The 115,343-nt window shown below is 61.2% G+C and carries 90 protein-coding genes and 1 other annotated feature (2 of these 91 running past the window's edge); of the genes, 52 read left to right on the forward strand and 38 right to left on the reverse strand.

From position 1 onward, the window contains the following. The 5 genes from ACI3KQ_RS01705 to ACI3KQ_RS01725 all read left to right on the forward strand — a co-directional run. Positions 1-636: the 3' portion of a TetR/AcrR family transcriptional regulator gene (locus ACI3KQ_RS01705; RefSeq protein WP_404954178.1), read on the forward strand. 48 nt of this gene lie to the left of the window's left edge; the window shows 636 of its 684 coding nt (coding positions 49-684); the start codon falls outside the window, past its left edge; its stop codon occupies positions 634-636. 348 nt (positions 637-984) lie between these two features. Further along, positions 985-4,536, forward strand: a complete 3,552-nt coding sequence (car, locus tag ACI3KQ_RS01710) for a carboxylic acid reductase (RefSeq protein WP_404954180.1) — start codon at positions 985-987, stop codon at positions 4,534-4,536. 8 nt (positions 4,537-4,544) lie between these two features. Further along, positions 4,545-5,603, forward strand: a complete 1,059-nt coding sequence (locus tag ACI3KQ_RS01715) for an NAD(P)-dependent alcohol dehydrogenase (RefSeq protein ID WP_404954182.1) — start codon at positions 4,545-4,547, stop codon at positions 5,601-5,603. Between the two features lie 154 nt (positions 5,604-5,757). Further along, entirely contained in the window at positions 5,758-6,918 is a 1,161-nt protein-coding gene (locus ACI3KQ_RS01720; protein WP_404954184.1) for a CynX/NimT family MFS transporter, read from the forward strand. 184 nt (positions 6,919-7,102) lie between these two features. After that, positions 7,103-8,017 (forward strand): formylglycine-generating enzyme family protein, encoded by a 915-nt coding sequence (locus tag ACI3KQ_RS01725; RefSeq protein ID WP_404954506.1) that lies wholly within the window; start codon positions 7,103-7,105, stop codon positions 8,015-8,017. Positions 8,018-8,202: 185 nt separating this feature from the next. On the opposite strand, the gene ACI3KQ_RS01730 is transcribed toward ACI3KQ_RS01725, so the two are convergent. After that, entirely contained in the window at positions 8,203-9,435 is a 1,233-nt protein-coding gene (locus ACI3KQ_RS01730) for a TetR/AcrR family transcriptional regulator (RefSeq protein ID WP_404954186.1), read from the reverse strand. 196 nt (positions 9,436-9,631) lie between these two features. Between ACI3KQ_RS01730 and ACI3KQ_RS01735 the strand changes: the two genes are divergently transcribed. From ACI3KQ_RS01735 to ACI3KQ_RS01750, 4 genes are all read left to right on the forward strand, one after another. After that, on the forward strand, positions 9,632-12,004 hold the full coding sequence (locus ACI3KQ_RS01735; RefSeq protein WP_404954188.1) for an arylsulfatase: 2,373 nt from the start codon (positions 9,632-9,634) through the stop codon (positions 12,002-12,004). Between the two features lie 105 nt (positions 12,005-12,109). Continuing rightward, positions 12,110-14,404 (forward strand): sulfatase-like hydrolase/transferase, encoded by a 2,295-nt coding sequence (locus ACI3KQ_RS01740; RefSeq protein WP_404954190.1) that lies wholly within the window; start codon positions 12,110-12,112, stop codon positions 14,402-14,404. 42 nt (positions 14,405-14,446) lie between these two features. Continuing rightward, a complete protein-coding gene (locus ACI3KQ_RS01745; RefSeq protein WP_404954192.1) occupies positions 14,447-15,430 on the forward strand; it encodes a LysR substrate-binding domain-containing protein in 984 nt (327 codons plus the stop codon). A 653-nt stretch (positions 15,431-16,083) separates the two neighbouring features. Then, positions 16,084-18,549: a TonB-dependent receptor gene (locus ACI3KQ_RS01750; RefSeq protein ID WP_404954194.1), complete on the forward strand. Its 2,466-nt coding sequence runs from the start codon at positions 16,084-16,086 to the stop codon at positions 18,547-18,549. Between the two features lie 181 nt (positions 18,550-18,730). Here ACI3KQ_RS01750 and ACI3KQ_RS01755 read toward each other — a convergent pair whose 3' ends face one another. After that, the gene (locus tag ACI3KQ_RS01755) at positions 18,731-19,288 is read right to left on the reverse strand and encodes an ankyrin repeat domain-containing protein (RefSeq protein WP_404954508.1); all 558 of its coding nucleotides are present in this window, start codon (positions 19,286-19,288) and stop codon (positions 18,731-18,733) included. Then, positions 19,278-21,485 carry a catalase gene (locus ACI3KQ_RS01760; RefSeq protein WP_404954196.1) on the reverse strand — a complete coding sequence of 736 codons (2,208 nt, stop codon included), beginning with the start codon at positions 21,483-21,485 and terminating at the stop codon, positions 19,278-19,280. The genes ACI3KQ_RS01755 and ACI3KQ_RS01760 overlap by 11 nt, the downstream gene beginning before the upstream one ends. Before the next feature lie 349 nt (positions 21,486-21,834). Between ACI3KQ_RS01760 and ACI3KQ_RS01765 the strand changes: the two genes are divergently transcribed. Together ACI3KQ_RS01765 and ACI3KQ_RS01770 are read left to right on the forward strand one after the other, a co-directional pair. After that, on the forward strand, positions 21,835-22,704 hold the full coding sequence (locus ACI3KQ_RS01765; RefSeq protein WP_404954198.1) for an AraC family transcriptional regulator: 870 nt from the start codon (positions 21,835-21,837) through the stop codon (positions 22,702-22,704). A gap of 228 nt (positions 22,705-22,932) precedes the next feature. Then, positions 22,933-23,940, forward strand: coding sequence for a 3-keto-5-aminohexanoate cleavage protein (locus ACI3KQ_RS01770; protein WP_404954200.1), 1,008 nt, complete (start codon positions 22,933-22,935; stop codon positions 23,938-23,940). 116 nt (positions 23,941-24,056) lie between these two features. On the opposite strand, the gene ACI3KQ_RS01775 is transcribed toward ACI3KQ_RS01770, so the two are convergent. Then, complete coding sequence (locus ACI3KQ_RS01775) at positions 24,057-24,767, reverse strand: TetR/AcrR family transcriptional regulator (RefSeq protein WP_404954202.1); 711 nt, start codon at positions 24,765-24,767, stop codon at positions 24,057-24,059. A gap of 196 nt (positions 24,768-24,963) precedes the next feature. Between ACI3KQ_RS01775 and ACI3KQ_RS01780 the strand changes: the two genes are divergently transcribed. Next, positions 24,964-26,304: an aspartate aminotransferase family protein gene (locus ACI3KQ_RS01780; RefSeq protein ID WP_404954204.1), complete on the forward strand. Its 1,341-nt coding sequence runs from the start codon at positions 24,964-24,966 to the stop codon at positions 26,302-26,304. Positions 26,305-26,393: 89 nt separating this feature from the next. After that, positions 26,394-28,025: a long-chain fatty acid--CoA ligase gene (locus tag ACI3KQ_RS01785; RefSeq protein ID WP_404954206.1), complete on the forward strand. Its 1,632-nt coding sequence runs from the start codon at positions 26,394-26,396 to the stop codon at positions 28,023-28,025. Positions 28,026-28,165: 140 nt separating this feature from the next. Here the strand turns inward: ACI3KQ_RS01785 and ACI3KQ_RS01790 are convergent, their stop codons facing one another. Beyond that, a complete protein-coding gene (locus ACI3KQ_RS01790) occupies positions 28,166-28,522 on the reverse strand; it encodes a hypothetical protein (protein ID WP_404954208.1) in 357 nt (118 codons plus the stop codon). A 74-nt stretch (positions 28,523-28,596) separates the two neighbouring features. Then, positions 28,597-28,770, reverse strand: a complete 174-nt coding sequence (locus tag ACI3KQ_RS01795) for a LysR family transcriptional regulator (protein ID WP_404954210.1) — start codon at positions 28,768-28,770, stop codon at positions 28,597-28,599. 100 nt (positions 28,771-28,870) lie between these two features. Here ACI3KQ_RS01795 and ACI3KQ_RS01800 point away from each other — a divergent pair, with 100 nt between their 5' ends. The 3 genes from ACI3KQ_RS01800 to fghA are packed head-to-tail and all read left to right on the forward strand — an operon-like array spanning position 28,871 to position 31,291. Further along, positions 28,871-29,983: an S-(hydroxymethyl)glutathione dehydrogenase/class III alcohol dehydrogenase gene (locus ACI3KQ_RS01800; RefSeq protein ID WP_404954212.1), complete on the forward strand. Its 1,113-nt coding sequence runs from the start codon at positions 28,871-28,873 to the stop codon at positions 29,981-29,983. 18 nt (positions 29,984-30,001) lie between these two features. Continuing rightward, on the forward strand, positions 30,002-30,409 hold the full coding sequence (locus tag ACI3KQ_RS01805; protein ID WP_404954510.1) for a VOC family protein: 408 nt from the start codon (positions 30,002-30,004) through the stop codon (positions 30,407-30,409). A gap of 3 nt (positions 30,410-30,412) precedes the next feature. Continuing rightward, positions 30,413-31,291: an S-formylglutathione hydrolase gene (gene fghA / locus ACI3KQ_RS01810; protein WP_404954214.1), complete on the forward strand. Its 879-nt coding sequence runs from the start codon at positions 30,413-30,415 to the stop codon at positions 31,289-31,291. Between the two features lie 84 nt (positions 31,292-31,375). On the opposite strand, the gene ACI3KQ_RS01815 is transcribed toward fghA, so the two are convergent. Next, positions 31,376-32,617, reverse strand: a complete 1,242-nt coding sequence (locus tag ACI3KQ_RS01815; protein WP_404954216.1) for a CaiB/BaiF CoA transferase family protein — start codon at positions 32,615-32,617, stop codon at positions 31,376-31,378. 553 nt (positions 32,618-33,170) lie between these two features. On the opposite strand from ACI3KQ_RS01815, the gene ACI3KQ_RS01820 reads away from it, so the two are divergent. From ACI3KQ_RS01820 to ACI3KQ_RS01830, 3 genes are all read left to right on the forward strand, one after another. Next, positions 33,171-34,235, forward strand: coding sequence for a hypothetical protein (locus tag ACI3KQ_RS01820; protein WP_404954218.1), 1,065 nt, complete (start codon positions 33,171-33,173; stop codon positions 34,233-34,235). A gap of 368 nt (positions 34,236-34,603) precedes the next feature. Then, positions 34,604-37,141, forward strand: coding sequence for a TonB-dependent receptor (locus tag ACI3KQ_RS01825; RefSeq protein ID WP_404954219.1), 2,538 nt, complete (start codon positions 34,604-34,606; stop codon positions 37,139-37,141). 59 nt (positions 37,142-37,200) lie between these two features. After that, positions 37,201-37,605: a VOC family protein gene (locus ACI3KQ_RS01830; protein WP_404954221.1), complete on the forward strand. Its 405-nt coding sequence runs from the start codon at positions 37,201-37,203 to the stop codon at positions 37,603-37,605. A gap of 113 nt (positions 37,606-37,718) precedes the next feature. Here ACI3KQ_RS01830 and ACI3KQ_RS01835 read toward each other — a convergent pair whose 3' ends face one another. After that, complete coding sequence (locus tag ACI3KQ_RS01835; RefSeq protein WP_404954223.1) at positions 37,719-38,297, reverse strand: nitroreductase family protein; 579 nt, start codon at positions 38,295-38,297, stop codon at positions 37,719-37,721. Positions 38,298-38,570: 273 nt separating this feature from the next. Between ACI3KQ_RS01835 and ACI3KQ_RS01840 the strand changes: the two genes are divergently transcribed. The 6 genes from ACI3KQ_RS01840 (at position 38,571) to ACI3KQ_RS01865 (ending at position 44,775) form a co-directional block, all read left to right on the forward strand. Further along, positions 38,571-39,791, forward strand: coding sequence for an MFS transporter (locus ACI3KQ_RS01840; RefSeq protein WP_404954225.1), 1,221 nt, complete (start codon positions 38,571-38,573; stop codon positions 39,789-39,791). 204 nt (positions 39,792-39,995) lie between these two features. Beyond that, positions 39,996-41,303 carry an NtaA/DmoA family FMN-dependent monooxygenase gene (locus ACI3KQ_RS01845; RefSeq protein WP_404954227.1) on the forward strand — a complete coding sequence of 436 codons (1,308 nt, stop codon included), beginning with the start codon at positions 39,996-39,998 and terminating at the stop codon, positions 41,301-41,303. A 254-nt stretch (positions 41,304-41,557) separates the two neighbouring features. Further along, complete coding sequence (locus tag ACI3KQ_RS01850; protein ID WP_404954229.1) at positions 41,558-42,232, forward strand: TetR/AcrR family transcriptional regulator; 675 nt, start codon at positions 41,558-41,560, stop codon at positions 42,230-42,232. A 91-nt stretch (positions 42,233-42,323) separates the two neighbouring features. After that, a complete protein-coding gene (locus tag ACI3KQ_RS01855; protein ID WP_404954231.1) occupies positions 42,324-43,064 on the forward strand; it encodes a DUF72 domain-containing protein in 741 nt (246 codons plus the stop codon). Between the two features lie 334 nt (positions 43,065-43,398). Further along, positions 43,399-43,809 (forward strand): gamma-glutamylcyclotransferase, encoded by a 411-nt coding sequence (locus ACI3KQ_RS01860; RefSeq protein WP_404954512.1) that lies wholly within the window; start codon positions 43,399-43,401, stop codon positions 43,807-43,809. A gap of 42 nt (positions 43,810-43,851) precedes the next feature. Then, a complete protein-coding gene (locus ACI3KQ_RS01865) occupies positions 43,852-44,775 on the forward strand; it encodes a dienelactone hydrolase family protein (protein WP_404954233.1) in 924 nt (307 codons plus the stop codon). A gap of 17 nt (positions 44,776-44,792) precedes the next feature. On the opposite strand, the gene ACI3KQ_RS01870 is transcribed toward ACI3KQ_RS01865, so the two are convergent. Continuing rightward, positions 44,793-45,329: a peroxiredoxin gene (locus ACI3KQ_RS01870; RefSeq protein ID WP_404954235.1), complete on the reverse strand. Its 537-nt coding sequence runs from the start codon at positions 45,327-45,329 to the stop codon at positions 44,793-44,795. Between the two features lie 153 nt (positions 45,330-45,482). Between ACI3KQ_RS01870 and ACI3KQ_RS01875 the strand changes: the two genes are divergently transcribed. The 4 genes from ACI3KQ_RS01875 to ACI3KQ_RS01890 all read left to right on the forward strand — a co-directional run bounded on the left by ACI3KQ_RS01875 (position 45,483) and on the right by ACI3KQ_RS01890 (position 48,524). Further along, a complete protein-coding gene (locus ACI3KQ_RS01875) occupies positions 45,483-46,001 on the forward strand; it encodes a hypothetical protein (RefSeq protein WP_404954237.1) in 519 nt (172 codons plus the stop codon). 40 nt (positions 46,002-46,041) lie between these two features. Next, positions 46,042-47,124, forward strand: a complete 1,083-nt coding sequence (gene recF, locus ACI3KQ_RS01880; protein WP_404954239.1) for a DNA replication/repair protein RecF — start codon at positions 46,042-46,044, stop codon at positions 47,122-47,124. 91 nt (positions 47,125-47,215) lie between these two features. Next, positions 47,216-47,743: a CHAP domain-containing protein gene (locus tag ACI3KQ_RS01885; RefSeq protein ID WP_404954241.1), complete on the forward strand. Its 528-nt coding sequence runs from the start codon at positions 47,216-47,218 to the stop codon at positions 47,741-47,743. 79 nt (positions 47,744-47,822) lie between these two features. After that, positions 47,823-48,524 (forward strand): CHAP domain-containing protein, encoded by a 702-nt coding sequence (locus ACI3KQ_RS01890; protein WP_404954243.1) that lies wholly within the window; start codon positions 47,823-47,825, stop codon positions 48,522-48,524. 55 nt (positions 48,525-48,579) lie between these two features. On the opposite strand, the gene ACI3KQ_RS01895 is transcribed toward ACI3KQ_RS01890, so the two are convergent. The 7 genes from ACI3KQ_RS01895 to ACI3KQ_RS01925 form a co-directional block, all read right to left on the reverse strand. After that, positions 48,580-48,849 carry a DUF3297 family protein gene (locus ACI3KQ_RS01895; RefSeq protein WP_404954245.1) on the reverse strand — a complete coding sequence of 90 codons (270 nt, stop codon included), beginning with the start codon at positions 48,847-48,849 and terminating at the stop codon, positions 48,580-48,582. A gap of 29 nt (positions 48,850-48,878) precedes the next feature. Next, the gene (locus ACI3KQ_RS01900; RefSeq protein WP_404954248.1) at positions 48,879-49,736 is read right to left on the reverse strand and encodes a serine protease; all 858 of its coding nucleotides are present in this window, start codon (positions 49,734-49,736) and stop codon (positions 48,879-48,881) included. 3 nt (positions 49,737-49,739) lie between these two features. Further along, positions 49,740-50,162, reverse strand: a complete 423-nt coding sequence (locus ACI3KQ_RS01905; protein ID WP_404954250.1) for a DUF350 domain-containing protein — start codon at positions 50,160-50,162, stop codon at positions 49,740-49,742. A 156-nt stretch (positions 50,163-50,318) separates the two neighbouring features. Further along, the gene (locus ACI3KQ_RS01910) at positions 50,319-50,621 is read right to left on the reverse strand and encodes a hypothetical protein (RefSeq protein ID WP_404954514.1); all 303 of its coding nucleotides are present in this window, start codon (positions 50,619-50,621) and stop codon (positions 50,319-50,321) included. Between the two features lie 113 nt (positions 50,622-50,734). Then, positions 50,735-51,976 (reverse strand): class I SAM-dependent methyltransferase, encoded by a 1,242-nt coding sequence (locus ACI3KQ_RS01915; RefSeq protein ID WP_404954252.1) that lies wholly within the window; start codon positions 51,974-51,976, stop codon positions 50,735-50,737. 32 nt (positions 51,977-52,008) lie between these two features. Further along, positions 52,009-52,761, reverse strand: a complete 753-nt coding sequence (locus ACI3KQ_RS01920) for a molybdopterin-dependent oxidoreductase (RefSeq protein ID WP_404954254.1) — start codon at positions 52,759-52,761, stop codon at positions 52,009-52,011. Beyond that, positions 52,758-53,465 carry a cytochrome b/b6 domain-containing protein gene (locus ACI3KQ_RS01925; RefSeq protein ID WP_404954516.1) on the reverse strand — a complete coding sequence of 236 codons (708 nt, stop codon included), beginning with the start codon at positions 53,463-53,465 and terminating at the stop codon, positions 52,758-52,760. Before ACI3KQ_RS01925 ends, ACI3KQ_RS01920 begins: the two co-directional genes overlap by 4 nt. A gap of 402 nt (positions 53,466-53,867) precedes the next feature. Here ACI3KQ_RS01925 and ACI3KQ_RS01930 point away from each other — a divergent pair, with 402 nt between their 5' ends. Next, positions 53,868-54,383 (forward strand): porin family protein, encoded by a 516-nt coding sequence (locus ACI3KQ_RS01930; protein WP_404954256.1) that lies wholly within the window; start codon positions 53,868-53,870, stop codon positions 54,381-54,383. 100 nt (positions 54,384-54,483) lie between these two features. On the opposite strand, the gene rlmN is transcribed toward ACI3KQ_RS01930, so the two are convergent. Together rlmN and ACI3KQ_RS01940 are read right to left on the reverse strand one after the other, a co-directional pair. Beyond that, entirely contained in the window at positions 54,484-55,743 is a 1,260-nt protein-coding gene (rlmN, locus tag ACI3KQ_RS01935) for a 23S rRNA (adenine(2503)-C(2))-methyltransferase RlmN (protein ID WP_404954258.1), read from the reverse strand. Between the two features lie 75 nt (positions 55,744-55,818). Beyond that, positions 55,819-56,298 carry an invasion associated locus B family protein gene (locus ACI3KQ_RS01940; RefSeq protein WP_404954260.1) on the reverse strand — a complete coding sequence of 160 codons (480 nt, stop codon included), beginning with the start codon at positions 56,296-56,298 and terminating at the stop codon, positions 55,819-55,821. Positions 56,299-56,467: 169 nt separating this feature from the next. Between ACI3KQ_RS01940 and dnaN the strand changes: the two genes are divergently transcribed. Beyond that, complete coding sequence (dnaN, locus tag ACI3KQ_RS01945) at positions 56,468-57,580, forward strand: DNA polymerase III subunit beta (protein WP_404954262.1); 1,113 nt, start codon at positions 56,468-56,470, stop codon at positions 57,578-57,580. Between the two features lie 73 nt (positions 57,581-57,653). Here dnaN and ACI3KQ_RS01950 read toward each other — a convergent pair whose 3' ends face one another. The 3 genes from ACI3KQ_RS01950 to ACI3KQ_RS01960 all read right to left on the reverse strand — a co-directional run bounded on the left by ACI3KQ_RS01950 (position 57,654) and on the right by ACI3KQ_RS01960 (position 62,267). Further along, positions 57,654-58,583 (reverse strand): phytanoyl-CoA dioxygenase family protein, encoded by a 930-nt coding sequence (locus ACI3KQ_RS01950; protein WP_404954264.1) that lies wholly within the window; start codon positions 58,581-58,583, stop codon positions 57,654-57,656. A gap of 107 nt (positions 58,584-58,690) precedes the next feature. Continuing rightward, the gene (locus ACI3KQ_RS01955) at positions 58,691-60,055 is read right to left on the reverse strand and encodes a spinster family MFS transporter (protein ID WP_404954266.1); all 1,365 of its coding nucleotides are present in this window, start codon (positions 60,053-60,055) and stop codon (positions 58,691-58,693) included. 124 nt (positions 60,056-60,179) lie between these two features. Beyond that, positions 60,180-62,267, reverse strand: a complete 2,088-nt coding sequence (locus ACI3KQ_RS01960; RefSeq protein ID WP_404954268.1) for an acyl-CoA dehydrogenase family protein — start codon at positions 62,265-62,267, stop codon at positions 60,180-60,182. Positions 62,268-62,422: 155 nt separating this feature from the next. Here ACI3KQ_RS01960 and ACI3KQ_RS01965 point away from each other — a divergent pair, with 155 nt between their 5' ends. The 11 genes from ACI3KQ_RS01965 (at position 62,423) to ACI3KQ_RS02015 (ending at position 78,246) form a co-directional block, all read left to right on the forward strand. Then, the gene (locus ACI3KQ_RS01965; protein ID WP_404954270.1) at positions 62,423-63,238 is read left to right on the forward strand and encodes an enoyl-CoA hydratase; all 816 of its coding nucleotides are present in this window, start codon (positions 62,423-62,425) and stop codon (positions 63,236-63,238) included. After that, positions 63,235-64,026, forward strand: coding sequence for an enoyl-CoA hydratase-related protein (locus ACI3KQ_RS01970; protein ID WP_404954272.1), 792 nt, complete (start codon positions 63,235-63,237; stop codon positions 64,024-64,026). Before ACI3KQ_RS01965 ends, ACI3KQ_RS01970 begins: the two co-directional genes overlap by 4 nt. A gap of 127 nt (positions 64,027-64,153) precedes the next feature. Next, positions 64,154-66,046, forward strand: coding sequence for a flavin-containing monooxygenase (locus tag ACI3KQ_RS01975; RefSeq protein ID WP_404954274.1), 1,893 nt, complete (start codon positions 64,154-64,156; stop codon positions 66,044-66,046). Positions 66,047-66,097: 51 nt separating this feature from the next. Next, positions 66,098-67,189 carry an alcohol dehydrogenase catalytic domain-containing protein gene (locus ACI3KQ_RS01980; protein WP_404954276.1) on the forward strand — a complete coding sequence of 364 codons (1,092 nt, stop codon included), beginning with the start codon at positions 66,098-66,100 and terminating at the stop codon, positions 67,187-67,189. Between the two features lie 2 nt (positions 67,190-67,191). Then, on the forward strand, positions 67,192-68,049 hold the full coding sequence (locus tag ACI3KQ_RS01985; protein WP_404954278.1) for an alpha/beta hydrolase fold domain-containing protein: 858 nt from the start codon (positions 67,192-67,194) through the stop codon (positions 68,047-68,049). Positions 68,050-68,139: 90 nt separating this feature from the next. Beyond that, complete coding sequence (locus ACI3KQ_RS01990; protein ID WP_404954280.1) at positions 68,140-69,330, forward strand: amidohydrolase family protein; 1,191 nt, start codon at positions 68,140-68,142, stop codon at positions 69,328-69,330. Beyond that, entirely contained in the window at positions 69,330-70,820 is a 1,491-nt protein-coding gene (locus ACI3KQ_RS01995) for a class I adenylate-forming enzyme family protein (RefSeq protein WP_404954282.1), read from the forward strand. Before ACI3KQ_RS01990 ends, ACI3KQ_RS01995 begins: the two co-directional genes overlap by 1 nt. Positions 70,821-70,833: 13 nt before the next feature. Next, positions 70,834-71,640 carry an SDR family NAD(P)-dependent oxidoreductase gene (locus tag ACI3KQ_RS02000; protein ID WP_404954284.1) on the forward strand — a complete coding sequence of 269 codons (807 nt, stop codon included), beginning with the start codon at positions 70,834-70,836 and terminating at the stop codon, positions 71,638-71,640. Positions 71,641-71,783: 143 nt separating this feature from the next. Further along, entirely contained in the window at positions 71,784-72,617 is an 834-nt protein-coding gene (locus tag ACI3KQ_RS02005; protein WP_404954286.1) for a helix-turn-helix domain-containing protein, read from the forward strand. A 284-nt stretch (positions 72,618-72,901) separates the two neighbouring features. Next, the gene (locus ACI3KQ_RS02010; protein WP_404954288.1) at positions 72,902-75,406 is read left to right on the forward strand and encodes a TonB-dependent receptor; all 2,505 of its coding nucleotides are present in this window, start codon (positions 72,902-72,904) and stop codon (positions 75,404-75,406) included. 224 nt (positions 75,407-75,630) lie between these two features. Next, complete coding sequence (locus ACI3KQ_RS02015; protein ID WP_404954290.1) at positions 75,631-78,246, forward strand: EAL domain-containing protein; 2,616 nt, start codon at positions 75,631-75,633, stop codon at positions 78,244-78,246. 201 nt (positions 78,247-78,447) lie between these two features. Here the strand turns inward: ACI3KQ_RS02015 and ACI3KQ_RS02020 are convergent, their stop codons facing one another. Together ACI3KQ_RS02020 and uvrB are read right to left on the reverse strand one after the other, a co-directional pair. Beyond that, a complete protein-coding gene (locus ACI3KQ_RS02020) occupies positions 78,448-80,985 on the reverse strand; it encodes a TonB-dependent receptor (protein WP_404954292.1) in 2,538 nt (845 codons plus the stop codon). 130 nt (positions 80,986-81,115) lie between these two features. Continuing rightward, positions 81,116-83,299, reverse strand: coding sequence for an excinuclease ABC subunit UvrB (uvrB, locus tag ACI3KQ_RS02025; RefSeq protein ID WP_404954294.1), 2,184 nt, complete (start codon positions 83,297-83,299; stop codon positions 81,116-81,118). Positions 83,300-83,351: 52 nt separating this feature from the next. Here uvrB and ACI3KQ_RS02030 point away from each other — a divergent pair, with 52 nt between their 5' ends. Both ACI3KQ_RS02030 and ACI3KQ_RS02035 read left to right on the forward strand, forming a co-directional pair. Further along, positions 83,352-83,888 (forward strand): DUF3617 domain-containing protein, encoded by a 537-nt coding sequence (locus tag ACI3KQ_RS02030; RefSeq protein ID WP_404954296.1) that lies wholly within the window; start codon positions 83,352-83,354, stop codon positions 83,886-83,888. Positions 83,889-83,991: 103 nt separating this feature from the next. Continuing rightward, positions 83,992-84,495, forward strand: a complete 504-nt coding sequence (locus ACI3KQ_RS02035; protein ID WP_404954298.1) for a DUF3617 domain-containing protein — start codon at positions 83,992-83,994, stop codon at positions 84,493-84,495. A 176-nt stretch (positions 84,496-84,671) separates the two neighbouring features. Here ACI3KQ_RS02035 and ACI3KQ_RS02040 read toward each other — a convergent pair whose 3' ends face one another. The 3 genes from ACI3KQ_RS02040 to ACI3KQ_RS02050 form a co-directional block, all read right to left on the reverse strand. Continuing rightward, the gene (locus tag ACI3KQ_RS02040; protein ID WP_404954300.1) at positions 84,672-85,892 is read right to left on the reverse strand and encodes an MBL fold metallo-hydrolase; all 1,221 of its coding nucleotides are present in this window, start codon (positions 85,890-85,892) and stop codon (positions 84,672-84,674) included. Between the two features lie 69 nt (positions 85,893-85,961). Continuing rightward, positions 85,962-86,303: a hypothetical protein gene (locus ACI3KQ_RS02045; protein ID WP_404954302.1), complete on the reverse strand. Its 342-nt coding sequence runs from the start codon at positions 86,301-86,303 to the stop codon at positions 85,962-85,964. A gap of 2 nt (positions 86,304-86,305) precedes the next feature. Then, a complete protein-coding gene (locus ACI3KQ_RS02050) occupies positions 86,306-87,199 on the reverse strand; it encodes an iron-containing redox enzyme family protein (protein ID WP_404954304.1) in 894 nt (297 codons plus the stop codon). A 215-nt stretch (positions 87,200-87,414) separates the two neighbouring features. Here ACI3KQ_RS02050 and ACI3KQ_RS02055 point away from each other — a divergent pair, with 215 nt between their 5' ends. Next, positions 87,415-88,029, forward strand: coding sequence for a hypothetical protein (locus tag ACI3KQ_RS02055; RefSeq protein WP_404954306.1), 615 nt, complete (start codon positions 87,415-87,417; stop codon positions 88,027-88,029). A 60-nt stretch (positions 88,030-88,089) separates the two neighbouring features. Here the strand turns inward: ACI3KQ_RS02055 and katG are convergent, their stop codons facing one another. Together katG and ACI3KQ_RS02065 are read right to left on the reverse strand one after the other, a co-directional pair. Further along, positions 88,090-90,339, reverse strand: a complete 2,250-nt coding sequence (gene katG, locus ACI3KQ_RS02060) for a catalase/peroxidase HPI (RefSeq protein ID WP_404954308.1) — start codon at positions 90,337-90,339, stop codon at positions 88,090-88,092. A 145-nt stretch (positions 90,340-90,484) separates the two neighbouring features. Further along, positions 90,485-90,889 carry a hypothetical protein gene (locus tag ACI3KQ_RS02065; protein ID WP_404954310.1) on the reverse strand — a complete coding sequence of 135 codons (405 nt, stop codon included), beginning with the start codon at positions 90,887-90,889 and terminating at the stop codon, positions 90,485-90,487. Positions 90,890-91,116: 227 nt separating this feature from the next. Here ACI3KQ_RS02065 and ACI3KQ_RS02070 point away from each other — a divergent pair, with 227 nt between their 5' ends. Beyond that, on the forward strand, positions 91,117-91,878 hold the full coding sequence (locus ACI3KQ_RS02070; RefSeq protein WP_404954312.1) for an SDR family NAD(P)-dependent oxidoreductase: 762 nt from the start codon (positions 91,117-91,119) through the stop codon (positions 91,876-91,878). A gap of 61 nt (positions 91,879-91,939) precedes the next feature. Here ACI3KQ_RS02070 and ACI3KQ_RS02075 read toward each other — a convergent pair whose 3' ends face one another. The 5 genes from ACI3KQ_RS02075 to ACI3KQ_RS02095 form a co-directional block, all read right to left on the reverse strand. After that, the gene (locus ACI3KQ_RS02075; RefSeq protein WP_404954314.1) at positions 91,940-94,159 is read right to left on the reverse strand and encodes a beta-glucosidase; all 2,220 of its coding nucleotides are present in this window, start codon (positions 94,157-94,159) and stop codon (positions 91,940-91,942) included. 139 nt (positions 94,160-94,298) lie between these two features. Beyond that, positions 94,299-97,142, reverse strand: a complete 2,844-nt coding sequence (locus ACI3KQ_RS02080) for a PAS domain-containing protein (protein WP_404954316.1) — start codon at positions 97,140-97,142, stop codon at positions 94,299-94,301. A 140-nt stretch (positions 97,143-97,282) separates the two neighbouring features. Next, entirely contained in the window at positions 97,283-98,353 is a 1,071-nt protein-coding gene (gene arsB, locus ACI3KQ_RS02085) for an ACR3 family arsenite efflux transporter (RefSeq protein ID WP_404954318.1), read from the reverse strand. Further along, entirely contained in the window at positions 98,353-98,811 is a 459-nt protein-coding gene (arsC, locus tag ACI3KQ_RS02090) for an arsenate reductase (glutaredoxin) (RefSeq protein ID WP_404954320.1), read from the reverse strand. Before arsC ends, arsB begins: the two co-directional genes overlap by 1 nt. 2 nt (positions 98,812-98,813) lie before the next feature. Continuing rightward, positions 98,814-99,161: an ArsR/SmtB family transcription factor gene (locus ACI3KQ_RS02095; RefSeq protein ID WP_404954322.1), complete on the reverse strand. Its 348-nt coding sequence runs from the start codon at positions 99,159-99,161 to the stop codon at positions 98,814-98,816. A 156-nt stretch (positions 99,162-99,317) separates the two neighbouring features. Then, positions 99,318-99,371, forward strand: a sequence feature (sul1 is cis-regulatory element that is thought to sense ions involved in sulfur or methionine metabolism; They are found in Alphaproteobacteria). 91 nt (positions 99,372-99,462) lie between these two features. Between ACI3KQ_RS02095 and ACI3KQ_RS02100 the strand changes: the two genes are divergently transcribed. Beyond that, the gene (locus ACI3KQ_RS02100; protein ID WP_404954324.1) at positions 99,463-100,947 is read left to right on the forward strand and encodes a SulP family inorganic anion transporter; all 1,485 of its coding nucleotides are present in this window, start codon (positions 99,463-99,465) and stop codon (positions 100,945-100,947) included. A 16-nt stretch (positions 100,948-100,963) separates the two neighbouring features. Here ACI3KQ_RS02100 and ACI3KQ_RS02105 read toward each other — a convergent pair whose 3' ends face one another. Then, positions 100,964-102,247, reverse strand: coding sequence for a DUF2254 domain-containing protein (locus tag ACI3KQ_RS02105; protein WP_404954326.1), 1,284 nt, complete (start codon positions 102,245-102,247; stop codon positions 100,964-100,966). Positions 102,248-102,406: 159 nt separating this feature from the next. Here ACI3KQ_RS02105 and ACI3KQ_RS02110 point away from each other — a divergent pair, with 159 nt between their 5' ends. Further along, complete coding sequence (locus ACI3KQ_RS02110; protein WP_404954328.1) at positions 102,407-105,268, forward strand: glycosyl hydrolase; 2,862 nt, start codon at positions 102,407-102,409, stop codon at positions 105,266-105,268. Between the two features lie 68 nt (positions 105,269-105,336). Here ACI3KQ_RS02110 and ACI3KQ_RS02115 read toward each other — a convergent pair whose 3' ends face one another. Next, positions 105,337-106,191, reverse strand: coding sequence for an SDR family NAD(P)-dependent oxidoreductase (locus tag ACI3KQ_RS02115; RefSeq protein ID WP_404954330.1), 855 nt, complete (start codon positions 106,189-106,191; stop codon positions 105,337-105,339). 154 nt (positions 106,192-106,345) lie between these two features. On the opposite strand from ACI3KQ_RS02115, the gene ACI3KQ_RS02120 reads away from it, so the two are divergent. Further along, a complete protein-coding gene (locus ACI3KQ_RS02120) occupies positions 106,346-107,149 on the forward strand; it encodes an SDR family NAD(P)-dependent oxidoreductase (protein ID WP_404954332.1) in 804 nt (267 codons plus the stop codon). A gap of 203 nt (positions 107,150-107,352) precedes the next feature. Here ACI3KQ_RS02120 and ACI3KQ_RS02125 read toward each other — a convergent pair whose 3' ends face one another. Together ACI3KQ_RS02125 and ACI3KQ_RS02130 are read right to left on the reverse strand one after the other, a co-directional pair. Then, complete coding sequence (locus ACI3KQ_RS02125) at positions 107,353-108,987, reverse strand: FAD-binding protein (RefSeq protein ID WP_404954334.1); 1,635 nt, start codon at positions 108,985-108,987, stop codon at positions 107,353-107,355. 124 nt (positions 108,988-109,111) lie between these two features. After that, a complete protein-coding gene (locus tag ACI3KQ_RS02130; protein ID WP_404954336.1) occupies positions 109,112-109,744 on the reverse strand; it encodes a TetR/AcrR family transcriptional regulator in 633 nt (210 codons plus the stop codon). 172 nt (positions 109,745-109,916) lie between these two features. On the opposite strand from ACI3KQ_RS02130, the gene ACI3KQ_RS02135 reads away from it, so the two are divergent. The 3 genes from ACI3KQ_RS02135 (at position 109,917) to ACI3KQ_RS02145 (ending at position 114,092) form a co-directional block, all read left to right on the forward strand. Beyond that, positions 109,917-112,073: a TonB-dependent receptor gene (locus ACI3KQ_RS02135; protein WP_404954338.1), complete on the forward strand. Its 2,157-nt coding sequence runs from the start codon at positions 109,917-109,919 to the stop codon at positions 112,071-112,073. Positions 112,074-112,195: 122 nt separating this feature from the next. Next, complete coding sequence (locus ACI3KQ_RS02140; RefSeq protein ID WP_404954340.1) at positions 112,196-112,972, forward strand: SDR family NAD(P)-dependent oxidoreductase; 777 nt, start codon at positions 112,196-112,198, stop codon at positions 112,970-112,972. 7 nt (positions 112,973-112,979) lie between these two features. Continuing rightward, a complete protein-coding gene (locus tag ACI3KQ_RS02145; protein WP_404954342.1) occupies positions 112,980-114,092 on the forward strand; it encodes a tyrosine-protein phosphatase in 1,113 nt (370 codons plus the stop codon). Positions 114,093-114,235: 143 nt separating this feature from the next. On the opposite strand, the gene ACI3KQ_RS02150 is transcribed toward ACI3KQ_RS02145, so the two are convergent. Continuing rightward, positions 114,236-115,343, reverse strand: partial view of a TonB-dependent siderophore receptor gene (locus ACI3KQ_RS02150; protein WP_404954344.1) — the 3' portion only. The gene runs 962 nt beyond the window's last position; only the last 1,108 of its 2,070 coding nucleotides appear in the window; its start codon lies beyond the right edge, outside the window — the gene reads right to left on this strand; it ends in the stop codon at positions 114,236-114,238.

The raw sequence follows: 115,343 nt of genomic DNA on the forward strand, positions 1-115,343 counted from the left end.
TCGCGCGGAGCCGAGACGGTAGACGCGATCCTCAAGGCTGCGTTGCATGTGTTGGTGGAGGAAGGCGCGGGCGCCTTTACGCTTCAGCGCATCGCTACGGAATGCGGTTTGAAGGTGGGGCATGTGAACCACCATTTCCCCCGCAAGGAAATGCTGGTCGAGGTTCTGCTGGACGAAATCCTGCTTGCCGGTGAAAAGCAGGTCAAATGGGCTATGGAGCAGCCTGATTTCCTCGCCGGGGACGGGTTGGCCCGGCTCATTGCGCACATCCTGGATGATGTCAGCACGAAACAGACGGCGCATTTGTTCACTGAACTTTGGGCGATGGCGAACCACAATCAAGTCGTGGCTGACCGGCTGGAAGCGCTGCATCGCCATGTTCACCGCCTGATTACCGGAATGGTTGAGCAACTGAATCCGGCACTAAGTCATGATGACGCCGCAGTGGTCGCCATATTCATCTATGGTGCGGTCGATGGCATGACGATGTTTTCAGGCTATAACCGGCCGTGGGCGTCCTGCATGCCCGGCGTGAAGAATATTGCGATCAAGGGTCTGGTCGACCTGGCGAAGACGATCACGCCGGCGGAAATAGCGAATCTGCCTCCCGCTCCGATCAAGTCCCGGAATATATAAACCGACGGGAGACCGCGGTATAAGCAGGAAGGTCAGGCGGGGGTTTTCAACGCCTTGCCCCTGCTTGCGCGCGCGAAACCAGCCCTTCTTAAAAAATCGCCATTGACAAAACTTGGTGATTACCAAATATTCTCGTCATGCTTTTGCGGCAGAGCATCGCCTGCTGCGGAAGAAGCAATTTATAGCATGAACCCGAAGCGGACAATGAATTCGCGCGGTTGACTTGCTGCATGTTGGATCATCCGGATTGCCAAATCAAAAGTGCAAAATTCGGGGCAAGCTGATCCGAAGAAAAATGTTTCGGGCAATATAATCATTGTCCGCATCAAGATAAAATCGAGAGGTGATATGGGTATTCAGGACAAGCTGGACCGCGCGCAATACACAGTGTCTGTTGAGGACTATGCGGCAGGCATTGCGGATCGTCTCAAGTTCTTGGTCGAGACCGACGCACAGGTTTCTGGTGCGCTTCCAGACCCTCTGATCAACACGGCCAAGCGTGTCAGCGGGATGGGTTTTGCGCGGATCGTGGCGACCTGCATGGAGGGTTATGCCGATCGTGCGGCGTTGGCCGAGCGGGCGGTGGCGTTGAAGGTCGATCCGGCAACGGGCCGCGCCACGCGTGAAATCCAGAAGCATTTTGAGACCACGAGCTATGCCACGCTCTGGGAGCGGGCGCGGCATCTGGCGGCCTTTTGGCATGACGACGCCGGGCAGCCGCTCAAGGCCGATGATTTCCTGTGCATCCTGGCCTTTGGCAGTGTGGATTTCGTCACGGTTGATCTTGCGGGCATTCACAATGGCGCGGTGCTTGTTCCGCTCCAGGCCAATGGGGCGCTGCAACAGTCGCTGTCCATCTTCAACGAGGTGGCGCCCAGCTGGCTGGCGGTCAGCCTGGAATATATCGAGACCGCGGTCCAACTGGTCATCCAGGGTCATCGCCCGCGCGGATTGCTGTTGTTCGATTATCATCCGCAGGTCGATGACGAGCGCGAGCGGTTCGAAGCGGCCCAGGCAAAGCTTGCCGAGGCAGGGCTCGCGCATCTGCTGGTCACGCTGGACGATGCTCTGGCAAAGGGCAGGGTCCTGCCGCCCGCGCCTTTGTTCGAGAAGGCCGATGGCGAGCGGCTGAGCACCATCTATTATACGTCGGGCAGCACCGGCCTGCCCAAGGGCGCGATGCTGCCTGAGCGGATGATCAAGCAGTTGTGGCTGGTCGATTCGCCCATGCCGATGATCAACCTCATCTACATGCCGATGAATCATACATCGGGGCGCAGCATCGTCTTCTCGCTGCTGGGCCTTGGCGGGATCGGCTATTTCACGGGCAAGAAGGACCTGTCGGAACTGTTCGACGACCTGCGCATCTGCCGCCCAACCTACATGATGCTGGTGCCGCGCGTGTGCGAGATGATTTACCAGCATTATCAGGTCGCGCTGGAACGGCGCTCCGTGCCCGGCGCGGACATGGATGCGGTCAAGGCCGAGCTGCTGCGCGAGACGCGCGACGTGGTCCTGGGCGGGCGGTTGCTGGTCGCGTCCTTCGCCTCGGCCCCGCTTGCCCCTGAAGTGTTGCAGTTCATGGAAGAATGCCTGGGCTACAAGCTTGGCAATAATTATGGCGCGACCGAAGTTGCCGCCGTCCTGGCCGACAACCGCATTCAGCGCCCGCCGGTCCTTGACTATAAGCTCGATGACGTGCCTGAGCTTGGCTACTTCAGGACCGACAAGCCCTATCCGCGCGGCGAGCTGCGCATCAAGACGTCCAGCATCATGCTGGGCTATTACAAGCGCCCCGATGCCACCGCCGCGGTGTTCGACGAGGAAGGCTATTACAAGACCGGCGACATCATGCAGGAAATCGCGCCGGACCATCTGGTCTATGTCGATCGCCGCAACAATGTGCTCAAGCTCGCTCAGGGCGAGTTCGTCGCGATCGCCCGGCTGGAGGCGATCTTCACCAATGGCGATCCGCTGATCCGCCAAGTCTATCTCTACGGGACCAGCGAGCGCGCCTTCCTGGTCGGCGTGTTCGTGCCCAATGTGGCGACGCTCCAGCAGATGGGCATCGCTGATGATCCGGCCGCGATCAAGAATGCGTTGCGCGAAGCGATCCAGACCATAGCGCGCGCCGAGCAGCTGCAACCTTACGAAGTGCCGCGCGACTTTATCGTCGAGCAGGAGCCCTTCAGTGCCGAAAACGGTCTGTTGGCAGGCATCGGCAAATATCAGCGGCCCAAGTTCAAGGAGCGCTACACTGCGGCGCTCGAAGCGGTCTACGACCGGATCGCGGCCAGCCAGCAGGATGAACTTGAGACGCTGCGCCGGGAAGGCAAGGACCTGCCCGTGCTGGAAACGGTCGCCCGCGCGGTCAAGGCGACGCTGGGCCTTGAGGATGTCGACCTGTCGAAGCGGATGAGCTTTGCAGACCTTGGCGGCGACTCTCTTTCGGCGGTGTCCTGCTCCTTGCTGCTCGAAGATGTGTATGACGTGGAGGTGCCGGTCTCGGTCATCAATAGTCCTGCCGGAAGCATGCAGGATGTCGCCCAGTTCATCGAACGGGGGCGAAGCGGCGGTGCCAAGGGGCCGACCTTCGCTTCGGTGCATGGGGCAGGGGCCAAGCAGATCCGCGCGAGTGACCTGACCCTGGATCGCTTCATCGACGGCGCCGTGCTGGATGCGGCGCGGGACGCCCTGCCGCCTGAGAGTGAGGTCCGAACAGTGTTCCTCACCGGCGCGAACGGCTATCTGGGGCGGTTCCTCTGCCTGGAATGGCTTGAGCGCATGGCAGCGGTGGGTGGCAAGCTGCTGTGCATTGCCCGTGGCCAGGATGGGGAGGCTGCACGCCAGCGCATCGCCGCGGTGTTCAACAGCGATCCGCAACTCAAAAGCCGCTTTGACCAGCTTGCCAAGGATCATCTGGAAGTTCTGGCAGGCGACCTGGGTGAACCGCAGCTTGGCCTTGCCGACGCCGATTGGGAAAGGCTGGCGCAAAGCGTCGACCTGATCGTCCATCCGGCCGCGCTGGTGAACCATGTCCTGCCTTATCAGCAGCTGTTCGGCCCCAATGTGGTCGGCACCGCCGAGGTCATCCGCCTTGCGATCACGCACCGGCTAAAGCCTATCAATAATGTCTCGACCGTCGCAGCGGCGCATACGCCGGAGGGCGCGATGATCGACGAGGATGCTGATGTCCGCACGACATCCCCGGTCCGCCCGCTGTCGAGCGAGGGCTATGCCGACGGCTATGCCAACAGCAAATGGGCGGCCGAGGTCTTGTTGCGCGATGCGCATGACCGCTTCGGCCTGCCGGTCGCGACCTTCCGCTCCGACATGATCCTGGCGCACAGCCGCTACGAGGGGCAGCTCAATGTCCCCGACATGTTCACCCGCCTCATCATGAGCATCGTGGCGACGGGGCTGGCGCCGCGATCCTTCTACAGCGGTACGGCAAAGCCCCATTATCCCGGACTTCCGGTGGATTTCACGGCTGAGGCCATCGCTGGCCTGGGCGCGAAGGCGACGAGCGGCTACCGCACCTATCATGTCATCAACTCCCATGATGACGGCATCTCGCTCGACAGCTTCGTCGACTGGATCGACGCGGCGGGATATCCGGTGCAGCGGATCGAGGACTATGCCGACTGGCTGGACCGGTTCGGCACGGCGCTGCGCGCGCTGCCCGACGGCATAAGGCAGCAAAGCTCCCTGCCGCTGCTGCACCAGCTACAATATCAGATGCCCGGCGAGTTCGGGACATCGGTTCCTTCGGCGCGATTCCGTGCCGACGTGATCGCGCATGAGGTGGGCACGGCAAAGGATGTGCCCCACCTGTCTCGCCCTCTTATCGTCAAATATCTGGCCGACCTTTCGCGGCTTGGCCTCATCCAGGGACTTTAGAAAAAGCCATGACCAACATGACCAAAGCCTATGCAGCGCAGAGCGCAGACACCGATCTGGAGCCCTTCTCCTTCACCCGCCGGGACCTGCGTGCCGACGACGTGGCGATCGACATCCTCTATTGCGGCGTGTGCCATTCCGATCTTCACCATGCCCGCAATCATGCCGGATACACCATCTATCCCACCGTTCCTGGCCATGAGATCGTCGGCCGGGTAACGGCGGTCGGCAGCGAGGTCGGCAAGTTCCAGCCCGGCGACATGGTCGGAGTCGGCTGCTATGTGGACTCTTGCCAGAAGTGCAAGCCATGCCATGCGGGCGAAGAGCCCTATTGCGTGGAATATGCAACGCCGACCTACGGGTTCATGGACCGGCATGACGGCATGCCGTCCTATGGCGGCTATTCTGAAAATATCATCGTATCGGACAAGTTCACGGTGCGCATTCCCGAGGGCATGGACGCCAAATCCGCAGCGCCGCTGCTGTGCGCGGGTATCACCACCTACTCGCCGCTGCGCCACTGGAAGGTCGGCCCGGGGCACAAGGTGGCGGTGGTGGGCCTGGGCGGCCTCGGCCATATGGGGCTCAAGTTCGCCAAGGCGATGGGCGCGGAGGTGACCCTGTTCACCCGCAGTCCCGACAAGGAGCAGGAAGCGCGGCGCCTGGGCGCTGACCATGTCGTGCTCTCCACCGACGAGGCGCAGATGGCGGCAGCAGCCAACAGCTTCGACTATATCCTCGACACCGTCCCCAACGCGCACGACGTCAATCCCTATGTCGCCACCCTGGCGTGGAACGGCACGCTCATCCTCCTGGGACTGCTCGGCGCGATCGACCCGCCGCTCCACAATGTGCCGCTGATGATGGGCCGCAAGTCCGTCGCCAGCTCCAATGTCGGCGGCATCGCGGAAACCCAGGAGATGCTCGACTTCTGCGCTGCCAACGGCATCACCTGCGATGTCGAGATGATCGACATCCAGGACATCAACGCCGCCTATGAACGTATGGAAAAGGGCGACGTCCACTACCGCTTCGTCATCGATAACGCATCGCTGCGGAAATCATAAAGGGAGTGGTCGTCGATAACGTATCAGCGCGCCGGGCTCGGTCCGGCGGGCACGTTCGACTTCTCGCTATACATTCATCGGGGATCGCCACGATATGAGCAGCCTTGCGCAGCGCCGCGCCGCCGCAGACCCGGACAGACGCAAAGCGCGCAGGATGCTTGTTCGGGCGTTCCTTGCCCAGAATGTGGCTACAGGCTCCGCATTTGGTGGGTTCGCCGTCAGCATATTAGCGATCCAGGACCGTTTCGATACGACGCGGGGCATGGCCGCGATGGTTCTTGCGCTGACCGTGCTGGCGATGAGCGGGCTGGGACCGCTTGTGGCAGGATTGATTTCCCGCATCGGCCTGCGCAGCACGATGATGCTCGGCCTTGCGCTGTCGGTGACAGGCTATGTTCTGCTTGCCCTTGTTCAGTCGATTGAAGCCACGCTTGTCATCTGCACCCTGGCAATTGGTCCGGGCGCTTCGCTGCTCGGAGGTCTGCCCCCTAGTATTCTTGCGGGCAACTGGCATCCGCACGCGCGTGGGCGAGCGGTCGGGATCGCCTATATTCCGCTGTTCGTGACGGTGATCCCGTTGCTTGGCTTGATGATCATGCAGCGATTTGGGCTGCCGGCGCTGTTCCTTGCGCTGGCGGGGCTGCACATTTGTCTGCTGCCGGTGCTGCTGGGGGTTTCGGAGCCGCCTGAATGCGCGCAACCAGAACATGTGGCCGTAAATCCGGCTTCAAGGCCTGCTATTCTGTCGCAGCCATTATTTTGGGCGATTTTGGTTGGCGAAGGCGTACTCCAGGCAAGCACCATCACCGGTTCGGCACATATTGTCGCCATAGCGACCGAATATGGCGTGGCCGCCTCTTCCGCGGCGCTGCTCCTGTCCATCAAGGGTTTAGCGAGCATCTTTGGGTCCATCCTGGCAGGACTGGCTTGCGATAAATTCGGAGCTTCGCGGACGCTGAGCGTCGCAGGCGCCGGATTGACAGCTAGTTGGGTGGTAATCTCGATGAGTGGCTGGTTCCCCGCGCTCGCGCTGGCGATGATCATCATGGGCATATCGGGCGCCGCTATTTTTCCGCTGGTTACCGTTCTTGTCGCTCAACTCTTCGGAGTTGCGGCGTTTCCTCGCGTTGTTGGGTTTCTGGGCGCCTTCACCCTGCCGTTTACCTTCGGCGCTCCGGTTGCAGGATGGCTTCGCGATACGATGAACAATTATAATCTGGCAATGTTGCTCCTCATGACAGTGTCTTGCGGGGCGGCAATTATCTTCGCTTGGATCGGCCGGACAAAGCACAGCAGCGAAACGTCGTCATCCTGAAGATCCGGCCTCGCTCCCGCCTAGTTATTTGGCGAATTCAGATATCTCCGCACGTCCTTTAAGCGTCTTACCGCCGCGAGCGGCAGAGTGATTTTGAAGGTGCAGCCACGAGCGCGAGTTCAAATTTGTAATGCCGTGCCCTCCTGGATAGACAAAATATATGGATAAGGAAGTCTATTCCGACATGCGTTTCATCCCTGCCGGCAGTTTCCAGATGGGAGCCGACAACTGGTATCCTGAGGAGAAACCTGCTCGTCGGGTCCGGGTTGATGCCTTCTGGATCGATGAGACGCCAGTTACCAACGCCGCCTTCGCCGCTTTCATTGATGCTACGGGATATGTCACCCTCGCCGAGATCGCGCCTGATTGCAGGGATTATCCTGGTTTGCTGCCGGAACTAGCACAGCCGGGATCGGCGGTTTTTGAGATGAGCGCCGGACCCGTCGACTTTGCGGCGCCCGATTGGTGGGAGTTCCGCATCGGCGCCAACTGGCGCGCGCCGCTCGGACCTGGCAGCTCGATTAAGGGGATCGAGGATCATCCCGTCGTCCACATCGCCTATGCGGACGCGGAAGCCTTTGCCGCATGGGCGGGCAAGGCGCTGCCGACCGAGGCGGAGTGGGAATTCGCCGCGCGTGGCGGACTGGACGGCGCAGACTATGCCTGGGGTGACGAGCTAGCGCCCGGAGGGCAATTCATGGCCAATTATTGGCAAGGCGATTTCCCCCGCGACAACCAGCTTGACGATGGATATCTACGCACTTCGCCAGCGCGGACCTATGCCTGCAACGGCCACGGCCTTTATGACATGATCGGTAATGTGTGGGAATGGACCGCGGATTGGTATGCCCAGCCCAAAATCGAGCGCAAGCCAAAGGGCGCCTGCTGCATTCCGGCAAATCCGCGGGGCGGAACACGCGGCGGCAGCTTCGACAAGCGCGCGCTCGCGCGCATCCCGCGCAAGGTTATGAAGGGCGGCTCGCACCTCTGCGCGGAAAATTATTGCCAGCGTTACCGACCCGCCGCCCGGTACGCCCAGCCGATCGACACAACTACCAGTCATGTCGGCTTCCGCTGCGTGGTCCGGTCAGCGCGGTAAATGGGGGGGGGCGGCCTGTCGCCGTAGGCGCTGCTTCTGCCATCGTGATTAAATCGCTTGCACTGGCGCTGCGAAGAGCCGCGCACCAGAGAAGCTGTCCCACCGAAGCGCCTAAATCGAAGAAGTGAGGCTTGGGTCGGATAGTCCTCCTACACCAACGGAATTAGATCACTTTTACGCAGGCTTCATCGCGAACGTTCACGAGTACCGTTGAGAAAAAGCGTTGTCGCCTCGCGCGAAAGAGCGGCTCGCTGCGAGGAGTCGGGATTTTCGGCAGTCACCACGAACCGCACCCCGAACGTTGCCAAGGTGTAGAAGGTCCGACTTGCAAGGAGGGAAGGTATGGGCATGCCGAACTCAACCAGTCGTTGGGTCAGGACTGAGGCTGTGGAGGCCACCTGGCCATCATACGCCCACCGGGCAATGTCAGGATAGCGTTCGGCTTCGCATATCATAAGCCTTTGATACAAGAGATTACGGGGATGAAGATGCCGATCCAGCAACCATCGGGCAAGCCGCTGGAGGGTGGCCCCAACCGTCGTTTCTGCTCTGGGCGCGTCTGTAACATCACCTGGCCTGCCGAGGTGGATCAGCACTTGTTGGAAAAGGCCCCGTTTGTCGCCAAACTGGCGATAAATGGTCGCAGCTCCCACCCCCGACTTTTCAACGATATGATCAATCCTCGCGCCGCGAAATCCTTGATTGAGGAACTCATCACTTGCCGCATCCATCAAATCCTCGATGCGCTGGGGCGTTATTCTTCGCTTCTTCTGGATTTCGTCAAACCGGGGCTCCTCACTTAGGGGATCGTCCAGTGTCGCATCGCTGAACTGAGCGGCTCTCCGGTAGCCGTTAAGGAGCAGATCAATCGAATATCTGGCTTGGTTATACTGCCGCTGCCGATGGATCGGAAACCCCATGAGGAAGCGGGTGCCTTGGGTCGCAACGCTCCCAAACCGGCGCGCCAATGCTGCGGGATCCCATTCCTGCAATATGCCATCTTGCATAAGCGACGCCAGGTAATGAGCCAATGCGGGCGCGCCGCTGATCGTGCGGTTATGCAGTTCGGTCGCGAGATGCGGAAAACATCGGGTGGCGACCAGTTGCGCGCGCGTGAGGCCCATATTCTCGGGAGACAGAAAATGGGCGAGATAGCTCTTCATGACATCGCCGATGACCGTCGCCGGGTCGCCGCTCGCAATCGAAAGCTCTGAAGGTATTTCGGCTGAAATCGAGGCAATCACGTCCCGCATGACCGCACCGAACAGATCCACCTTCGTCGGATAAAGTTCGTACATGCTCTGTTTGCTAACGCGTGCCTCCCGAGCGATCAGATCAATCCCGGTCTCTTCAAAGCCGCTCCGCAGGAAAAGCTGACGGGCGACGGTCTTCAAACGTTCGTCGGCTGTATCAGCCATAAATTGCCCGCTCCAATAATTTGGACCGTTCGGTGCCACCTCTCGCGCCGGATCGCCAGCGCTGAAGACCGGCCATTGATATGTACGATAATTTCCAGTACATCAAGACGGCATATAGCAGATAAGCTTTTCCACACAGAAAAACTGGGAAGCTGTTTGGAACTGCACGCGGCAGGATCACGGGGAGCAGACAAGCATGAAGAAATGGCTCAAGGCGGCGCTATCCGGGGCCCTTGTTGGTACGTTGCCGTTTGTACCGGCTATTGCCCAGACGGGTGCGAGCAGCCCTGTCGCGCTGCCCGCCCCCGCTGCGCCCTTTGGCGGCATTATCGGCACCAACTATTCCGATTCTAAACCGGCATTTCCCAAACCCGTCGCCGCGCCCGCAAAAGCACCCAATGTGGTGATATTCATGACGGATGACGTGGGCTTTGGCGCCGCCAGCACCTTTGGCGGGCTGGTTCCCACGCCTAATCTCGACCGCCTGGCTAGCCGGGGCCTTCGGTATAACCGCTTTCACACGACGGCGATGTGTTCTCCCACTCGCGCAGCGTTGCTAACCGGGCGCAATCATCATGCGGTTGGTAATGGCATCGTGGCCAACCTGACGACAGGGTTCCCCGGCTACTGGTCGGAAATGCCACGCAGCGCGGCCACCATCGCCGAGACATTGCGGCTCAACGGCTTTAATACGGCCATGTTTGGCAAGCATCATATGGGTCCGGAAAGCGTCGTTTCAGCGGCTGGGCCCTTCGATAACTGGCCGACCCGCTTGGGCTTCGATTATTTTTATGGCTTCGTCGCCGCCGAGACCAACCAGTTCAAGCCTGCCCTCTATCGCGGAATAACGCCGATACCGACTTTGGAGGACGGTGTGCTGGACAAGGCGCTTGCTGATGATGCGATCAACTGGATCCGCAACCAGAATGCGGCCGCGCCGGACACGCCATTCTTCCTCTATTATGCGACCGGATCGACCCACGCGCCGCTGCAGGCTCCGGCAGAATGGATCGCCAGGTTCCGCGGCAAATTCGACGCCGGTTGGGACGTATTGAGCAAGGAGATTCGGACGCGGCAGGAAAAGCAGGGGCTGGTTCCCAAGGGCACCAGATCGCAGCCGCGGCCTGCGGAGATTCCGGCCTGGTCAACTCTCTCGCCGTCACTCAAAAAGGTCAATGCGCGCGCCATGGAGGTGTATGCCGGGATGCTGGCCTATCAGGACGCACAGATAGGCCGCGTCCTGGACGAACTCGACCGCACGGGCGAGGGAAAAAACACGCTGATCTTCTTCATCGAGGGCGATAATGGCGCCGCCGCCGAAGGTGACGCGAATGGCGCCACCAACGCCTTGGCAGGTTTTAACGGGTTCCAGGAAACAGACGAACAGCTTCTGGCTGCCATTGACGACTTTGGTGGACCGAAGGCCAATCTTAGTCTTGGTTTTGGATGGGCCTGGCTGACGAGCACCCCTTTCCCCTTGTTCAAACAATATGCCTCGCATTTGGGCGGAACGCGCAATGGCCTGGTCGTGTCATGGCCGGGGCATATTCAGGGCGGCGGAACGCGATCGCAGTTCACTCACGTCACAGACATCGTGCCTACTATATTGGAAGAGGTCGGCCTCACCGCGCCCGCTACGGTCAATGGCGCTCCGCAGCAGCGAATGGACGGGATAAGTTTCGCCTACACGTTCGACCAGCCCAAAGCGCCGGAACGCAAGACGACGCAATATTTTGAAATGATGGGCAATCAGGCCATTTATCATGATGGGTGGTGGGCAAATACAACGCCTGGCCGACTGCCCTGGACATGGAACAAGAGCAGTGGGCTTCCGAGCGATTATAAATGGGAACTGTACGACCTGAAGCGCGATTTCGCGCAGGCTGAAAACCTGGCCACGAAACAACCGGACAAGCTGCGCGAAATGCAGGCTATATTCGTTTCTGAGGCACAGAAGAACAATGTGTTTCCGCTCGACGACAGGATGACCGCAGAGCGTTTCCTTGCGGCGCACAGCGCAAAGCCACAACGTGATCACTATACCTACTGGGGTTCAGGCGTATCCATTCCTTCAGGACAGGCCGCGCCCTTGTTCAACCGTTCCTTCACCCTGAGGGCCGATATCATCGTTCCGCAACAGCCTGTTTCCGGTTCCATCCTTGCTCTGGGCGGTGCGTTCGGCGGATGGGGTTTCTATCTCAAGGACAATCGGCCAGTCGCAATGGTGGCGGCATCGCAACATCGCGAAGATCAGTTCCGGGTCGCCGCGACACAGGCGCTCCCGCCGGGGCGCGCTACGTTGACCTACAATTTTGATTATGATGGCGGCGTCAATGGCGGCGGTGAAATGCGTATTTCGCGCGATGGGCAGGAGATTATGCGCGGTCGTATCGACAAATCGATTTCCCGACTTGTCGAAATGACTGACACCTTGGACGTCGGCATGGACACCTCAACCCAGATGACTTCGGACTATCCCGAAGGTGGCGCATTTAATGGCGTCCAGCGCGTAGACATCTCACTGGGCGCGGTTGGACTTCAAAGTGAAGCGCCGCAATTGATGCGGTAATATTCTGTTTAGCCTGAAGGCCCGGCCACAATATTGCGGGCAAATTCAAGACCAGAACAGATCTGGCATTTTCGATCAAACGGATCGATGAAGGATGGATGCGAAATGAGCACGAAAAGCGGACGAATCCTCAGATTTTTGGCTTTGTCGGTCAGCGGAATTGCCGCGATGGCCCATGCTCAGGTCCCGGCACCTTCAACCACGTCCGCGGCCCCTGAATATGTGCGACAGGCTCCCAAGGGCGCGCCCAATATCGTCCTGGTGCTGCTCGACGATGTCGGCTTTGGAGCCCCCTCGACCTTCGGCGGCCCGGCGCAGACGACCACGCTCGACCGGCTTGCGCGCGATGGGCTGCGCTATAATCGCTTTCACACGACGGCCATTTGCTCGCCGACCCGCGCGTCCCTGCTTACCGGGCGGAACCCCCATGCCGCAGGCGTCGGCGCGGTCATGAACTCATCAGATGCGCGGCCGGGTTACAGCGGATTCCAGGGGAAGGACACCGCCACGATCGCCACGATCCTGCGCGAAAATGGCTATGCCACCGGGGCTTTTGGCAAATGGCATCAGACCCCTGACTGGGAACTGACTCAGGCCGGGCCGTTCGATCGCTGGCCGACGGGCGAAGGTTTCGACACCTTCTACGGCTTCCAGGGTGGGGAAACGGATCAGTTCAACCCCACATTATATCAAGGCACGGCCCCGGTGATGCGGCCCGCAGGCGACAATTATCACCTGACCGAAGATCTCGCCAACCGTGCGGTAAATTGGCTCCACACCGTGCGCACGTCAGGCCCCGGGCGGCCCTTCTTCCTCTACTTCGCAACCGGCGGCATCCACGCCCCGATCCAGGTTCCCAAGGAATGGATCGATAAATATCGCGGCCAGTTTGACCAGGGCTGGGACAAGTTACGCGAAGAAGTTTTCGCGCGTCAGAAGAAGCTGGGGGTGATCCCGGCCAACACCAAATTGACGCCTCGTCCGGCAGAGCTCCCGGCCTGGGACAGCCTCACGCCCGAACAAAAGCGATTTTCCTCGCGCTTGATGGAATCCTACGCCGCATATCTTGCGCATACCGATGCCCAGGTCGGCAAATTGGTAGACGACCTCAAGGCGAACGGCGAATTTGACAACACGCTTTTCATCTATGTGGTGGGCGACAATGGCGCCAGCGCTGAAGGCGGACTGGAAGGCAGCCTGGATTATATGGGCAGGCTCACCGGCATTTCTCCCGCACCCGACGCAAAGGCCTTCGCTCGTGAGGGCGAGATTGGCGGACCGTCGACTTATGCCCACATCAACTCGGCCTGGGCCTGGGCTTCAGACGCCCCCTTCCAGTGGACCAAGGCGGTCGCGTCCCATCTTGGGGGAACGCGCAATGCCATGGTGCTCAGCTGGCCGACCCGGATAGAGCGAGAGGGAGGCATGCGCAGCCAGTTCGGCCATGTGAACGACATCGTTCCGACAATATTGGAAGTCATCGGCATCCCCACCCCCGCAGAGGTGGACGGCGTGCCGCAAAAACCAATGAATGGCGTCAGCCTCGCCTACACGTTCAACGACCCGAAAGCTCCGGAACGGCATTCGACGCAGTATTTCGAAGTCTTTGGCCACCGATCCATCTATCATGAAGGCTGGATGGCATCGGCCTTCCACAGCCGCTATCCTTGGACCGTGTCAGCGGATAATGGACGTCCTTTCGAAGAGGACAAATGGGAATTATATGATCTTCGGACCGACTTCTCGCAGTCCAGGGATCTTGCCGCGAAGAACCCGAAGAAGCTCGAAGAGTTGAAGGCACTCTTCACGGCAGAAGCGTCTGCAAACCAGGTGCTGCCGTTGGGTGGTCAGGCGCCGGGCAAGGGCACTTTGCCGGACCCATCAGGAGGTCGTGAGTCAATCGATTATCGCCAAGGCGATATCGGCGTGCCAGAGGTCGCTCTTCCCCGCATGTTCAGTCTTTCCTGGACCATGCGCGCGACGATCGATACGACTGATCGGGCGCGTGGCGTCGTCGCGGCCTTGGGCGGCACGGACGCCGGGATGGCGTTGTATCTGGATGGCGATGGAAGGCCGAAATTCACATATCGTCTGTTTGACGTCAAAACGGTCGATCTTGTGGGTCCAGGCCCACTGACACCGGGCAAGCATTCCATTCAGGTGGACTTCGACTATGTCGGAGGAGGTTATGGGAAGGGCGGCACATTGAAGATGGCGGTAGACGATCAACCTGTCTCCTCCGACAGGATTCCTGCCACCCCTTACCTGTTCAGCATACACGAAACCTTTGGTGTTGGCTTGGACACGGGAGCGCCGGTGGGGCGCTATCCCGCCGATGCGAGGCTTGGCTATCCGATCGAAGGCGCAAAAATCGGCCGCGTGACCATCCGCGTTCGCTAGAGCGTTTCCAAAGCGAGCGGTTTCGGGGCGGGAGGAGATATATTGCGCGACCTGTCAGGCTTGAGACTGTTCGTTCTTGCGGCACAGAATAAAAGCTTTGCAGCGGCCGCACGCCAGGCTCAGCTCTCCAACGCGTCAATGTCTCGGCAAATAAGTGCGCTCGAAAAAAGTTTGTCCGTCAGGCTCTTTAACCGAGGAACGCGCGCTCTGACACTCACGGAGGCTGGCCAAATTCTACTTGCGCGTATGCTTCCGCTGCTGGGTGAGATGGACGAGATATTCGACAGCGTTTCGCTGTTAGAAGCAGAACCGCGAGGTTTGCTCCGTGTTGCAATTCGCGGTTTAATTGCATCTCAACGGGTTATGCCCGCATTGCCAGCATTTTTGGAAGCGCATCCAAGCGTTCAGATCGATCTGCAAATTTCCACCGATGAAAAGATGGACCTCGTTGCCGAGAATATCGATGTCGATATTCGCTTCGATCTTCCCGATAGCGGCGAGTTGGTTGCCCGGCGCCTAGGGCCGATGACTCAGTTGGTGCTTTTGGCTTCGCCAGCCTATCTTGCCAAACGACCCGCTCCGTCAGTGGTCAACGATTTATCCGACCACTCGGCGATCTTGTACGGCTCCAAGTCTGAAAAGACGGTTTGGGAGTTCGCTGGCCCTGACGGCACCACCGCGCGGGTTATGCCTTCGGGACAATTGAGCGTGAATGATGGAGGAATGAACCGCAGCGCGCTGCTTACGGGCGTCGGAATCGGAATCATGCCGCTGGAAGAGATTGAGCGAGAAATAGCAGACGGGAGCCTGATCCGCCTGTTGCCCAACCACAAGATTATCCAGCCCCGTGCCGGCAACGAGGGCATATTCGCAGTTTACCAGCGGTCTGCTTACCAGACCGGGAAGCTGCGGAGTTTCCTTATGTTTCTCGATGCTACCTTTAAGATGTCGAGCGACCACCAAACAAAACCGCCTGAAGCCCACGATCTGGGCATTCCGCAGCTGTATTCGTTACGCAGAATGTAACAGTTCATTTCGTATTTGGGGACTACCGAACGAGCGCGGCGGAAGCTATCAAATGGTGGTGCCGTAACCGGCATAAAAATCAGATGCCCGATACAAACTTATTGGATTTTCGCGTTTGCATGGTGCGCAATTTAAGAAGAAAATTTAGGCGGTGATAGGCATCGTCGCTGAAAATTAAAATATAGTCGGTGTTGTGTGGACTATTGTGCCGAGTCAGGTTGAGCAGGGATCAATTTTCCATATCTTTCGTGGCGCTGGCGCATGCATGACGATTTATGAATAGGGCATTTTGACTACGCCAAAATTGGTCAACAACACCATAGAAAATCTGTAGATGCGAAGCGCTATGTGTTTAGGCGCGGTCAAATAATTATGCGGATCAATATAATGATCAGGGCCTATGAAATGGCAAATAGTAAATAATTATTTGGACTTTTCTAGAATTGGTACGACGTCTTGACCGGCTAAAAGACGCCAAAATCGTTTTTGGCATGTCGAAAAATAAGTCGCGTCAATGAAAAGCTACAGTCATTGATTCTTAATCAAGTAATGAACAGCCGGGCATAATAAATTTCTGAATCACTACGCAGATGAATAACAAGAATATAAATCTATTTCATTATACGAAAAAAAATATGAACGGAGGGGATAATATGCCTAAATTGTTTGCCAGAACTTTGATGGGTGGCGCCGCGATGATGGCCTTCGGTGGCGACGCGCTAGCCCAGGTACAGCCACCTGCTGCTTCGACGGATGTGAATGGTGCTGCGACTGCTGTCGGAGGCACAGGTCTTTCGGAGATTGTTGTCACGGCACGCCGCCGGGCTGAGCGACTGCAGCAGGTCCCGATTTCTGCCAGTGCATTCGATGCTAATTCGCTCGCTCAACGGAATATTTCGAACACGCAGGACCTGCTCGGACAAGTCCCGTCGCTCGTCGTGGGTGGGTCGGGGCAGCAGCGCAGCACCGAAAATATCACGATCCGCGGGCAAGGTGCGACCTTCAATGCCGCGCCGGGCGTGGTGCTGTACTCGGCCGAAGTTCCGCTTATTGCCGACCAGCGCAACAATGCGCAAAACGGCGGCGGCCTGAACTATTATGATCTCGCCAGCTTGCAGGTTCTGCGTGGGCCACAAGGCACGCTGTTTGGTCGTAATACGACCGGCGGCGCCGTCCTTTTCGAACCTCAGCGTCCGACTGATCGGGTCGAGGGCTACGGCCAGATCCAGTATGGCAATTATGACTCTATTGAAGTGCGCGGCGCGCTCAACGTGCCGATCGTGGACGACACGCTGCTGCTGCGCGTCGCTGGCATGTATCAGAAGCGCGATGGCTTCACGCACGAGATCACCACGGACACCGATCTCGACAATCGCAACCGCTATTCCTTCCGCGCAGGCCTGACCTGGCGTCCGGCACCCGGGATCGAAAATTACCTGCTCGCAACCGTCGGTCGCGTGCAGGAACATGGCACCGGGACAGTGCTCAACGCGGTTCCAGCGGGGGTCAATCCGCAAAATGGCGTGCCCTACAGCGATTATCTGGAGGCGCAGATCGACCGCGGTATCCGCTCAGTCGCGCTCAGCCCGCTGCTCTTTAGCGAGCGGACGCGTTATTTCTCCATAACGGACATCCTGTCGGCAGAACTTACGGACAACCTGACGTTCCGCAACATCGCCAATTATCAGCGTCTGAAAAACAGCGCTCCCTTCGACGGCGATGGGATTCCTGATGATCACCGTCCACCATTGTCCACAAACGGTGGAGGCTCGATTGGCGCCCAAGAGATTGATCCGGGCGGCCTTCCCAATTACAATTACTACACCGATGTCCGGCAGTACTCGTTCGAACCTCAACTGCAGGGCAAGGTTGGTGGAGACGCGCTCAACTTCACCGTGGGTGCCTACTATGAAAGTGTTAAGCCGCTAGGACAACAGCTGGTTTCGGCAACCAATCAGACCCGCAGAGGCCAGAGATCAACCAGCCAAGCGCTGTATGCGCAGGGGACGCTGTCTTTCGGCAGTTTTTCGAACAGCCTTGATGGGCTGCGGCTGACCGCTGGCTATCGCTATACATGGGACAGCCTGACGGCATTCTCCAACTTCGGATTGCCCGGTGCACCAGTCACCTCGGAGCGCGCCAAGTTCAAGGCGCCCAACTGGACGGTCGGCCTTGACTATGATGCCATGCAAAATGTGCTACTCTACGCCAAGATCAGTCGCGGCTATAAATCGGGGGGGATCGGCACTGCCACCCCAGCACCAGAACTACGATCCTTTCGGCCTGAATTTGTCACTTCCTATGAAGGCGGCATAAAGGCAGATTGGCATCTGGGCGGTGTGCCAATCCGAACCAATCTAAGTTATTACTATACGGACTATAAAGATCTGCAGAGGACCGGCGGAACCGCCTACATATTCAATGGTCAACCGGTCTTCGGCGCGCAAACCAGCAATGCTGGACGAGCGCACATCCAAGGCGTGGAGTTTGAAGGCGAGATACGACCCGCCAACTGGCTCACGCTATCGGGGACCTATTCCCACACTGCTGCCAAATATGATGAATATACTGCGCCCTCCCTGTTCCCCGCAGGCATTCCTGCTTTTGGCCTGCCGCCCGGCTTCGACTGCGGTTCAGGCGTTCCGTTCAACGGCGCGACGGGCCAATGTATCCTGACCGGGATACCGTTCCAAAATACGGCGAAGCACCAGTTCAGCCTCACCGGTCGCATCGATTTGCCAGTCGATGAATCGCTCGGGAAGATCGCCGTCTCCGCTACATATGCCTATATCAGCGCTCAATATCAGTCGGCATCCAAGGCACCTGTCGATGAGCCGTTTGCCTATAACGGCGGTAACTGTCCCCGCCTGCAGTCGGGACCCAATGTCGGTGCCGTTCAGTGCGGCCCAGGCGATGGCTATGGCTTGCTGAGCGCCAAAATACAGTGGCAAAATGTTGCAGGGTCGAATTTCGACCTCAGCGCATTTGCGACCAATCTGACGAACGAAGACTATATCATTAGCAGCAATGGGACATCATACCAGAGCGGATTCAACTCCTACATTTATGGTGAGCCCAGAATGTACGGGATTTCGGTTCGATATCATTTCGGACACTGATTGATCATGCGCCATCGCCTTATCAAAGGGCGATGGCGCAATTTCGGAGCCAGAGAAACACCTCTCGCTTCCAAGCGGATGCAGGCGTGCACGGGGCATGACTGTGCCCAAAAACTGGCCTCCATCCGAATTTTTGGGGGAGGCGATCTACCTCACTTCAGAAAATTGAGAACTGGGACCTTCAATCGGGCTGCTCAATTTCACGGACGCCGATGAGATGAGCGATCATCTTCGTGTTTCCCTGGTCCTGGGCTACAGAAAGGGCACTGTTGCCGACCGCGTCGATCATGTCCTTGTTGGCGCCCGATAAGAGAAGGCGGTCGACGATGGTCTGATGACCGAAGAGCGAAGCCATCATCAACGCCGTCTGTCCGGCGTTGTTTGTCGCGTTCGGATCGGCCCCCCGATTAAGCAGCAGGTCGGCGATCACCTCATAGCCCTTGAAGGCAGTTCCCATCAGAGCGGTGTTCCCGCGAGTCCCGTCAGACTGGTCGATGGGCGCCCCATTGTCGAGAAACAAGGCCGTCGCGTCGCGGTGCCCATTGTAGCTCGCAAGGATGAGTGGAGTGTAGCCTCTGGAATCGCGCGCCGCAATGTCAGCGCCCGCCAGCAGCAAGGCCGGGATGACATCGATCCGGCCAAGTCGCGCCGCATCGAAGAGCAGCTCCTGGATCCGGTGGGGCGGCGGCAGGGGCGGCAGCACTTGGCTCGCTGCCGCCGTCTGGACGTCATTTTGCATCAAGATCGACCTTCAATTCGCGCGGCCAATGGCGAAGCACGCCAAGCTGATCGACGAATGCCGCCGCGTCCTTGGCGCTGGTGAGCGGAATACAGGCTTCATCAAGATCGTCGGCAATGCCGCTCTTGATGAAGATGGGCTGTGCGGCGGCGGTCAGCGCTATGAACTTGCAGTGGCCAAATGCGTCGCGCACGAAGTCCTGTGTCGCGGCATCGGTGGCGAGGAGGGCGGCCCCTTCTTCCGAAATCACCAGCGCCACGGCGTCGAACAGGACAGATGGTCCGCCGTCCACCTTCTGCTTTGCAGCGACCTTCGTCCCGTCCGACAGGGTGACGCCGCCGATGTTGGGTGCGATGACTTCGTAGATCGCTTCGATTTTATCGATCGCCTTGACCAGCGCGGCAAACAGGGCCGCGTCGGCGCCATCACTCAGGAAAATGCCAAGCTTGCGGCCCCGGAACGATGCGGGTCCATTCTTGACGATCGACAGCGCGTCCGAAGGCGGAAGATCAGTCCTGGTCGCTACTGCTGCCTGGGCGGGGGCGGGAAGCTGGGGCAAGCCCAAGCCCTCCGCAACAGTGGCGGCTAAATTCTCGTCTATATTGCGCAGGTGTGAAACCATGCGCGAGCGAATATCCGGACGTTCGACCTTGCTGAGTTCGAAGACCAGCGCATCTGCGACATGCTTCTGCTCGATAGGCAACTGGCTTATGTAGAACTGCCGCGCTTGGCTGTAATGATCGGCGAAGCTTTCCGGGCGGATGCGCAGCTTGGCGTCATCGGCCTCGTCGGCGTAACTGCGGAAGCCTCGAACCGGATCCTCCCGGGGTCCGCCCAAGGTCACACCCCAACTGTTGGGCTCGTAGTTCACCCGGCCTTTGGGGTTGGTCATCGCCATGTGACCATCCTGCTGGAAGTTGGCGACCGGAATCTTGGGCGCATTGATCGGTATATGCGTAAAGTTCGGACTTCCTAGCCGCTTAAGCTGGGTGTCCAGGTAAGAAAAGTTGCGGCCCGCCAACAGCGGGTCGTTGGTGAAATCGATGCCCGGCACAACATTTTGGGTGCAGAAAGCGACCTGCTCGGTCTCTGCGAAGAAATTGTCGACGACGCGGTCAAGCACCAGTCGCCCTATGGATCGGACCGGCAATATTTCTTCGGGAATGATCTTGGTCGCGTCGAGAACGTCGAAATCGAACTTGTCTGCAAATGCTTGGTCGAACAATTGCACGCCGAGTTCCCATTCAGGGAAGTCACCGCCATTGATTGCGTCCCACAGGTCGCGGCGGTGAAAGTCAGGGTCAGCCCCATTGATCTTGACCGCCTCGTTCCAGAGGACGGACTGCAGCCCCTGCTTGGGCTTCCAGTGAAACTTGACGAAGGTCGACTGACCTTCCGTGTTCACCAGGCGAAAGCTGTGCACCCCAAAGCCTTCCATCGTCCGGAAGGATCGGGGGATGGCCCGATCGGACATGATCCACATGACCATGTGCATCGATTCCGGCGTCAGGCTGATGAAGTCCCAGAAATTGTCGTGCGCGGTCTGCGCTTGGGGAAACATGCGGTCGGGTTCAGGCTTCGCCGCATGGACGAGGTCCGGAAATTTGATCGCATCCTGGATAAAGAAGACTGGGATATTGTTGCCGACAAGATCCCAGTTGCCTTCCTTGGTATAAAATTTCGTCGCAAAGCCCCGTACATCGCGGGCGAGGTCGAACGAACCCTTTGAACCGGCGACCGTCGAGAAGCGAACGAACACCGGCGTCCGCTCGCCGACCCGCTGGAAGATGTCGGCGCGGCTGATATCGGCCAGGCTCTCGGTCAGCTCGAAGAAGCCGTGGGCGCCGTAGCCGCGCGCATGTACGACACGCTCTGGAATGCGTTCATGGTCGAAATGGAAAATTTTTTCCCGGAAGTGGAAGTCTTCCAAAAGCGTCGGCCCGCGCGCGCCCTGCTTCAGGCTGTTCTGATCGTCCGCCACAGGCACGCCCTGCTGCGTGGTGAGTACGGGTGCGCCATTGGTAGCAGTCTGGTGCGTTTCGCCGCCTTGCCCCTGCACCTGGGCGTAGCTCGGCGAAATCTCCACATCATCGGGTAGCGGGGAGGCCTGCCGCGGGGATTGGCCTGACAGAGGCTGGTCGGGGGAAAGATCGGTCGGCGTCTTCGACGGCTTCCGGGTGATGGGCTTTTTGGCCACGGCAGATGCTCCCTCGCGTTATGGCGGCAGGAGCAGCTCCGTCGATCATCGGAGATGCACTCGGCCGCTTCCGGTCAGAGAACTTCCAAGTTGATAGCTAGTTTCGTCCAGTGCAGTGGAATCGCTTCATGGGCGGATATCACGGCCGCTATTGGCCGATCAGGCGTATAACTTGTCCAACTGTCCGCTTCACGCCAGAAATTGCTGTGTCATAAGTGCAGACAACGGGTCATCGGAGTTTCGGACATGCGGCGCGACGTTTCGTTTCCTTCAGAAGGGCGAGCCCTCAGGGGTTGGTTGTATCGCCTCCAGGGGAACTGCGGCGCGCTGCCTGGGATAGTCATGGCTGATGGACTGGTGGCCGTTAAGGAGCGCAATCTTAACCAATATGGCTGCGCGAGCGGTGTGGGCTTCAACTGGTTCAAGGAGTATCTCCTTGGTTGATTCCCGTAGACATATTAGCGCTGTTCAGATGCTTGCTCGCAATTTCGCCGAGGGCCACGTGGTCCCGGCGCATTGTCATCCAGACGGTCAGTTCGTTCACGCCGTTTCGGGGGTGATGGAGATCCGAGCGGATCATAAATTGTGGGTCGTTCCGCCGCAACGAGCGGTCTGGATTCCGCCAGGGACCATGCATGAATTCCGCGCGAGAACCCCCGTTCTGCTGCGTACGCTTTATATTGCATCGGACCATGTGCCGCCCCGGTTTGGAGAAAAAGCGGGAGGGTTCATCGTTACGGCGCTCGTGCGCGAACTTATCTTGCGGGCAACGGATCAGTCCGCGTCCAGTTGGAGCCCAGCGCGCACCCTTCGCCTGCATGCATTATTGCTGGATGAACTGGGCGATCTTCCGTCGGACGCCGTGATGTTGACCATGCCGTCGGATTCTCGGCTCATCCGTGCGTGCGAGCAAATTCTGGACAGCCCCAGCGGCGCGGATATCGAGGTGCTTGCTCGATCATCCGGTGCTTCGGTGAGGACATTGTCGCGCCTGGCCCGCGATGAACTGGGCTGCCCCCTTTCTGTCTGGCGGCAGCAAGCGCGGATCGTGGCGGCGGTGCCCAAGCTCATCGCCGGAGAATCCGTCCTGAGCACGGCGCTATCGCTGGGGTATGAAACGCCCAGCGCTTTTACGGCGATGTTCAAGCGCCTGATCGGGGCGACTCCGACCGCTTTTGTCACCGAACGGAGTGGCTATGCGGCGAGGCCGGGAAGATGACGCAGTACTGAAATGCGGGGCTTGGCAGCCAGCCAGCGCCCCCATGTAGGAAAGAACAGGGGAATCTTTTCCATGACGAGAACTTGTCCTGTATAGGAACAAACGTTAATTATTTTTGACGCCCGCCTAGCCCTGGAGGCGGGCATGTTCGGATAGGCAAATCGTGGTCATTCGCGGCGGACGCAAATTGTCGCGGACGTATGAGTAGCAAAAGCGTAGGAGTGAAAAATGGTCAAGATTGATTGGGATAGAGTTGGGAAAGGTGTCGCTCGCGAAAATGAGCGGATGATCTGGCGGCCTTACGGCGCGCCGATCGTTCTGGATCTGGAACATTCTGCGTTCCACGATGCACCGATCTCCGTTCCATGGAACATCCCCGAAACTCTGGCCGTCTCGGTGGCCATTACCGGTGCGTTCTTCCGCCGGTCGCAAAATCCGAACCAGCCTTACACGCCGGATGAAATCCGCAACTCTGCCCGCGAATGTCTTGAAGCAGGTGCAAGCACGGTTCACATTCATGTTCGCGATGACGAGGGTTATAATGTCCTTTCGCTAGACCGGTTCCAGCAGGTCATCGCGCCGTTGAAGAAGGACTATCCCGACCTGTCGGTCGATGGCTGCCTTGTTCCGGCGCTCGAAGGCGAATGGGCCGAAATGAAGCGGGTGCTCGCCACCGGTCTGCTGGACGGTGCGCCGATCAACACCACGACGACCTATATCGGCGACTCTCTGTTCAGCAAGCCTGCTCCGGTCATGATCGAAAAGGTGCGTCTCATTCTGGAAAATGGCGGCATTCCTGAAATCGCCGTCTATACCGACGCCGACGTTGCCAATGCCGACCGCTTCCTGATCAAGAGCGGGCTGATCAAGGGACCGGCTTTCTGGCTGATCCTTCCCGCCTTGCCGGGGTGCAGCCCCATGGAAAATCCGCGCCAGATGGTCGAAGGCCTGATGCGCACGGTCACCACCATCCGCGATGTCGATCCTGACGGCGTGATCATGGTGTGTGCTGCTGGCCGGGCATCCATGTATGTCGCCACGCTGGCAGCAGCGATGGGCTTGCACATCCGAGTGGGCATGGAGGATACCTATTGGCTCTGGCCGCACCGCGATGATCGCATCCAGTCGAACCTGCAGACCTTCGAACTCGGCGCGAAGCTGGGCGAAGTTCTGGGTCGCCGGGTCGCGACGCGCCAGGAATATACCGACATGCTGAGGTCCTGCGCTCAGGGATAACCGGCTGCGGCTGTTAGAGAAGCGGCCATGCTCCAGTGGACGGGGGCATGGCCGTTTCGCATTCTGTCGATAATAGCGTTCGTGCCAATGTCTCAAGGACGTGGCCGACAAAGGCATCAAGTAGTCGGTATCGCTCCGCCGATGCCAAGCATCTGTCGTGTCAGCGCCCAATAAGTTGCGACCAGATGATCGTCAGCTGACTTTGACGTGGAAACGTACCAGCGTCCGACCTGATCATACATGGTAGAGATAGCGCTCGACACAATCCTGTAGTCGGCCTTCACAGGGGCTTCTTCGAGCAGCAGGGCCACCAGTTTCGTCACTTCGCGCAAATAAAGCCGCAGCCGGTCCTGAATGGCCTGCTGAAATTTTATTTCGCCCACGCGCTGAAGCAGGTTGTGCGCCATCAATATGTCGAAAGCCTTTGCGATGGCCGGATTTTCCAACTGATAACGGATGTGCCGCTCCAAAATTCCTTCCAGTGCCTCGACGTTCGTTTCCCGGTCTTCGCGCGGTCCCAGGACGCGTTCGTTGAAGTCCTCCATCGCCCATAGCAGGGCCTCGCCCAGCAAGGCTTCCTTGGACTTGAAGTGATTGTAGATGGCAGGCGCCTTGATCCCGGCGAACTGCGCGAGGTCACGCATCGTCGAAGCTTCAAAGCCGTTCCTCGAAAACAGGTCGAGCGCCGCCACAAGCAGCCGTGCCCGCGTGTCCGATCGCGTGGCGCGGTTCTCCCGCTCGATTGCCAGCTCTTCGGATTCGGCTAATCTGGCTTCGTATCCCGCGCGCTTGTGCAGGACCTTCGTCTGGTTTTTCGGTGAAGTCATCCTGCTTGTTCCTTAATACTCTCCCAAGCCCGATGGCAACCATCGATGCAACCTCCTTCGATGTTGCTTGGCCCCTGATCCCTCACCGCAATTCCAACCCCGTACTTGCATTAACAAACGTTCACTAGTATATTTCAACGGAATGCGATAATATCCGTAATTGGACGGGAATGACCTAATACTGACGGGGTTAAAAATGGCAATCTGGCCCGATGAAGACTCCCAGTCGAAGCGGCTCTACGAACGCGGGCTCAAGGTCTATCCCGGCGGCATTACACGTCTGGTTCCATGGCTTGAGCCTTTCCCGGTCTACACGAAATTCGGCAAGGGCGCCTATGTCACCGATGTCGATGGCACGGCGCGTCTCGACCTGCTCAATAACTTTGCGTCGCTGATCCACGGTCACGCCAACCCGGCGATCATAGAGGCCGTTTCCAAGCAGTTGATGTTGGGGACGGCCTACACCAACCCGACCGAGGTTGAGATCGAGCTCGCTGAACTCTTATGCGACCGCATAGAGTCCGCGGAAAATGTCCGGTTCAGCAATAGCGGTTCCGAAGCGGTGATGTCGGCGATCAAGGCCGCTCGCGCGTACACCGGCCGACCCGCTATCGTGAAGGTCGAAGGCAGCTATCATGGCTCCTATGATTATGCCGAAGTCAGCCTGGACACGCCCAAGGAGGAGTTCTCCACGCCGCCAAAGTCGGTTGGCTACGCTGCGGGCGTACCTGACCGACTTCTGGAAGATGTCTATGTCATCCCGTTCAATGATCCTGAAACTGCCGCCCAGATCATCCGTGCGCATAAGGATCGCATCGGGGCGATCCTGCTCGACGCCGCGCCCAGCTATCTCGGCTTCACCCATGTAACGCCAGAGTTCGCGGCCACGTTGCGGGAGCTGGCGACCGAGATCGGCGCTGTGTTCATCCTCGATGAAGTCATATCCTTCCGCCTGGACCATGGCGGTGCCCAGAAGCGATTTGGCATAAAGCCGGACCTCACCGTCCTCGGCAAGATCATCGGCGGGGGCTTTCCCGTCGGTGCGCTGGTGGGATCGAAAGAGGTGATGAAAGTCTTCGATCATCATTCAGGCAGGCCGTTGGTGCCTTGGAGCGGGACTTTCTCTGCCAATCCGGTGACAATGACGGCGGGCAAGGTGACGCTGGAACTGCTGACCCCCGAATTGGTTGCGCATATCAACATGCTGGGCGATCGTGTCCGCGCGGGGTTGACGCAAGCCTTCACCTCGTCAGGGTTTCCAGGGCAGGTGACGGGCGTCGGGTCGATGTTCAAGATCATCACGCATCAGCGGCCTGTCCATGACTATAGAAGCCAGCAGCATACGCCCGCCGAAAGCGCGGCAATGGTCGTGCTGCAACGGCTGCTTGTGCTCAAGGGCTTCCATGTGTCGGGGGCAGGCATGGGGTTCCTTTCCACCGCCATGATTGCGCAAGACATCGATAATTTCTGTGCGGCTACGGAGGAATGCCTCCGTCAGCTTCCCCATCCTGACAACGGAGAAGGGCCGATATGGTAAAGCGAGGAGACCGGGTGCAACTTGCCGCCGGGCCGCATTGACGATGTATATCCAATCACGAAGAATGTGAGCTGTAGATGATCGGGACGATGATGGATTTTGAGCTGACGATAGGCTCTATCCTGCTGCATGCCGACCGGTTCCACGGTGATCGCGAAATCGTGTCGCGTCAGCCGGATGGCGGGATTGTCCGCAGTTCCTATTCACAGCTTCTCAATCGCTCACGACAATTATGTAATGCGCTGACCGATCTGGGCGTCGTTGCGGGAGACCGGGTCGCCACCCTGGCCACCAACTCGCTGCGGCATCTGGAGGTCTATTTCGCCGTACCCGCCATGGGCGCGATCATCCATACGGTAAATCCTCGCCTGTTCCCGGAACAGGTCGAATTCATCATCAATCACGCGCAGGACAAAGTCCTGGTGGTTGAGCCGCAATTCGTTCCGCTGGTCCAGCAGATCAGGGGCAGCCTGAAAAATGTTCGCCACATTGTCGTCATGGGATCAGGCGGCGGAGACGCTGCGGGGCTTCTGCCCTATGAGCAATTGGTCGAAGCCGCGCCCGGCGCCTTTGACTTTCCAGTGATCCCCGAACGAACCGGGTCGGCGCTCTGCTATACTTCGGGCACGACCGGTGCCCCCAAGGGAGTCCTTTATTCCCATCGCTCGGTCGTGCTGCAATCCCTGGTGATTTCGGGCATCGACTGGTTCGCGGTGCGGCGCCGGGACAGCCTGCTTCCCATAGTCCCCATGTATCATGTCAATGCATGGACGCTGCCTTTTGCTGCGGCGATGAACGGGTCCAAGCTGGTCCTGCCGGGCAGCGGGCTCGATTCACGCAGCCTCTTCGAACTGATCAGCGCCGAACAGGTGACGCTGGCCGCAGGGGTGCCCACCATCTGGACCGACCTGATCCAGTTTCTGGAAGCGCAGGACGAACGCATAGACTCGCTGGAGCGCGTCATCGTCGGCGGGACGGCTCCCACGCCGTCGATGATCAAAACGCTGGAGGAAAAATACGGCGTTCAAACCTGCCATGGCTGGGGGATGACCGAAACAAGTGCTGGTGGCCTGTTCAACGCGCCCCATGATTGGGAGCATCTGGGCAATGAAGACAGGCGCGTCATGCTTGGAAAACAGGGACGCCCACCCTATCCGTTCAACATTCGCATCGTCGATGCAGATGGGAAGGAGGCTCCATGGGATGGGAAGACGTTCGGCAGCCTGCAGATCCGTGGTCCCAGTGTAACGTCCAGCTATTATGATGGCGATGGTCCTGCCATCGAGGCAGCAAGCGATGGATGGCTCCCGACCGGCGACATCGCCGTCGTCGATCCAGCGGGCTATGTCGAGATCGTCGATCGCGAAAAGGACGTCATCAAGTCAGGCGGGGAATGGATCAGTTCCATCGCGCTGGAAAATATCGCTGCGTCTCATCCCGATGTCGCTGAAGCCGCAGTCATCGGCGTCCCGCATCCACGATGGGACGAAAGGCCGCTGTTGATCGTCGTTCCTCGCGCTGGCTGCCACCCCGATCCGGCCGATCTCATCGCCTATTTCGCAGGCAAGTGCGCGAAATGGTGGATTCCCGAGGAAGCCGTTCTGGTGGACAGCATCCCAAGGCAAGCCACCGGTAAGGTCTTCAAGGCGAAACTGCGTGAAATCTATGTGGGAGGCAGCGCGAAGAGCCTGTCCGCGAAAGCCGGGCCTGGCTTGGTCTGAAGCCGACATGATCCCCTTTGCCCGTTGCTGCATGTCGGCTTAATATTTCGCCAGGCACCCAGACCTTTCGCTACCCCGAAGTTTTCCCTAATCCGAACAAGGTAAATCTCAATCGTCCAGCCAAGGCGATGCCACTCAGTTCAGGTATCGGCCCGCACGCGTGCGCCGATACGGCGATCGCCCGGATCGGGGGGACAAGACTTGTCGGCGACCCGGCGCTCAAGCCGGTCGGCGAGAGAAGATCTGACAGGATCACCTCTCAAAATCTTTCTCCAGGTGTTGTAGCTTATACCGAATACGTCGTTCAAAGACTCGTCTGTCAGCACGAAACTTTCCGATTGCATCAGATTGACCGTATGCGGACTGATTTTCTTCAGGCGTTTACAACCATTAGTCTCAGATTTTCCGAACATCAGCTTTCTCACTGAAATTTGGCTTGCCCAGATGACGAAATTGCTCAGGCGCCCGACACGCGCGAACGGCTCGGAGATAAGCATGGTAATGAACGTTTGTAAATACAGCTTGGGCGATTTTGCTTTGCTACGGCATAGTGCTGCTGTTGCTGGGGTGGCTAGGTGTCTCGCATCCGTTCGCGTCGTTCCAGGAGAATGCGACCTGTGTCGGTCAGACTTACAGTTCGCCTCGTCCGGTGAAATAGCTGAGCCTGAACGCGGCGTTCCAGCGCCATGACTGATCGGCTTACATGCGTCGAAGACATGCCGTCGAACCCGTCCCCGGACCGCATATTATCCCTGTTGGGCGATAGTGGATTGAGTAAAAATCATATTATCGCTTCTGTGACGTAGTGCTAGACATGCCATGTCATTCCAGGTTGAGGAAATCGCATGAAAACCCGCGCCGCCGTCGCTTTCGAAGCCAAAAAGCCCCTCGAGATCGTAGAGGTGGACCTGGAGGGACCAAAGGCTGGCGAGGTCCTGGTCGAAATCATGGCGACAGGCATCTGTCACACCGACGCTTACACGCTGGACGGATTTGACAGCGAAGGCATCTTCCCTTCGATCCTTGGACATGAAGGGGCCGGGATCGTTCGAGAGGTCGGACCCGGGGTGACGTCCGTGAAGCCGGGCGATCATGTCATTCCGCTTTACACCCCCGAATGCCGCCAGTGCAAAAGCTGTCTGTCCGGCAAGACCAACCTGTGCACAGCGATCCGCGCGACGCAGGGCAAGGGGCTGATGCCCGACGGCACGACCCGCTTTTCCTACAAAGGCCAGCCGATCTTTCATTATATGGGCTGCTCCACCTTCTCCAACTTCACCGTCCTGCCTGAAATCGCGGTGGCGAAGATCAGGGAAGACGCGCCGTTCCAGTCGAGCTGCTATATCGGCTGCGGCGTCACCACCGGGGTGGGCGCGGTCGTCAACACCGCCAAGGTGCAGGCCGGTGAGAATGTGGTCGTCTTCGGCCTCGGCGGCATCGGCCTCAATGTGATCCAGGGCGCCAAGATGGTGGGCGCGGACAAGATCATCGGCATCGACATAAACGCTGATCGTGAGGAATGGGGTCGCCGGTTCGGTATGACCCACTTCATCAACAGCAAGGGACTTTCGCGCGACGAAACCGTGGCAAGGATCCTGGAGGTTACAGATGGCGGGGCCGACTACAGCTTCGATGCCACCGGTAACACCGAGGTCATGCGCACGGCGCTGGAATGCTGCCATCGCGGCTGGGGTGAAAGCATCATCATCGGCGTGGCTGAGGCCGGGAAGGAAATCAGCACCCGTCCGTTCCAGCTCGTCACCGGTCGGGTGTGGAAGGGGACGGCCTTTGGTGGCGCAAAAGGCCGCACGGATGTCCCCAAGATCGTGGATTGGTACATGAACGGGAAGATCCAGATCGACCCGATGATCACCCATGTTCTGACACTCGAAGAAATCAACAAGGGCTTCGACCTGATGCGTGCAGGCGAAAGCATCAGGTCCGTGGTCGTTTTCTGAATAATTTAAGAGAGGAACATCCAGATGGCAGTTATCTCCGGGGACGGTGTGTTTTCGCACACCTGTGTTGGCGCCAGCGACCTCGCGCGCTCGTCTGCATTTTACGACGCTGCGCTGGCGCCCCTGGGTGTAAAGAATCTTGGTTCCGTTGGAGAGAATGTCGTTCTCTATGGCAAGGATAAGCCTGCCCTGCTGGTTCTCCGGCCCAGTAACGGCGAAGCGCCTTCTAGCAATGGCGTGACGATCGGTTTCGCAGCGGAAACGACGGATCAGGTCGATGCCTTCCACGCAGCCGGTCTCGCGGCTGGCGGCGTTTGCGAAGGCGCGGCTGGACCTCGCCAGCGCCTGCCGGGAGCCTACGCCGCCTATCTTCGCGATCCGGCCGGTAACAAAATCTGCGCCTATAGCTTTACCGAAGGCAACTGATCGATGGCGATCGAGCAGGTCAGCGCCAGTCGTTCCTTTGAAGGTGTGCAGGGCGTGTACAAGCACGCGTCGAGCATGACCGGAACAGAAATGACCTTTTCGGTCTTCGTTCCGGCACAGGCAGGGGAGGGGAATCTCCCCATTGTCTGGTATCTTTCGGGGCTGACCTGCAATCACGCAAATGTGACGGAGAAAGGCGAGTTTCGGCGCGCATGCGCTGAACTTGGCCTGATCTTCGTGGCGCCCGATACCTCGCCGCGCGGCGATGATGTGCCGGACGATCCCGCAGGCGCCTACGACTTCGGTCTGGGAGCAGGCTTCTACGTTGACGCGACCGAAGCTCCATATAGCCGCAACTATAAGATGTGGTCCTATCTCACCGAAGAACTACCACAAGTGATTGCGGACAACTTCCCCGCGGATATGACGCGCCAGTCGATCATGGGGCACTCCATGGGCGGGCATGGAGCCTTGACCATTGGGTTGCGTCATCCCGACCGATATGCGGCGATCTCCGCCTTCGCGCCCATCGTTGCCCCAAGCCAGGTTCCATGGGGTGAAAAGGCCTTGACCGGATATCTGGGCGATGATCGCGCCGCCTGGCGGAAACATGATGCGGTAGCCTTGATCGAGGACGGGGCCAGGGCTGGAGCATTGCTGGTCGATCAAGGGGCGGCAGATCCATTTCTGGAGCAGGAGTTGCGTCCCCATCTGCTGAAGGATGCCTGCGCTGCTGCGAATATCGATCTGACCCTCAACATTCGGGAGGGTTATGATCACAGCTATTATTTCATCTCCACCTTCATGGCGGACCACCTTCGTTGGCACGCGGATCGATTGGCGGAAGTCGGGGCATCTTGCCGAGGTCCTCGACCTGCATAGCCGTGACTTCACCCGTTCCGAGCAGCGAAGGCCGCATTCCGTCGACGCCCTGGATAAGGGCATCGACGGGCGTCGGTCGCCTGATCAGATTACGTTCAAAGCCCGCAGGTCGGCAATGCGGGCGTCATCATAGCCGATCGTCTTCAATATCTCATCGGTATGTTCGCCGATCAGCGGCGGGGCGGTGCGGATTGTGGCCGGGGTCCTGGACATATGCGCGAGCGGGCTGGCGATGAGGTCCACCGAACCGCTTTCAGCCCAGGGGTGCGGTGTTGCCGCGCGAAGGTTCCGGTGCTTGACCTGCGGTTCATCCCACACTTCGTCGAGATCGTTGTAACGCGCCGCGGGAATGCCAACCCCATCGAACATGGCCTGCAGTTCAGCCGTCGTGAACCTGCGGCTCCATTCATTGATGATGTCCATCAATTCGACGCGATGCAGCTTGGCGCGCTTCATGTTGGAATTGAAGCGGGGGTCTTCGTATAATTCCGGCTGCTCCATCAGGACGGTCAGGCGCCGCCAATGCTCGTCGCCGCCTGCGCTCAGGTACATGATGCCGTCGGTGCAGTGGATGATGTCTGCTGGCCCGCCACCATTGCCGCCATTGCCGAAACGAGGTGGAGCTACCCCGCCGATCAGATAATCCTGCATGATGTGGCTGACCATCGCCACTGAACTGTCGAGCAGCGCGATGTCGATAAATTGTCCCTCACCCGTGCGGCTGCGATACATCAGCGCGCCAAGGATCGCGAGCGCTGCATTATGGCCCGTTACGAAGTCGACCAGGCTGGGTCCCGCTTTCAGTGGGCCTGCGCCCGGCTGGCCATCTGGAATGCCGGTGACCGCCATCATGCCGCCTGTGGCCTGGAACAGTCCGTCATATCCCGCGCGGGCGGCCATCGGCCCGGTCTGGCCAAAGCCGGTCACGGAACAATAGATCAGGCGCGGATTGATCGCGCGCAGGCTTTCATAGTCCAGGCCATAACGCTTGAGGTCGCCGACCTTGTAATTTTCGATCAGGACGTCCGCCGTCCTTACCAGCTCGCGGATGATGTCCTGCCCTTCAGGCTTTGCGTGATTGACGGTGATTGAACGCTTGTTGCGGTTGGACGCCGTGAAGAAGCTGGACTGATGGGTTTCAAGCCCGTCCTTCCCCGGGACCCAGGCGAGGCCGTAGCCGCGTCCGTCATCGCCCACCTTGGGCCGTTCGACCTTGATCACGTCGGCGCCCAGATCGCCAAGTATCTGCGCGCTGACCGGACCCGCGAACACGCGGCTCATGTCGATAACCTTCACCCCCTCCAGGGCCGCTTTTGTTTCCATCATGCTTCTCTGCCAATCATGTAGTTCGTAGCCAAAAGTTCCAAATACAGCGCAGGTGGGTGATTACCCTTGGTTGGGAGGCGTCATACGCCTGAGTTTTCCTTCTTCAAACAGCGCTGCTGATGAGCCGGGCAATAGGCGCGCTCCAGCGGGTTGGCAATCTGGGTCATTGCAGCATGAGTCGTAATGCGGGGCCGTCGAACTGCGCGTGGTTCGCGTTCAATTCATATTGGAGGGCGGGATATTGGGGATGACCGATGGCGGTTCTTCCTGCCGCAACGCGCTGAGAGCGCAGGAGGTTTTGAAGGCATCGCGGGCCGCGGAACGGCGGTTTCCCTCCCTCGCACTATAAAATATGGTGCTGTTGACCCGGCCACCGCTTGTGCCGTAAAAATGTCACCATAGATTTCTACACTGATTGGTCCAGAACAGTTGACGAGTGTCAACTTGTAGTACAGCATCCCGTTGTCTGCTGCTCGACTCGCGCGGGTTGCGGTAGCTTGCGCGCGCTTTCATATGGCGCGACAGGATTTTTTGCTGATCAAGGGAGTAACCGATGACCGCCGATTTCGCCGATCAATTCCGCCCATTCGCTCCGCCCTACGTGATCGAGGACGCCTATACGGAAGACCAGCGTCAGCGCATTTTCAAGGTTGTGCGCGATAATGGCCCATGGCCACTGATCCTTGCCGAAAACTTCAAGTCTCCTGAAGAGGTCATTGCGACGACCGGTGGCGTCATTCCTGAAGGTGTGACGCTGACCTGGGACATGATCCTGCAGGGCAACGGGACGTTCCGGGGGTATATCGCCCGTCAGGGTGTTTGCTTCTATCCTGAACTCAACGACTGCTATTATAACTCCAGGTTCCTCGAAATGGCGCGCAACTATTGGGGCGCCAAATATGCCGAGCCAGAGACGTTTCTGATCAACATTCAGGGACCGACCCCTCTGGGCGGGCCGCCGCATCTGGACGGCGTGGTTTTCCGCGGAATGACCATGGAAAACACGCCGCTTTGGCTCCTCCTGACCATGGCCAAGTCCCGCATGTTCGACCACTGGCGCAGCAAGAAGATGCAGGTCACGGGCTGGTATTATAAGGGCAATATCGGCGGTGGCTTCAACTATTGGCCGGACGGTCCGCGCGGCGAACCCCAGCAGATCACCTCGCCCATGTGGGGTCGCGCCGTTGTCGCCGAAAACGAAATGATGTTCCATCACGCCCAGGCGACCGGCCCTGTTGCGATGCGTCGCCCCACAGGCCTCGACATCAGCAGCGTGATGGCTCCTGATCCCACCGTTAAGGATGGCTGGCGCATCGAGACCAACGGACAGGTCACCCAACAGATACCGGCAGATGAAATGCGCCTGCTGGTGCACTGGGGCGCGCGCGTATTCACGGACATGGCCGACCTGAAGCGCACGTTCGATCACACCGATGATATCACGCACGAAAAGGCGTTGAATATGTTGATCGATGAGGTCCGTCGCCGCGGCATTACATTTGAAATGCCGACCGACCCGCTGACCGACCGCAAGTTTATCGGCATGCTCAGCCAGGTCTTTGCCGTGAACGGCCCGGCGAATATCCCGGCGGACGCCGACGACAGCATGGCTGCCTGACAATAGCGGGCGCTTTCGGGCGCCAGTTAGCGACGAATGAGGTTGGCGGGCCAGTCATGGCCCGCCAATTTCATATGCGTCTGAGCGACCAGGCGCGCGGTCCGCACATACGCTGTTTCCCATGCCGTCGGCATTGTGGTCCCAATGCGCCACCCCACCCGAAAGCAGTCGCTCGCTGCACTTCTTCCTTGACAATCGTTGAACCATGTCAACTATCTTGCACAGGCAGGGAACGGATAGCGCACTTGTCGCGAAGCCGTTCCAATGACCTTTAACAAGACCGCCTGAAGGTGGCCGCACGGTTCAACGGGGAAATGCCAGTCACATAATGTTCCGACATCGGGACATTGTTACGAGGGGGACATGCAATGAAACGGGTGACGAAAAATAGCGCCAAGCTTCTGTGCACGACCGCGATCACGGCGATCTATATCGCCGGTGCCGCGCAGGCGCTGACAGGGGGTCAGTCGACTGCCGGTCTCGATGGGAACGGAAACGCCGCATCAACTGAAATCGTGGTCACCGCCCAGCGCCGTGCCGAGCGCGCGCAGGATGTTCCCATCGCCATCACGGCCTTTTCGCCAGAACGCCTTCAGCAGCAAGGCATCACGCAGGCCCAGAATTTGCAGGCGACCGTTCCGTCGTTGGTCGTTGGCACCAACGGCACGCCCGCGCGAGAAGCGCAGAGTTTCACGATCCGCGGGCAGGGCGCAACGTTTCAGGCATCCCCCGGTGTGGTGGTTTACCTGAACGAAGTGCCATTGCCCGCCGCTATTTCACTGCCGCAGCAGGGCGGCGCGGGCAATTTCGTGGATCTGGAAAATGTGCAGATTCTGAACGGGCCTCAGGGGACCTTGTTCGGGCGCAACACGACGGGGGGTGCGGTGCTGCTCGTCCCGAAAAAGCCGACTGATCAGTTCGAAGCTTATGTTCAGGCAAAGATCGGTAATTACGACAACAGGGAATTTGAAGGGGCGGTCAACATCCCGGTCGTCGATGACAAGGTCCTGCTGCGGGTGGCCGGTGCCTATCAGGATCGTGACGGCTATACCCATGACGTTATCTGGAACACCGACCGCGACAATATGCACTGGTATTCCGGTCGCATCGGGCTGACCCTCAAGCCGACGGAGAATTTCGAAAACTATACCATGGCTTATGGAGCGAATTCCCGGAACCATGGCACGGGTGTCGTCAACACGCACCTCAACATCGAAGGGCTTTCCACCACCCCCTATTTCACCGGATTCAACTTCTGTCACGAAGCGCCGACCATTCCCGGCGCTGTCGCATCATGCGACGTCTACAGGGCCGCAGTTGCGCAGGCAAATGCGCGGGGACCCCGGCAGACGGCGCACGGTAGCAACTCGTTCCAGAATACAAAGACTTGGGGGATCACCAACACATCGACGTTGAACCTGAACGACGAACTGGCGCTGCGTAATATCGTGAGCTATCAGCGTTTCAAGACGACCTATAGCATCGACAGCGACGGAACGATCTTCCAGTTTGACGATGGCGATCCCAGAGAATATCCGGCCCCGGGCGTGGTAACCCTGCCGGGTGACGGAACGCCGGTCACCTATCTGAATGCATCGCCGACGCGCCTCCCGCGCGACCATCTCAAGGTCTTTACCGAAGAACTGCAGCTTCAAGGCGACCTGTTCGACAAGCTTCTCACCTTTACCGTGGGAGCGTTTTACTACGACCAGCGCCCGGCTGGGGAGCAGGGCGCGGGGGCGACGGGCTTCTGTCCGGCCATCTATACCGGCGATCCAGCCCTCTGCGGTGCGTATGATATCCGATATGCCATCACCAATACGTCCAAAGCGCTGTACGCCCAGACGACGCTGGACCTGGGACTGGTTTCGCCTGCTTTGGAAAACCTGAAAGTGACCGGCGGATACCGGCATACCTGGGATAAGGTCAGTGGTTCAGCCAGTTTGTACCAGGCCTTCGGCCCCGGCGCATTCTTCTGCTTCGCCGACAACACGTTGGCAGCCACTGCTGAGGGTTGCGGGTTCAACGCCAATCTCAAAACCAGTGAGCCGACCTGGAACGTCGGTGTAGACTACAGATTCTCGCCAGAATTGCTCGTCTACGGAAAGATCAGTCGGGGCTACAAGGCTGGTGGTATAAATGCCAATGCGGTTTTCACCAACACCCGTACTTTCCCGCCAGAGTTCGTCACTTCATATGAAGCCGGGTTCAAGTCGGACGTGCGATTGGCCAACATGCCACTTCGGCTGAACGCGACATATTATTATCTGAACTATAAGGGCATCCAGCGGGCCACGGGCGACTTCAATTCCGCTACCGGCGCGGCCGGCGCCCGCGTCCTTTCGGCCGACGCGAGAATTCAGGGCATCGAAGCGGAAGCATCCTTGCGCCCGATACCAGGGGTCGAAATCGGCGGCACCTTCAGCTACACGGACGCCAAGTACAAAAGATATGAGTTTGAGCCGAGCAGCCCGACCCAGGACTGCACCGGCAATGTCATCAGCGCTCCGGCGACTGTGAACCTGACCTGCATTCCATTCCAATATGTGTCGCCGTACATCTACAGCTTCCATGTGTCCGCCGAGCAACCACTGGGCAACGACCTTGGGACGATTGCGATGTTCGTCAACTATTCGCACACGTCGGCGCAACATACGGCTGGCACCAGCGTTCCGGGGAACCAGCCGGGTGAGCGGCTTGAACCATTCGGAACGCTCAACCTGTCGCTCGACTGGAGGAATGTTGCGGGCAGCCGGATGGATGTTGGCTTCTATGCGACCAACCTCGCCAACAAGCTGTATCGTGTCAGCAACAGCAACACTTACACGGGGCAGTTCTTTACATCGACCTTGTATGGCGAACCCAGGATGTATGGTCTCCGCCTGCGTTACTCATTTGGCGGATGAGACTGAATTGTTGAGGGCGTGCTGAACGCGCGCCCCTTTTTTGGAGGAACGTATCGAATATGTCAGACAGTAGGACAAATGGTCTTCCACTGGGATTTACCAAACTGGTGGTGGAGGACCTCGACAAAATGTCCTCCTTTTATCAAGCCCTGTGCGGCTTGACCGAAGAAGGCCGCGCCGAAGCGACAATCGGGAACCGGCCTATCTGTGAGGTTTATTTCAAGTCGGACCCGCCCGGCACCGGAACCTTCACGCTGACCAAATTCTGTGACGCGCGAAAGCCAGCGGGCTATTCGGTCATCCTTGGGTTCATTGCCAGCGACATCAACCAGTTCGTTGAAACGGCCATAGCGGCGGGCGCTGCCATGATCGACCCTGTGCAATCGCAACCGGAGCATGGCGTAAAAGTGGCATTTGTGGACGATCCCGAAGGCAATTTGATCGAAGTGGTCGAACTGCTCTGATGCCACGGATTGTGCTGATCATGGCTGGTGGCCCGGATGGGGCCTGGCAGGTCGGCAAATGATCGGACAAAGGGGCGGCGCGGATGTGCCGCCCCTTTTTTTGCGCGAAAGGATCAGCCCCGGAAATTGCCCGGATAAGCGATGTCTTCCAGAGATTTGCGATCGCTTGGCACCTCGCGTTCCTGCAATTTTTCCGGCAGTGTCGCAGGGTCGCCCATGCGGCCTATCGCAATCGCCGCTTCGATACGGAACCCGTCGGGAATGCCCAGTTCGGTTCTGGTTTTCTCCATCTCGATCCCCGCCATCCCGTGCGTGTGATAGCCCAGCAGATGCGCCTGGAGCGCGATGGCGGCCCAGGCGGCGCCCGCGTCGAAACTGTGCGAGTGGCTTGGCTTGTCCGGCGCGCCCATCGTCGTTTCGCTCACTACGATGACAAGCGCAGATGCTTCCTTGGCCCAGAGCGCATTGAAAGGCATGAGCAGGTCGACGAAACGTGACCAGTTCGCGGCATCGTCGCGCGTCGCATATAAAAAGCGCCACGGCTGATAATTGAAAGATGACGGCGCCCAACGTGCCGCATCGAATATGGTGCGCAAATCCCCGGCCGGAATGACGGACCCATCAAATGCGCGCGGCGACCAACGATGGAGAAAAATAGGGTCCAGAGCGGTGTCGGTCTGCCTGTTGGTCATCACTGATCGTTCCTTCCATGAAATGATTTAGCGCCAGGAGTAGCTTTTACTTCCATTGAGATGAAGGGCTTGACTAAAGGTTGTCGCCTGTCAACAGTTGTCATCGATTTCGGGGTAAGCAGCGTGCGCACCAGGTAACATGCTTTCCGTTTTCGTGGACGCAATCGGACCGGGCAGGGTATATCCTCTGCCAGTCGAAAAGACGGTGGGTGCATGACAGGCGATGTAAGCATGGGAACGCGTGGCATTGGTTTGGGAGGCCGCGGTGGTGGCATGCTTCTTCGGGCGACGCTAGCACAGAATGTCGGGACTGGCTCGGCCTTTGGCGGGCTGGGGGTCAGTGTCCTGGCGCTACAGGATCGCTACCATGCCTCCTTGGGATCGGCGGCAATGGCGTTGTCGCTTACCGTACTGACCATGACGGCGCTTGGCCCGCTGATTGCGGGGCTGATTGCCCGTTGGGGGCTTCGGCGCGTGATGTCTGCGGGGGCTCTGACCTCGCTGATTGGATATGCCGTGCTCGCCTTTGCACCGTCCATGCCGGTCGCGCTGGCCGCATGTGGTCTTCTGATCGGTCCAGGTGCCGCCCTGTTCGCCGTCCTTCCGCCCGCAGTTCTGGCAGGCGCCTGGTATCCCCATGCGCGGGGGCGGGTAATGGGGATCGCCTATCTGCCGATATTGGCCACGGTGATCCCATTATTGGGGGTCAATATTATCCAGAATTATGGTTTGACCGTATTTTTCCTGTCCATAGCCGCGCTCCATCTGCTGTTGCTGCCGCTGATGCTGGGCGTGGCAGAGCCGACGACAGAAGGTTTGGATGAACAGGAACCGGTCGCCGAATCAGCATCAGCTTTGCGCGCCCCGAAAATCGTTATCATGGGCGGCGCCCTGTTCTGGCTGATCGTTCTGGGGGACGGCATTCTCAATGGCACGGCCATCGCGGGCGCCGCCCATATGCTGCCCATTGTTGAGGGGTATGGCGTTTCGCTGGAAACCGGCGCGGTGCTGCTGTTCGTTGCCGGGCTGTCCAGCATATTGGGATCGCTGTTGGCCGGCTACGCCAGCGACCGCGTTGGTGCGGCCAAGACGCTTGGACTGGCGGGAATCGGGTTTGCGGCTGCCTGGATGATCATGGGGCTTACCGGATGGCTGCCCGCTTTGACGGTTTCGGCTTTCCTCATCGGACTTTGCGGCGCGTCGGTTTTCCCACCGATCAGCGCGCTAGCCGTCCAGCTATATGGCGTGGAGGCTTTGCCCAAGGTCCTGGGCCTGTTCGGCGTAATGACGCTGCCATTTACATTTGCCATGTCTCCTGCCGCAGGATGGCTGCATGACGCATTTGGGGGCTTCGAATCCGTTTTCGTCGCGATAGTCACGGCCTGCCTGATTGCGGCGGCAACATTCTTTGGCATCAGTTGGCATCTGGCACGAAAGGCAGAAACGGACCCGGATATGCCGGTAACATTTTTGTCGTCGGCAAGGTCGGCCTGACTGCGACGATTCGTTCGTCACACGATTTTCTGTCCGACATATCATCTAACGCTTGACAATGGTTGATGATCGTCAACTATTGCGGTCAGATGTGGATGAGCCTTGGTAGGCGTCACAAGCGATTTCAGCAGAGGCCGTTTCCAGTCATCCCAGGCATGTTTTTATTCGAACGACAAAGTTGATCCAATTCAGCAAGAGAGGTTCATGATGGCGCATACGAAGTTCCACCTCGGATATTTCACGAAATTCGGGGCCACCTCATGGCCGGGTGATGGCAAGGAATTCGGATCGCAATGGGCGGATGGATCCTACCATAAGGAACTCGCCAAAATGCTGGAGGCCGCCAAGTTCGACTTCATCCTGTTCGAAGACAGCGTGATCGTCGGCGATCGATATGGCGGCTCCATGGAGCTGGACCTGAAGAATGCCACCCTGTCGCCCAAGCTCGACCCGATCCCGCTGTTGCCGGTGATGGCGCAGGACACGTCCCATATCGGCTTGATCGCGACGGCATCGACGACATTCTACCCACCTTATCTGCTCGCCCGACTGCTTTCGACGGTGGATTCCCTGACAGGGGGTCGGGCCGGCTGGAACATGGTGACGTCCAGCGAAAAGAATGCCGCCATGAACTTCGGCATGGACAAGCTGCTGCCCCCGACAGAACGCTACGACATGGCCGACGAATTTGTCGAACTTACCAAGAAGCTGTGGGATTCATGGGAAGAAGGCGCCCTGGTCGCCAATACGGACACGGGCGTATATGTCGATCACACAAAAGTGCACACTATCAACTTTGAAGGTAAGCATTTCCGTTCACGGGGTCCGCTGAACACGTTGCGCAGTCCCCAGGGCTATCCGGTGCTCTGTCAGGCGGGCGCGTCCGAGCGTGGGCGCGAATTCTCATCCAAAAATGCTGAAGTCGTCCTCGGCATGATGACCGGCGGCGTCAAGGGCATGAAGGCCTATCGCGAGGACATCCGTAACCGCGCTGAAAAGCAGGGCCGCAACCCCGACGACATCAAGGTGGTGTTCCTGACGCCCGTCAATATCCTGCCCGAAGGGGAAGAACCACACGAAATGACCGAGGCAGAAAAGCAGGCTTCGTTCGAACACAACATCGTCATGGCCTCGTCCTCGCTCGACGTGGACTTTTCCCAATATGATCTGGATGTCCCTGTTCCGCAGGACATCGTGGCGGGCGGCCATACCAGCGCGCTCGATCACATGAAAAAGCTTGGACGGGAAGAAGGCAAGTCCATTCGGGACCTATTCTCCGCCGGTCAGGGCGCCAGCGGCATGGACTTCAGCGGCACGCCCCAGCAGGTCGCGGAAAAGATGATGGCGGTCATGGATGAGGTCGGCGGCGACGGCTTCCTGATCGAAGGATCGGGCTATAACCGCCAATTGCCTGAACTGGTGAACGGCGTCATCCCCGCCTTGCAGAAGGCGGGTGCGGTTCGCACCGAGTATAAGGGCACGACGCTTCGCGAAATCTTGCGCGAATTTTGATCGGAGCGGCGACCGGGCGGTTCAATGCCGCCGGGTCGCAACCCATGGGCAATCGGTTCGATCTACTGGGCAGCCATGGCAGGTCGATCGCATGAAAGGCTGCGGACAGGCAGCCTTGCTCTCCAACATCAGGTATTGGCCCGCAGTCAATTCATTGGCAGTCTGGATATCCAAATGGTGAACGATCATAACTGAAGCCGCCGTCAACGGCGTGCAGAACTATTCATCGGTTCAAATCACCGCTACGGAGAATTATGACCAATCAACAGGCGCATCAGGCGAAGCTCGTCGCTCCGTCCCGTCCCGGCATATATTCGCGTGGATCCGACACGGTCGACGCGATCCTGCGGGCTGCGTTGCATGTCCTCATCGAAGAAGGCGCATCGGCCTTCACCCTTCGCCGCATCGCTACGGAATGCGGGCTGAAGGTCGGCAATGTCAGCCGCCACTTTCCGCGCAAGGAAATGTTGGTCCAGGTGCTTCTGGAAGAACTGCTCAGTCCCAATGCAGGAGAGGTCAGAAGCTACCTCAAGGAAGCGGGGAGGACGCCCGAGGAATCGCTTGCGATCGTCATCGGGGGCAGCCTTGACGAAATCAGCACGAAGAAGATGACGCATCTGTTCACGGAATTGTGGGCAATGGCCAATCACAATGAATTCGTCGCGGAACGGGTGGAGATGGTTTACCGCTTTACCCACGGCCTGATCGCGTCCTTCGTCGCTGAACTCAATCCTGCCCTGTCGCCTGGCGAGGTGGAGATCGTTTCCGTCTACATCAGCGCAACCATCGAAGGATCAACTGTGGTGGCTGGATATGGCAGGCTGTGTAGCGATTTGATGCCCCAGATCAGGGCCATCGCCATCAAGCAACTGGTGGCCTTCGCCAAAAACGTCACGCCTGAGGAAATCAGGGCGTTGCCATCGGTGTAGTAGGGACACTGGCCCCCGCTGGCGGGCATCTTCTACTGGCAGTGGCAGTGGCGGTGGTTGCCCGTCAGAATGAACGGCGGGAGGCAGAGATATGGCCGGACGGATAAGGGTCGGGATCGGCGGATGGACCTTCGAGCCATGGCGCGGTGTCTTCTATCCGAAGGGGCTGCGACAGAAGGATGAACTTTCCTATGTCGGCCAGCATCTTACCGCGACAGAGATCAACGCGACCTATTATGGCACGCAAAAGCCCGCCACTTTCGCCAACTGGGCAAGGGCGGTGCCGGACGGCTTCCAGTTCGCGGTCAAGGCGTCGCGTTTCTGCACCAATCGCCGCGTTCTGGGGGAAGCTGGCGAATCGATCGCCAAGTTCGTCAACCAGGGCATTGCCGAACTGGGTGATCGGCTGGGGCCCATCCTTTGGCAATTCATGCCGACAAAGGCATTTGACCCTAACGATTTTGCCGCTTTCCTGAAGCTGCTTCCCGCGCAGGTGGACGGCGTGGCGCTACGCCATGCGCTGGAAGTGCGGCATGAAAGTTTTGACGACCCCGCCTTCCTGGCGCTAGCGCAGGGAGCGGGCGCGGCGGTCGTATTTGCCGACCATGATGATTATCCCGCGATCAAGGGGCATGATGTCGGGTTCAGCTATGATCGGTTGATGCGCACGCGCGACGATGAACCGACCGGATACACCCCCGATGAGATCGCGGCGTGGGCCAGCATGGCACGCGACCAGTCGACCCATGGGGACGTGTTCGCCTTTTTCATCAGCGGGGCGAAGGTGCGGGCGCCCGCCGCTGCCCAGGCGATGATCGTTGCATTGAAGTAACAGGGGCTGTTGCATTTGCTGCAACTGCGAACGCGCCCTTTGCGATTGTTACGAATCGGCGTCTGGCGCATAGGCACGCTTGCCGAAAGGCAAAACAAAATGAAAAATCTGCAGGAAACAAAAACATGCGACACACTGTTCAGGGCGTTGCACTGATGGTTGCAGTCGGCGCACAGATGCTGACCTTCTATTCGGTTCTCTTTGCCTAAGCGATTTCTCGCTCGACAACTCTCCCTTGTCATGAGGGAGCTAAAAAAGGCCGCCCGGGATCATGCCAGGGCGGCTTTTTTATTGCCTGTTGCACTTGGCGGATGGCACAGCGTTGCTTCAGCTCATGGATCAGCAATTGCTTTTTGTTTACGGAACCCTGCGCGCCGGGTTTGATGGCCTGATGGCGAAATGGCTGGCCTCTGTGGCGCGCCATGCCGGTCCCGCGACTGCGCAGGGCAGGCTCTATCGCGTTCAGGATTATCCCGGCTTTGTCCCATGTCCGACGGCGTTTGTTGTGGGCGACCTGTTTCTTCTCCCCAAGGATCCCGCCGTTCTGGACAGGCTCGACGAGCATGAGGAATGTTCGGCGCATTTTCCCCGCCCTCATGAATATCGCCGCGAGCGGCTGATCGTGCAATCCGAAAGCGGCCCCGCGCAGGCATGGGTCTATGTCTACAACCGGGACGTGGCCTGGCTGGAGTTGATCGAGAGCGGGGATTTCCTGCGCCGACGCGCCTTGCGCTCGGCATTTTAGCAGGTAGGCTGCGGGCGCGGGGGCCACCGGTTGGAGGACAGCATGATGACGATCGAAACCGATGATCAGCCCAGCCCCGAACGCCTGCCCGACGACCGCAACTGGATCGGTTCGACGGGCCTTGATCGCCGCAAATTGCTGGTCTCCGGCGCGTTCGCAGCAGGCTTCGCCGCCGCCTGCCATCCTGTGTCGAGCAGTGCGGTGCAGACGTCGGGCGATGGGTTGAAGGAAGAGCAGGTGTCTATTCCGGCCCATGACGGCTTTGCCATGCCCGCATTTTGCGCACGCCCGGCAGCGGCGAAAAATGCGCCGGTGATCTGCGTCGTGCATGAAATTTTCGGGGTCCATGAATGGATCCGCGACATATGTCGGCGCTTCGCGAGACAGGGCTATCACGCGGTCGCCCCGGACCTGTTCGCTCGTCATGGCGACGCGACCAAAATTGCCGATTTCAAGCAGCTGATCGATATGATCGTATCCAAGGCGCCCGACGATCAGGTTTTATCCGACATCGACGCCACCTATGACTGGGCGGGATCGCATGGCGGCGATGCCAGCCGCCGGGGCATAACCGGCTTCTGCTGGGGCGGGCGGATTGTTTGGCTATATGCGGCGCACAGTGCGAAGCTGGACGCGGGCGTCGCCTTCTACGGGCGGTTGGTCAATGACAAGACGGCGCTACAGCCGCTGCGCCCGATCGATCAGGCCGCAGCGCTGAAAGCGCCGGTGCTTGGCCAATATGGCGCACTGGACAAGGGGATTCCGGTGGCCGACGTGGAAGCGATGAGGGCGGCGCTCAAAGCGGCAGACAAATCCCCGCCAGATGACATCACGCTCTATCCGCAAGCAGATCACGGTTTCATGGCGGATTATCGCCCCAGCTATAATGAAGCGGCGGCCACGGCTGCGTGGAGCGCCACCCTCGACTGGTTCGGGCGCTATGTGAAGGGCGGCGAGGCGAGCTGAGGGTCCTGACAGCCAGCCTATTTTGCCCGCATCGCCTGCACGGCGGCCAGCGTGCCCTTCACATGGCCGCTATAATTCATCTCGCTGTGGACAAAGGCGATGCGGCCCGTGGGCGCGATGACGTAGGATGTGCGATCGGTGATGCTGGGCCGCATCTTCAGCGCCACGTCATAACCTGTCACGATGGCCGGTCCGGCGGATGCGACCGCGAATTTACCCGCGCATTCCTTGGTGGAAAAGGCGACAAGGTCATCGACCGTATCGGTCGACATGCCGATCACCGTTGCGCCAGCCTTTTTGAAATCGTCGATATGCTCAGCGAACTCACGCGCTTCGGCCGAACATCCGGGCGTGAACGCCTTGGGAAAGAAATAGAGCACGACCGGTCCGCGCTTCAGCTGATGCGACAGGGTCAATGTAAAGGCCTTGCCCGCCAGCGCGCCGCGCGTGGTGAAATCGGGCGCCTTGGCTCCAACGGCAAGCGCCGCCATGGCTCCGTTCGACCCGATTGTCGCGGCGGCCAGGCCCAGGGCGATCATCATCCATTTGCTCATCGGCTTTCTCCAGCTATGCCACGGGCCGTGGAACCATCTCGTCGCACCGTTGATGACCCCAACCGGCCTGGCATGCAAGCGCCCAACGGGCGAGCGGCATATAGGGTCCGGCGGCGTGGCGGAACCGTCTGTCCCATCGCCGGTTCATTACGGATGCGCCTGTTTCTAACCCTTCCACTCCTGCTGCTCGCCGCGTGCGACCAGATGGATGACCGCCAACCCGGCATGTCGACCAACATCGTGGAGGAACAAGCCTCCTATGACGTCAGCAACCAGTCGCCCGTCGATGATGAAAGCCTGGCGCCGGACGATGCCGCCAATCCGACACGCAACGAAAGCGATAGCGAGAAACCGCAGCAGCCGGATGGCGCTTCGGTCGCTGGTACGATCCCGGTTGCCGTGCAGGGGCGATGGACCGGGTTGAATGATGTCTGCGGCGACCGGTCGTCCGATATGGAATTGACCGTGACGCCCAAGAGCCTGATCTTTCACGAAAGTGTCGGCACGGTCACGGCTGTCACGTCGGGGCGGGGAGGGCGGGTTCGCGTGGATGCGGCCTTCACCGGCGAAGGTGACAGCTGGACGAAAAAGGTTGAACTGCGGCCCTCCGCCAGTGGTCGCGAACTCACCGTCATTAACGATGGAGCAGCGGTGACGCGCAAGCGTTGCTGAACCGCTTTCCGTTTCGCCCCGCGACGGCTAGAGCGGGCCGATGATCGGCCGTTTGACCTTGAGCGATTTCCGCAATCATGCGGATGCGCTGATCGTGCCCGATCACGCCTTCATCGTCCTGACCGGCGAAAATGGCGCGGGCAAGACCAATATATTGGAAGCGGTGTCCATGCTCGCCCCCGGACGTGGCTTGCGGGGGGCGGCATTGCGCGACATGGCGCGGCAGGGCGGGTCCGGCAGTTTCGGCATTGCGGCGGAAATCGATGGCGTGCTGCTGGGAACCGGGGTCGCGCCCGGCGCGCCCGACCGGCGGCAGGTGCGGATCGGCGGGGTGGCGTCGTCTGCCAACGCCTTGGCCGATTACCTCGCCATCGTGTGGCTGACCCCCGCGATGGACCGGCTGTTCATGGACAGCCCTGGCGGGCGAAGGCGCTTCCTCGACCGGCTGACGCTTGCCCTGCATCCGGGACATGCCGTCCACAGCGCCCGCTATGAAGCCGCGATGCGCGCGCGCAATCGGTTGTTGACCAATCTTTCCGCAGCCGACGCCGGCTGGCTGACGGCTCTGGAAGCGCAGATGGACGAACATGGCGCGGCGCTGGCCAGCGCGCGCGCGGATCTGGTCGAACGGTTGAGCGTAGAGCTTGCCGCTCAACCGGACCAGCCCTTTGCCCGCCCGGCGCTGGCGATTGCGCAAGAGGATGGCGCAGGTGAACCGCTCGCGCCCCGGCTCGCACGGGAACGGCGGCGCGATGCCGCTGCCGGGCGCACATTGTCCGGCCCGCATCGGAATGACCTGGCCGTCGTCCATGCGGCAAAGGGGCAGGCGGCGGCATTATGTTCGACGGGTGAGCAGAAGGCGCTGCTGCTATCGATCCTGCTCGCACATGCCGCCCTGGTTGCCGCGCGGCGGGGGCAACCGCCCGTGTTGCTGCTCGACGAAGTGGCGGCTCATCTCGACCCGATGAGACGGGCCGCATTGTTCGATCGGCTGGCGATGACCGGGGGGCAAGTCTGGATGACCGGCACAGAAGATAGTCTTTTCAGTGACTTGTCTTCCGCCACCCGTCTGACGGTATCCGCGGGTCATGTCGGGGTTCCGCAGGTTAACCCGTCCGTCTAACCGTTCGTCGCGCGCCGCTTCTCAACTCGCCGTTCATCTGCACAAAGAAGCCCGGGGTCGATAAGATCAAGAATTCGGGGGCATTTCTTCCATGGTCAGCGGTTTTCGAGCGCTTGTTGCAGCGTGGACGCTCGTTCTGGGCGTGCTGATCGCCGCCCCCGCGACCGCCGGCGTGTTGCAGTGCGTGCCTTATGCCCGCCAGATTTCCGGCATCGAAATTTACGGCAACGCCCACAGCTGGTGGGGCCAGGCGGAAGGCCGCTACGAACGCGGCAATCAGCCCAAGGTCGGCGCCGTGCTTGCTTTTTCGGCGAGCCGGGCCATGCCCGTCGGTCATGTCGCCATGGTCAGCCAGGTGGTCAGCGACCGCGAAGTGCTGCTGACCCACGCCAACTGGTCCTATCGCGGCGGCATTGAACGTGATGTTCGCGCTGTCGATGTTTCGCCGAACAATGACTGGACCGACGTGCGCGTCTGGTATGGTCCGATCGGCGGTCTGGGTGTGCGCTCCAATCCGGCCAAGGGTTTCATCTACCCGCATCAGGCTCCTGCATCGGCGAAGGTTCAGATCGCCATGGCGTCCGCCTCTGACAATGCCGCCGCCGGGCGTGCTTTCTGACCCATTAATCATTTTCTAAGGACCGCCGGATAGTTTCATTCGCGGTGGGGCGATTCTTCGATTTATCGAGGTCGCATTTATGTTTCGAATTGCTCGCGGGGCAGCCATGCTTCTGGCTGGTTGGATAGCCACGCCTGCGCTTGGTGCGTCTGCTCTGCAATGCGTGCCTTATGCCCGTATCGTGTCGGGCGTGAATATTCGTGGCGATGCCCTGACCTGGTGGGATCAGGCAGCCACTCGCTACCAGCGCGGTCATGCGCCACGCCGTGGGGCGGTGCTGACATTCCGTCCGATGGGGCCGATGACGCTCGGCCATGTCGCAGTGGTCAGCAAGGTGCTGGACGATCGCCGCCTGCTCATCCGCCATGCCAACTGGTCGGTCCCCGGCGCGATTGAGGAAGATGTTCCCGTGATCGACGTGTCGGAAGAAGGCGACTGGAGCCAGGTGCGCGTCTGGCATAGTCCCACGCAGACGATGGGCGCGCGTACGAACCCGACTTTCGGATTCATCTACTCCGCAACTTCCCGGCTGCGTCCCTTTGAACCCGATCCGGCCCTTGGGACCAGCGTGCGTTTGGTCACGGCTGATGCTGACATGCCGGACCGGAATGCCGACGCCGTGACGCAGCCCGTGGCGCCATTGAAAAGGTCGGCCAGGCCCGCATCCGCGCCTCGGCTGGCTCTGGATATGCGCGCCATGCGTTTCGCCGACGCTACGCCTGCGGCCAGGTCGCTGGCAGATATTATCGCTGATGTGAAGCGGGACGCCCGATTGCGGTGACCGTCAATACCCGGCATGGTCGATCGCCATGCCGGTTTCGCGCAGGCCGCCGCGTTTATTCGGCGGGCTTGTCCTCGCCTTCGTCCGCGGATTGTTCGAACCATGCTTCGACGGGACCCGACAGTTTGATTGTCAGCGGTTGCCCATGGCGGTCACGCGTCTTTCCAGCAGCGACCCGAATCCAGCCTTCGGAAATGCAATATTCCTCGACATCCGTGCGCACCCGGTCCTTGAAACGGATGCCGACGCCGCGCTGCAATTGCTCCATGTCGAAATGGGGGCTGCGCGGGTTGGTTGAAAGGCGGTCGGGAGGCGTGTCGCTCATGATCGTGTCAATCCTGTGTTTCGCGCGGCCTAGCCGTTCGGCACGGCTGTCGTCAACCGTTGAGCCCCTTCATCCACGTCGCAGAAGATGCGGCGGATCACGCCCTGTTCCAGCCATGCGGCAAAGCGCGCTTCCGCGTCGGTCAGGCCAGCAAAGGGGTAGGCGACCGGTCGGTCATCGACCGCACGGCTTGCCGCGACCAGTCTGATCATCGCGTCCGGGGCCGTCGTCAATATCCGCCCGCGTCGGCCGGTGGCGGCGCTGTTGACCCCCACGACATGACCGTCTTCGGCAAAGACTGGCCCGCCGCTGATGCCCGAAAGCATGTTATCGCCGGCGGGCAAGCGACCCACCTCTGCCCATGCCAGGACCGGCTCCGTCTCTTCACTCTGCCCACGCCGCGCGCTGGCCGCGCCGATCAGTTCCGATACGACCAGTGTCGGACGCCCGGCGGGAAACCCCATATGAAATCCGGTTGATCCAGCCATCGGCACGCGATCAGATAATGGCAGCGCATCGTCGCTGGGAAGGCCGTCCCGCACCAGAGCGGCGTCAGCCTCCCGGCTTTGCACGATGCGGGACACGGCGCGGGCGACATTGCCTTCCTGCAGGCCGATGCGCGAACAATCGCGGGTGACATGTTCGGCGGTCAGCCAGGTGCCGTCCCGGTCGATTGCGAAAGCCGTGCCCATGCTGTCGCCGGGGGCTTCGCGCGCATCTTCGATCACGAATGCCTCGTCGCTCCATTGCGGCATCGGGCGACGGGGGGACCGGGGGTCGAATGTTTCCACCTGCAACGGCGGGGCTTGCGTGACTTCGCCTATCCAGGCGAGCGCCAAAACGCCCCCCAGAATGAGCGGTAGACAGCCAATGCCACGCCCCGCCACAGTTCAGCCCGCCACCGCCGCGGCGGTCAGGCAGGCGATGGCGATTTTCATCATCGCCAGGAAAATGGCAGCCGACCGCTCATCGCCCTCGATCCGGGCGGACAGCGACCCCAGCAGGAAATCGACAAAGCGAAACGCGATCAGCTGAAGGATGAGCGTGACGCTGCCCCAGATCAATATGTCCCAGACATTGATCGACCCCGCCAGGCACAAAGCCAGCGGCAGGGCGAGGCCAATTGCCGCACCTCCCAATGAAATCGCCGCCGCCTGATTGCCCGCGCGGATCAGCGCGAATTCGTCATGCGGCGTAATCCACATATAGAGCGCCAGGGCGGCGAGCCATGCCACCGTGGCGCTGGCCAGGTGCAAGAGGAAAATGGGGAGCCCGGACAGCAGGCTTTGAACAACGGGCATCGGATCGGTCATGCAGGGCAAAATGCCGCAACCGGGCAACTGGTTCAATCGTCACCGGATCGCCTCGTCCCAAAAGGGCACTGATGGGCTAAAAGGGCACAGATGGTAGCGCGCATCGTCGGACATGCCACGATGCGCGCTACTATCGACTGTCACACCTGACGCGAATTACCGACAGATACGCACGCGCACATTGCGATCGCGATAGGGGTTGTAACGCCATTCCGTCCAGCAGCGTTGGCGATAATGACGGTAATAGGCACGCCGGTCGTCGCGCCAGTGCCGCCGATGATTACGCCAGTCGCGGCGGTCGTCCCACCGTCGATCCCCGTAGCGGTCACCGCGCCATTCCCGATAATCGCGATGGTCATAACCGCCGCGATAATGTTGCGCCTGCGCCGGGGCCGCCGCAACGCCCAGGGTCGCCATAGCCAGACCCGCCGCCACCGCGCCCTTCCAGAACAGTTTCATCATCCTTCTCCTCGCATATGTCCGCCGCTCGCCAGCGGGGACCACAGGAATCAAGATGCATCCGCATGACTGAACCGTCCGGGAACGATCCTGTCAGCGGCTGTTAAGGGAAATCAGCGGGCGCGCAGCCTGCTTTCCGCGTCGCTCATATAGTCGCGGGTAATCGGCAGGGTGCGGCGGTCGCGGACATATTGAACCTGATAATTCACCATGCTGCCATGTTCGAACACGGTTGCAGCCCCGGCCAGATAAAAAGTCCACAGGCGAAAGAAACGTTCATCATACAGGGCGATAATGTCCGCCCGGTGCGCCATGGCGCGTTGATACCATTCACGGATGGTCAGGCCATAGTGCAGGCGCAGCACCTCGACATCGGTGACCATCAACCGCGTGCCTTCGCTGCCTCCGATCATCTCCGACAAAGCGGGGATGTAGCCGCCGGGGAAAATATATTTCTGGGTAAATGCGTCGGTGATGCCGGGGCCGTCGACCCGGCCGATCGTGTGGATCAGCATCACGCCATCCGGGGCCAAAAGCTGCCGACATTTGTTGAAAAAGGCACGATAATGCGCCGTGCCGACATGTTCGAACATGCCGACCGATACAATCCGGTCGAACGGGCCAGCCATGTCGCGATAGTCGATCAGTTCAAAGCGCACATGATCCGATACGCCGGCGTCCGCGGCGCGCTGGCGGGCGACCTTCAGCTGTTCTTCGGACAGGGTGATGCCGGTGACATCCACGCCGCAGGTCCGGTGCAGATACAGCGCCATGCCACCCCATCCGCATCCGATGTCCAGCACCTTCATGCCCGGTTTCAGCAGCAGCTTGGCGGCAATATGCGCCTTCTTGTCTTCCTGCGCCTGTTCCAGGCTGATGCCCGCTTCATTGTCGGCGTCGGGCCAATAGGCGCAGCTATATTGGCGGTCGCGATCCAGGAACAGGGCATAGAGCGCGCCGGACAGGTCGTAATGATGGGCCACGTTCCTTTTGGATCGCGATCGATGGTTCGCCCGCCAGAGCGATTGGCGCACCGCCCGGAAACCGCGTTTCAACCGGCCCTTGTCACTGATCGATCGACCGCTTTCCCAGGCATTGTTGGCGCGGATGAGGGACACCAGCTCCATGATGCCGCCGCCCTCTATCGCGACGCGACCGTCGATATAGGCCTCCGCCATGCCCAGGCGCGGGTCGCGCATGATGTCGAACGGCACCCGCGCGTCCCGGAACTTCAATGCCAGCGAAGGGAAGGCGGGATCGGGGGTCCCTGCCGTCACCTTGCGGCCGTCATGATAGATGATGGTCAACTGGCCGCGCGTGACCAATCGATTGATGACGCGATCAAATAATTTCATGACTGCCAGAGTGTCAGGTCATTCCGGCTGCGTCAAATGCCTGCATACCAATCATATCCGGCGCGATCTTCCCAATAGCCGCCTTTGCCGCCGCCTATGCCTTTCAGATCGTCAACCGCCTCGATCTTCATCAGATATTTGGCATGTTTATAGCCCAGCTGTCGCTCGACACGCAGCCGCAAGGGTGCGCCATTGGCGACGCGCAGCGGTTGGTCGTTCAATGCAAAGGCCAGGATCGTCTGCGGATGAAAGGCATCCACCAGGTCGATGCTTTCATAATAGGGATTGCCGTCGCCCATGGTGTCCGCGCAATGAAGGACGATGTAGCGCGCCCTGTCCTTCATCCGGGCAGCATCCAGCAGCAGTTTGAGCGGCACGCCACGCCATTTGCCGATCGCGCTCCATCCTTCCACGCAATCGTGACGGGTGATCTGTTCGCGATGCGGCAAGCTGTGGAGTTGTGCCAGCGACAGGGACAGCGGGCGATCGACCAGTCCCGTGACTTGCAGCCGCCAATCGGCAAAGCCGGACCGCCACAGCGCCTTATATTCCGTCGTGTTCGGATTATTCGTGCCATTGGAACGAAAAATCGGCGAAATATGGTCGGGGCTGAACTCCCGTGCCAGCGCGTCCCGCGCCATCAGGGTGCGTTGCGCCCATTTGTGGAAATTCTGCGCGTTGAACAATGCATCCCGGACGGTGTCATTGCGCGCGATCCGGTCGCAACCGGTCAGCATGGCCCCGGCCCCCAGCATGATCGCGCGCCTGGTAAGGATCAGGCTCATGACCTGTCCTGCGGCACGCGGTAGCGCCCGGTGATCATGGACCGCAGTTCGTTGACCGGCCCCGCCAGCACGACCATCAGGATGTGGACAAGGAAAAAGACGACCAGCGCGAAGGCGGCGATGAAGTGAATGGAGCGGGCCGACTGGCGTCCGCCGAACAGGTCCAGCAGCCAGGGCCATGCCGCGTTCATGCCCGGTGACATCGTCAGTCCGGTCAGGATGATGACCGGCAGGACAATGAAGATGATCCCGATATAGCTGGCCTTCTGCAGGACATTGTAGCGCAGCGCCGCCGCTCCGGTCGGGAAGCGCAGCCGCGCATGGTCGCGAATGTCCTGCCAGACATGACGTGGCCTCAGCTCGCCGCGCCGGAACGCCAAATCCCGACCGACATGACCGCTGGCGAGGCTCCACAGCATGTAGCCCAGCAGTGCAAAGGCGAACAGCGGCGCGGCGGTCAGATGCCACTGCCGCGACAAGGCAAGATCATAGTGAGCGGGCAGGGTGAATAGCGGTCCGAACCGTCCAGGCTCCAACCAGGCTCTATCGAAATTGGCGCCATATTGGCCCCAATAAAGCCGGGGATGCGCGTTGAATATGCCCAGCCCGCTGGTCAGTAGAATGTATAGAAGCGCGGCGTTCAGCCAGTGCCAGACGCGAACCGGCCATTTGTGGCGGATGACCAAAGGATCGACGGGGGGCATCTGACCGGGGGGCGCTGCACTCACCATTGCGCACTGTTACCCTTTTGCACCGACGGGGTCAAAAATGTCGTTCTGCTCGTCCAGAGTTAAGCCGTTCATCTGCGGTGCATCGTCATGAACCTAGCTGGCTGGATCGGCATGTGGCTTTCGGGGGTTGTGCAATGACTGTTGCTGAAAAGCCTCAACCTTTGATTATGTTCATGACGATATTGCAACGTAACAGGAAAATCAGCATATGCGCGTCGCCGACGATGACAATCGCGGCAAGCAGGATGGAAAGGGGGAAGCCGTCCTATACGGCATTCTTGATATGATCATTGGATCTTCAAGGGAAACCCCCTGCTATTTGACAAGGCGTACGTCTTTTTCCTGACGATCGCGCTTTTATTAAAAGAGGTTATTATGAAGACTGTGATTTTCGCAGCCGCTGTTGCTGCCGCTGCCGTCTCCGCTCCTGCCGTTGCGCAGGACGCTGCTCCCTTCACCGGCCCCCGCGCTGGCGTCACCGCTGGCTATGACAAGCTGGGCGGCGAAGACGGCTTCGCTTATGGCGTCACCACCGGTTTCGACCTGGCGGTAACCCCCAACATCACGTTCGGCCCGGAAGTATCGCTCAGCGACACCACGGTTGGCGATGCCGGTCTGGAACTCAGCCGTGACCTGGCCGCTTCGGTTCGTCTTGGCTACGTCCTGAACCCGCAGCTGCTGGCATTCGGCAAGGTTGGCTACGCCAACACCCGCTTCGAAGTGTCCAACAGCAACGCTGGCTTCTCGGTTGAAGGCGTGCGTTACGGCGGCGGCATCGAGTTCGCCCTGAACGGCAACACCTACATCTCGGCTGAATATCAGCGCACCGAGTATGAAGACAATTTCAACGGCCGTGACGCTGGCGTCGTCGGCGTTGGCTTCCGTTTCTGATCCTTCGCGATCGAAACTGACAGGAAGGGCGGTCCCATCGGGGCCGCCCTTTTTGCATGAGCATCGTCCTGGCGCGAAAGCGGACTGAATCGTCCCAAGGTCAGCCCAGCGCGGCCTGCTTTTCTGCGGCCAGTCGATCAAGTTCCGCCCGGCTCTTCTTTTCCGACGCTGACTTCAGCTGCCCACAGGCCGCCATGATGTCACGGCCGCGCGGCGTGCGCACCGGGGCAGAGATGCCGCCCTGAAACACGATTTCGGAAAAGCGCCTGATCCTGTCGGGCGTGGAACATTCATAATCCGTGCCCGGCCAGGGGTTGAACGGGATCAGGTTGACCTTTGCCGACAGCTTGAACTGGCGGATCAGGCGGACCAGCTCACGCGCGTCGTCGTCGCTGTCATTCTTGTCCCTGATCATCACATATTCAAATGTGATGCGTCGCGCATTGGTCGCGCCCGGATAGTCGGCGCATGCCTGGAGCAGCTCCTCGATCCCATATTTCTTGTTGAGCGGCACCAGTTCGTCGCGGACATCCTTGGTCACCGCATGCAGCGACACGGCCAGGTTGACGCCAATCTCTTCGCCCGCACGCGCCATCATCGGCACGACGCCGGACGTCGACAGGGTGATGCGCCGCCTGGACAGGGCAAGGCCATCGCCGTCCATCACGATCTTCAACGCGTCACGGACATGATCGAAATTGTAGAGCGGCTCGCCCATGCCCATCATGACGATGTTGGTCAGCATGCGCCCGTCGGTGGTATATTGGGGCGCGTCATCTGTTTCGTCGTCATTGGCCGACGCCATGCTGCCCCTGGGCCATTCGCCCAGCGCATCGCGCGCCAGCATGACCTGCCCGACAATTTCGCCGGGCGTCAGGTTGCGCACCAGCCGCATCGTGCCGGTATGGCAGAAACGGCAATTCAGGGTGCAGCCGACCTGGCTGGACACGCACAACGTCCCGCGATCGGCATCGGGGATGAAGACCATCTCATAATCCTGGCCGTCGTCCGACCGTAGCAGCCATTTGCGGGTGCCGTCGGTCGACACCTGGGCCTCCACCACCTGCGGACGACCGACGATCAGGCGCTCCGCCATCCAGCCCCGCATCGGTTTGGCAAGGTCGGTCATGGCGTCGAAGTCGGTCTCGCCACGATGATAGAGCCAATGGAACAACTGCTTGGACCGCAGCTTCGCCTGCTTCGTGTCGAGGCCCGCCTCCTCCAGCACGGCCTTTATCTGGGGCCGCGAAAGCCCCATCAGGTCGACGCGCCCGTCTTCGCGCGGCGTCACCGCACGCGGCACGGGCACAGGGTCGATAGCGCCGGGAATCGGCATCAATGGAGTAGCGGCTGTCTGCATGAGGCGGCCCATAGCCGATTTTGGGCATCTTTTAAAGCGAAGCCGTGCCGCCCGTGCCAACAGTGCGCGTCGGCCCTATCGCAGCCGCGCGCACCCCAGCGCCGCCGCATCGATGGCGGTGGCGGCCCCCCGCAACCTGTAGGTATCGGCAAAGCCCCGCCCGTTCGCCCCTGTCGTCTGGACGCTCATGCTGCTGGCCGACCGCATCGCGGCGATGATGGCGGCGTCGGCCCGTTGGTCCTGCGCCCAGGCGTCGCCCCGGCCCGCCACCAGCGCAAAGCGCCGGTCTCCGACGCTCAGGGTCACGGGCGCGCCTTCCGCGCGGGTGCGGCTCAGGCGGAAATGCACTTGCCCGCGCACCCGCTGCCGCGGCCAGGTGCCCACAGCGGCGAAGGCTTCCCCTCGTCGTCCGACCGGCGTGGCAATGGCATAGCAGCGCGGCGCCGCCGGATCGCGAAACGCGCCCCAGAACTCGAATATGCCAAGTGAATCCTTGGCGGCGGCGGGCGCGGCGACGGCTAACATCGACAGTAAAATGAGGAAAAGGCGCACCATCAGCCCGGCAAAGCCGATGCTGTGCCCTTTTGCAACCCTTGCTCCACCGAAATGACCAGCGAGCGCTTGCCGCCGCCGTCATAGCAGCTATGAAGGACCATCCATCATTGTCGCCCGGATTCGACCGTCTCCGGGCTTTGCGCAGAAAAAGAAACGGACAAACAGGGACATGAAGGCCACCATCGAACGCGCAACTCTTCTCAAGAGCCTCAGCCACGTCCAGTCGGTGGTTGAGCGGCGCAATACGATTCCGATCCTGTCCAACGTGCTGATAGAGGCGTCGGCGGACGGTGCGATCAAGTTGATGGCGACCGATCTCGACCTCCAGATCGTGGAGAGCGTATCGGCGCAGGTGGAACAGCCCGGCGCGACGACCATATCGGCGCACACGCTGTTCGACATCGCCCGCAAGCTTCCCGAAGGATCGCAGGTGTCGCTCCATGCCGCCGAAGGCAAGATGCTGATCCAGGCGGGCCGGGCGCGCTTCAACCTGTCGACCCTGCCGCGCGACGACTTTCCGGTCATCGCCGAAGGCGACCTGCCGACCTGCTTTGAACTGCCCGCCGAAACGCTCAAGCAGATCATCGACAAGACGCGCTTCGCCATCTCGACCGAAGAAACGCGCTATTATCTGAACGGCATTTATTTCCATGTGTCGGACGACGGCCAGCCCGTGCTGAAGGCCGCGGCGACCGATGGCCACCGCCTGGCGCGCGTCACCGTGCCCCGTCCCGACGGCGCTGACGGCATGCCGGGCATCATCATACCACGCAAATGCATTGGCGAATTGCGCAAGCTGCTGGATGAAGTTGACGGGTCGGTGGCAATCTCGCTTTCGGCCAGCAAGATCCGCTTTGGTCTGGGCAGCGCGATCCTGACCAGCAAGCTGATCGACGGCACCTTCCCCGATTACAGCCGCGTGATTCCGACCGGCAATGACAAGCTGCTCAAGATCGATCCGCGCAGCTTCGAAGAAGGCGTGGATCGCGTCGCGACCATCGCCACGGAAAAGACCCGCGCCGTCAAGATGACGCTGGATCGCGACAAGATCACCCTGTCCGTCACCAGCCCGGAAAATGGCACGGCAGCTGAAGAAGTGCCCGGCGCGTTCCAGGGCGAAGGCTTCGAAATCGGGTTCAACGCGCGCTATCTGCTGGACATACTTGGCCAGATCGACAGCGATTTGGTCGAACTGCATCTCGCCGATGCAGCCGCGCCGACGCTGATCCGCGAAAATGACCGCAGCCCGGCGCTGTATGTCCTGATGCCCATGCGGGTTTAAGGGGCGAACCCATCGACCGGATCGTGCGGGGCGGGGTGGCTGCAAAGCACTCCGACCCCGCGCTGGCTGCGCGCTACCAGTCCATTTTGGGCGGGACGATCAAGGCGTTGACCCCGTCGGGCGCATAGGTCCATGGCTCGTCGAACCCGACCGCGACCGAACTATATCCCAGCAGCTGACGTATGGTCTTGGACGAACCCTGCATCGTCGCGGGGTCAGTGGTCATGGGGAAATTGATCATCGGTTTCCACCAGGGCGGGCAATAGCCGATGATCACGCCCGCACGCTCCAGATCGGACGAAACATTCGCGCCGGTGCCGTGCAGCAACATATCGGTGTAGATCAGGACCGAACCGGCGGGCGCTTCCGCCGGGACGGACTCATATCGGACCGTCCAGGATTGCGGCTCCAGGTCGCGGTGGCTGCCCGGCACCATACGCGTGGCGCCATTTTCCTCCACAAAATCATCCAGGCACCAGATGAACCGGGTCTGCGCTGGCCCCGCGCTCAGCGGTATGGCCCCACTGCGGTCGCGATGAATGCCCTGCTGCGCGCTGCCGGGCCGGGTGACATTTGCGCCATAGCTGTGCACCAGATAGGATTCGTCCAGCGTCTGCGGCCCCAATATCTCCTTCGTGATCGTTAGCGGCAGTTCATGCTCCAGCAGGTCACGGAACGGGCGGTATCGATTGATCAGCAATGCGCCGGATATGCGCCGGTTCAGATCGTCATTGTCGGTGAAGAAACCGCGCACCCGCCGTTCGTCGATCTTTTCTTCACGGTCGATTTCCGCCGCAAGCCGGTCACGCATGTCGCGCGCCTGCTTCGTGGTGAGCAGCCCGGCGGCAATGGCATAGCCTGCACGGTCAAGGTCGGCCCTAATCTGCGCCATGTCGGTGGTTGGCTTGGGCAGGGGGCCGTCAAATTCAAGGGGTTTGACCGGGCGCGGGTCCGCAACGCTCATGTCGTGCATCACCTGGCCTGTCGAACTGCCTGCCGTCATCACGCTCTCCATTGCCCATTTCGATATCGTTGATTGGCCTGATAGTGCAGGGCGCGGCACGAAAAGTCACCCCGCGCGTGGGCATCTCATTTCCCGCACTTTCCCGATCAGGCCGCCACCTCGCTTGCCTCGCCTTCCCGCTTGAGCAGGCGCGAGGCATAGACCCAATGTCCCGCGCCCCAGAACAGGAACAGCGTTAGCACCATCATCGCGTCGCGCAGGCCCAGCGCGGCATCGCCGCCGTGCAGACCGGCGAACCAGTCGCTCAGGACGCCCGCGACCAGCGGCCCCATCGACACGCCGATCAGGTTCGCCGCCACGATATAGACGGCGCTGGCCCGCGCGCGCATCGCCACCGGCGCCAGGCTTTGCGTCAGCGCGATCGATGGCGCGGTCCACAGCGCACCGACGATGCTGGACGGTATCAGCAGCAGCAGGGCGACCGACCCGCTGCCGACGGTGACGACCATCAGATATATGGGCACGGACAGGATCAATCCGACGATCGGCAGCCACACGACCGCATGCAGGCCCGACCGTCCAAATCGCGTGCCCTGCCACCCGCCCAACCATGTGCCCAGCGCACCGCAGATGCCGCTGACCAGGCCCAGGCCGATGCCCGTTTCGGCCAGGTTCAATCCGTGCGACCGGATCAGGAAAGACGGAAGCCAGGTCATGATGCCCATCTGGGCAAAGGCGATGGCGGCCGATCCCGCGACGATGTGGACGAACGCCGGGCGACGCGCGAGTATGCGCAGCCCCTCCAGAAAACTCAGCCGCTCCGGTACATCCTTCGCGCGCTCGGCAGGCAGGTCGCTCGCGCCGCGCATCGGCTCCTTGGCAATAAGGGGGAAGAGGATGGCGACCAGCACGCCCGGCGCGCCAGCCACCAGCAACGCCGTGCGCCAGTCAGTGACCTGCGCCACGATGCCGCCCACGATCATGCCCACCATCATGCCCACCGGCACGCCCACCGCGAACAGCCCCACCGCCGCTGACCGTTCGCGTGGCGGATACAGGTCGGAAATCAGCGAATGCGCGGCAGGCGTAAAACCGGCTTCGGCCAGACCCACGCCCATCCGCGCGACAAAGAACTGACCAAAGCCGCGCGCCAGCCCGCAGACGGCGGTCATGACGCTCCACGCGGCGGTGAATGCTGCTATCAGCCGCACGCGATTGACGCCCCGGTCGATCACATGCGCGATGGGAACCCCCATGGCGGTGTAGAATATGCCGAAAGCGCCGCCGGTCAGCAGGCCCAATTCCCAATCGGCCAGGCCGAAATCGGCTTTGATCGGTTCCTGAAGGATGACGACGATCTGCCGGTCGAGATAGTTGAGGCTGTAGATGAACGTAAGCATCAACAATATCATGGTGCGGTGGCGTTTCGCCGCGCGATCGATCATTTCGGCGGGACAGCCTTCGCGGATGGCGGTGGCGTCGGGCGCGGTCGGCAAAACTGGTTGATGCATGGACGTTCCCGATATGGAGCCGCGGCGTCTGGCCACGCTCCGTCAGGCTGATAGGATCGCCGGATGCGGCCCGGATCAATCCGGGACAACGGCTTTCCATACATGCGGAAGCAACCGGGCCTATTCAGGACCGGGGCAGGCCCAGCCCATGTTGGGCGATGATGGACCTGTGGACCTCGCTGGTCCCGGCGTAGATGGTCTGCGCAATCGACTGGCGATAGGATTTTTCGATCTTTGCGAACGCAGGGCCGCCCCCCGCCGATCCGCCCGGCGCAGTCAGCGCCGCCATGTCGGCGGCATCCTCCATATAGATTTCGGTCGCGAACAGCTTTGCCATCGGGCCGATCGCGCGGGACATTGCACCCGTTTCCGCCGCCCAGGTGACCCGGCGGCACATCAGGTCGGCAACCTCCAGATGGGCGCGCATCCGTGCCAGCCGGACGCGGATCGCCGCATCCTCGATTGGGCGGGCACCCGATGGGCCGGGTGTTTGTGCCCATTGCAGCGCCGTGGCCATCAGGCTGTGATGATAGATATGCAGCCCTTCACCGCCATGTTCGATCTCCATCGCCGCGCCCATCACGGCGATCCCGCCATTCACCTCGCCCAGCCGATAGCGGTCCGGCACGCGAACATCGTCGTAGAAGGTGATGTTGGTGCGTTCGTCCGGCAGCGTGTCGATTGGCTGGACGGTCACGCCCGGCAGGTTCATCGGAAACAGGAACAGGGTGATGCCCTTGTGCTTGGGTGCGTCCGGGTCGGTGCGTGCGAGCAGCAATATATAGTCTGAGATATGCGCGCCGGTCGTGAACATCTTCTGGCCCGTGACGATCCAGTCATCCCCGTCCCGCACGGCGCGGGTGCGCGCGGCATACATGTCCGATCCCGATCCCGGCTCGGTAAAGCCCAGGCACGCCAGCGCCGATCCGTCGGCCAGCCGTGGCAATATTTCGGCCTGCATGTCGGACGATCCGAACCGCAACGCCATCCGCGCGCCCATGTTGGTGCAGCCGATTGGGATGCGCGAAATGCCGAATTCCTCGAACACGCGCCCCAGCGCCGTCACCTCCATCGGGCCGCGATCCTGCCCGCCCCATTTCGACGGCCAGTCGGGATAGGCCAGGCCCGCCTGCGCAAGCGCCCGATGCAGCTGGGGGATGTGACCGTCCTGCGACGCTTCCGCCAAAGCGCGCACGTCGTCGGTCACATGTTCAACCAGAAAGGCGCGCACGTCGTCGGCGAACGCGTCTTCCGCCTGGGTGAAGTCCGTGTCGATCCCCGGATCGCCCGCCTGCGGCAGTGCCGTCAACTGCCCAGCCCACAGTCGTTCGCCCGCCGTCGCCAGCCGCGATTGCGGATCACCTGTGGCCAATGCCGTTCGTTCTATCGCCAGGAAATAGAGGTGAATGTCATATTCGACCGAAAGGCCGTAACCGCCGAACACGCGCAGCGCGCGGCGCACAGCTGTCCGGGCGGCGGTGGCGCTCCACCAATCAGCCATCGCGACCAGCGCGCCTGCCTCTGCCTGCCCCTTGGCGATGCTGCATATCGTGCGCCAGACCAGCAGGCGCGCGCCTTCCATGTCGGTGATCGAATCGGCCAATGGAAAGGCGACGCCCTGAAATGCGCCGATGGGCTGATCGAACTGCCGCCGTTCGGTGGCATAGGCCGCCGCCATTTCCACCGCGCGCGTCCCAGCGCCTACCAGCCACGCAGCGCGCAGCAGTGCCAGCTCAGCCAGCGCCGCCTGGAACAGCGTGGCCACCCCGTCGCCCCTGCCGATCAGATGCCGATCCCCCGACGCCGCAATCGCATGCAACGCGTCCCCCTCCAGCACCAGCCGGGTGCAGCCCGCCTGGGGATCGAAGCTGATCGGCGCAACGGTCGCCGCTTCCAGCAGCGCCAGCGCCGCGTCGCCATCCACATGACCCAGCAGGTTGCAGGCTGCGATCCCATCCGCGATCGGCAGGGGCGCGACGCCACGCCCCGCCGCCTCGCAGATCAACGTCGCCTCCATCAGCCCCATGCCCAGCCCGCCCTTGTCCTGCGGCGCGCGCATGGTGATGAACCCCATTTCCGCCGCTTCTCGCCACAGGGCGGCATCGGCCTGCCCATTTGCCGCGCGGGCCGCCGCGATCACATCGTCCCGCTCGAAAAAGCGCCGCGCAGCGTCCCGCATCATGGCCTGCTGCTCGGTCAAGTTCAGGTTCATCGCATTTCCACCTTGTTCGCAACGATCAGCATGGCCATCCTGCACCCGGCCCTGTCAATTTTCGTGCGCGGTGCTTCCGACCATGCGGAACGGCGCGGGTAAGGGCTGTCCGTTTCCGCGATCGCGCGCAACCGACAGGGCAGGAGATATGTGCCATGACAGATTTTATCCGTTACGAGGTCGATGACCGGGTCGCCACGATCACGCTGGACCGCGCCGACCGGGCCAACGCCCAGAACGAACCATTTCTTGCGCAGCTGAACGCGGCCTGGGAACGCGCGGCGGAGGATGAATCGGTGCGCGTCATCCTGCTGCGGGCGGAGGGCAAGCATTTTTCGGCAGGCCACGACGTCAGTGAAGAAGCGATCCGCGAAGGATCGTTCAATCGCATTCGCGGCACTATTGCCGATCGTGGACTGCTGGGCATCCATGAATGGGAAGCGAAACATTATCTGGGCTATTCCCGGCGCTGGCGCGACATTCCCAAACCGTCGATCGCGGCGGTGCAGGGCGCATGCATAGCGGGCGGACTGCTGCTCGCCTGGCCATGCGACCTGATCATCGCGGCGGACGATGCGCGTTTTTCCGACCCCGTCGTGCTGATGGGCATCGGCGGCGTTGAATATCATGGGCACACATGGGAACTGGGCGCGCGCAAGGCGAAGGAAATGCTGTTCACCGCGCGACCCATCGACGCGCATGAGGCGGAACGACGCGGCATGGTGAACCGGGTCGTGCCACGCGCCGATCTGGATGCACAGGCGCGCGCGCTGGCGGATGAGATCGCCCAGATGCACCCCCATGCGCTGGCCATGGCCAAACGCGCCGTCAACCAGACGCTCGACATCATGGGGCAGGGGGCGGCGCTGCAAAGCTGTTTCGACATTCATCAACTGGGCCATGCGTCCGCTTATGGTCAGACCGGCGAATTCATCGTCGCGGGCATGGACAAGGTCAGGGCGCATAAATGACCATAGTGACGGCGACTGAAGGGGGCGTCGCGATGCTGACGCTCAATCGTCCCGACCGGCTGAACGCCCTGACCGAAGCGATGCTGGACCAGATTCTGGCCACGTTGCGCGCCTGGGCGGTCGATCCTGATGTGCGCTGCGTCGTGCTGGCGGGGGCGGGCCGGGGCTTTTGCGCGGGACATGACCTGTCGGGCGAGGATAAGGAGCCGCGCGCCGAACAGATGCGGGCCGACGAAGCGGCGGCGCGCATGTCCATCCATGCCGAAATCCCCCTGCTGCTGCATCGCATGCCCAAACCGACGATCGCGCGCATTCGTGGACCCGTCGCGGGGAGCGGGATGGTGATGGCGGCGGCCTGCGACCTGCGCATCGCGTCCACGACGGCGAAGTTCAAGCTGGCCTTTGCCAGCGCCGGACGCTGTGGCGATCCGGGTGGCAGCTATCTGCTCACCCGACTGCTGGGTGCATCGCGTGCGCGGGAGATGTTCCTGCTCGATGAACCGATGAGCGGGGAGGCGGCGCTGACGGCGGGCCTGATTAATCGGCTGGTGGACGACGACCGGCTCGACACGGAATGCGCCGCGCTTGCGGCAAAGCTCGCCGCCGGGCCGACCGCCGCGTTCGCCGCCATGAAACGCAACCTTAATGCCGCCGCCGTCGGCGCGCTGGAAGAAACCATGGCGCAGGAGGCGATGGCGAATGCGCAGATCAGCCTGTCATCCCATGACGCGACAGAGGCCGCCCGTGCCTTCATGGACCGCCGCGAACCCCGGTTTCGCGGTCACTGATGGCAACAGCCTCGCGGGTTCCGCGCATGCGGAAATCGGGCCGGGTCGCTACAGCGATTGGACAATTTTGTTATCGCGAGAAGAACAGGGGCGGCATGTTCAGCCGCTTTACGGATAATAAGGACGCATGATGGCCACGGCGGCGCAGGCAACCGACACCGATTTTATCAGGCGTGGGATAGAGGTCGCTGATCTGAACGCGGTGCGGATCGCGCTGTATCACAACAGCCGTGACGCGCAGGTCGCCGAACTGCCCCCTGTCGCGCAAATGACCGCCGCGCAGAAAGCGCTGCTGATCGATAGGGCCACATCCTGGCTGGGGGACAATGCTGGCCCGGCGGTGCTGCCCGAACCGCCGGAGGACGATCTGCGAGCGCTCATGACGATGGCCACCGGGCAGGAAATGACCGATCTGGAGTTCGAGGCGCGGCGCGATCTGGCGGCCTTCAGGCCCTTTCCCTGTGCCGTCGAATGGCCGGGCGAAAGGCCGACCATCCCCGATGATTTCCGCGTCGTCATTATCGGCAGCGGCCCGGCGGGGATCGTGGCGGGCGTGCAAATGGAATTGCTGGGCATCCCCTACATCTTGCTGGAACGCCAGGGGGAGGCTGGGGGCACCTGGACGATCAACCGCTATCCCGATGTGCGCGTGGATACGCCGTCCATCACCTATGAATATAGCTTTGAAAAGCTCTACCCATGGTCCGAATATTTCAACCGTGGCGAAGCGGTGCGCGACTATCTGCAGCATGTGTCGCGTAAATATGGCGTTATGGCGAACAGCCGCTTCAACCATGACGTGCAGGGCGCGGCCTTTGATCAGGCACGCAATGTCTGGACGGTGGATGTCGCTACCCCGCAAGGTGATGAACGTATAGAGGCCAATGTCGTCATCACGGCCTGCGGAACCTTCGCCAATGCGCAACTGCCTGATATTGAAGGGGTGGAGGGGTTTGGCGGGCAGATCGTTCACCCGTCCGCCTGGCCCGAAGGACTGGACCTGACGGGCAAGCGGGTCGCGGTGATCGGTAACGGTTCGACCGGGGTGCAGCTATTGAGCGCCGTCGCCGCGCAGGCCGCGCATGTGACGGTCGTGCAGCGCACGCCGCAATGGATCAGCCCGCGCGAAAAATATGGCGCGCCAATTGAACCTGAACTTGCCTGGCTGTGTGAAAATCTGCCCGGATATTGGAATTGGTCGCGCTACACCGCGACGGCTGGCCTGTTCGACATCCACAATCTCCAGCGGGTCGATCCCGCCTGGCAGGCGCAGGGTGGTCAGGTCAGCAAGGCTAATGACGATCTGCGCGCCTTCCTTACCGACTATATCCGGCGTGAAACCGGCGGACGGGATGATCTGATTGAAAAGCTGATCCCCGACTATGCGCCGATGTCGCGCCGCCCGGTCGTCGACAATGGCTGGTATCGCGCCCTGACCCGCGACAATGTGGACCTGCTGACCGGATCGGTCGCGCGCTTCACGCCCACCGGCTTTGTCATGGCGGATGGCACGGCGTGCGACGCCGACATCGTCATCGCCGCCACCGGGTTCGACGTGCTGAAATATCTCTGGCCCGCCCGCTACAGGGGATTAGGCGGCAAGGACCTGCATGACATGTGGGACGCAGGCGATGGTCCCCGCGCCTATCTGTCGATGATGGTGCCGCAATTCCCCAATTTTTTCATGCTGTACGGCCCCAATTCTCAACCGCTGACCGGCGGCACCGGCCTGCCGCAATGGTGGCTGATCTGGGCAAGCTATGCGGCCCAATGCGTCATGCGCATGCTGGCGGAAGGCAAGGGCCGCGTCGATGTTAAGCCCGCCGCATTCGATCGATATAATCGCGAACTCGACGCCGAAGCGGCCAACTGGCTGCAAATGACGCCAGAGGGCGGGATCGAGAAAAATTATTACGTCAACCGGCAGCATCGCCGACTTCAGGTGAACGCCCCTTGGCTCAGCCCCGATTATCATCGCATGTGCACGGTGGTCGATTGGGACGATTTGGACATAAGTTGACCGCCCGGCGAACGACAAGGGTCGAACGAGCGACGATGGAGGAGATGCCCAATGCGCGCCCTGATCTATGAAGGAGTGGGCAAGCTCCGTTTTGTCGATGATCTGGACGTCAGGGACCCGGACGCGGGCGAGGTGCTGGTGCGCATCGTCGCCAGTGGCATCTGCCATTCCGACATTTCCGTCATCAACGGCACCATCGACTGGCCTGCTCCCGCCGTGCTGGGGCATGAAGGCGCGGGCGTGGTCGAAAAACTGGGCGCGGGCGTCACCGACCTTGCCGTGGGCGATCATGTCGCGCTGCACACATTGGCCAATTGCGGGCGGTGCGGCCCGTGCGAAAGCGGCAGGCCGACGCATTGCCGTCAGTCCTACGGCAACCGCGCCCAACCCTTTCACCGCAATGGCGCGCCCGTATCCAGCTTCGGGGCGACATCCACCTTTGTTGAAAAGACCGTCGTGCGGTCCAACCAGGCGGTAAAGATCGACCCGACCGTGCCCCTCGACATCGCCTGCGTCGTGGGATGTGGCGTCCTGACCGGCGTCGGTTCCGTCATCAACCGCGCCCGCGTGGCGGCGGGGGAAACGGCAGCGGTATTCGGCATCGGCGGCATCGGCCTCAACGTGTTGCAGGGACTGCGTCTGGCGGGGGCGAGCCGCATCATTGCAATCGACCTGCTGCCCACGCGTGAGGAAAAGGCGCGGGAATTCGGAGCGACCGACTTCATCGACGCGTCGCAAGGCAATGTGCCGCAACGGATCAGGGACATCGTGTCGTCCGGCGCACCAGACCATGGCAGCGGCGTCGACTGGTCGTTCGAATGTGTCGGCAATGTCCATGTGCTGCGGGACGCGATGGACAGCCTGGGATGGGGCGGCAATTGCCTCATCGTCGGCACGACCGCAGCGGGCACCATGGCCGAAATCTCGCTCAGTCCCCTGTCCTTCGTGGATCGGGGCATCATGGGCGTGCGCTACGGCGCATCGCGGCCGCATCGGGACATTCCCACCTATATCGCGCAATATCGGCTGGGAAAGCTGAAGCTGGACGAACTGGTGACGCAGCGTTACGCGCTGCACGATTTCGAACGCGCCTTCCACGATCTGGAGCAAGGAAAGCTGGCGCGCGGCGTGTTCCTGCTGTGACCATGGACTGGAATCTCCCGGAATTGCGGGCCGGGCACCGCGCCGACGAAGCCCTTCTGGAACGACGCGCCCGCGCGGCAAAGGCCAACGCAGGCGATGCGCCGGAAATTGAACTGGGCGCTGTGCGCTGCCTGAGCATAGAACCCGCCGCCACGCCCGCCTGTGGCGACATGCTCTATATCCACGGCGGCGGCTATCGGCTCGGCTCGCCCGCCGCCTATGTCGCCTATGCGCAGGCGCTGGCCGACCAGTCGGGCCGTCGGCTGATCCTGCCCTATTATCCTCTCGCGCCCGAACAGCCATTTCCCGCCGCGCTGCACGCCATCGTGGCTGTCTACCGGGCCTTGCCCGATCCCGCAGCGACGATTGTCGCGGGCGATTCGGCGGGCGGTGGACTGGCGGCGGCGCTGTGCATCCTGGCCGCGCGCGCGGGCCAGCGACCCGCAGGCGCGATACTGGTGTCGCCGATGCTGGACCTTCGGGCAGGGCGCGACAGCTATGATCGTAACGCGGCCCGCGACCCCCTGTTTTCAAGGCAGGCCGTGCAGGACGCCGCCGCCCTTTATCTTCAGGGTCACGCGCCTGACGATCCGCTCGTCTCCGCCATCCATGCCGACCCCAATGATTTCCCGCCCACGCTCGTGCTGGCTGGCGGCGCGGAAGTGCTGCTGGACGAAGCGCTGGATTTCGTCCGCAAACTCGCGCTGGCCGACCGCCGGGTGACGATGCACGTCGCACCGGGCATGGGTCATGTCTGGCCGCTGATGGCGGCAGGATCGCCGCACGCGAGTGAGGCCATCGCCGCCATGGCCGCTTTCGCCAAGGCGCAGCAATCGGACGCATCGGAAGGTTCCGCGTAGCCGGAAAGGCGATCCGCGCGTTTGACGCAATGGGCGTGACCGACCGAAAAGCAGACCATTCCCAGACAAGTCATGCCGAAAGATCGACCGATGACGACCCAGACGCTTCCCTTTCCCGTCTACGACGCGGATAATCATTTCTATGAACCGGAAGATGCGCTGTTCCGGCATTTGCCCAAAAAATGGCATAAGGATTTTCGTTTCGTCGAGGTCGACGGGCGCAAGCGACTGGCGATCAAGGGGCAGATTTCGGACTATATCCCGAACCCGACATTCGAACGGGTCGCTGCCCCCGGCACCCATGTCAATTATTACAAGGCCAACAATCCCGATGGTCTGACCATGCGCCAGATGACCGGAAAGCCGATCGCCCCGCCCGAAAGCTGGCGCACGGGCAGCGAACGGCTGGCGGTGCTGGACGGCCACCACGTGCACGCTGCGCTGATGTTCCCGACCCTGTTTTCGGTCATCGAAAAATGGCTGAGCTACGACCATGCGTTCCTGCACGATGCGCTCCATGCGCTGAACCGGTGGACGAGTGAGGAATGGGGCTTTGCGCGCGATAACCGGATTTTCGGCGTGCCGGTCGTGTCGCTGGCGGACATGGACCGGGCGATGGCCGAAACCGACTGGCTGATCGGGCAGGGCGCGCGGACCATCTGCATCCGTCCGTCTCCCGTGCCCGGCTATCGCGGCGGGCGGTCGATGGGACTCACGGACTTTGACCCGTTCTGGGCACGCATTCAGGAAGCGGGAATCTTCATATCGATCCATGCGTCCAATTCCGATTACGACCATCTGATCGAAATGTGGACCGGCGGCGCCGAATGGCTGCCGTTCGAATCCGACCCCTTCGTCAACTGCCTGCGCATCATCGAACGCGCCATTTCCGACACGATCGCCGCGATCATCTGCGGCGGAGTGTTCGACCGCTTCCCCGGCGTGCGGCTGGTCAGCGTTGAAAATGGAGCGAAATGGGTGATCCCGCTGATCGAACAGTTGCAGCATGTCTATGGCCAGATGCCGCAAAAGTTCAAAAACGACCCCGTGGAACAGTTTCACCGCAATGTGTTCGTCACGCCGTTCGTGGAGGATGATTTCAGCGAGCTGAAAAAGCATATGCAGGTCAACCGCATCCTGTTCGGCAGCGACTATCCCCATCCCGAAGGAACCGAACATCCGCTCGATTTCCTCCACGAACTGGGCGATTATACGATGGCGGAAAAGGAAATGGTGATGTCGTCCAATCTCAAGGGATTGCTGGAAGGCGCGCGGAACTGATGGAATTGTCCGCGAACCGCGACGTCATCGACCGGTTACAGGCGAACCTGCGCGACCATGCGGACGATCGCGCGATTGAATTTGACGGGCGCTGGGTCAGCTGGGGCGAAGTCGCGCGCTATGGCAACGCGGTGATCGCGCGGCTGGACGCGGCGGGGTGCCCGCCAACCGCAAAGGTCGGCATCATCGTGCGCAACCGCCTGACCCATGCGGCGGCGGTGGTCGGGCTGCTGGCGCACCGGCGCTCGGTCAGCTTCGTCTATCCGTTCCTGCCCGCAACCGCCGTGGCTGAAAATATCGATGCGCTGGGTGCAGCCGCGATCCTGGCCGACACGCAGGACTGGCCGACCTTCCACGCGGCGGCGGCGCAGTCCGGGGTCGCGGGCATCGAACTGGGCGACATCGACGGCGAACCCGCTTTTCTTGCCGGGCTGGAACGGTGCAGGCGTGCCACCTTCGACGACAGCCTGCCCGAAGGCGGCATCGAAGTGCTTTCCAGTGGGACCACCGGCATGCCAAAGCGCATTCCCATGCCGCTCAAGCTGCTGGAGCGCGCGGTCATGAGCGCGCCGGGAGCGGAGGCTGATCAGGCTCCCTCGGTTCAGATCAATATCTGGCCCCTGGGCGGCGTAGGCGGGGTCTGTCTGTTGACGGGCGCAGCGGTCAACAACACCCCGCTCGTCCTGATGGAGCGTTTCACGGTCGAGGGACTGGTCGACGCCCTGCGCCGCCACCGGCCCGACACTCTGGGCCTTAATCCGACCGCCATCGCGATGATCATGGATGCACAGGTTCCGGTTGCGGACATGGCGAGCGTCAAAAGCGTTTCAGGCGGGTCCGCCTATCTCGACCCGGACCTTCAGGACAGGTTCGAACAGCGCTACGGCCTGCCGATCCTGTGGGGCATGGGCGCCACCGAATTTTGCGGCACCATCATCCGCTGGACGCCGCAGATGCGCGCACAGGCCGGGGAGGCGAAGCGCGGGAGTACGGGCCTGCCGATGCCCGGCGTGGCGGTCAGGGCGATCGACCCGGAAACCGGGGTGGAAGTTGCGCGCGGGACCGAAGGCTTGCTGGAAGTCCATTGCCCGTCCGTTCGCCCCGATTGGGTGCGCACCACCGATCTGGTGATGATCGACGCGGACGGATATGTCTTTCATCGTGGCCGCCATGATGGCGCCATCGTGCGGGGCGGGTTCAAGATCCTGCCCGAACGCGTCGTGGACGTGCTGCGCCAGCATCCCGCCGTGGTCGATGCGGCGGTCGTCGGCATTCCCGACGCCAGGCTGGGGGCCGTGCCGGTGGCTGCTGTCGAACTCAGCCGCAACGCACCAGCGGTGGATGGGGAAATGCTGATCGCATATCTGCGCGCCGAACTGCCACCGACCCACGTGCCCACGCAAATGTTGATCGTCGACGCCTTGCCACGCACGCCATCGCTTAAAATCAGCCTGATGGACGTGAAGAAGATGTTCGACGTGGCCCCGTGAAGAAGGAAGACGAATGATGGATTCGCTGCTGGGTCTGGACGGCAAAAAGGCGCTGATCGTCGGCGGTGGCCGTGGCATGGGCGAAGCGAGCGCGCTGCTGCTGGCGCAGGCGGGGTGCGACATTGCCGTGCTGGACAGCGTGCTGGAACGGGCCGACGAAGTCGCGGGCCAGGTCCGCGCATTGGGTCGCAACGGCGTACCGATCGAAGCGGATATTCTGGATGAGGTCGCGGTGCGCAACGCCGTCGCCGACGCGCAGTCCGCGCTGGGCGGGCTGGACATTCTGGTGACGATTGTCGGACAGGCGTTGTTCAAGCCGTTGCTGGAGGTGACACTGGACGAATGGGATTATGACCAGTCCCGCAACCTGCGCTATTTCTTCGTCACGGCCCGCGCCGTCGCCGCTTCGATGATCGAACGCGGCGTGCCCGGCTCGCTGATCTGCATCGGCTCCGTCGATGGAGCGGTGGGATCGCCGATGCACGCGCCCTATGGCGCGGCGAAGGCGGGCCTGATGCATCTGGTCAAATCGATGGCGGCGGAATGGGGCCGCCACGGCATTCGCGCCAACGCCATCGCGCCGGGCAGCATCGCCACGCCGCGCCTGCCCGAAACCGAACAGTCGCGCCGCTTGATGGCAGAAAGCGTGCTGCCCATCGGGCGAGCGGGGACGACCCGCGACGTGGCGGGCGGCGTCCTGTTCCTGGCGTCCAGCCTGTCGGACTATGTCACTGGCCACACCCTGTTTGTCGATGGTGGATGGATGGCGGCCAATCATTTCGACCCGCGCGTGATGGCGGTCAAGACCAGCAATGGATAGCCGGATCGCCGCTGAAACCGGGTAACGGCGGCAGGCTAGTCGGGCAGCTTGAATCGATGAACGCCGGGGAATAGGATCGTGCCTTCCAAAATGCCGCATTCGACCAGAATCGAGTGGGCGCAAAGGCTAGGCAGGAGGGTGCGATGGGTCGTCAAATCGAAGCGGGCGAGGAACGATCGCGAGGACGCGGCGGCGTGAAATCCTGCCTGCGCACGCTTGAGGTGATCGAATATTTCATGCGCTCGCGTGTGCCCGCGCGTACGATTGAAATCAGCGAGGCGCTGGGCATGCCCAATTCCAGCGCGGACGAAATCCTCCGCACGCTCGCCCATTCTGGCTACCTCAGCTACAATCCCTCGTCGAAACTCTATTCGCCGTCCTACAAGATCGTGGCCAACGCCATTTCGATACAGAACAGCTTTTTTGGCGGCGGCCACATCGACCGCATCATGAAGGACATGCAGCGCGAAACCGGGGCCACGGTGTTCCTGACGCAGCAGAATGATTGCTGGGTCGAAAGCGTGGCCGAAGTGTCCGGCGCGTGGGTCGCAACCGATGATCCGCCGGTGTATCGCAACGAATTGATCTGTTTCGACCAGGACAGCTGGCGGCCGTCCACCAACTTTGCCGCAGCCATGCTGGCGCAACAGTCCAACGTCGCCATCGTCCAGCTTGCGGCGCGGACGCAACGGCTGGGGCTGGGGCCAAAGGGACCGGCGCTCATGAAAACGCTGGTGGATCGCATCGCCAATACCCGCACCAGGGGATTTGCCCTGTGTCGGCGCAAGGCGGCGATCCCGGTCGATTCCATCGCCATGCCGTTGCGCATGCCCCATGCGGTCGCATCCTATGCCATTGGGGTGGTGGGCGATCCGCTGTTCTGCAACGATAATGACGTGCGCCACATGCTGGCGACGATGCGGTCGGTCATTTACCGGCACCGCGATGGGCAGCATCAGGCGGCCAGCATTCAGTAGGCAGTCCCCACTATTCTCTATCGGCGGGCGCCCCATCGTCAATCTTCAGCAAGGTGATTTCCGCAACAGTGGAAATGATGGTTTGTGCATGACTGACACAAAAATGCATCTTCCTTGCCGAATGTCATCCGGTATAGCTTCCAGATGACTTCGTAACAGGCTGGAAGTCTGCGAATTTTGAAGTGTTGGGCCACTCCTCGACACTTTTGCGGATTATATCAGCTGGGCGCGGTTGCTGGGATGGCTCCGAAATAATGGTGCTATCGTTAAAAAGGGGAGAGGATATGTCAGCAGGAATCCGTGCCGCGCTATTGGTCGGCATCGCCGGGGCTGCGCTTGCCGTGCCAGCTTTCGCGCAGGAAGGGTCTTCATCGACCGCAGGCGGGACACCGCAGCAGCAGGCATCCGAAAATAACCTTGGCGAAATCATCGTGACCGCAACCCGCAGGCAGGAACGCCTTCAGGAAGTATCCATGTCGGTCAATGTCGCGACTGGCGAGCAGCTCGAAAAATTCAACATTTTCGACGTAAAGGACGTCGCCCAGCTCGCACCGGGCCTTGAGCTGACCAACACGACGGGCCGTAACAACACCACGACATTGCGCGGCATAACGTTCGATCCCGACCAGGGCACCGACCCGGCGGTGCAGCTTTACTTCAACGAAATTCCGACAGACGCGCAGACCGCATTCACGGCGATGTACGACATCGAGCAGATTGAAATCCTGCGCGGTCCACAGGGCCTGCTGCGTGGCATATCCGCCCCTGCAGGGTCCATCACCATCCGCACCCGCCGCCCCGGCTTCGATGCGATCGAAGGCTTTGGCCAGGTGACCGCGACCGATCGGGGCGGTTACAATGTGCAACTCGCAACCACGCTGCCCTTCAATGAAAAATTGTCGATCCGGGTCGCCGGGCTGGTCGATGGCAACCGCATCAATCATGTCCGCAACCTTCCCAGGGACGAACGTTCCTACGGACGCACCCAAAGCGCGCGGATTACCGTGGGCTTTCGTCCGACGGAAAATTTCACCAGCTATCTGACCTATCAGTTTCTGCAGAACGACAATAACCAGTTCACCCAGTCGTTCGGTCCGGGCAACACGCCTTTTTCCGCCGTGCCGACGGCAACGCTGGGCGGCATCTTCATTCCCGACACCACCATCCGTTCCGGGCCCGCGCTTGACCCGACCGACTATGCTTCGGTTCAGGAAGGCGGCTTCCGTACCAGAAACCGGACGCACCTCATCAACCTTGCAGCCGACCTCGACCTGGGCTGGTCTACTGTGTCACTCGTGGCAGCGCATCAGTTCACCAAGCTGCAGACCAATCGCGATCTCGACGCGAACAACGCCATCCCCGGCTATGTTCAATATTCCAGTGTCCAGACGCCCTATTATGTCGATACGGCGGAATTGCGCTGGCAGTCGAACAATAGGGAAGGCTTCGGCTGGGGTGTGGGCGCCTTTTTTTCAAAGCAGACAGGAACGACGACTGTAGATCAGGATGCGTCGCAATTCTGGTATGCGGCAGATCCTGGGTCTTTCAATCCGGTGCCCTGCGTAGCGATCGGCTTTCCCTGCGCCGGGCCTAACGACCTGACGCCGTTCCCCATCCCCAATATCTTGAACATCGGGACATTGGTGGAGGTGCCGGTTAACTCCAAGATCGCATCTTTCAATGCCAATCTGCGCTACAAGACCGGGGGGCTGACCATCGAAGGCGGTATTCGCTACACGATCCGCAAGCAGGTTGATTCCACGCTGCTGACCTTGACCGGCGACGTGAACAGCGGCCCTGACGAAATCATCCCGGCTTCGCTGCGCAGCAACACGGACAAGCCGTTTACGGGCGGCATCAACGTCAACTATGCCATCAGCGACAACCTTAACGTCTATGCCGCCTATGGCCATGCCTTCCGTTCGGGCAGCACGGGCGTAGCCGTTCCGGCAGGCATCTCCAACGACCTGATCCGAACCAACCCGGAAAAGACCGATTCATACGAAATCGGCATCAAGGGGTCGGCCTTTGACCGTCGCTTGAACTTCACCGCCGCCGCTTTTTATCAGGAGTTTGACGGTTTCCTCAGCCGCTTCACGGGCATTTTCTACAACTGCCCCGATGTTCAAGGAACCTGTTCCCCCGGCGGCCCGCCGATCAACAATGCGACGGACGTCCCGGCGACCAATGGCGCGTTCGACTTCAACTATAACACCCCTGCCAAGGTGAAGGGGATCGAAGTCACGATTGACGGACGCCCGACGGACAACTGGGATTTCAACGTCTCGGCATCCTATACCCGCGCGCGCTTCAGCAACGCGCTGGTGCCCTGCAACGACTTTGCAGGCACCGGCACGCCCAACCAGACCGGAGCGCCGCGCGTCACTGGCGCCGGCAATGTCAGCTTCTGCCGCACCAACGGCCGACTGGCGGAAACGCCCGATTTCGGGCTGACCGCCAATACCGAAGTGCGCTTCCCTGTGGGTGAATATACGCCCTTCGTCCGTGGTCTTATGACCTATCGTCCAGGCTTCTATTCGGAACGCGTGCAATATGACTATCGGAGCCGTCAGCAGGTCAACCTGTTCGTCGGCCTGCGCGGTCCAGAGGCGAAATGGGAACTGACCGCTTTTGCCCGCAATCTGCTCAACCAGAAGCGGATCAGCAATATTGCGGGTGGTGAGGGTCAGGTGAACGCTCTCCTTGGGAGCACGTTCAGCTCAGGCTACCGCTCGGTCAATGTCACCGCCCCGCGTGAATTCGGCATCACCGCCAACATGAAGTGGTGATATTCTTCCGGGCACGCCGCAAGCGCGCCTGGCCGAACTGAAGGAGGAGCAGCCATGTGATGTGGCTGCTCCTTTTTCGTTCGATCAAGGTGAAGCATCGGCACCGACTTTGGGTGGTGGCCCGTGCATCCGATGCAGCGTGGCGTAACCGGACTTGATCTGGATCAGGCAGATCGCTGGCGGACGGTAATTCTCTTTCAACTTGTGCACGTTACGCGGAAAACATGGTTCCTTCCCGTACAAAGCTGACCGACGTTCAGTCGTGGCCGATCAACCTGGCGGCTGCGCTGGGAATCGCGGAGGATGGAACCGAAGTATCGCCCTTCTGGATTTCGGGCGCGTTCAATCATATCGCGCGTCTGTGGCCGCTCATCCTGCTGGCAAAGCTTTGCACCTTCGGCCTGCTTCATATCGCCCTGTACCGACCCGGTGACCCGGCGCACGCCGCAACCCTTGCTGCCATGCTGTTGATCGACGGCGCGACGATGGTCGCGCCCAGGGGAGTCCGGTTCCAGGGCCAGCGACCGCATGTGCAGAAATGGATCATGCTGGGGCTGCTGTTCCTGTCCAGCCTGACTTTCAGCCTGCTGCTTGGCCCCGCCATTTTCATCGGCCCCGTTTCAGCCACCCTTGCGGCGGAAATGGCCATTGCGCTTCTGGCCGTCTGCATATTCGGTGACCGGCGGCTGCTGAGTGTCAGCTATTTCCTCGGGACGCTCGCCGTGTCGTTGATCCAGCAGGCGCCCTTTGCCCAGATCGGCCTGCTTATCAGTTGCATCGCGGTCATGCTGATCGCGGCGATCCGCCAGGCTAAGGCGGATCGCGACAGGGCGATCGCTCTGCATCAACAGGATTTGCGGGCGCAGCGATCGGACCGGCTGCTCCAGGAATATGAACAATCTGGCCATGGCTGGTTCTGGGAAACCGACCGGCGCGGCTGCCTCAGCTATATTTCAGGAACGCTCGTCGACACGCTGGAAGGCGTGCCGCAGGGTGGGATGATCGGACGGCGGCTGACCGACCTGATCGGCAATGGCGATCATCAGCATGACACAGGCGAACGGACGGTAGGATTTCACCTGTCGGCCAGGACCGGATTTTCGGAAATCACCGTGCGGGCGGCGATGACGCCGGATGATCGCTGGTGGTCCATTTCGGGCCAGCCGGTATTCAATGAATATGGCCAGTTTCACGGCTTTCGCGGCAGCGGCGCCGACCTGACCGCGATGCGCCGCAGCCAGGCGGAAGTGCAGCAGCTCGCCCAGTTCGACTCGCTGACCGGTCTCGCCAATCGCGTGCAGATGCTGCGATCTCTGGAAGAGGCTGTGGCCGGGTCGCGGAGTGATCGCGCCAGCGAATGCACGCTGATGCTGCTGGACCTCGACCGGTTCAAATCGGTCAACGACACTTTGGGTCATCCTGCTGGCGATGCCTTGTTGCGGCAGGTGAGCCAGCGGCTGCTGGATGTCGTGGGCAGTCGCGGGCTTGTCGGGCGACAGGGTGGCGACGAGTTCAAGATATTGCTGCCCGGCCATCACGACCGCAACGCGATTGAGCAGATAGCGCGGACTATCATCGTGACCTTGTCGCGCCCCTATTCCGTCGAAGGCACGGTGGTCGTGATCGGCGCGTCGATCGGCATTTCGGCCTGCCCGCAGGATGGCGTCACCGCCGACGCGCTGATCCGCAATGCCGATCTGGCGCTATACGCGGCCAAAGGCGACGGGCGCGGCATCCATCGTTTCTATTCCAGCGAAATGCACGCCAATGCGGAAGACCGCCGCCAGCTGGAAGAAGATTTGCGCCACGCGCTTGCATCGGACGCCCTGTACCTCGTCTATCAGCCAGTCGTGTCGTCCAGGACCGAAAGGATCACCGGATATGAGGCCCTGCTGCGCTGGAATCATCCGGTCCGCGGGGCGATTTCCCCCGCGCTGTTCATACCGATCGCGGAAGAAAGCGGCTTGATCGGGCCGCTGGGGGAATGGGTGCTGCGCACCGCCTGCCGTGACGCCACGCAATGGATCGACGACCTTCGGGTGGCGGTGAATGTTTCCCCGATCCAGTTTGCCAGTCCGGGCCTGCCATCACTGGTCATGAGCGCGCTGGCCGCGTCGCAACTGGCGCCTGAACGGCTGGAACTGGAAATCACCGAAAGCGTGTTCCTGAACGATGACGATGGGACCGACGCGACCTTCGCCCGGCTCAAGTCATTGGGCGTCCGGCTCGCGCTCGACGATTTCGGCACCGGCTATTCCTCGCTGGGCTATCTGAAAAAATCTCCGTTCGACAAGATCAAGATCGACCAGAGCTTTGTGCGCGGCGCGGTGGCGGAAAACAGCCGCAACGGCGCGATTATCAAGGCAATCGTGAACCTGGCCGAAGCACTGGGCATGGACACCACGGCAGAGGGCGCGGAAACGCAGGACGAACTGGCGCTGATCCGGCAATTGGGTTGCAGCCATATCCAGGGCTATGTCTATGGCCGCCCGCTTGAAATGCAGGACGTGCTGGAACGGCAGCGCATTCATGGCGCCGTGGCGCTGGCGGAAGGATACCGGTCCAGCCGCCCGGAACGCAAGACGATGCTGCGTACCGTCAACGTGCATCATGACGGCCATGTCTATACCGGGCGCATCCGCAATATTTCGTCAACCGGCGCGCTGGTGGAAGGGCTGTGGAACGTACCCGAAGGCACCCTGTTCGCGATAGAATTCAGCGACACATTGACGGTGAACGCCATCGCGCAATGGGCGCAGGATGACCGCATGGGGGTGGAATTCACCGGAGCGATCAACCTGTCGGCCCTACGCCCACAACCCCGTTCGCTCGCCTCCTGAACCTGACCAGCGCAGGGGCTGGTCGATCCGCCCAGAGCATTTTCTAAGCAGATGGCATCATCTGCTGACTCGGAAAATGCGGAAAATCAAAGGCCAGTAGAGCATGTCCGATTCAGGATGATCGGATCATGCTCTGGAGCGTGCCGCGTTTAATCGGAGGTTGCGCGCTCTGGTTTTGTTATCGCATCCATTCACGATGCTCTAAAAGAACAGCTTGCGGAAGGATATGCTGATCCGCCGCCCCAGCGGGTCCAGATAGCCCGGCTGGTAACGCAGCGGGGTTCCGCCACTGGCGTCCCTAACCTCCCGGCGCGTATTGAATATATTGTCGATGCCGATCGATATGCGTGTACCCCGCAGGAAGGGGTGGCTCCGCACCAGGCTGGGCATTTGGCCCAGATTGGCGAACAGGCGCAGGTTGGCTGTCGCCAGACTGCCGAAGTCCAGCCGCGACGCGCCACCCAGTGCGCCATCGACATGCGTGCCGCTTTCCCAATCGACCCCCAGCCGCGCGCCAAGGCCATTATTGGTATAGCCAACGCGCGCCTCGATCTCATGCCGGGGCTGGCCGCCCGATGATCCCGTCGCATCGCCGTTCAACAGGTCCAGCTCCGCCACGCCGGGTGCGATCAGGACATTCTCGGTGAAATGCCACGTATGATAGATATTGAAGCTCAGGCGTCCGCCGCCACCGCCGCCACGACCGCCGCCAAAGCGTCCGCCGCCGCCCGGCCTTCCGCCGCCGGGTCCGCGCGAACCGTCAAAGCCGCCTTCGCCATGGGGCCGCTCGCCGCCATGCTGTTCGGGTTGCGATCCAGATTCCGGTCCGCCCGCCTGCTCACCCCGTCTGCCGCCCTGTCCGCGATTCCCGAACAGCGCGCGCATGTCCTGCAGTTCCCTGGGCCGGTCCTCTGGCCTGGCGCCCGCCGCCCGCCACGCTTCAGCCAGTTTCTGGATGCGCGACTTAATCGGGATCGACAGGTTGAAACCCCAGCGCAACTGCTCGCTCTGCGACCGCAGGAAATTAATGGGACGGGCGTTGATCTGGGTCAGCCGGTTATCTTCATCGCGCACGAAACGATCCGGGAAGGCATCCTCGATGGCCGGAGTGGGTTCGGGGAAAGCGGCAATCGGATTGGTCGTCCGGCTATTCAGATAAGTCGCGGTCAGCGTCAGGTCGGGCTTGTCAAAAGGCTTGATCGTGGCACTCAGGCGGAACTGGTCGCGCACGCTTTCCTTCAACGCCCCATTGCCCCCGGTGATACGCGTCACGAACACGGTTTCGCCCGTTTGATAATCGAACACCGACACATTGGGCGTCGATATTTCGGGATCGTTGATCTGGTTGCCGGTCGGGGCGGCGCGGTCCTGATTGGCCGATACCAGCAATTGCACGGCGGGGATGGGCCGCCAGCGCATGCCATATCCCAGGGTGGACAGCGTGCCGAAGTCGGAAAGCTGCTGAATGCCCGCATTCACATTGACGCCAATGTCGCCCACCGCGCCCAGCACCCCGCGCGCCTTGCTGGTCAGCGGTACGTCCAGACTGACCTGACCGCTGCCGATCTGCCGGTCATAGCTGGTCTGTCGTTCCGTGCCGTTGCGGATCGACCATCCATCAAATCCGTTCGCCGACGCGCCCAGCCGAACCGTGCTGGTCACGGTGCCCGCTGGCAATTCCGTAACCGGGCCTGACAGCAGCAGGTCGCCCATCACCGCCTGCGACTTCGCGCTGGCCCGGTCGGTGCCGGATGACCGTTCCGTCCGGGTCCGCGTATCCGAAATGTCGCCATTGCCGGTCAGCGACCATTGCCATCCGCCGCCCAGCTGCCCGTTCAGCGTCAGGCCCAGATGGCCGGTCGTCCCGCGTATCTGCTGGTCCAGCCTGCCCGCTTCGATGATGTCGCGATACAGGCCATCGTCGATGAAGGGCCATGTCGGCATCCCCGCCAATTGCGCCAGCGCGGTGGAGGAAATGCCCTGAAGCGAGTCGCTCTCCGACAATTCCACCCGGCCGTTCACCGTCATCGACACGCCGCCCAGCGCGCGGGCCAGGGTCGCGTTGGCCGAAACACTCTCCGTCGCCGGGCTGAGCGTCCGAAAGCGCGTGGGATCGACAAATGCCGGGCTGACGGGCTGCGGGTCGATGCCGCGCTGGCTTTCCAGCAGCGAAGCGGCGGCGCTGTATTTCACATTGACCGTCAGCCGGTTGTCGCCGCTGATCCGCAGCAGCCCGCCTTCGACAATCCCGTTTTCCCGCCCGCCATCGGTCGTCGTCCCGGCGCGCAGGTCTGCCGTTTCCGCGCGAAAACGCTGGCGCAGGACGATATTCACCACTTTCTGCGTGGGGGCATAGCCGTAGGACAGGGCCACCTGTTCGGGCAGGATGTCGACCCGCGCCACGGCTTCCGACGGAATGTCCTGAATTTCGGAAAAGCTGGATATGCGTTTGCCGTTCAGCAGGACCACTGGATCGCCATTGGTCTGGGGCGACAGTTCGGTGATCATTTCCGCGATGGATGTCACGCCCAGCGCGCGGACATCGGCTGGCGACAACTGCTGTTCGGGCTTGATATTGCCGATGACCGCGCCGCGCTGCGGCTGGCCGGTGACGATGATTTCCTCGCCGTCGTCCATTTCCACAGGCGGACCCTTGGCATCCTGTGTCTGCGCGATCAGCGCCGTGGGCGCGCAGCTTATCATCAACGACAACAGCAGAAACGACGTGGAACGGCTCACAAATTACCCCTTCAACCAATCTTCACGGATTGACCCTTAGGGGCGAGTTGTCGCAAAAATCTGGCAAGTCCAGGACAGTTTTGTCGCAAAATGTAAATGCGCCTGCTTATACAGCCCGCAGCGGCTCAGCTTAACGCCCGAACTTGCGCTGCGTCTTGCCATAGCGCAACTTGCGCGTGCCCGGCTTCCCCTCCGTTGCGCGCCCTCTTGGTGCGGCAACCTGCTGGTCTGCGGGCAGGCCCAGTTCCTCGGCCTCCAGCTTGCGGATTTCGTCGCGGATGCGGCCTGCCTCCTCGAACTCCAGGTCGGCGGCGGCGGCGCGCATCTTCTTCTCCAGATCCTCGATATAGGCGCGCAGATTGTGGCCGACCAGATGGGGTCGGTCGTCGATGCCGGTGTCGACCGTGACCTGATCCCTGCTCGCGACATGGGCAATGATGTCGCCGATATTGCGCTTGATGGTCGTCGGCGTGATGCCATGTTCCAGATTATAGGCCTGCTGTTTCTCCCGGCGGCGACCGGTTTCGTTCAGCGCGCGTTCCATGCTGCCGGTGATGCGGTCGGCATACAGGATCACCCGCCCGTCCACATTGCGCGCCGCCCGCCCGATGGTCTGGATCAGCGACGTTTCCGACCGCAGAAACCCTTCCTTGTCGGCATCCAGTATCGCCACCAGCCCGCATTCGGGAATATCCAGCCCCTCGCGCAGCAGGTTGATGCCGATCAGCACGTCATAAACGCCCAGCCGCAGGTCGCGGATCAACTCGATCCGTTCCAGCGTCTCGACGTCGCTATGCATGTAGCGGACCTTGATCCCCGCCTCGTGCATGAACTCGGTCAGGTCCTCGGCCATCCGCTTGGTCAGCGTCGTCACCAGCGTGCGATAGCCTTGCGCGGCGACCTTGCGGCATTCGTTGATCAGGTCGTCCACCTGATCCTCGACCGGCTTTATCTCGACCGGCGGGTCGATCAGGCCGGTGGGGCGAATGACCTGTTCGGAAAAGCTGCCGCCGGTCTGCTCCATTTCCCATGGTCCGGGCGTCGCCGACACGCTGACCGTCTGCGGCCGCATCGCGTCCCATTCGTTGAACCGCAGGGGCCGGTTGTCGATGCAGCTGGGCAGGCGAAATCCATATTCGGCCAAAGTGATCTTGCGCCGATGGTCCCCGCGCGCCATCGCGCCGATCTGCGGGACGGTCTGATGGCTTTCGTCCACGAACAGCAGGGCGTTTTCGGGCAGATATTCAAACAGCGTCGGCGGCGGTTCGCCCGGCAGGCGGCCGGTCAGGAACCGGCTGTAATTTTCGATACCCGCGCACGACCCGGTGGCGGCGATCATCTCCAGGTCGAAGTTGGTCCGCTGCTCCAGCCGCTGCGCCTCCAGCAGCTTACCCTCGCCAACCAGCTCCTTCAGCCGTTCCGTCAGTTCAAACCGGATCGCCTCCATCGCCTGCTTCAACGTCGGGCCGGGCGTGACATGGTGGCTGTTCGGGAAAACCTTCACATAGTCCAGGCTGGCGATCTTCTTGCCGGTCAGCGGATCGAATTCGACAATCTCCTCAATCTCATTGCCAAAGAAGCTGACGCGCCAGGCGGTGTCTTCATAATGAGACGGGAATATTTCCAGATTGTCGCCCTTCACCCGGAAATTGCCGCGCGCAAAGCCTGCATCATTGCGCTTGTACTGAAGCGCGACGAGCTTGCGGATGATTTCGCGCTGGTCCTCGACCTGGCCCTTCTTCATCGAAAAGGTCATGGCCGAATAGGTTTCGACCGACCCGATGCCATACAGGCAGGACACGGACGCGACGATGATGACGTCGTCCCGTTCCAACAACGCGCGGGTGGCCGAATGGCGCATCCGGTCGATGCTTTCGTTTACCGAACTTTCCTTTTCAATATAGGTGTCGGACCGCGCGACATAGGCTTCGGGCTGGTAATAGTCATAATAGCTGACAAAATATTCGACGGCATTTTCGGGGAAAAAGCTTTTGAATTCGCCGTAAAGCTGCGCCGCCAGGATCTTGTTCGGGGCCAGCACCAAAGCGGGGCGCTGCAACGCCTCGATCACCTTGGCCATGGTGAATGTCTTGCCCGACCCTGTGACGCCCAGCAGTACCTGATCCTTTTCGCCCGCCAGCGCCTGGTCCACCAGTTCGGCGATCGCCGTTGGCTGGTCGCCGGCCGGTTCATATTCCGAAACCAGCTTGAACGGCCTGCCGCCCTCGCTCTTGTCGGGGCGCGCGGGACGATGCGGGACGAAGCCTTCGCCGGTCTCCGGCTCGTCCAGGGTGGTGCGGATTTGAATTGTCATCGCCGCTTGATATGGTTCCCCTGATCAAGGGGTGCAACAGGGAGGATGTGCGATGCGCAAAACGATTCTGGCGCTGGTCGGCGTAACCGCGCTGCTGGCGGGATGCGGCGACAAGCCGGCTGGCACGCCGATGACCAATGAAGAGGTCAAGGCAGAGGTGGAAAAGGTCCAGCTCAAGCCCGGCCAATGGGAAAGCAGCTTCACGCTGGAAGACATCGACATGCCCGACATGCCGGGCGGCGGCGCCCAGATGGAGGAGCAGATGAAGAAAATGATGACCCGCACCGCCATCCGTTACTGCGTCACGCCAGAGGAAGCGGCAAATCCCGGCGGCAAAATGTTTTCAGGGCAGGATAACAAGGACTGCGTCTATAAGGGCTTCAATGTCAGCCGCGGGTCGGTGAAGGGCGAAATATCCTGCAAGTCGCAAGGCGGCGCGATGACTGCCGTCATGTCGGGCAATTACGCGCCGGAAAGCTATGAAATGCGCATGGATATGAAGACCAGCGGAGCCGCCGACGGCGCGGACATGCATATGAAGGCGAAGACGACGGGCAAATGGGTGGCCGCCGACTGCGCCGCCACTTGAAGGGGCGATCAACCCGCACGCCCGATTCCTCTTGCGCTTTACGCTTGGTCGGGCGAGCTTCCGTCGGTTCCGTCGGTTCCGTCAAGAGAACAGGGGAGAGGACATGAAAAGGATCGATTGGGTGGCGCCGCCGCTCGTGCTGGCGCTGGCCCTCGGAGCTTGCGGCGAAAAGGAAGAACCTGCGCCCGAAGCGGAGGAGACGCCCGTATTGATGAAGGCGGGCGAATGGGTCCTGACCCGCAAGACCACCGGATACAACACGCCGACCGTCACGCCCGCGCAATATCAGGCCGCGCTCAAGCAGACGCGGGATGACAAGTCCTGCCTGACGGTCGATGCCGCAGGCGTGCCCAACGCCGATGCGCTGGCGGGGGCGGAGGGCAAGGATTGCATCTACAAGGACAAGCTGGTCCGCAAAGGCCGCCTGATCGCGACCCTGTCCTGCAAGGCGGGCGAAGGCACGTCGGAAATCGTACTCGAAGGCAACTTCACTGAGGACACGCTGACACTGGGCAGCACCATGACAAAGACAGTCGGCGGCAGCCCCGTCCTGCGCACCACCCATGACGTGACCGGCAAACGGACAGGGGAATGCCCTATGACCTGATCGGGAAGTCCGTCCGCCGCATGAAGGGCTATGATCCCTCATGCGGGTGGTCCGGCACATCCGTGGCTAGCGCATCCTGCGCAAAAGTGGGAACCGGTTTTGCGCTTGAAAGGATGCGAAAAAAACTGGAGCGCGCGACCTGCGTCCGATTAAACGCTGCGCGCTCTGGCGGTTCCCTATCGCAGCGCGGCAATAGCGCGATGATCGCAGCGTCCCTTGCCCCGATCGACCGGGGAATAGCCCGGCACCTGGATCGACTGCCCGACCCGTAGCGGGCCAAAGCGCTTTCGCTCTATCCCTGCGCAGCGCAGATATAGCTCCAGCATCCGTGGTGGCGTGCTCCATTCCTCATAAGACAGGCGGAATGTGCCCCAATGGATGGGGATGGCGGTTGAAGCCTTCAGCTTTTCGAACACGCTGACGGCGCGCCGGGGTCCGATATGGCTGTCCGATTCCATCTGGCCGGGCCAGAAACGGAACGCGCCGATCGGGATCATCGCCAGCCGGATGGGGCCCAGCCGCGCCGCTTCCTCCGGCCAGGCCATGTCGCCAGCGCCGGTATCACCGGCAAAGAAGATATTGCCTGCGCGCGTCGCTATCACGAAACTGGACCACAGCGCCCGGTTGCGGTCGGTGCCCCATCGGCTGCCCCAATGATGGTTGCGCATCACATGGACGCGATAATCAGGGCAATGTTCGTAATTTTCGCACTGGATGACGGTGTCGGAACCCAGGCCGTTCAGCGCCGCGCCGCTGATCGATTGTCCCCAATCCAGCGCGACGGACGGGATGCCGTGCTTTTTGAGGATGGTGTCGTTGCCCAGGCTGGTGATGATCTTTGGCCTGTCGCGCGCCCACAGCTTTTTCAGCGTGGGAATGTCCATATGGTCGTAATGATTGTGACTGATGACCACCAGGTCGATCTTGGGCAGGTCATCGAAACGCACGCCGGGCTGCGTAACACGCCGGGGGCCGAATGGTGGCAGCGGGCTGGCATAGTCGGACCAGATCGGATCGGTCAGGATGTTGATGCCAGCCGCCTGCACCAGCACCGTCGCATGCCCGACCCAGGTCGCCGTCATGCCCCGTGGTGCGGCGAAGGCGGCGGGCCGGTTGGGCTTGACCGCGACCGCATCGGGCCAGGCGGGGCGCTCGTCCGCTCCCAGCAGCCAACGGGCCATGAAACCACGGCGGCTTTTGCCCGGTGGTGGGGCAAATTCAATTTCGCCATCGGGATTGAAGAAGTGCGCACCGTCGAAATTACGGGTCACCGGGCCTTCATAATAAATGCGGTCCAGAAATGGAGGGACGATGGTGATCGCCAGGCACAGGGCGATGACCAGAAACAGCAGCGCGATTCCCGCGCCCTTGATGATTGTCCCGATGATGCGGCCCATCCCATCTCCCGCGTTGATCCTGACGAAGGGACATAGCGCCCCTCGCGCATGGGGCAAGGGTGTGTTGGATCAGTGCCGCATATGTTTCAACCATGGCAGCAGGCGGTTTTCCAGCTGCGACCGGCTCCCGGCGCGCCGGGTCGCGCTGGTCCGGCCCGCCTTTGAACAATCGAAAAAGGGAATGTCATAGGCCGCTAGGTCATCCTTCAACAGACCGGCGCCTTCCGAAGCGCGATGGAGGTCGACTACCGCGCCGTCGGGGAAATGCGTCGCCAGCGCCGCTATCCCGTCACTCGCATCTGTATAGGGACCGTCGACCTCATAATCTGCCGCATGCAGCAGCTCCACCATCATGCGGGCTACGGCTGGATCATCCTCAATCAGCAGGATCCGCGGGTGATGGCTCGCCATGCCTAACCGTCCAGCCCCAGATGGGCGCGATAACGGTTGAAACACCGCTCCCCACAGCTCAGCCGGATCAGCGCGCCTTCGGCAATCGCGGTCGCCCGCCGGGGGTCTTCAGCGACCAGCGGCTTGATGGCCAGCTCATTCCAGTCCCGGCTATGCTTGACGTCCAGCACCGCGTGCAGGTCGAAATAGCGCCGCTCCGACTGGCTAAGGCCAATGCGCTTCAGCGCAGCGGCGGTATGGGCAGACCGCCACGGCGCGGTCAGTTCGATGACGCCCAGCGCGCCAACGCTGTGCCAGGCGTAGACGCGCTGCGTAGCCATGGCCGTCATCGCATTGGCCAGCGCCAGGCTTTCCCAGGCAGTGGTTTCGATCGTCGGCGACAGATCCATTATCTCCACCAGCTGCGACAGCATCGGCCCATGCATGCCGCGCTCATTGCCCCGGCCCATTTCGTCCCAATAGTTGCGCGCCAGTTCCAGCTTGGCCGATGTCGGCAATTTGACCTGGGTCAGCGCGACCAGATCATCGAACCCGGCTTCGCCCGCCGCTTCCTGTGTCAGGAACCATCGGATTTCATCGCGTGTCGCCTGTTCGGCCAGCCACGGGAAAAGCGCGTCATTCTGGCCCGGCCCATTTTCCTTCAGACCTTCGAACCAGGCGATAAAGTTATCAGGATCGGTCGGCGCCTGTTCAGCGCGATCACGCACCTGCGCACGAAGTTCCTCCATGAAACCATGTTCCAGGCGCGTCATTGCCTGATCGTCGCGAAACTGCGCGTCCCAATCGTCGGGAAAGCCGGGCGCCAGCCTATCCCTGTTCCAGTGGCTTAGCCTTTGCTGAAAATCCTGTTGCAGAAATTGGGACTCTCCCAATTGGGCGATAAAGCGGGTGGCCACGAATTCGTCTCCTAAATATACTGTCGTACAATTCAGAGCACCCCCCGGACGTTCCCGAAAAACTTCCTAACCACGATCAAGCAAGCGTTCCTTGTGGGCATTGGAAGCGTGCAATCGCATGCGGGGACAGGAACAAACCCGACCGAAACCGGTTGAATAACAAAGCGGCGGTGGGCGCAATTTTTGAGGCTCTGTGGCCTCGGGAGAATGTCATCGTGACGCTTACTCCGCTTGAAATCGGCCTGGGGCTGCTGGTGGTCCTGCTACTGGCCGGTATTGTCCTGCTGGTGATGCAAAGCCGCCATCGCGCCAATCTTCGCTCCAAATTCGGGCCTGAATATTCCCGGACGGTGGAAGCCGTCGGCAGCTCCCGCAGGGCCGAAGCGGAACTGGAGGAGCGGGAAAAGAGGGTGGCACGCTTCTCCATCCGCCCGCTGTCACCGCAGCAGGTCGATATGTTCACTGATGGATGGATGCGGATACAGACGCAATTTGTCGACGACCCGCAGGGCGCGGTTTCGCGTGCCGACGTGCTGCTGACCGAAGTCATGGAAGTGCGGGGCTACCCCATCACCGACTTTGAACGCCGTTCCGCCGACCTCTCTGTCGATCATCCGCAGGTCGTTCAGAACTACCGTTCAGCCCACGACATCAGCATTCTCCACGCACGGGGCGAAGCGGATACGGAAGATTTGCGGCAGGCCATGATCCATTACCGCGCCTTGTTCGAAGAACTGGTGCATGAACCGGGTGAAGCCGATGGCGCAGCGCACATGCCTCGCCCCGGCCATGTCGGCGAAGACCAGTTTCGCAGACGCGACCTCCACTGACGAAAACCTCAACACATGCCGCCGCGGATCCGGGCCAGACTTCGCGGCGGCCTGTTGTCCTCAAGCGCTGGCGGTCAGGCCCGACCGTCCCAGATCGAACCGGTCAGCGTCCATCACCTTGACCCAGGCGTGGATGAAATCATCCACCAATTTCCGCTTGGCGTCGGCGGCGGCATAGACTTCCGACAGGGCGCGCAACTGGGAGTTCGACCCGAACACCAGGTCCACGCGCGTCGCCGTCCATTTCTGCTCGTCGGTCTTGCGGCAGGTGCCGATGAACAGGTCGCCTTTCTCGCTTTCCGCCTTCCACGCCGTGCCCATGTCCAGCAGGTTGACGAAAAAATCGTTGGTCAGCTGTCCGGGACGATCCGTGAAGACGCCATGCGTCGACCCGCCATGGTTCGCCCCCAGGACGCGCAGCCCGCCGACCAGCACCGTCATTTGCGGTGCGCTCAGGCGCAGCAGGCTGGCGCGGTCGATCAGCAGCTCTTCCACCGGCACGCGGAAACTGACCGGCAGATAGTTGCGGAATCCATCGACCTTCGGCTCCAGCACGGCAAAGCCTTCGACATCGGTCTGCGCCTGCGACGCATCGGTCCGACCCGGCGTGAAAGGCACGGTCACGTCATGCCCCGCATCCCGCGCCGCCTTTTCGACCGCAGCCGATCCCCCCAGCACGATCAGGTCGGCGATGCTGATCTTCTTGCCACCGGCGGCGCTGCTGTCGAAATCGGCCTTGATGCCTTCCAGCACGCCCAGCACGCGGGTCAGCTGGTCCGGCTGGTTCACGTCCCAATCCTTTTGCGGGGCCAGGCGGATGCGCGCGCCATTGGCGCCGCCGCGCTTGTCCGATCCCCGGAACGTCGAAGCCGAAGCCCATGCGGTCTGCACCAGTTCAGCGACGCTAAGGCCCGACGCCAATATCCGCTGCTTCAACGCCTGAATGTCGGCCTCTTCCACCAGCGGATGGCTGACGGTCGGGATCGGGTCCTGCCAGATCAGGTCTTCGGCAGGAACGTCCGGGCCAAGGTAACGGACCTTGGGACCCATGTCGCGATGGGTCAGCTTGAACCATGCCCGCGCGAACGCATCGGCGAAGGCGTCCGGGTCGGCGCGGAACCGTTCGGCGATCTTGCGATATTCCGGGTCCGCCTTGAACGCCATGTCGGCGGTCGTCATCATCGTCGGCAGGCGCTTTTCAGGACTGTGCGCACCGGGCGCCATATCTTCCGGCTTCTGGTTGACGGGCTGCCACTGATGCGCGCCCGCCGGGCTTTTCACCAACTCATATTCATAGTCGAGCAGCATGTGGAAAAAGCTCATGTCCCACTGGATCGGGGTTGGCGTCCACGCGCCTTCGATGCCGCTGGTGATGGTGTGGTCGCCCATGCCGCTTTCATGCCCGCTCTGCCAGCCAAGCCCCTGCTGCGCGATGTCCGCGCCTTCAGGCTCGGCGCCAATCTTGGCCGCGTCGCCCGCGCCATGCGCCTTGCCGAATGTGTGGCCGCCAGCGGTCAGCGCCAGCGTTTCTGCATCGTCCATGCCCATGCGAGCGAAAGTTTCCCGAATGTCGCGGGCCGACTGCAACGGGTCGGGATTGCCGCCGGGGCCTTCAGGGTTGACGTAGATAAGGCCCATCTGGATCGCCGCCAGCGGATCTTCCAGCACCATGTCCTTGTCCGGCTGGATGCGGGTCTGATTGTCGGCATGGCCGACCCATTGTTCTTCCGTGCCCCAGTAAATGTCCTTTTCCGGTTCCCAGACATCCTCGCGCCCGCCGCCGAAGCCGAAAATCGGCCCACCCATGGATTCGATGGCGACATTCCCGGTCAGGATCATCAGGTCAGCCCAGGACAGCTTGCGACCATATTTCTGCTTGATCGGCCACAGCAAACGGCGGGCCTTGTCCAGATTGGCATTGTCGGGCCAACTGTTGAGCGGGGCAAAGCGCTGCCCCCCCGAAGATGATCCGCCCCGGCCATCGCCCGTGCGGTAAGTGCCCGCGCTGTGCCATGCCATGCGGATGAAGAAGGGGCCGTAATGACCATAGTCGGCAGGCCACCAGGGCTGGCTGTCGGTCATCAGCGCATGCAGGTCGCGCTTGACCGCTTCATAGTCGAGCGACTGAAACTCCGACGCATAATCGAAGGATTCGCCCATCGGGCTGGCGTGCGCGCCATTCTGATGCAGTATCTCCAGCGACAATTGATTGGGCCACCAATCGCGACTCGTTCGGCCCAGCAACGACCGCAGCGCTCCCGGCTCCTTCATCGGGCAGGAAAGCGGGCTTCCGCCTGATTTTGCGTCCATGGCACGGTTCTCCTCTTGCATGATGGCCCAGAGGCTAAACCCTGCCGTCCCATGTCGGAAACGGTAAGATTAGGTCATATTGATCGATAAAAGCGATCAGGTTGCCCGTCGCTGTTGGGATAGCGTGCATCACGCCCCGCCGGGGTCAGACCCAGTCGGATCCCGTTTTCGGGCCAGAGCGCCGCCGATCGAAACCGGGCCTTTTAGTGCTGACCGTCGGGCGAAACGGCTTGGGAACCTCATGCGCCGCTACAGGCGTTTCCTGCTGAGGCGGACTCTTGACGACGGATGGGTCGATCGCGTCATTCAACCGAACGCCAAATGCCTGTCCGTTCCGCCAGGCTATCGTGCCGGCTGCACCGGGACAGTCGGCCAGATAGATTACCACCTGATCGCCCGGCCCGATATCGGACGTGCATTTGCCGCCGATCCCTTGTTCGGACACGTCGCGCACCAGTATTTCCACCATGCCAAGGCGGGGATGAAGCATCTTCGCCTTGAGCAGCCGCCGCTGGCGATCATGTAAACGTTGCGAAAACCCTTCGCTCATCAGACTGACCCGCCATCTCGACCTCGTTATATTCTTTCCGCAGTGTAGGGATTTCCGACTGTTCGTGAAAGGGTTAATGCCCGACCGACGCAAAGGCCGATGACGGCACGCCTTATCATGACCAATTGTCGTCAGGGGGCAGATATGCGTAATGTGGCCGATCATAAGCTACGCATTATCGGCGGGGTCGACTGCGACCGCGCCAAGGCGATGGGAAAGGTGAGGAAATGGATCGTTTCAAGGGCAAATGCGCGCTAGTGACAGGCGCGGCTTCGGGCATCGGCAAGGCAACGGCTGAACGGCTGGCATCCGAAGGCGCTGACATTGTTGTAGCCGATATCAACCTGGACGGAGCCACCGCCCTCGCGCAGGCGATTGCCGCGGCGAACGGGGTGCGCGCCTATCCCGTTCGTTTCGACGCCGCCGATCCAGCCGATTGCGAAAGCCTGGTCGCCCAGGCCGTCGAAAAGCTCGGCAAGCTGGATATACTGGTTAACAATGCTGGCATCATGGACTGGTCACGGGCGGATGAATATCCGGTCGACCGGTGGGAACGCGTCATCAAAATCAATCTGAACGCGGTCTTCTTCGTCAGCAAATATGCCACGCCCCACCTGCTGGCGACCGGCGGCAATATCGTCAACATGTCGTCGGCGTCATCGCTGGCGGGCGTGCCGTTCGCGGCTGCCTATTGCGCTGCGAAAGCGGGGGTGAACGGACTGACCCGATCGATGGCGGTCGAATATGCCGACCGGGGCTTGCGCGTGAACGCAATCTGCCCTGGCGGCGTCGATACGCCGCTCACCAGCTCCGTCACGTCGATGCCCGAATGGCTGGACTTCAACAAGATCGCGCGCCTCGCGCCCAAGACGGGCAAGATGTCCGCGCCACAGGAAATTGCGGGCGCCGTCGCCTATCTGGCATCGGCGGATGCCTGCAACGTCACGGGCATCACCCTGTCGGTGGACGGCGGGCAGGTCGCGGGCTGAACCGCCTGTGCCGGATGGCGCGCCCCATGCTTCATGATGGCATGGCGCGCGCCAGTCCGGGTCAGGGCTTGCGCGTGATCCGCGACAGGCGCGCCGTCCCCGTCAGCACCGGATTTTCGGCAGAGGTTCCGACCTCCACCTGCACCGTACCGGCGGGCACGACCCACCGCTGCGCCTTGGCATCGAAATCGGCCAGCACGCGCGGGTCGGCTGTCACGGTCACTTCGCGGCTTTCACCGGGCTTCAGGTCGGGCTTGCCCCAACCGATCAGGCGCTTGGCCTTGCCGGGACGGGTGACATAGACCTGCGGCACATCTGCACCCTGCCGGTCGCCCGTGTTGGTCACCGTAAAACGCACGGCCAGCGTCTTGCCGCCGGTGACCTTCAGCCCATCATAGCGGAAAGCGGTGTAGCTCAGCCCATGGCCAAAGGGATAAAGCGGCTTCAGGTCCTTCTTGTCGAACCAGCGATAGCCCACGTCCGACCCTTCCGGGAACGACACATCATAGGGCTGCAATCCCGCCTGAAGGCCGTAGACAGCGCGCGTTTCCTTGTCGGCGGGGGGAATGTCCGACCCCGGCAGCTTCGGATTGGGCAGTTGATCCACCGAAGCGGGGAAGGTCATGGGCAGATGACCCGAAGGATTGACCTTGCCTGACAGGATGCGCGCGATGGCGTCGCCGCCCCGCTGGCCGCCATACCAGGCGGACAGGATGGCGGGCACCTTCGCCTGCCACGGCATCAGCACCGGGTTGCCGGTCTGCAGGACGACGACGGTTTTCGCATTGGCGTCGGCAACGGCGTCGATCAACGCATCCTGCCCTTCGCCCAACGACAGGTCGGCATGGTCCACCGCTTCGGTCGAATATTTCTCGGTAAAGACGATGGCCATGTCCGCCGCCTTGGCTGCTGCCGCTGCCGCGACAGGGTCCTTGCCATCGACAAAGCTGACCTTGGCATTGGGGAATTCGGCGCGCAGTGCGTCCAGCGGCGCGGTGCCGCCATAGCCGCGACGGGCAAAGCCTGCTGCCGGACCTCTGGGCGCGCCGGGCGTGACGCGCTTCAGCCCGCCAACGGGTGCGACCTGGCTCGATCCGCCACCGCTGGGCACGCCTGCGTCCGCATTGCCGCCGACCACCACTATGGAGCGTACGCTCGATGCCAGCGGCAGGATGCCGCCTTCGTTACGCAGCAGCACGATCCCGGCCTCGGCGGCCTGCTGCGCGACCTTGGCATTGGCGTCATAGTCGATCGCCTGGCCCGGTTGCAGCGGGTTGTCGGCAACGCCATGGGCGTAGATGGAATACAGAATCCGGCGGGCCGCCCTGTCCACCGCCGACACCGGGATACGCTTTTCGTCCAGCGCCTTGACCAGCTCCGTCGAAAAATAGCGTTTCTTGTCCAGCTGCTCGCCCGATTGCTGGTCCAGCCCCTTGACCAGCGCTTCGGTCGAATGGACCGCCCCCCAATCGGACATGACATAGCCCTTATAGCCCCAGTCGCGGCGCAGCACGTCCGTCAGCAGGAAGGCGTTTTCGCACGCATACTCCCCCTCGACCCGGTTGTAGCCGCACATGATGGAGCCTGGAGCGCCCTTTTCAATGCCGATCTGGAACGCCAGCAGGTCGCTTTCGCGCATCGCGCCCTCGTCCATGTTGACCGAATGGATGTTGCGCCCGGTTTCCAGCGGGTTCAGCGCGAAATGCTTGATCGTGCCGATGATGTTGTTCGACTGCACGCCTGCAATCTGTGCGCCGACCAGTTCACCGCCCAACAGCGGGTCTTCGCCCAGATATTCGAAATTGCGGCCACCGCGCGGATCGCGGGCCAGGTTGACGCCACCCACCAACATGACGTTGAAACCCTTGGCGCGCGCTTCCGACCCGATCATCGCCCCGCCTGCGCGTGCGATGTCCGGGTCCCAGCTCGACGCCAGCGACAGGCCGGACGGCAGGGCCGTAGCCACATCGCCCTTACGCATGTCCATCAGGTTGGAAACACCCAGGCTCGCGTCCGATTCGACCAGCGTGGGAATGCCCAGGCGCGGCACGCCTTCAATAAAGCCCGCGCCCACGGTCAGGCCCACCGATCGCTTGGCGGCGGGAATAAGCCCCGGCATCGGGCCGTGGAGCAGCTGGATCTTTTCCTCCAGCGTCATTTTGGAAAGCGTGTCGGCAGCGCGGCGCTCAGCGTTGGACGCAGCTTCGCGCGCCAGTGAGATGGCGGGCGTCAGGGCGGTGCCGATGACTGCGGTCAACAGGATGGTGCGAAGCCTTTTCATCAACGATCTTCCTCTTATGATCCCAGCCCGCATGCCGGTGATGTTGGCATGCTTTACGCCAGCTATCTTGTCAGGTCAATATTCGACCGATACCGTTCGATTGACGAAAACTGCGCACGTCAGGCACAGCTACACGCCGTCACGCACCCGTCAGTTCGGCAACATAGGCGGCCAGATCGGCCTGCCGGAACGGCTTGACCAATCGTGCCAGATCGGGCGCGACGCCATCGGTCTCGGCATAGCCAGACATCAAAAGCACGGGCAAATGCGGCCAGCGGCCCCGCACTTCCATCGCCAGATCGCTGCCCGAACGGCCCGGCATCAGATGGTCGGTCACGATCAGGTCGGGCGACAGTCCCGCCGACAGGCGGTCGATCGCATCTTCTGCCGATCCTGCCTCCACCACCTCGAACCCCAATTCTATCAGCATGTCGGCCGTGCTCGCCCGGACATAGGCTTCGTCATCGACCAGCAGGACGGTGCCCTTGCGCTTTAGCTGCAATGCCGGGCCATTATCCGACTGAACAGGAACGGGCGTGCCGCCAGCGGGCAGCCACAATTCTATGTTGGTGCCCAGCCCCGGCTCGCTCGCGATCGTCAGTGCGCCGCCCAGCTGCGCCGCCAGCCCGTGCGCCATGCTCAACCCCAGGCCTGTTCCCTTGCCCACGCCCTTGGTCGAATAAAATGGCTCGATCGCACGCTTCAGCGTTTCGGCATCCATGCCGATCCCCGTGTCCGCCACCGACAGCCGCACATAGGACCCCGGCGACAGGTTCGCCACATGGCCCGGTTCCACCTCCGCGCTGACCGCCGAAATGCGCAAAGTCCCACCCTCCGGCATCGCATCACGCGCATTCACCGCCAGATTGAGCAGCGCCATTTCCAGCTGATTGGGATCGGCCAGCGCGCCCGGCAGGTCGCTTTTGACATCAACCACCACCTTGATCTGCGGTCCGGTCGTCGATGCGATCAGGTCGGCCATGCCCTGAACAAGCTCTCTTACATCGACGGAGACGGCCTGCAGCGGCTGCCGCCTGGCGAAAGCGAGCAGGCGCTGGACCAGCACGCGCGCACGTTCTGCCGACTGCAGCGCGCCGTCGATCAGGCGCTGCTCCCGTTCGCCGCCCACCCCCCGGCGCTGCAACAGGTCCAATGCGCCAATGATCGGGGTGAGCAGATTGTTGAAATCATGGCTCACGCCACCGGTCAGGCTGCCCATCGCTTCCAGCTTTTGGCTCTGCCGCAGCTGTTCTTCCGCCTGGACGCGCGCCGTCACGTCGCGGGAACTGCCGATGATCCGGTTGACGCGGCCGTTATCGCCCATGACCGGCACCAGCACCGTGTCCCAATGCCGCCTGCCGCCGGGCAGGTCCACGATCTCGCGATAGCTGATGGGCTCCGCCGAAGTGGCCGCCCGCTCATATTTGGCGGCAACCTGCGCGGCGACGTCGGTAGGAAGCTGCTGATCCAGCGGCTTGCCGCGAAGCTCTGCGGTCCTCAGGCCGGTCAGCGCCTCATGCGCGGGATTAAGCTCTTCGATCGTGAAGCCGCCATCGTCGCCCACGCCAATCACGAACAGCGCTTCGGCCGTATTTTCGAAATAGGCGCGGTACAGGGCGTCCGCTTCCCGGCGGGCGGCTTCGGCCTTGGCCAGTCGCTCCTGTTCATGGACGCGCGCGGTGACATCATATCCGAACAGGCTTGCGCCGATAATCTCTCCGTCCGGCAACCGCACGGGGGCGAACTTCATGTCGTACCAGTGGCGTCCACCGTCCAGATAGGTGAATTCCGAAAGCTGGTTGAAATCCTCTCCCGCCAGCACGCGCGCCCACAGCGCCTCGATCCCGTCACGGGCGGGTGTATTTTCCAGCAATGTCAGCACATTGTCGCCAGCAGCAGGCCTGACGCCGAATATGCGTTGATATTCATCCGTGGATGCGGCGTTGATGGCCAGGAATTTATAATCGCGGTCCAGTATCTGCACCAGCGCGCTGGTGGTTTCGAACAGGTCGGCGAACACCTTGCGTTCCGCCAGCGCATCGGCGACGCGTCGTTCCAGCGTTTCATTCAGGTCGCGAAGCCGCGCTTCCGCGTCGACCCGCTCGGTAACGTCGGACCCTTCGACGAAAATACCTGTGACCTGTCCCTGTGCGTCGGTGATCGGCTGATAGACAATGTCGACGAAACGGCGTTCGACAGGTTCGCCGTCGGTGCGCTGCAACTCGACCGGGACCGCGCTGCCGACATAGGGTTCCCCGGATTCATAGACTTTGTCCAGCAACTCGAAATAGCCTTGCCCCTCCACATCGGGCAGGGCTTCGCGCACCGATTTGCCCAGCACGTCGGCGCGGCCGATCAGCCTGATGTAGGCATCGTTCGCCAGCTCGAATATATGCTCCTCGCCCTGCAGCATCGCCATGAAACCGGGGGCCTGGTCGAACATGCGCCGCAATCGCTCGCGCTCGGCCAGCGCGCGTCGCTCGCTCATGATGCGCGCAGTTGTTTCATGCCCCTGGTTGAAGACACCGGCAACCGTGCCATCTTCGCCGCGGATCGGCGTGAAGCTGTAATTCCAGTAGGTTTCCTGAGCGACGCCCGCCCTGACCATCGGCAACATCTGGTCATATGTCGCATAGCCTTCGCCGGTCCGGCGCACTTGTTCGAACTGGTGGCCGACAACGTCCCAGATGTCGGTCCACACTTCCCTCGCGGGCCGACCCAGGGCGCCCGGATGCCGCTCGGCAGGAATGGGCGCCCACGCGTCATTGTAGAGAATATGCAGGTCCAGCCCCCAGTAAATGGCGGTCGGAAAGCTGGAATGAAGGCATATCGACAGGGCGGACCGCAGCGATTGCGGCCAGGTTTCGGGCGGTCCCAGCGCCGTTTTCGACCAGTCATGCGCCCTGATGCGCGCGCCCATCTCCCCACCGCCGGTCAAAAAGTCCAGATCGTCGCCAGCGCGATCTTTCCGGGGGGGCGTCATCGATTCAAGCATGGGGGCACCGGGGGATCAGCAGAATTGACTTGTCATACACGCGACTTGCGCGTCTTGCATAACGCCTTCTTGATCGATCGATATCCCCGTCTGCGCCCATGCTCAGAAATAAGGCGCCGCCATCGCATTCATATCTGTTTCCCCACGGGCACGCTATCGGGGAACCAGCGCCGCCCGAACCAGAAGGCGACGTTCACCAGCAGGATCAGCACCGGCACCTCGACCAGCGGCCCGATGACGGCTGCAAAGGCGACCGGCGACGCCAGCCCATAGGCGGCGATGGCGACGGCGATGGCCAGTTCGAAATTATTGCCCGCCGCCGTGAACGCGACCGCTGTGGTGCGCGGATAGTCGCTGGCGATCAGCTTGCCCATGGCGAAACTGATCGTGAACTGCACCACGAAATAGATGCTCAAGGGGATGGCGATGCGAATGGCGTCGCCCGGCAATGTCACGATCTCGCTCCCTTTCAGGCTGAACATGGCGACAATGGTGAACAGCAGGGCGATCAGCGTGACCGGACCGATCCTGGGCAGGAACACGCCCTCATACCAGTCCCGCCCCTTGGCCGCGGCCAGCCATTTGCGGGTCAGATAGCCCGCCAGGAATGGAATGCCCAAATAGATGCCGACCGCTTCTGCGATGGTCCAGAAACTGACATCGATGACGCTCCCTTCCAGACCGAACAGCGGCGGAAGGACGGACAGGAAGAACCAGGCGTAAACGCTGAAAAACAGGATCTGAAAGATCGAATTGAACGCAACCAGAGCAGCCGCATATTGATTGTCGCCCTTGGCCAACTGGTTCCAGACGATGACCATGGCGATGCATCGCGCCAGGCCGATCAGGATCAGGCCGGTCATATATTCCGGCTCGTCGCGCAGGAAGATGATGGCCAGGGCGAACATCAGCACCGGGCCGATGATCCAGTTCTGGATCAGGGACATCGCCAGCACCCGCTTGTCCTCGAACACGCGCGGCAATTCCTCGTAACGCACCCTGGCCAGCGGCGGGTACATCATCAGGATCAGGCCGATGGCGATGGGGATATTGGTCGTGCCCCATGACAGGCGGTTGATGGCGTCGGGCAACCCCGTGATCATGGATCCCAATGCGACGCCCATCGCCATGGCAAGGAATATCCACAAGGTAAGATATCGGTCGATGAACGACAGTCGCGGTCGGCTGGTCGCGGTCATCAGCGGTTGGTCCCCTGCGCGGCGTCGCCACCGCCCACGCGCTGGCCAGCCTCGTCGACCACCGGTTCGCCGTCCTCTTTCGCAAAAGCCCCGCGCTGTGCTGCGGGGATCAGGTCCAGCACCTCTTCCGACGGGCGACACAGCTTCACGCCCAGCGGCGACACGACCAGCGGGCGGTTGATCAGGATAGGGTGGGCCATCATCGCATCGACCAGCGCGCCGTCGGACAGGCTTTCATCGCCCAGGCCCAGTTCGGCATAAGGCGTGCCCTTTTCACGCAGCAGGGCGCGGGCGCCGATCCCGGCGCGCGCGATCAGGCTTTCCAGCATTGCGCGCGAAGGCGGGGTTTTCAGATATTCGACGACATGCGGCTCGACCCCTGCATTGCGGATCATCGCCAGCGCGTTGCGCGACGTGCCGCATTCGGGATTGTGGTAGATGATGATATCAGCGGTCATGATCAGGCTCCTTGCGCAACGGGGGCGCAGGCGATTGCGGACACCATGTCCGAACAGGCGCTGGGGTCACCCTGACAGCAATCCGCCATCAGGAATGTGAGCAGGCCCTGCATCCCGGCATAGTCCGCGGCATAATGGATCAGCCGACTGGTCCGCCATGACGTGACCAGCCCCGCCTGCTCCAGCTTGGCCAGATGGTGCGACATGGTCGATGGAGGAACGCCCATCGCCTCTGCCACCGACCCCGCGATCATGCCATCGGGACCAGCCTTCACCAGCAGCCGGAACACCGACAGCCGCGTATCCTGCGCAAGCGCGGCGAGCGCTGCGACAGCCTTGTCCTGTTCCATCGACTATCCTTGGTTCGATAATTATCGAAATATGACTACCCCTCAAAACCGTCAATCAAATTTCGAAGGATGCAGAATTATCGAACCACCGGACGGCGCTTCATCCTCATTTTGACCTTGTGACATATGCGCCCACGGGTTAGGGACCGCCCATCCGTTGGACCCGGCAATGCCGGGTGGCTCGGCCCGGCGCCTATCCCCGGGATAACCATTAGCGAAATTGGGCTTCGCTTCTCCGAGTTTGAAGAGTCGCCGCGCCATCGCCGCGATGCCCCGCTAGCCAGTCTGCAGGTTCCTTGAAATGACATCCATCGCCTCGCTGAAACGCGAATGGTTCGTAAATCCGCGCGCGGACATCCTTGCCGGGATCGTCGTCGCCCTGGCGCTGATACCGGAAGCCATCGGCTTTTCGATCATCGCCGGGGTCGATCCCCGCGTCGGCCTCTATGCCTCTTTCTCCATCGCCGTCATTACGGCGTTCGTGGGTGGCCGTCCTGGCATGATTTCCGCCGCGACCGCTGCCGTTGCGGTCCTGGTCACCCCGCTGGTTCGCACGCATGGCATCGAGTATCTGTTCGCCGCCACGGTCCTGATGGGCGTCGTCCAGGTCGCAGCCGGTTTCCTGCGGCTGGACCTGTTGATGCAATATGTGTCGCGTTCGGTCATCACCGGGTTCGTCAACGCGCTCGCGATCCTGATCTTCATTGCCCAGCTTCCCCAACTGACGGGCGTGACCTGGGTCACCTATGCGATGGTCGCCGGTGGCCTTGCCATCATCTATCTGTTCCCCCGGCTGACCAAAGCCGTGCCTTCGCCGCTGGTGGCGATCATCATCCTGACGATCATGGCCATCTATGGCGGGCTGAACGTCAACACGGTCGGCGACATGGGCAACCTGCCGTCGTCCCTGCCGACCTTCCTCATCCCCAACGTGCCGCTGACGCTGGAAACGTTGCAGATCATCCTGCCTTATTCGCTGACGATGGCGGCGGTGGGCCTGCTGGAATCGATGCTGACGGCGCAGATCGTGGACGACCTGACCGACACCGGTTCGGACAAGCGTCGGGAAATGAAGGGGCAGGGCATCGCCAATTTCGTGACCGGATTCCTGGGCGGCATGGGCGGTTGCGCCATGATCGGCCAGTCGGTCATCAATGTGAAATCGGGCGGATCGACCCGCCTGTCGACCTTCGTCGCGGGTGCGTTCCTGCTGTTCCTGATCGTCGTTCTTGGCCCGCTGGTCGCGCGTATTCCCATGCCAGCGCTCGTCGCGGTCATGATCATGGTCTCCATCGGCACCTTCAGCTGGCGTTCGATCCGGGACATTAGCCACCATCCCTGGCAGTCTTCTGTGGTGATGATCACAACGGTCGTCATCGTCGTGTGGACACGTGACCTTGCCCAAGGCGTGCTTGCGGGCGTCATCCTGTCGGGGCTGTTCTTCGCCAGCAAGGTGAAGCGGCTTTTCACGGTCAGCTCCGACCTGTCCGCCGATGGCAAGGCGCGCACCTATCGCGTCGCGGGTCAGCTGTTCTTTGCCTCGGCAGACAGTTTCACCTCGTCCTTCGATTACAAGGAACCGCTCGACCGCGTCATCATCGACGTCAGCGCCGCGCATTTCTGGGACATTTCGGCGGTGGGCACGCTTGACAAGGCCGTCCTGAAATTCCGCCGAGCGGGCACGGTCGTCGAAGTCGTGGGCCTGAATGAGGCTAGCGCGTCGATGGTCGAACGCTTCGCCACGCACGACAAAATGGACGCGGAAGCACTACCCGCCGCCCACTGAAGGGGAAGGGGATCGCTCAGCCTGGACGCGAACTTCCCGCGTCCAGGCCGCCGTGCCAGAATCGATAGTGGACGCGCTTCACCCGTTCCCGATCCTTTTCGCTGGTCAATGCCGCGCAGGCCCGCTCCAGGGCATCGCGCGCTGCGTCCCGGCAGTCGGATCGCGCTTCGGGCGCAATCACCTGCAGCGCCGCGAGTGACTTTTGCAGACGGATGCCGACTTCGACCGACCCCGCGCCATCACGCGCGATGGGGTGGAACAGGTCTTCCAGCAGGTCTGAAAATGCGAATGGCGGGACGCGCACGCCCGTTTGCTTCTCCTTCTCCCCTTCCTCCTTGGGCTCAGCCTCCAGGCGAAGCATCGCGGCCAGGACGCGGGTGCCCGCTTCCAATACGGCGATGGCAGTCCCGCCATCGTTCACCGCCGGGGACAGCGCCCGCGATCCGATTTCGGACAGCACGACCAGGCCAAACCGGGGATCATGATCATAGGCCCGATTGTGCGAAATGGTGAATGCCTCCCTTATGCACTCCTCCAACTTGTCATCCAGCGTGGCCGCGGTCCAGGCCAGCGGACGCCACGGCTCGATCACATTGCCGGGCAGGGCGGTCAGCATGACAGGCGCGCCAGTTTCGTCAGCCACTTTGGCGATGGCGTCGGTATCGACATGGGTCACGCGACCGATTTTGGAATGGCGGATCAGGGTCGCGCCATCGGGGACAGGCTCTGCCGGGCGCGGTCCAAAACATAACCCTTGCCCCATCGCGCCTGCTGCGGCGGTCGCGGCCCTTTCCACTCGGTCGATGGTATCGCCGACCCGGCCAAATCGGGTGATATGCTCAATCCATCGCAGAAATGTGATGACGATCACCACGATCACCAGAACCGTCCCCGCATACAGGATGACGCGGCCGGTTTCGCCGTAAATTCCGGTCGACAGTGCGATGATCCCCACGATCGCGAACAGGAAGCTGCCAAGAAAGGTCGCGAGCGCATTTTGCGCCGTCACATCATCGACCAGCAGTTGCACGGCGCGCGGGGTGATGTTGCTGGTCGCCCCGGCATAGGCGGACACCATTGCCGTCAGGGAAAATGTCGTGACCGCCAACATGCTGGTGGCCAGCACGTTCAGAATATTGTCCACCGCCGTCGCGCCGATCTTCGTTGCGAAATCGTAGGAAATCGCCTCTCCGATCAGCGCGCCTGCCAGTGCCAGCGCCACGGCGAACAGGCAAAAAAGCGATGCCCGAAACCACATTCGGCGCGTGAGCAGCGCGATTGCCCATTGCCATCGATTCACACGCTTGCTCCCCATTCTGGCGGTTGCGATATCAAGCCGTAACGATCCGCAATGTTCCTGCGGTTGGTTTCCTACGCGCAATGATTGTTCAGCCTGCTCTGGCGTTCACTGGCGCCTTATGTTTTATTGAACGCAACCGATCAATTTGGAGGCGACATTTTGAACAGCAGGGCAATGGGCGGTTTGCTCGCCGCAACGGCGATGTTCGCCACGACAGTCATGACAGGCTGGACGCAGACCCTTGAAGACGGGTTCAAGACCCCGGCTGTCGAGGCGCGGCCCCGTCTGCGCTGGTGGTGGCCGGGCGACGCCGTCACCGACGCGGAATTGACGCGGGAAGTCCGGCTGATGGCGGACAATGGCTTTGGCGGCGCGGAAGTGGCGTCGTTCACCCCCGGTTTCGTGACCTTGACCCCGGAAGAAAAGGTCGCCGTAAACAATTATGGCGAACCCAGTTTCTTCGCCCATTTGCGTATAGCGGGGGAAGCGGCAAAGGCGGCGGGCCTGACGCTGGACTATACGCTTGGGTCCTCCTGGCCGTCGGGCGGCGGCTTTGCCATTCCCCCGGAAAAGGCGTTCACCGAACTCAGCATGGCCCGTACCGAGGTGAAGGGCGGTCAATCCGGCCCCATCAAGGTGACATTGCCAAAACGGACGCGGCGGCTGGGTGCGCTCAACTTCCTCGACGCGCGCGTCAAGGACCCAAAGGTCGCCGACTGGGGCAAGCGGCTTGATGCCCGCGCCCGGACGGTTGCCGTCGTCGCGATGAAGGGCAGCGCGCCCGATCTTGTGAAGCGCCCTGGCGCCATGGGCCTGACGATCTCTCCGTGGAGCGACGTGCTGACTTCGGGCACATTGGACCCGGCCAGCCGCATTGTGCTGACCGACCGGCTGAACGACGACGGCACGCTCGACTGGACGCCGCCGCCGGGCGACTGGCAGGTCTTCGTCTTTCGCCAATATGCCGCCGATGTCGGCGTGCTGGGCGCGGCGGGGCAGGGGCCGCAACTGATCCTGGATCATATGGACCCGACCGCCTTCGCCGCGCACGCCGCGCGCGTCGGCGCGCCTTTGGGCAGGAACCCGACCGGGCTGCGATCGACCTTCGTCGACAGCCTGGAACTGATGCAGGACATCCAATGGGGTCCGCAACTTCTCGACGAATTCCGCAAGCGCAGGGGATATGACCTGACCCCCTATCTCCCCTTCGTCGTGCAGCCCGGCTGGATGCAGGCGTGGGACGAACATTATTCGCCCCCCTATTTCGACACATCGGCCAGCGACCTGGCGGAACGGGTGCGCGCCGATTATCGCCGCACCGTGTCCGACATGATGTTCGCCGGGTTCATCGAACCTTTCGTGGCATGGAACCATGCCCATGGGTTGAAGGCAAAGTTTCAGGCGCATGGCGGCGCGTTCGACATCATCCGCGGCTATGGCCTGGCCGATATTCCAGAAACGGAGGATCTGCCCCATGGCGGCGATCCCCTGTTCATGCGCTTCGCCCGTTCCGCCGCTCATCTTTACGGGCGGCCCATCATATCGGCCGAAAGTTTCGCGTGGAAAGACCGGCCCTATGACGTGACGCCCGGCGAAATGCGCCGCCGCGCGGACACCATCCTGTCGGGCGGCGTCAACAGCATCATCATGCACGGCATGAACTACCGTTTCCATGCCGAAGACTGGCCCGGCTGGCACGCCTTCCAGCCCAGCCCCTTCGCCCTGGGGTTCAGCGGGCCGATCAATGAAACCAATCCGGTCTGGCCCGGCATGAAGACGCTGGCCGCCTATATCGGCCGTCTCCAGTCCGTATTGCAGGCGGGTGAGGCTGTGGTGCCCGTCGCCTATTTCTACGGTCGTTACGGCTATTATGTCGGCATAGAAGATGATGGCGCTGGCAAGCAGGCGGCGGAAAAGGCGTTCCTTGCCAGCGGCTATGACTTCGACCGCATCAATCCCGACTCCATCGCGCAGGCGAAAGTGAAGGGGCGGCAGCTCTTGTCCAGGGGCGGCCAACGCTACGGCGCGCTCGTCCTGCCGCCTGTCGATGGCATTCGCGCCGACACGGCGGAGGCGATTGCCGCCATGGCGAAATCCGGCCTGCCGGTCATCTTCACCGACCGCGCGCCCAGCCGTGACGAAGGGCTGGCGGACGCAAAGGCGCGGGACGCCCGCGTCCGCAAGGCTGTCGCCGCCGCTCTCAAGGCCGGGGCAAAGGTCGTGCCAGCGGGCGAAGTTTCAGCGGCGCTCCGCGCAGCCTCCGTGCCCGCGAACCTCAGTTTTGGCGGCGACGCCAGCGACCTGGTCTTTGTGCAACGGCGGGTCGACGGACGCACCGCGACCTTCCTTCACAACCGCGCCGACGCCGCCCGGAACGTCAACATATCGCTGCCGGGCATTGGCGGCGTGACGCGCTGGGACGCGATGGACGGCAGCATATCGGCGCAATCTGCGGGTGCGGTTGATGGGGCGACCCGCGTGCCGCTGACGCTGGCGGCGGGGGAAAGCGCGCTCCTTGTCCTCGATCCGAAAACGCAGCCCCGGACGGTTGCCGAGCCCGCCCTCATCGCTTCGGCGGACCTGCCCATCTCCGGCTGGTCGCTGTCGGTCAAGGGGCATGTCATGCGCAAGCCCTTTACCCGCGACTTTGGTTCAGTGTCGCTCAAGGACTGGCGCGAAGTCCCCGAACTGGCCGGTTTCGCGGGTCAGGCAAGCTATAGCCGATCCTTCACCGTCGATCCGGGCTGGCTGGCCGCCGGGACCAGGGTCACGCTCGACCTCGGTCAAGTGCACGACATCGCGACCGTGACGGTCAATGGCCGCACCCTGCAACCGGTCATCGCCGCGCCCTTCCGGGTCGACCTGACCCCGGCTCTCAAGCCGGGCGCCAACGCCCTGACCGTGGTCGTCGCCAATGTGCTGCAAAACGGGATGATCAATCCCAACGACGCGGTGTACAAAAAACTCCAACCCGTCCCCGCCGGTTGGGTAGGCCCGGTCCGGCTGGAGGCACGGAAATAAGCCAGCAATAATCGGATCGGCAGCGAAACGAACGACTGCCGACCCATTATCTGAAAACCGCTACAAACCTATGCTTCCTTCATGCATTCCCGCGCCAAAATTCCTCGTTCCGAAAGGAAATCCGGCGCATTGATCATTTCCGGCCCCGCATATTTCGGCGCATCCACATCGCTCGCCAACCAAACTACGGTCTGTGCAGTTTCCTCAGGATCACGCGCAGCTTCACCCTTTCCGATCGAATCTGCATCGTCGCCCATCGCAGCACGCAATGTGTCCGTCATCGTAAAGCGCGGCTCGATCAAAAAGGCGCTGATCCCGTCCTTGCCATGTTCAAAATTAATGTGGTCCGGGATGCGATTAAACGCTGCCTTGGGCGCAAGGTAGAACAACCCGACCCCGGCAGCTTTGGCGGCGGGTTCTGCCGACGACAATGTGGTCATGAAGATCATCCGCCCTGATCCCTGCGCGATCATAGTCTTCAGCACGATGCGGCTAAGGTAAAACTGGTTGATGAAATTGCCTGTGATTGCGCGTTCGGCGTCCTCCAACGCGGCTTCCATTACCGGTTGCAGGATGACCGGCCCCTGATAGATGCCGTTGTTCACCAGCACGTCGATCCTACCCCAGCGGTCGAGCACCGCCGCGACGCCTGAATCGATGGATTCGCGATCGAGAAGGTCGATCCGGGCACCCATCGCCTGGCCGCCCGCCGCTTCTATCGCTGCCACGGTCGATGCGACGCTGCCCGGAACGGGCGTGCTACCCATGCTGTCCATGCGCCCCGTGCCTTCCGCCATGGTGCGCCCGGTCACCGCGACTGCAAAACCGGCGCGGCCAAGGGCGATCGCTATTGCCCGGCCGATTCCGCGCGTCGCCCCGGTGACTAGCGCCACCGGGCGTTGAACTTCATTCTCACCTGTCATCAAATCATGGTCCTTCTGCCTCTGTCGGGCCTTGCTCGACACTCGCCCGAGGGCATCGCGCTGAACGATACATCATATTCGCAGATTGTTGACAATCGCCATCCGTTACTCGACCTTGCTCGGGAGCGACATCACAGATGCAGGAGATCGACGTATGAGCGTGGGAAATAGGCTTGCCGGGCGTGCGGCGCTAATTACCGGAGCGGCGGACGGAATTGGCCGGGGCATCGCGTTGCGATTTGCCCAGGAGGGCGGGTCTATCCTGGTGGCTGACTTCAATGCCGATAAGGGCGTGCAGGTTGTGGAGGAATTGCGCGGTCTCGGTGTGGAAGCTGATTTCCGTAAATGTGATGTTACGGTGCGGGACGATGTGGTCGGTGCCGTTCAGGCCTGTGTAGATCGCTTCGGTTCTGTCGATGTGCTGGTCAACAATGCGTTTAGCGGCGGAGGAGTGCAGCGCATCGAAACGCTGTCCGACGCGCAATTCGAATCCTGCATGAACATGTGCCTTTACGCCGCGAAATGGTCGATGGAGGCAGCTTTCCCGCACATGCGCAGCCGACATTGGGGCCGCATCATCAACATCGGGTCGCTCAATGGCGTCAATGCGCATATGGGGACCGCCGAATATAATGTCGGCAAGGAAGCGCTTCGCGCTTACACCCGCAGTGCCGCGCGGGAATGGGCGGGCTACGGCATCTGTGCCAACATCATCTGCCCCGCCGCCGTATCCGCCGGATACCGGGAATTCCAGAAGGCCGAACCAGAGATCGCAGCCGCTACCACCGCAGGCAATCCGATGGGCCGCATGGGTGATCCAGAGGCAGATATCGGGGGCGTTGCATTATTCCTGGCCAGCGAAGACGCGCGCTACCTTACAGGTAGTACATTGTTCGTCGATGGGGGCGCGCACATCAACGGCGCGGGATGGGTGCCAGATCTGGGTCCTGACAGCTAAAGCTGGATCGCGATAGTTTCGGGGGAACGCGCTCACTAAAGGTGGGTGCCCCCGTTTGCTTGCGCAACGCATGCATAAGCTGATCCATGCTGATGCCACGCCCATCGCCGCCTGTTGTAGCGCGAAGGATTTTAGCGAAGGCGGGTTACGATAGCAGGGTCGTCGGGCGGCGCGTGAGCATACAGCGATCCGGGCGGAAGGGTTCACCCAGCGCTAGACGCACCATGTTGGCCGGCGATCCATGCAAATACCATGGCCGGGCCAAGCGTTGCGCCTGCGCCGGGATAGGTTCTGCCCATGACGGGAGCGGCGCAGTTGCCCGCAGCATAAAGCCCTTCGACGACGCTGCCGTCCTTGCGAAGGACCCGGGCATGCTCATCCGCCATCAATCCTCCCTTGGTGCTGAGGTCACCCGGATAAAAGCGCGTGGCATAGAAGGGAGCTTTGTCGATGGGACCAAAGGATGGATTTGGCCGATTCCCAGGATCTCCATAATATTGATCGTAGACATTGTCGCCACGGCCGAAATCTTCATCGACGCCGCTTATCGCCATGCTGTTTACCCGTTGGACCGTTCGCTCCAGCCCGTCCGCATTGATCCCGCACTTATCGGCGAGTTGATGGAGCGTGGGCGCATTGATGAAGAAACCGCTTTTCAGAAATTCGCCATTCACGCCAGGAGGAGTTGATCCAAAGAAATAACGGCTGCGATAGCGATTGTCGAAAATGAGCCAGCTGGGAACTGCGCTCACGGTCTTGTCGCGATCCAGCATTGCACGGCCCGCATTGACATAGGATGCCGCTTCGTTCGTATATCGCTGCCCGGAAGCGTCCACGATGATTGACCCAGGCAAGGTGCGTTCCCAAATGCCGACATTGATGGTGCCATCCGGCAGGATTGATACAGGATACCAGGTGGCGGCATCCATCAGGGCGAGTTCAGCCCCAATTTCCGCGCCAATCCGCTGGCCGTCGCCGGTATCGCCTGGGCTTGCCGGGCTCCATTCACCATCAACTTCCTGAAACAGCTTTCGGTAACCGCTGTTCTTGGCGAACCCGCCTGTAGCCAGCAGCACGCCGCGTGGCGCCATGATCCGTTGTTCGGTCTCACCATGGCCGGTTACGACGCCCACCACCTTGCCGTCCTCCTGAATCAAGGACTTGAGCGGGGTGTCCAGCAGGACAGGGATTTCCAGCCGTTGGGCGATGGCCATCAACTGCGCCACCAGCGTGGTTCCCATGGACAGCGGCTCGCGTCCGCGCGCGCGCCACGCCAGCGTCCGCCCCATCATGCGCATCGCGGCCCAAAATGACTTGAGCGACCGGAGCATGGTTGGAATTTGGGGCGCGTCATCGGTGCTCATCACCATCGAAGGGAGGTCCGACTTGCGCATGGTCTTGAGCCAGTTGCCCAGCTTCTTTCCGTCGAAACTCACGCCTTCCAGCGTGCGGCCTACCCGCGCGCCGGGCTGGTCCTGATGATAGTCGGGATATCGGGGGGCACGGCGCCAGCCCAGGCCCAGCGCCTCAAGAGCCTTTACCATTTCCGGGCCGACATTCAGATAGGCCGCCTTGCGTTCGCTGCTGCTGGCCGGGCCGACATCGCCGATGGTGGCTTCCATATAGGCAAGGGCGGCGTCGAAACTATCTTCTACCCCGTCGCGCTGCATTAGGTGGTTGTTGGGAATCCAGACCCCGCCGCCAGACAGTGCGCTCGTCCCGCCCCAATGTGCGGTTTTCTCGATGATCAGCGGGTTGAGGCCGTTCAGCTTGGCGGAGATTGCGCCTACCAGGCCGCCAGCGCCTGTCCCTATGACAATAAAATCAGCCTTCACCATCACTGAAACGCCTTGCCCTTTTTTACGGATATACGGGAGATAATCGCTCAGTGGCGATCGCTATTCGGAAGCCACTATCGCAAAGGCATTCGTGGAGGCAAGTGTAGTCGGGGCTGGCGCGCCATCAGCCCGGCGGCGCGACCGCTGCCTTTGCCAGCCGGTGCATCATTGAGCGGAATTCTGTAAGCTGGGCGGGAGCCGCTGGATCGTATGAGCGAGTTGGGCCGAGTTGATGGGCGTTGCAGACATAATGCAGAGCGCCGCCTGCGACGGTGTTGAGCAGAACCATCGCAGAGACCGGCTGAAACTGACCGCTTGCAACGCCGGTAGCCACGACATCCTCCAGGTCCTGGAGCGCGGATTCTGAGAAGCGTACTGGGTTGTTACCGTAGGCGGCGGAGTCCGCGATGAGGCGTTGGATGATCCGCGCAGCGGTGGGGCGGCTTACCAGGAAATCGAGCCAGGCGTCGAGCAGGGCGAGCAACCGTTCCATCGGGTCCGTGACGCCGTCTGTCCGGTTGAGCACGAAGCTGTGCATGGAGGCGAAGATGTCGGCTTCGACTTCATCATAAAGCTGCTGCTTGCCAGGGAAATAATAGAGGATCGATGGGCGGCGGATTCCCACTGCTTCCGCCACGTGATCGAGGCGGGCGGCGGCGTAGCCGATGTCGGCGAAGATGCGTTCGGCGGCGTCGAGAATCTGGATGCGGGTGGCGTCGCCGCGGGGCTGGCGGATGGTCGGTCTGGTTACGGTCATCATCATGTTCTTATGCGGTGGAGGAGGGGGGAGGCAATGTCGATTGCATGAATGATCCAGCGGATGGAAAAGAGTTGCGTCATTACCTACGGACTAGTAGGTAGATTTGCAACTGCCTGGGGAGAAGCGCGCCAAATCGCCCGCCAGGCTGATGTTTTTCCGGGGAGGATATATGCCGAATCACCTGTTTGCCCGTTCCATTGCCGCCTTGCTGATGAGTTCGACTGCCGCGCCGGCGCCGGCGCTGGCGCAGGATGGCGCGATCGAGGAGATTGTCGTCACCGCGCAGAAGCGCGAGGAATCGTTGCAGGACACGCCCATTTCGATAGCGGCGTTTAGCGCCCGCGACCTGGAGAATAAGGGCATAAGCGGACTGACCGACCTGCGCGCGCAGGTGCCCAACCTGCAGCTGACGCCATTTCCCAACAATGCCGCCACGACGCAGATATTCATGCGCGGCGTTGGACTGGCGGACGACCAGATCACCCAGGATGGCGGCGTCGCGGTCTATATGGACGGCGTCTATGTCGCACGCAGCCAAGGGCTGGCGATGGAGGTTGCCGATCTGGAGCGGATCGAAGTGCTGCGCGGCCCGCAGGGCACGCTCTATGGCCGCAACGCGACCGGCGGCGCGATCAACTTCATCACCCGCAAACCCGACCTTGGCGACTTCGGATTCAAAGGTCAGGTGACGATCGGCAATTATGACAACCGGCGCTTCAAGGCGGCGGTCAACATTCCGCTGGGCGACACCATCGCGGCCCGGCTGTCCTATGTGAAGCAGCGGCAGGACGGCTTCATCCGCAACCCCGGCACCGGAATTGACCGTTGGGGCGACGAGGACCGACAAGCGATGCGCGCCGACGTGCTTTGGCAGCCGTCCGACCGGTTCAGCCTGCGCTACAGCTATGATCGCACGGAGATTGGCGACACGCCCACCTATGTCGCGGTTTCGCCGCTGCATCCGCTGGTGGCCGACCGGCCGGAAGCGGGCAGCCCGCTGGTGCGCGATGTGGCGCCAAACGACATCACCGCGGACGGGCACAGCCTGACGGCGGAATGGGCGGCGAGCGACGCACTGACGGTGCGGTCGATCACCGGCTATCGCAAACTGGATAATTTCCAGAACCAGGATTATCTGACCGGCGCGCTGGGTCCCGACCCGCTGCAAAAGAATAGCAGCCGCGCGAAGCAGGACCAGTGGAGCCAGGAAGTGCAGCTGATCGGCGACGCGCTGGACGGCGGCCTGCAATATGTGGCGGGCGCCTATTATTTTTCCGAAAGCGGCAGCAATTTCAGCAACAGCTACAGCCCGTCGTCGCTGACGCGCAGCTTTACCACGGCGACCATCGACAACCGGTCCTATGCGCTGTTCGGCCAGGCGACCTATACGCCGCAATGGCTGGACCGGCGGCTGCACCTGACGGTCGGCGTCCGGCAAAGCTGGGACAAGCGGGAGGCGACGCTGGCGCGCCAGACACAGGTCAATGGCGGCCCGATCACCACGGTGCCGGGCTTTGGCGACGGCAGCGAGACGTTCAAGGATTTCAGCCCCAGCTTCATCGTCGCCTTTGACGTGTCGCGGGACGTGAACATCTATGCCAAGGCGGTGAAAGGCTACAAGAGCGGCGGATTCAATGTCCGCGCCAGTTCCATCGCGCGGTTCAACGAAGGTTTCGGGCCAGAGACGCTATGGTCCTATGAAGCGGGCATCAAGAGCCAGTGGCTGGACAACAGGCTGCGTTTCAACGCGGCGGGATTCATTTCCAAATATTCGGACATTCAGGTCAATGTTCAATCGGACCCGACCAACATCCGCCTGACCGACGTGCTGAATGCAGGCAAGGCGACGGTCAAGGGGATCGAGGTCGACCTGACGATGGTGCCGGTGCGTAACCTGCGCATGTCGGTCAACTATGGCTATCTGCTAGCCGAATATGATGAAATCACCGGGGCTACCGGAGCGAATGTCGCCGACAATTACCGTTTCACCAATGCCCCGAAACATACGATTGCGCTGGACCTGACCTATGACCTGCCCAGATTGCCGATTGGCCAGATGAGCGCCAACGTCAATTATACGGCGCAGAGCGACAAATATACCAGCAGCACGATCAGCAGCGGCAAATATATCATCGGTGACTATGGCCTGTTGAACGCGCGGCTGACGCTGGGCGACATTCCCGGCCTTGACGGTGTGCGAGCGAGCCTGTGGGGGCGCAACCTGACGGACAAGAATTATTATATCATGCAGTTCAATGTCGGTCGTCCGGGCGCATTGTTCGGCGAACCACGCACCTATGGCATCGACCTGAACGTCGAATTTTAAGGATGGAGCGGTCACGCTGATCCGCGTTCCGCCGCGTAAGGGTGGACGGCAGATCAGCGGCTTCGTTTCAACGGGCTTTCCGACACATACGGCCCGTCGCCCCGATAAAGGAAGTTTCGCGCATGTCGCTTGTCCCTGCTTTTGCCTCCCCTTCGTCACCCGTCATCATTACGGGCGGTGCGTCTGGCATCGGCCTTGCCTGCGCGCAGGCGCTGGCTGCCGTTGGACGTCCCGTGGCCCTGTGGGACATCAATGGCGACATGGCCGTCGACGCATGTCGCGCCATTTCCGATGCGCATAGGACGGCAGCGACCAGCATTGCCGTCGACCTGCGTGAAATTGGCGCCATCGAAACGGCGCTGGCGGCGACGCGGGACGCCATCGGCGCGCCAGGCGGCTTGGTTCATGCCGCCGGGATCGTGGACACGGGGTCGCTGGACGGCATGACGGCGAACAGCTGGGACAGCGGCATTGCGATCCATCTGCGATCACTGGCGTTCATCGTTCAGGCGATCCGCGCTGATCTGGCCGCGCGGCCCGAATCCGCAATCGTGGCGATTGCGTCGATCAATGCGACATTGGGCAATGCCGCCAACCCGATCTACAGCGCCGCCAAGGGCGGGATATTGTCGCTGGTGCGGTCGTTGGCCGACCGGCTGGCCATGGACGGCATTCGCATCAATTCGGTTTCGCCCGGCCAGATCATGACGCCAATGCTGCGCCCGACGGTGGACGCACTGCCGCAGGGCTATTTCGAAAAGCGCATCCTGTTAAATCGTCTGGGTGAAGCGGATGAAGTGGCGCGGGTTGTGCGCTTTCTTTTGTCGGACGAGGCAAGCTATATCACCGCGTCCGAAATTGTCGTCGACGGCGGCAACATATCGTCTCAACGGGGGTAGCCGACATATGACTGCAATTCTTATCGAACGCCGTCAATTTGTCGCGGCTGCCCTGGCCGTTTCGCTTACGGGGTTGGCGGGGTGCGCCACGCCTGTTGCGCGCAGCGGCAGCGCGGTCAGTCCGTTTCTGACGGCCAGCGCGACCAGGGTTGGAGAGAGCGAGGATTATCAGATCGCGTGGCAGGCAACCGGGGTGGAGCATGTTGCCGTCCATGCCGCAGGATCGCCAATTCCGGTGTTGACCGGCAAGCCTCTGGCGCAGGGCGGCGGGGCGGGCAGCGTCACGGTTCGCAACATCGCGCCGGGCACGCGGCCCTATTTCACGCTGGCGCCCGACCGCGGCGCGCCGCTGGTCATTGCCGACCGGGCGCTGCATTTGTCCAGCATTGCCAATCTGCGCGACATTGGCGGTTACCGGACCAGCGATGGCCGATGGGTCAAGATGGGCCTGCTGTTCCGGTCGGACCAGCTGGACCGGGTGAGCGATGCGGACCTGAAGGCGCTGGAGCAGTTGAAGCTGCGGCTGGTCGCCGATTTGCGGACGGAGAGCGAACGGGCGCGTGAGCCGGATCGGCTGCCAAAGGGAAGCCAGCCCCTGATATTGGACGTCGCGGCGGACAGCGAAGGGTCGCTGGGCGGTGACATGCGCAAGGCGATTGCGGCCATCACCGAGGGTAGGGGCGTGGAGATGTTGACGGCCGCGAACCGGGATTTCGTATCGCTGGGCAGCGCGCGCCGTTCCTATGCCACGCTGCTGGACCAGATGAACGGCGCGCCCATTCTGTATCATTGCACGGCGGGCAAGGACCGGACGGGATGGGCGAGTGCGGTGATCCTGATGTTGCTGGGCGTGCCGCGCGAAACGGTCATGGCGGACTATCTGGCGAGCAACGCGTTTCTGAAGGCGAAAAACGACCGGGCGCTGGAGATGCTGGCGAAGTCGAACAGCCCCATCGATCCGGCCAATCTGGAAGCGGTGATGACGGTCCGGGCCAGCTATCTGGAGGCGGCATTCGACGAGGTGGAGAGGCGCTATGGCAGCTTTGACGCCTATGTGCGGAGCGGATTGGGATTGAACGGCGAGGATATAAGGCTGCTGCGTTCGACCTATCTGCAGTGAATGCACAGTTGGGATGGTTAGGGCGCTGTGTTTAATCGGACGCAGGTCGCGCGCTCTTTTCGATGCTCAAAAGAATATAGGCTGCCAGAAAGGGGAGCAGATCATTATCCACTCCCCCTTGGGACAAGTCCAACTGCGACCGATCAGAAGCGGAAGCCGACAGTGCCCATCACGTTGCGGGGCGGGCCCATGAAACAGTCGCCACGCGCCAGGCAGGATGCGTAGAATTTGTTGTTGAGCAGGTTGGTGGCGTTGATCGCAAAGCGCCAGTTCTGCCAGCTGATTTCCGCCAGGGCGTCCACGGTGGTGCGGGACGGGGTGGTGATTGACCATAGCGAACTGGTCGATACGCTCTTGCCATTATAGACCACGCCGCCGCCCAGGCGCAGTTGGGCTGCGTCGGGAAGGCCAAAGGTCTTGGTCGACCAGATCGATGCGGTGTGTCGCGGCATATAGTCGAGGTTGGTGTTCACCTCCGACTTGAGCTTGCTGTAGCCATAGTTGGCCAGCAGTTCGAAATTGCCGGGCAGCGTGTGGCTTGCCTCGATCTCGAAGCCCTTGGTCGTCAGCTCGCCCGACTGGGTCGTGGCATTGGCGGCCAGATACAGGACGCGGTTGCGTTCCTTGATGTGGAAGCCGGTGACCGTGACCAGCGTGCCGGGGGTCGGTTGCCATTTGACGCCGACCTCATATTGCGTGCCGGTCATCGGGCGATAAGGCGAGATGGGAACGCCGCCGGGGCCCTGGATGTTACCCGCCACCGGCAGGAAGCTTTCCGTGTAGCTGAAGAAGGGCGAGAAACCCGCGCCGATTTCGCCGATGATGCCCGCGCGGAACGTGGTTGCGTTGTCCTTTTGACCCGAAGAGCCGGTTACACGATCGCGCCGCGCGCCCAGCACGAGCGAGACGCGGTCGTAGAAGCGGATCTGGTCCTGGACGTAGATGCCCAGTTGCTTTTGCGATTCATAAGCGAAGGGGCCGGTCGGATCGTAGGTCAGCAGTGCGTCATAGTCGATGTCGTAGAGATCGACCAACTGCGAACCGCCGTCATAGCGTTTACCGACCTTGTTCCAGCTATAGTCGATGCCGACCAGCAACTTATGTTCGATATTCGCGCCGGTGTTGAAGTTGAACTGCAGATTATTGTCGGTGGAAAAGACGTTCATCCGCGCGTCGCTGGCATCGGCGGTCAGGCCGATGGTGCGTCCGTCTGTACCATAGACCGAAAAGGGGTCGAGCGGATTCGAATAG

It is taken from the genome of Sphingobium sp. ZW T5_29 (genome assembly GCF_044987515.1).
GTDB lineage: Bacteria > Pseudomonadota > Alphaproteobacteria > Sphingomonadales > Sphingomonadaceae > Sphingobium.

Coding starts and splice junctions, on each gene's coding strand:
- ACI3KQ_RS01890 (WP_404954243.1), top strand. CDS start 47,823: ATGTTTCGAATTGCTCGCGGGGCAGCCATGCTTCTGGCTGGTTGGATA.
- ACI3KQ_RS01815 (WP_404954216.1), bottom strand. CDS start 32,617: ATGATGGAAACAAAAGCGGCCCTGGAGGGGGTGAAGGTTATCGACATG.
- ACI3KQ_RS01905 (WP_404954250.1), bottom strand. CDS start 50,162: ATGACCGATCCGATGCCCGTTGTTCAAAGCCTGCTGTCCGGGCTCCCC.
- ACI3KQ_RS01795 (WP_404954210.1), bottom strand. CDS start 28,770: ATGCGGTCCGGGGACGGGTTCGACGGCATGTCTTCGACGCATGTAAGC.
- ACI3KQ_RS01855 (WP_404954231.1), top strand. CDS start 42,324: ATGGCCGGACGGATAAGGGTCGGGATCGGCGGATGGACCTTCGAGCCA.
- ACI3KQ_RS01725 (WP_404954506.1), top strand. CDS start 7,103: ATGCGTTTCATCCCTGCCGGCAGTTTCCAGATGGGAGCCGACAACTGG.
- ACI3KQ_RS02100 (WP_404954324.1), top strand. CDS start 99,463: ATGACATCCATCGCCTCGCTGAAACGCGAATGGTTCGTAAATCCGCGC.
- dnaN (WP_404954262.1), top strand. CDS start 56,468: ATGAAGGCCACCATCGAACGCGCAACTCTTCTCAAGAGCCTCAGCCAC.
- ACI3KQ_RS02000 (WP_404954284.1), top strand. CDS start 70,834: ATGATGGATTCGCTGCTGGGTCTGGACGGCAAAAAGGCGCTGATCGTC.
- ACI3KQ_RS01965 (WP_404954270.1), top strand. CDS start 62,423: ATGACAGATTTTATCCGTTACGAGGTCGATGACCGGGTCGCCACGATC.
- ACI3KQ_RS01930 (WP_404954256.1), top strand. CDS start 53,868: ATGAAGACTGTGATTTTCGCAGCCGCTGTTGCTGCCGCTGCCGTCTCC.
- ACI3KQ_RS01895 (WP_404954245.1), bottom strand. CDS start 48,849: ATGAGCGACACGCCTCCCGACCGCCTTTCAACCAACCCGCGCAGCCCC.
- ACI3KQ_RS02005 (WP_404954286.1), top strand. CDS start 71,784: ATGGGTCGTCAAATCGAAGCGGGCGAGGAACGATCGCGAGGACGCGGC.
- arsB (WP_404954318.1), bottom strand. CDS start 98,353: ATGACCGCGACCAGCCGACCGCGACTGTCGTTCATCGACCGATATCTT.
- ACI3KQ_RS01735 (WP_404954188.1), top strand. CDS start 9,632: ATGAAGAAATGGCTCAAGGCGGCGCTATCCGGGGCCCTTGTTGGTACG.
- ACI3KQ_RS01820 (WP_404954218.1), top strand. CDS start 33,171: ATGACCGCCGATTTCGCCGATCAATTCCGCCCATTCGCTCCGCCCTAC.
- ACI3KQ_RS02015 (WP_404954290.1), top strand. CDS start 75,631: ATGGTTCCTTCCCGTACAAAGCTGACCGACGTTCAGTCGTGGCCGATC.
- ACI3KQ_RS01835 (WP_404954223.1), bottom strand. CDS start 38,297: ATGACCAACAGGCAGACCGACACCGCTCTGGACCCTATTTTTCTCCAT.
- ACI3KQ_RS02070 (WP_404954312.1), top strand. CDS start 91,117: ATGGATCGTTTCAAGGGCAAATGCGCGCTAGTGACAGGCGCGGCTTCG.
- ACI3KQ_RS02115 (WP_404954330.1), bottom strand. CDS start 106,191: ATGACAGGTGAGAATGAAGTTCAACGCCCGGTGGCGCTAGTCACCGGG.
- ACI3KQ_RS01875 (WP_404954237.1), top strand. CDS start 45,483: ATGCGCCTGTTTCTAACCCTTCCACTCCTGCTGCTCGCCGCGTGCGAC.
- ACI3KQ_RS01750 (WP_404954194.1), top strand. CDS start 16,084: ATGCCTAAATTGTTTGCCAGAACTTTGATGGGTGGCGCCGCGATGATG.
- ACI3KQ_RS01970 (WP_404954272.1), top strand. CDS start 63,235: ATGACCATAGTGACGGCGACTGAAGGGGGCGTCGCGATGCTGACGCTC.
- ACI3KQ_RS02095 (WP_404954322.1), bottom strand. CDS start 99,161: ATGGAACAGGACAAGGCTGTCGCAGCGCTCGCCGCGCTTGCGCAGGAT.
- ACI3KQ_RS01785 (WP_404954206.1), top strand. CDS start 26,394: ATGATGGATTTTGAGCTGACGATAGGCTCTATCCTGCTGCATGCCGAC.
- ACI3KQ_RS01960 (WP_404954268.1), bottom strand. CDS start 62,267: ATGAACCTGAACTTGACCGAGCAGCAGGCCATGATGCGGGACGCTGCG.
- ACI3KQ_RS02065 (WP_404954310.1), bottom strand. CDS start 90,889: ATGAGCGAAGGGTTTTCGCAACGTTTACATGATCGCCAGCGGCGGCTG.
- ACI3KQ_RS01755 (WP_404954508.1), bottom strand. CDS start 19,288: ATGCAAAATGACGTCCAGACGGCGGCAGCGAGCCAAGTGCTGCCGCCC.
- ACI3KQ_RS01940 (WP_404954260.1), bottom strand. CDS start 56,298: ATGGTGCGCCTTTTCCTCATTTTACTGTCGATGTTAGCCGTCGCCGCG.
- ACI3KQ_RS02125 (WP_404954334.1), bottom strand. CDS start 108,987: ATGGTGAAGGCTGATTTTATTGTCATAGGGACAGGCGCTGGCGGCCTG.
- ACI3KQ_RS01995 (WP_404954282.1), top strand. CDS start 69,330: ATGGAATTGTCCGCGAACCGCGACGTCATCGACCGGTTACAGGCGAAC.
- ACI3KQ_RS01845 (WP_404954227.1), top strand. CDS start 39,996: ATGATGGCGCATACGAAGTTCCACCTCGGATATTTCACGAAATTCGGG.
- ACI3KQ_RS01825 (WP_404954219.1), top strand. CDS start 34,604: ATGAAACGGGTGACGAAAAATAGCGCCAAGCTTCTGTGCACGACCGCG.
- ACI3KQ_RS01775 (WP_404954202.1), bottom strand. CDS start 24,767: ATGACTTCACCGAAAAACCAGACGAAGGTCCTGCACAAGCGCGCGGGA.
- ACI3KQ_RS01870 (WP_404954235.1), bottom strand. CDS start 45,329: ATGAGCAAATGGATGATGATCGCCCTGGGCCTGGCCGCCGCGACAATC.
- ACI3KQ_RS02120 (WP_404954332.1), top strand. CDS start 106,346: ATGAGCGTGGGAAATAGGCTTGCCGGGCGTGCGGCGCTAATTACCGGA.
- ACI3KQ_RS01980 (WP_404954276.1), top strand. CDS start 66,098: ATGCGCGCCCTGATCTATGAAGGAGTGGGCAAGCTCCGTTTTGTCGAT.
- ACI3KQ_RS01715 (WP_404954182.1), top strand. CDS start 4,545: ATGACCAACATGACCAAAGCCTATGCAGCGCAGAGCGCAGACACCGAT.
- ACI3KQ_RS02045 (WP_404954302.1), bottom strand. CDS start 86,303: ATGGCGAGCCATCACCCGCGGATCCTGCTGATTGAGGATGATCCAGCC.
- ACI3KQ_RS01925 (WP_404954516.1), bottom strand. CDS start 53,465: ATGCCCCCCGTCGATCCTTTGGTCATCCGCCACAAATGGCCGGTTCGC.
- ACI3KQ_RS01990 (WP_404954280.1), top strand. CDS start 68,140: ATGACGACCCAGACGCTTCCCTTTCCCGTCTACGACGCGGATAATCAT.
- ACI3KQ_RS01830 (WP_404954221.1), top strand. CDS start 37,201: ATGTCAGACAGTAGGACAAATGGTCTTCCACTGGGATTTACCAAACTG.
- ACI3KQ_RS02010 (WP_404954288.1), top strand. CDS start 72,902: ATGTCAGCAGGAATCCGTGCCGCGCTATTGGTCGGCATCGCCGGGGCT.
- ACI3KQ_RS02040 (WP_404954300.1), bottom strand. CDS start 85,892: ATGGGCCGCATCATCGGGACAATCATCAAGGGCGCGGGAATCGCGCTG.
- ACI3KQ_RS02135 (WP_404954338.1), top strand. CDS start 109,917: ATGCCGAATCACCTGTTTGCCCGTTCCATTGCCGCCTTGCTGATGAGT.
- ACI3KQ_RS02035 (WP_404954298.1), top strand. CDS start 83,992: ATGAAAAGGATCGATTGGGTGGCGCCGCCGCTCGTGCTGGCGCTGGCC.
- car (WP_404954180.1), top strand. CDS start 985: ATGGGTATTCAGGACAAGCTGGACCGCGCGCAATACACAGTGTCTGTT.
- ACI3KQ_RS01850 (WP_404954229.1), top strand. CDS start 41,558: ATGACCAATCAACAGGCGCATCAGGCGAAGCTCGTCGCTCCGTCCCGT.
- ACI3KQ_RS01780 (WP_404954204.1), top strand. CDS start 24,964: ATGGCAATCTGGCCCGATGAAGACTCCCAGTCGAAGCGGCTCTACGAA.
- ACI3KQ_RS01800 (WP_404954212.1), top strand. CDS start 28,871: ATGAAAACCCGCGCCGCCGTCGCTTTCGAAGCCAAAAAGCCCCTCGAG.
- ACI3KQ_RS01840 (WP_404954225.1), top strand. CDS start 38,571: ATGCTTCTTCGGGCGACGCTAGCACAGAATGTCGGGACTGGCTCGGCC.
- ACI3KQ_RS01975 (WP_404954274.1), top strand. CDS start 64,154: ATGATGGCCACGGCGGCGCAGGCAACCGACACCGATTTTATCAGGCGT.
- ACI3KQ_RS01885 (WP_404954241.1), top strand. CDS start 47,216: ATGGTCAGCGGTTTTCGAGCGCTTGTTGCAGCGTGGACGCTCGTTCTG.
- ACI3KQ_RS01955 (WP_404954266.1), bottom strand. CDS start 60,055: ATGCATCAACCAGTTTTGCCGACCGCGCCCGACGCCACCGCCATCCGC.
- ACI3KQ_RS02145 (WP_404954342.1), top strand. CDS start 112,980: ATGACTGCAATTCTTATCGAACGCCGTCAATTTGTCGCGGCTGCCCTG.
- ACI3KQ_RS01950 (WP_404954264.1), bottom strand. CDS start 58,583: ATGACGGCAGGCAGTTCGACAGGCCAGGTGATGCACGACATGAGCGTT.
- ACI3KQ_RS01910 (WP_404954514.1), bottom strand. CDS start 50,621: ATGAAACTGTTCTGGAAGGGCGCGGTGGCGGCGGGTCTGGCTATGGCG.
- ACI3KQ_RS01765 (WP_404954198.1), top strand. CDS start 21,835: ATGGACTGGTGGCCGTTAAGGAGCGCAATCTTAACCAATATGGCTGCG.
- ACI3KQ_RS01790 (WP_404954208.1), bottom strand. CDS start 28,522: ATGCTTATCTCCGAGCCGTTCGCGCGTGTCGGGCGCCTGAGCAATTTC.
- ACI3KQ_RS01770 (WP_404954200.1), top strand. CDS start 22,933: ATGGTCAAGATTGATTGGGATAGAGTTGGGAAAGGTGTCGCTCGCGAA.
- ACI3KQ_RS01740 (WP_404954190.1), top strand. CDS start 12,110: ATGAGCACGAAAAGCGGACGAATCCTCAGATTTTTGGCTTTGTCGGTC.
- ACI3KQ_RS01720 (WP_404954184.1), top strand. CDS start 5,758: ATGCTTGTTCGGGCGTTCCTTGCCCAGAATGTGGCTACAGGCTCCGCA.
- recF (WP_404954239.1), top strand. CDS start 46,042: ATGATCGGCCGTTTGACCTTGAGCGATTTCCGCAATCATGCGGATGCG.
- ACI3KQ_RS02030 (WP_404954296.1), top strand. CDS start 83,352: ATGCGCAAAACGATTCTGGCGCTGGTCGGCGTAACCGCGCTGCTGGCG.
- fghA (WP_404954214.1), top strand. CDS start 30,413: ATGGCGATCGAGCAGGTCAGCGCCAGTCGTTCCTTTGAAGGTGTGCAG.
- ACI3KQ_RS01865 (WP_404954233.1), top strand. CDS start 43,852: ATGATGACGATCGAAACCGATGATCAGCCCAGCCCCGAACGCCTGCCC.
- ACI3KQ_RS02140 (WP_404954340.1), top strand. CDS start 112,196: ATGTCGCTTGTCCCTGCTTTTGCCTCCCCTTCGTCACCCGTCATCATT.
- ACI3KQ_RS01920 (WP_404954254.1), bottom strand. CDS start 52,761: ATGAGCCTGATCCTTACCAGGCGCGCGATCATGCTGGGGGCCGGGGCC.
- rlmN (WP_404954258.1), bottom strand. CDS start 55,743: ATGCAGACAGCCGCTACTCCATTGATGCCGATTCCCGGCGCTATCGAC.
- ACI3KQ_RS01860 (WP_404954512.1), top strand. CDS start 43,399: ATGGATCAGCAATTGCTTTTTGTTTACGGAACCCTGCGCGCCGGGTTT.
- ACI3KQ_RS02130 (WP_404954336.1), bottom strand. CDS start 109,744: ATGACCGTAACCAGACCGACCATCCGCCAGCCCCGCGGCGACGCCACC.
- uvrB (WP_404954294.1), bottom strand. CDS start 83,299: ATGACAATTCAAATCCGCACCACCCTGGACGAGCCGGAGACCGGCGAA.
- arsC (WP_404954320.1), bottom strand. CDS start 98,811: ATGACCGCTGATATCATCATCTACCACAATCCCGAATGCGGCACGTCG.
- ACI3KQ_RS01730 (WP_404954186.1), bottom strand. CDS start 9,435: ATGGCTGATACAGCCGACGAACGTTTGAAGACCGTCGCCCGTCAGCTT.
- ACI3KQ_RS02075 (WP_404954314.1), bottom strand. CDS start 94,159: ATGAAAAGGCTTCGCACCATCCTGTTGACCGCAGTCATCGGCACCGCC.
- katG (WP_404954308.1), bottom strand. CDS start 90,339: ATGGACGCAAAATCAGGCGGAAGCCCGCTTTCCTGCCCGATGAAGGAG.
- ACI3KQ_RS02080 (WP_404954316.1), bottom strand. CDS start 97,142: ATGACGCCCCCCCGGAAAGATCGCGCTGGCGACGATCTGGACTTTTTG.
- ACI3KQ_RS01915 (WP_404954252.1), bottom strand. CDS start 51,976: ATGAAATTATTTGATCGCGTCATCAATCGATTGGTCACGCGCGGCCAG.
- ACI3KQ_RS01985 (WP_404954278.1), top strand. CDS start 67,192: ATGGACTGGAATCTCCCGGAATTGCGGGCCGGGCACCGCGCCGACGAA.